The 105,191-nt window shown below is 34.6% G+C and carries 66 protein-coding genes, 1 tRNA gene and 1 pseudogene (1 of these 68 cut by a window edge); 52 read left to right on the plus strand and 16 right to left on the minus strand.

The features are described 5' to 3' along the window. From BM289_RS10850 to BM289_RS10970, 24 genes are all read left to right on the plus strand, one after another. A protein-coding gene (locus BM289_RS10850; RefSeq protein WP_091493136.1) for a M28 family metallopeptidase crosses the window boundary here: on the plus strand, nt 1-688 show its end. Its footprint begins 782 nt before the window's first position; only the last 688 of its 1,470 coding nucleotides appear in the window; the start codon falls outside the window, past its left edge; its stop codon occupies nt 686-688. Between the two features lie 261 nt (nt 689-949). Further along, a complete protein-coding gene (locus BM289_RS10855; RefSeq protein WP_091493138.1) occupies nt 950-1,930 on the plus strand; it encodes a YheT family hydrolase in 981 nt (326 codons plus the stop codon). A gap of 142 nt (nt 1,931-2,072) precedes the next feature. Next, on the plus strand, nt 2,073-5,771 hold the full coding sequence (locus tag BM289_RS10860) for an AraC family transcriptional regulator (RefSeq protein ID WP_091493139.1): 3,699 nt from the start codon (nt 2,073-2,075) through the stop codon (nt 5,769-5,771). A 177-nt stretch (nt 5,772-5,948) separates the two neighbouring features. After that, nucleotides 5,949-8,918 carry a SusC/RagA family TonB-linked outer membrane protein gene (locus tag BM289_RS10865; protein WP_091493141.1) on the plus strand — a complete coding sequence of 990 codons (2,970 nt, stop codon included), beginning with the start codon at nt 5,949-5,951 and terminating at the stop codon, nt 8,916-8,918. A gap of 16 nt (nt 8,919-8,934) precedes the next feature. Further along, on the plus strand, nt 8,935-10,677 hold the full coding sequence (locus BM289_RS10870) for a RagB/SusD family nutrient uptake outer membrane protein (RefSeq protein WP_091493142.1): 1,743 nt from the start codon (nt 8,935-8,937) through the stop codon (nt 10,675-10,677). Nucleotides 10,678-10,940: 263 nt separating this feature from the next. After that, on the plus strand, nt 10,941-12,734 hold the full coding sequence (locus tag BM289_RS10875) for an alkaline phosphatase (protein WP_091493144.1): 1,794 nt from the start codon (nt 10,941-10,943) through the stop codon (nt 12,732-12,734). Nucleotides 12,735-13,383: 649 nt separating this feature from the next. Then, the gene (locus BM289_RS10880; RefSeq protein WP_091493146.1) at nt 13,384-15,558 is read left to right on the plus strand and encodes an alpha-N-acetylglucosaminidase; all 2,175 of its coding nucleotides are present in this window, start codon (nt 13,384-13,386) and stop codon (nt 15,556-15,558) included. Nucleotides 15,559-15,836: 278 nt separating this feature from the next. Further along, nucleotides 15,837-18,848 (plus strand): SusC/RagA family TonB-linked outer membrane protein, encoded by a 3,012-nt coding sequence (locus BM289_RS10885; RefSeq protein ID WP_091493148.1) that lies wholly within the window; start codon nt 15,837-15,839, stop codon nt 18,846-18,848. Nucleotides 18,849-18,867: 19 nt separating this feature from the next. Beyond that, the gene (locus BM289_RS10890; protein ID WP_091493149.1) at nt 18,868-20,481 is read left to right on the plus strand and encodes a RagB/SusD family nutrient uptake outer membrane protein; all 1,614 of its coding nucleotides are present in this window, start codon (nt 18,868-18,870) and stop codon (nt 20,479-20,481) included. 285 nt (nt 20,482-20,766) lie between these two features. After that, nucleotides 20,767-23,079 (plus strand): GH92 family glycosyl hydrolase, encoded by a 2,313-nt coding sequence (locus BM289_RS10900; RefSeq protein WP_091493152.1) that lies wholly within the window; start codon nt 20,767-20,769, stop codon nt 23,077-23,079. 89 nt (nt 23,080-23,168) lie between these two features. Beyond that, nucleotides 23,169-25,472: a GH92 family glycosyl hydrolase gene (locus BM289_RS10905; protein ID WP_244165360.1), complete on the plus strand. Its 2,304-nt coding sequence runs from the start codon at nt 23,169-23,171 to the stop codon at nt 25,470-25,472. 13 nt (nt 25,473-25,485) lie between these two features. Next, a complete protein-coding gene (locus BM289_RS10910; protein ID WP_091493385.1) occupies nt 25,486-26,049 on the plus strand; it encodes a hypothetical protein in 564 nt (187 codons plus the stop codon). 199 nt (nt 26,050-26,248) lie between these two features. Next, complete coding sequence (locus tag BM289_RS10915; RefSeq protein WP_143102068.1) at nt 26,249-28,045, plus strand: hypothetical protein; 1,797 nt, start codon at nt 26,249-26,251, stop codon at nt 28,043-28,045. 86 nt (nt 28,046-28,131) lie between these two features. Further along, nucleotides 28,132-28,983, plus strand: a complete 852-nt coding sequence (locus BM289_RS10920; protein WP_091493155.1) for a DUF4861 family protein — start codon at nt 28,132-28,134, stop codon at nt 28,981-28,983. A 216-nt stretch (nt 28,984-29,199) separates the two neighbouring features. Further along, nucleotides 29,200-31,029: a metallophosphoesterase family protein gene (locus BM289_RS10925; RefSeq protein WP_091493156.1), complete on the plus strand. Its 1,830-nt coding sequence runs from the start codon at nt 29,200-29,202 to the stop codon at nt 31,027-31,029. A gap of 52 nt (nt 31,030-31,081) precedes the next feature. Further along, on the plus strand, nt 31,082-35,116 hold the full coding sequence (locus BM289_RS10930) for a hybrid sensor histidine kinase/response regulator transcription factor (protein WP_091493157.1): 4,035 nt from the start codon (nt 31,082-31,084) through the stop codon (nt 35,114-35,116). 301 nt (nt 35,117-35,417) lie between these two features. After that, nucleotides 35,418-36,305 (plus strand): inositol oxygenase family protein, encoded by an 888-nt coding sequence (locus BM289_RS10935; protein WP_091493158.1) that lies wholly within the window; start codon nt 35,418-35,420, stop codon nt 36,303-36,305. Nucleotides 36,306-36,485: 180 nt separating this feature from the next. Beyond that, nucleotides 36,486-39,620, plus strand: a complete 3,135-nt coding sequence (locus tag BM289_RS10940) for a beta-galactosidase, LacZ type (protein ID WP_091493388.1) — start codon at nt 36,486-36,488, stop codon at nt 39,618-39,620. A 162-nt stretch (nt 39,621-39,782) separates the two neighbouring features. After that, nucleotides 39,783-40,925 carry an acyltransferase family protein gene (locus BM289_RS10945; protein WP_091493159.1) on the plus strand — a complete coding sequence of 381 codons (1,143 nt, stop codon included), beginning with the start codon at nt 39,783-39,785 and terminating at the stop codon, nt 40,923-40,925. A gap of 89 nt (nt 40,926-41,014) precedes the next feature. Beyond that, the gene (locus BM289_RS10950; protein WP_091493160.1) at nt 41,015-42,652 is read left to right on the plus strand and encodes a sodium/sugar symporter; all 1,638 of its coding nucleotides are present in this window, start codon (nt 41,015-41,017) and stop codon (nt 42,650-42,652) included. A gap of 166 nt (nt 42,653-42,818) precedes the next feature. Beyond that, entirely contained in the window at nt 42,819-44,348 is a 1,530-nt protein-coding gene (locus BM289_RS10955; RefSeq protein WP_091493161.1) for a glycoside hydrolase family 28 protein, read from the plus strand. Between the two features lie 204 nt (nt 44,349-44,552). Further along, nucleotides 44,553-45,992 carry a glycoside hydrolase family 28 protein gene (locus BM289_RS10960; RefSeq protein ID WP_091493162.1) on the plus strand — a complete coding sequence of 480 codons (1,440 nt, stop codon included), beginning with the start codon at nt 44,553-44,555 and terminating at the stop codon, nt 45,990-45,992. A 127-nt stretch (nt 45,993-46,119) separates the two neighbouring features. Then, a complete protein-coding gene (locus BM289_RS10965) occupies nt 46,120-48,099 on the plus strand; it encodes an alpha-L-arabinofuranosidase C-terminal domain-containing protein (RefSeq protein ID WP_091493163.1) in 1,980 nt (659 codons plus the stop codon). Between the two features lie 124 nt (nt 48,100-48,223). Next, entirely contained in the window at nt 48,224-50,695 is a 2,472-nt protein-coding gene (locus tag BM289_RS10970; RefSeq protein WP_091493165.1) for a glycoside hydrolase family 95 protein, read from the plus strand. On the opposite strand, the gene BM289_RS10975 is transcribed toward BM289_RS10970, so the two are convergent. From BM289_RS10975 to BM289_RS10990, 4 genes are all read right to left on the minus strand, one after another. After that, entirely contained in the window at nt 50,685-51,266 is a 582-nt protein-coding gene (locus BM289_RS10975; protein WP_091493166.1) for a tetratricopeptide repeat protein, read from the minus strand. The genes BM289_RS10970 and BM289_RS10975 overlap by 11 nt on opposite strands. A 487-nt stretch (nt 51,267-51,753) precedes the next feature. Further along, complete coding sequence (locus BM289_RS10980) at nt 51,754-52,227, minus strand: cupin domain-containing protein (RefSeq protein WP_244165361.1); 474 nt, start codon at nt 52,225-52,227, stop codon at nt 51,754-51,756. A gap of 192 nt (nt 52,228-52,419) precedes the next feature. Then, nucleotides 52,420-52,839: a Dabb family protein gene (locus BM289_RS10985; protein ID WP_091493168.1), complete on the minus strand. Its 420-nt coding sequence runs from the start codon at nt 52,837-52,839 to the stop codon at nt 52,420-52,422. A gap of 12 nt (nt 52,840-52,851) precedes the next feature. Next, the gene (locus BM289_RS10990; protein WP_091493169.1) at nt 52,852-54,180 is read right to left on the minus strand and encodes a hypothetical protein; all 1,329 of its coding nucleotides are present in this window, start codon (nt 54,178-54,180) and stop codon (nt 52,852-52,854) included. A gap of 265 nt (nt 54,181-54,445) precedes the next feature. Here BM289_RS10990 and BM289_RS10995 point away from each other — a divergent pair, with 265 nt between their 5' ends. Together BM289_RS10995 and BM289_RS11000 are read left to right on the plus strand one after the other, a co-directional pair. Further along, nucleotides 54,446-55,135 (plus strand): response regulator transcription factor, encoded by a 690-nt coding sequence (locus BM289_RS10995; protein WP_091493171.1) that lies wholly within the window; start codon nt 54,446-54,448, stop codon nt 55,133-55,135. Further along, nucleotides 55,132-56,496, plus strand: a complete 1,365-nt coding sequence (locus BM289_RS11000; RefSeq protein ID WP_091493172.1) for a HAMP domain-containing sensor histidine kinase — start codon at nt 55,132-55,134, stop codon at nt 56,494-56,496. The genes BM289_RS10995 and BM289_RS11000 overlap by 4 nt, the downstream gene beginning before the upstream one ends. On the opposite strand, the gene BM289_RS11005 is transcribed toward BM289_RS11000, so the two are convergent. Then, nucleotides 56,497-57,243: an NUDIX hydrolase gene (locus BM289_RS11005; RefSeq protein WP_091493174.1), complete on the minus strand. Its 747-nt coding sequence runs from the start codon at nt 57,241-57,243 to the stop codon at nt 56,497-56,499. 393 nt (nt 57,244-57,636) lie between these two features. Between BM289_RS11005 and BM289_RS11010 the strand changes: the two genes are divergently transcribed. From BM289_RS11010 to BM289_RS11025, 4 genes are all read left to right on the plus strand, one after another. Further along, nucleotides 57,637-59,895, plus strand: coding sequence for a TonB-dependent receptor (locus tag BM289_RS11010; protein WP_091493175.1), 2,259 nt, complete (start codon nt 57,637-57,639; stop codon nt 59,893-59,895). Nucleotides 59,896-59,905: 10 nt separating this feature from the next. Continuing rightward, nucleotides 59,906-62,218, plus strand: coding sequence for a glycoside hydrolase family 3 protein (locus tag BM289_RS11015; RefSeq protein ID WP_091493177.1), 2,313 nt, complete (start codon nt 59,906-59,908; stop codon nt 62,216-62,218). 296 nt (nt 62,219-62,514) lie between these two features. Continuing rightward, on the plus strand, nt 62,515-63,405 hold the full coding sequence (locus BM289_RS11020) for an alpha/beta hydrolase (protein ID WP_091493178.1): 891 nt from the start codon (nt 62,515-62,517) through the stop codon (nt 63,403-63,405). 371 nt (nt 63,406-63,776) lie between these two features. Continuing rightward, the gene (locus BM289_RS11025; RefSeq protein ID WP_091493180.1) at nt 63,777-66,227 is read left to right on the plus strand and encodes a beta-glucosidase; all 2,451 of its coding nucleotides are present in this window, start codon (nt 63,777-63,779) and stop codon (nt 66,225-66,227) included. A gap of 59 nt (nt 66,228-66,286) precedes the next feature. Here the strand turns inward: BM289_RS11025 and BM289_RS11030 are convergent, their stop codons facing one another. From BM289_RS11030 to BM289_RS11040, 3 genes are all read right to left on the minus strand, one after another. Continuing rightward, nucleotides 66,287-67,027 (minus strand): alpha/beta hydrolase, encoded by a 741-nt coding sequence (locus tag BM289_RS11030; protein ID WP_091493182.1) that lies wholly within the window; start codon nt 67,025-67,027, stop codon nt 66,287-66,289. After that, a complete protein-coding gene (ygiD, locus tag BM289_RS11035; protein ID WP_244165362.1) occupies nt 67,024-67,887 on the minus strand; it encodes a 4,5-DOPA-extradiol-dioxygenase in 864 nt (287 codons plus the stop codon). The genes BM289_RS11030 and ygiD overlap by 4 nt, the downstream gene beginning before the upstream one ends. A 130-nt stretch (nt 67,888-68,017) precedes the next feature. Further along, nucleotides 68,018-68,848, minus strand: a complete 831-nt coding sequence (locus tag BM289_RS11040) for a helix-turn-helix transcriptional regulator (RefSeq protein ID WP_091493183.1) — start codon at nt 68,846-68,848, stop codon at nt 68,018-68,020. 211 nt (nt 68,849-69,059) lie between these two features. Here BM289_RS11040 and BM289_RS11045 point away from each other — a divergent pair, with 211 nt between their 5' ends. The 5 genes from BM289_RS11045 to ppk1 all read left to right on the plus strand — a co-directional run bounded on the left by BM289_RS11045 (nt 69,060) and on the right by ppk1 (nt 75,961). Beyond that, the gene (locus BM289_RS11045; RefSeq protein ID WP_091493185.1) at nt 69,060-69,677 is read left to right on the plus strand and encodes a hypothetical protein; all 618 of its coding nucleotides are present in this window, start codon (nt 69,060-69,062) and stop codon (nt 69,675-69,677) included. Between the two features lie 280 nt (nt 69,678-69,957). Next, complete coding sequence (locus tag BM289_RS11050; protein ID WP_091493187.1) at nt 69,958-71,478, plus strand: carbohydrate-binding domain-containing protein; 1,521 nt, start codon at nt 69,958-69,960, stop codon at nt 71,476-71,478. 273 nt (nt 71,479-71,751) lie between these two features. Then, entirely contained in the window at nt 71,752-72,819 is a 1,068-nt protein-coding gene (locus BM289_RS11055; RefSeq protein ID WP_091493188.1) for a hypothetical protein, read from the plus strand. Between the two features lie 84 nt (nt 72,820-72,903). Beyond that, the gene (locus BM289_RS11060; RefSeq protein WP_091493190.1) at nt 72,904-73,626 is read left to right on the plus strand and encodes a hypothetical protein; all 723 of its coding nucleotides are present in this window, start codon (nt 72,904-72,906) and stop codon (nt 73,624-73,626) included. Nucleotides 73,627-73,939: 313 nt separating this feature from the next. Next, nucleotides 73,940-75,961, plus strand: a complete 2,022-nt coding sequence (gene ppk1 / locus BM289_RS11065; RefSeq protein ID WP_091493191.1) for a polyphosphate kinase 1 — start codon at nt 73,940-73,942, stop codon at nt 75,959-75,961. Nucleotides 75,962-76,229: 268 nt separating this feature from the next. Here the strand turns inward: ppk1 and BM289_RS11070 are convergent, their stop codons facing one another. The 6 genes and pseudogenes from BM289_RS11070 to BM289_RS11095 all read right to left on the minus strand — a co-directional run bounded on the left by BM289_RS11070 (nt 76,230) and on the right by BM289_RS11095 (nt 80,637). Next, the gene (locus BM289_RS11070) at nt 76,230-77,486 is read right to left on the minus strand and encodes an MFS transporter (protein WP_208610248.1); all 1,257 of its coding nucleotides are present in this window, start codon (nt 77,484-77,486) and stop codon (nt 76,230-76,232) included. Between the two features lie 128 nt (nt 77,487-77,614). Beyond that, nucleotides 77,615-77,695: transfer RNA gene (locus BM289_RS11075), tRNA-Tyr, on the minus strand. Nucleotides 77,696-78,167: 472 nt separating this feature from the next. Further along, nucleotides 78,168-78,554 (minus strand): annotated as a pseudogene (locus BM289_RS11080) (TlpA family protein disulfide reductase); the annotation flags it as partial. 18 nt (nt 78,555-78,572) lie between these two features. Further along, entirely contained in the window at nt 78,573-79,334 is a 762-nt protein-coding gene (locus BM289_RS11085; RefSeq protein WP_091493193.1) for a DUF4369 domain-containing protein, read from the minus strand. A 263-nt stretch (nt 79,335-79,597) separates the two neighbouring features. Continuing rightward, nucleotides 79,598-80,038, minus strand: a complete 441-nt coding sequence (locus tag BM289_RS11090; RefSeq protein ID WP_091493194.1) for a KTSC domain-containing protein — start codon at nt 80,036-80,038, stop codon at nt 79,598-79,600. A gap of 353 nt (nt 80,039-80,391) precedes the next feature. Then, a complete protein-coding gene (locus tag BM289_RS11095; protein ID WP_091493196.1) occupies nt 80,392-80,637 on the minus strand; it encodes a hypothetical protein in 246 nt (81 codons plus the stop codon). Nucleotides 80,638-80,723: 86 nt separating this feature from the next. Between BM289_RS11095 and BM289_RS11100 the strand changes: the two genes are divergently transcribed. The 9 genes from BM289_RS11100 to BM289_RS11140 all read left to right on the plus strand — a co-directional run bounded on the left by BM289_RS11100 (nt 80,724) and on the right by BM289_RS11140 (nt 89,218). Further along, nucleotides 80,724-81,266 carry a hypothetical protein gene (locus tag BM289_RS11100; protein ID WP_091493198.1) on the plus strand — a complete coding sequence of 181 codons (543 nt, stop codon included), beginning with the start codon at nt 80,724-80,726 and terminating at the stop codon, nt 81,264-81,266. After that, nucleotides 81,266-81,406: a hypothetical protein gene (locus BM289_RS25425; protein WP_091493199.1), complete on the plus strand. Its 141-nt coding sequence runs from the start codon at nt 81,266-81,268 to the stop codon at nt 81,404-81,406. Before BM289_RS11100 ends, BM289_RS25425 begins: the two co-directional genes overlap by 1 nt. 118 nt (nt 81,407-81,524) lie before the next feature. Next, nucleotides 81,525-81,758 carry a hypothetical protein gene (locus BM289_RS11110; protein WP_057116258.1) on the plus strand — a complete coding sequence of 78 codons (234 nt, stop codon included), beginning with the start codon at nt 81,525-81,527 and terminating at the stop codon, nt 81,756-81,758. Next, on the plus strand, nt 81,730-82,128 hold the full coding sequence (locus tag BM289_RS11115; RefSeq protein WP_244165363.1) for a YchJ family protein: 399 nt from the start codon (nt 81,730-81,732) through the stop codon (nt 82,126-82,128). Before BM289_RS11110 ends, BM289_RS11115 begins: the two co-directional genes overlap by 29 nt. Nucleotides 82,129-82,234: 106 nt before the next feature. Continuing rightward, nucleotides 82,235-83,353: a vWA domain-containing protein gene (locus tag BM289_RS11120; protein WP_091493203.1), complete on the plus strand. Its 1,119-nt coding sequence runs from the start codon at nt 82,235-82,237 to the stop codon at nt 83,351-83,353. A 209-nt stretch (nt 83,354-83,562) separates the two neighbouring features. After that, nucleotides 83,563-85,026, plus strand: a complete 1,464-nt coding sequence (locus BM289_RS11125) for a magnesium chelatase (RefSeq protein ID WP_091493205.1) — start codon at nt 83,563-83,565, stop codon at nt 85,024-85,026. Nucleotides 85,027-85,281: 255 nt separating this feature from the next. Beyond that, nucleotides 85,282-86,136, plus strand: coding sequence for a DMT family transporter (locus BM289_RS11130; RefSeq protein WP_091493206.1), 855 nt, complete (start codon nt 85,282-85,284; stop codon nt 86,134-86,136). 446 nt (nt 86,137-86,582) lie between these two features. Beyond that, the gene (locus tag BM289_RS11135; protein WP_208610249.1) at nt 86,583-87,869 is read left to right on the plus strand and encodes a Glu/Leu/Phe/Val family dehydrogenase; all 1,287 of its coding nucleotides are present in this window, start codon (nt 86,583-86,585) and stop codon (nt 87,867-87,869) included. 125 nt (nt 87,870-87,994) lie between these two features. Continuing rightward, nucleotides 87,995-89,218, plus strand: coding sequence for a sterol desaturase family protein (locus BM289_RS11140; RefSeq protein WP_091493210.1), 1,224 nt, complete (start codon nt 87,995-87,997; stop codon nt 89,216-89,218). Nucleotides 89,219-89,386: 168 nt separating this feature from the next. Here BM289_RS11140 and BM289_RS11145 read toward each other — a convergent pair whose 3' ends face one another. After that, nucleotides 89,387-90,985: a DUF6377 domain-containing protein gene (locus tag BM289_RS11145; protein WP_091493212.1), complete on the minus strand. Its 1,599-nt coding sequence runs from the start codon at nt 90,983-90,985 to the stop codon at nt 89,387-89,389. Nucleotides 90,986-91,467: 482 nt separating this feature from the next. Between BM289_RS11145 and BM289_RS11150 the strand changes: the two genes are divergently transcribed. From BM289_RS11150 to BM289_RS11175, 6 genes are all read left to right on the plus strand, one after another. Then, nucleotides 91,468-91,989 carry a DUF5004 domain-containing protein gene (locus BM289_RS11150; RefSeq protein ID WP_091493213.1) on the plus strand — a complete coding sequence of 174 codons (522 nt, stop codon included), beginning with the start codon at nt 91,468-91,470 and terminating at the stop codon, nt 91,987-91,989. Between the two features lie 8 nt (nt 91,990-91,997). Then, nucleotides 91,998-93,080, plus strand: a complete 1,083-nt coding sequence (locus BM289_RS11155; RefSeq protein ID WP_091493215.1) for a hypothetical protein — start codon at nt 91,998-92,000, stop codon at nt 93,078-93,080. Between the two features lie 121 nt (nt 93,081-93,201). After that, nucleotides 93,202-96,219 carry a SusC/RagA family TonB-linked outer membrane protein gene (locus BM289_RS11160; RefSeq protein ID WP_244165364.1) on the plus strand — a complete coding sequence of 1,006 codons (3,018 nt, stop codon included), beginning with the start codon at nt 93,202-93,204 and terminating at the stop codon, nt 96,217-96,219. Between the two features lie 28 nt (nt 96,220-96,247). Continuing rightward, complete coding sequence (locus tag BM289_RS11165) at nt 96,248-97,756, plus strand: RagB/SusD family nutrient uptake outer membrane protein (protein ID WP_091493216.1); 1,509 nt, start codon at nt 96,248-96,250, stop codon at nt 97,754-97,756. A gap of 290 nt (nt 97,757-98,046) precedes the next feature. Continuing rightward, the gene (locus BM289_RS11170; protein ID WP_091493218.1) at nt 98,047-99,291 is read left to right on the plus strand and encodes a glycoside hydrolase family 99 protein; all 1,245 of its coding nucleotides are present in this window, start codon (nt 98,047-98,049) and stop codon (nt 99,289-99,291) included. 25 nt (nt 99,292-99,316) lie between these two features. Beyond that, nucleotides 99,317-101,335, plus strand: a complete 2,019-nt coding sequence (locus BM289_RS11175) for a glycoside hydrolase family 97 protein (RefSeq protein WP_091493220.1) — start codon at nt 99,317-99,319, stop codon at nt 101,333-101,335. Between the two features lie 637 nt (nt 101,336-101,972). Here BM289_RS11175 and BM289_RS11180 read toward each other — a convergent pair. Then, nucleotides 101,973-102,887 carry a hypothetical protein gene (locus tag BM289_RS11180; RefSeq protein WP_091493222.1) on the minus strand — a complete coding sequence of 305 codons (915 nt, stop codon included), beginning with the start codon at nt 102,885-102,887 and terminating at the stop codon, nt 101,973-101,975. A 176-nt stretch (nt 102,888-103,063) separates the two neighbouring features. Between BM289_RS11180 and BM289_RS11185 the strand changes: the two genes are divergently transcribed. Together BM289_RS11185 and BM289_RS11190 are read left to right on the plus strand one after the other, a co-directional pair. After that, entirely contained in the window at nt 103,064-103,540 is a 477-nt protein-coding gene (locus BM289_RS11185) for a MarR family winged helix-turn-helix transcriptional regulator (protein WP_091493224.1), read from the plus strand. Nucleotides 103,541-103,602: 62 nt separating this feature from the next. Then, nucleotides 103,603-105,021, plus strand: coding sequence for an MATE family efflux transporter (locus tag BM289_RS11190; protein ID WP_091493225.1), 1,419 nt, complete (start codon nt 103,603-103,605; stop codon nt 105,019-105,021). Nucleotides 105,022-105,191: the final 170 nt, after the last annotated feature.

Genomic DNA, 105,191 nt, shown 5'->3' on the forward strand with positions numbered 1-105,191 from the left:
TGTTGGAAAAATTGAAGGAACTGATTCCAAATTAAAAAATGAATATGTGCTTTTTAGTGGACACCAAGATCATGATGGCGTAAGACAGAAATACGGTCAAGATTCTATTTACAATGGAGCAGATGATAATGCCAGTACTTGTGTCGCAATGCTGGCTATTGCTAGAGCTTACAAAAAACAGCCAGCAAAAAGATCCGTTCTTTTTGTATTTCATGGTTCAGAAGAACGCGGATTATTAGGATCGAGCTGGTATGCTTCACACCCAACGGTGCCTGAAAAAGATATAATTGCTGTTTTAAATGGTGATATGATAGGTCGGAATGATATCAATCAAGCAGCACTTTTAGGTTCAAGTGACCCGCATCAAAATTCGCCTGATTTGGTAGCTGTGGCTAAAAAAGCCAATGATGAAGGCCCAAAATTCGAACTCGATAAACTTTGGGACAGACCAGAACATCCAGAGTTTTTCTATTTCCGATCAGATCACTTACCTTATGCGAGAAAAAATATTCCAGCAGTTTTCTTTACAAGCGTATTGCATAGTCAATATCATACGCCAATGGATGAATCTGAAAATATTGATTTTGGCAAATTGCATAAAATGACAGATTGGATCTACAGAACGGGCTGGATTTTATCCAATCAAACTGAACGTCCAAAAGTAGTTCCGCAAAAAAGAGAACAATAAATACAAAAGCAGAGGTGTTTGATTAATCAGGCACCTCTGTTCTTTTATTCTCTAATGGATGTTTTATCCTGAAGTGTCATTTTAGCAATTTCATCTTTTCGTTTAAAAGTAACACCATTATGTTTTTTGATTTTGTACCCATATTTTTTCATAAAATAATACAGATTATGCTTTTCGTTTGTAAAACTATTCGTTAATTTATAAATTACGTATCAATGTATTTCTTAGCTTTGTAGTACGCACCGTAAAAACCGTTTTATTATGCCAATAATTAAACAATCAGAATATAGTTTTCCTTCTATTATTCACCGAAACAGGCATATTTCGACTATTTATGCCGCCTTGATTAAAAAGTTTGATGCTCCTGATTATACCAGAGAAAAACTGGAATTAAATGATGGAGATTTTATCAATGTTGATTTTGTTCTAAAAAATTCTAAAAAAGCGGTTATTCTTTGTCACGGGTTAGAAGGAGATTCCCGAAGAACTTATAATAATAGCTGTGCCTCTTATTTTTTGGAGCAGGGTTTTTCTGTTTTTGCTTGGAATAACAGAACCTGTGGAGGAGAGATGAATCGACTTCCGAGGTTGTATCATCATGGCGCGGTTGATGATCTTAACGAAGTGGTTCAATTTGCCCTGCAGAAAGGCTTTGAGGAGCTTTATTTAATTGGATATTCAATGGGTGGTGTACAGCTTTTGAATTATCTGGGCTGGACAAAAATTGATGAACGAATAAAAGCGGCCGTTTCCATTTCGGTTCCAACACATATTGCTACAAGTGCTGAAGTCCTAAAACAAGGTTTCAACAGGGTTTATTTAAAGAATTTTACCATTGATATAAAGAAAAAGCTTAAATACAAAGCCGTTCAGTTTCCAGATTTTATAAATAGCGATCAGATTGATAAAATTACTTCTTTTGATGAAGTCGATCAGTATTTTACGGCACCGCTTCATGGTTTTGCGAGCAGAGAAGACTATTATCATCAAGTTTCTCCTGAATTTTCACTTAAAAATATTACTACTCCTGTTTTAATTATTAATTCACTGGATGATCCTTTTTTAGGAGAAAGATGTTATCCAAGAGCAATTGCGCAGGATAGCGAATATGTATATCTGGAAACTCCAAAATATGGCGGACATTGCGCTTTTCCGCTGCGTAATTCAACTTATTCTTATGCGGAGAAAAGAGCATTTGAGTTTTTTACGTCTTATCAATCCACAGAAACTTTTAAGGCTTAAAGGGCATTGATTAAAGTCTGCTGTAAAATACTTACAGTTCCCTTTAATTAACGGGCTTTAATTCGTTTTCGTTTTTAACTTAACATATAGTTTATGATTAAATAAACTTCCGATTGTATCCTTGTCAGTTAAATTACAAAACATGACTAGGATATTACTATTTCTTTACTTTTTCACAATATATTCATTTGGGCAACAGATAAAGTTTGAGAATTTTACCACCAATCAAGGATTGTCCAACAATTCTGTAGTCGATATAGAAAGCGACAAAGAAGGCGGATTGTGGATTGCGACTTGGGATGGCTTGAACTATTTTGATGGTTATACTTTTAAAATTTTCAAAAATAATAACAATGATCCTAAAACAATTTCGAGCAACTACATTACTAAATTAGAAAAAGATTCAGAGGGAGTTATTTGGCTGATTACCAAAGAAGGTCATGTAAATCGATATCTGGGGAATAATGAGTTTCAGGACTTTAAATTCAAAAGTCTTCCAACAAATATTTATTTATCTCAAAAGGGAAATATTGTCGTAGAAACGGGGAAAAAATATTACGAACTCAAGAATAAATCTTTTGTTGAAATCCAGCAGAATAGCATCAAAACAACGGATTTTAGAAATCTGAAAAATATACTGCTTAGAAAATATCCAAATCTCAGAATCAATGATATTCTAAAAGATAAAGCGGGAAATATCTGGTTTGCGACTCGGGAAAACGGATTGTATATTATCACAAATGAATCGGACGAAAACAATATACAGCATTTTACATCCGATTTATATTCGCCTTATTCCTTCAAAAACAATGAAATAGAAACCATTCATGAAGACAATTTCGGAAATATTTGGTTAGGACAGAAAGATGGCGGATTAAGCATGGCATACAGCGGTTCTGAAAAAATAAATTCGGTTATGCCACATCCGGTGAAAGAGCCTAATCTTCCAAATGAAACTATCAGAGCTGTAACCAAAGACAGTAAAGGAAAAATCTGGCTGGGTTATTATACCAGAGGTCTTTTTTGTTACAATGAAAGAAGTCATTTTTTTGAAAAGTTTAAAATAGATAAAGCTGTTTCGAGTCCAGATTGGGAAAGAATACGAACTTTATTTACTTCCAGCGATGGAACGGTCTGGGCAGGGACTTATGAAGGAATTCTGCGCATTTCGGATCAGAGTGTTACAAGTTTTGAAAAGAACAGTATTCCGGGAATGTCCATCAGCAGATGTTATTCTATTTTCGAAGATCAAAACAAACAGCTTTGGATGGGATGCTGGGGCGGTCTGGCTAAATTTAATATGGTTACTGGAAAGTTTGAAAACTTTAGAGGACAGGAATTGTTTAGTAAATATCATATAAGATGTGTAAAAAAAAGCAATCAGAATCTGATACTGGCAACAGAAAACAGTGGTGTTGTTGTATATAATTTAGTTACCGGTACATTAAAAAAAATAACAACCAGAGAAGGAATTTTAGGAAACAGTATTTATTCTGTTTTTGTGGATAATGAATCAGATAATTATTGGATTGCTTCTTTGGGTGGCGTAACTATTTTTAATAAGAGAAAAGGTGTCGTAAAAAACATTACAGAAGCTGAAGGACTGCCAAGTCACATGGTTTATGGACTTATCGATAATGGCGATAAAGTTTGGTTAAGTACTACAAAAGGAATCGCTTCTATCGACAAGAAAAGCTATTCTGTTACTTCTTATAATCCGCATTATGGCTGGCAGGCGCCTGAGTTTTCGGAAGGTGCTTATTATCAGGATTCAAAAGGGAATTTATTTTTCGGCGGTGTAGGCGGACTCAATTACTTTAATCCCAATACTATTCAAGGTAATAATGCAAAAGCAAAAATAAAATTGAAGGTCGATGGAAGTGAAAGTTATTTGTCGGCCATTGAAAAAGGGTTTAGTGATAATGAATTAAAAATCGAAGTCATCCCGATTATATTTCCCAACAGCAGAAGAAATAATATTTATTACAAACTAGAAGGAAGAGACGAAAATTGGTTTTTACTTCCTGCAGACAATAAAATTGAATATGCAGGTTTGTCTTCTGGTGATTATAGTTTTCTTATAAAAGAAGGAATAGACGGCATTGCTGAACCTGCTTTTTTTACGCTTCACATTACCGAAGCTTTCTACGAGTCTATTTTGTTTTACATTTTATTATCTGTTCTTATATTGTTGAGCTGTCTGGTAGTGATTTATATCAAAAATAAAACAGCTCTGGCACAGCAGCAATATATGGAAGAGCTGGTAAAAGCACGAACGGCTGTTATCGAAAATCAGAAAAAAAATCTGGAAGAAATTAATGCAGAACTCGATCAGAAAAGTAAAAAAATTGAGGAACAAAAAGAAAAACTGCTCATTCTCCATAGTAATTTAAAAAAAGAAAATTTCGAGATTGAAAAATTCAAAACCTTTATGTTGGCTGAATTTCAGGAACCCATATCGCGAATAATTAAAACTTCCAGCTCTTTAAAAAAAGATACCGAAATGCAGCGGGCTTTATTAGCTGAATCAGGTAAACTGCTCAATCTTATTTCGGAATGGAATTATCTGGAACAGGTAAAAGATTTGGGGTCTGTAAAGAAAACGGCAGTGAATTTGTTTCCTGTTTTAAAAAACAATGTCGAAAAACTAAAAAAAGATTCACAGCTTAATCAGGTGAATTTTAATTGTGAAATAGACAATTCAGATTGTTTTGCAGCTGTAGATGTTTTGCGTTTGAAACTTTCGCTTCAGTATTTTTTTAATGACTTAAGTAAATATTCTGACAAGGATAGTACTTTGAATATTTCGATTACTTATGAGAATGATTGTATCGAAATAAAGACCATTTCGGATAGTGTTATTTTAAAGGATAATTGGTACAATATTTTACACTACAGTCCCTATTTTAAAGCTTTAGAAATTTTGCTTCAAGATTTGAATGGAGAAATTATTTCTTCGTCTGAAGAACAATTTCAAGCCAAATTGCGAATCCCAATCGAAGTTGTCGATTCTAATGAGAATTTAAAAGAAACTATTTCCTGGAAAAACTTTAATCACCAAGATCAGTTTTCTCCAGATAAAAAATGTCTTTTGGTTTTTGGTGATCCGTACAATACTCCTGCAGCGAATCAGATTTTGGAAAGCAAAAAATACAATTTGATTTTTGAGAGTTCTATTTCAAATTTAAACGCCATAATTAAACAGACAGAAATTGCAGCGTTAGTTTTCTATCAGGCAGAATTCTCCAGAGAGCTGATTAATTTTCTAAAACAGAATAGAGAAAACAGCGCGGTAAAAATTCCACTCATCTATATATCTGAGAATATTAACTACGAACAAGACGAACAATTGTTGGAATTGGGTATTGATACTCATATTAAACTGCCGGCTAGTTTATCATTTATCAGCAAAAAGATTAATAGGTTGATCAATCAAAACAGCGAACCAGTAAAAGAGTATAAAATCCAGCAGAAGATATTCGAGATTCTGACAGAAAATAATGAGAATATCACGGCTAATGAAAAGCTTCTCAAAAAGGCTTTGGAAATCATTAAAGAAGAATTGCAGAACCCCGCTTTTAATGTTGAAATGATGGGCGAACAATTAGGGATTTCTAGGGTAAAATGCTATCGTTTGTTTAAAGAAACTTTGAATCAGTCTCCATCAGATATTTTAATGTCTCTTCGCTTGCAAAAAGCCGAATTACTATTAAAAACTAAAAAATTGAACATCTCTGAAATCAGTTTTGAGTGCGGTTATAATGATCCAAAATATTTTGGTCGCTCTTTTAAGAAGTATTTTGGCAAAAGTCCGAAGGAATATAAAGAATATTCGCTTTAGATTTTCTGTTAGCCCTGTATTTGCATAAAGTTAGGCTAATGTTAATGTACAAAATTCACCCTTTTTCAGCGTTAATTCTATCCTAAATTGAATTAAAAGTCCTCTTTTGAAAAACAAAAATCCTCCTTTTGGAGGGATCGTTAAAATACTTTTGGCAAAACAAAAAAAGTAATTTAAATGAAAAAAATTTATGCATTGCTAATTCTTGCCTTCGGATGTATGTCATACTCCTATGGGCAGATAAATGTATCAGGAATTGTAGTTTCTGATGTTGAAAAAGTACCAGTTCCTGGTGTTTCTGTTTATATTAAAGGAGAACCAAAAGGAGCAGTTACAACAGATTTTGATGGAAATTTCAAAATTAAGGCACAACAGAATGAAGGTGTTTTGGTTTTTTCTTATGTTGGATTTAAAACAAAAGAGGTTTCTTTCTCAGGTACTCAAAAACTAACTGTTTCTTTAGCAGAAGAGATAAGTACCTTAAATGAAGTAGTAGTGGTTGGTTACGGTTCTCAAAAGAGATCTGATGTAACGGGTGCTATTGGTTCTGTAAAAAACGAAAATTTCAACAAAGGAGTTGTAGCCAATGCAGGGCAATTAATTCAAGGTAAAGTTGCCGGAGTTAATGTAATGGCTGCTAGTGGCGAGCCAGGAGCTAATCAAGATATTATTATTCGTGGAGTTGGAAGTTTACGTTCTGGAACAACACCTCTTTATGTAGTAGACGGATTTGTTCTTGATAATTCTAGTAATGGTGTTGCTACAAACCCTTTAAACTTTATCAACCCGCAAGATATCGAGAGCATTGATGTTCTTAAAGATGCTTCTGCAGCGGCTATTTACGGTTCTAGAGCGGCAAATGGAGTAGTGGTAATTACAACTAAAAAAGGTTCAAAAGGGCAGTCAAAAATTAACCTTTCTATGACTACTGGTTTTTCTTCTTTAGCCAATAAAGTAGATGTTTTTAGTGCAGATGAATTTAGAAAACAAGTTACTGCTGTGAACGGAACTTTACAAGATGGAGGAGCAAATACAGACTGGCAGGATGAATTAACAAGAACAGGAGTTTCTCAAAACGTTAATTTATCGATGAGTGGCGGAACTGAAAAATCTACTTACGCAGCTTCTGTGGGGATGGATAATCAGGAAGGTATTTTTCAAAATAGTGATTTAAAACGTTATTCAGGACGTTTGAATTTGAACCAAAAAGCATTAAACGATAAGTTTAATATTGCCTTTAACTTGACAGCAACTAAACTTGAAAATTCAAGACCAGATGCAAGAAATGTTGTTGGAAATATGTTGACATTGAATCCAACGGATGCAGTATACGTTAACGGACAGCCAAATGTTAACTTAAGCAACGATGCTGTAAATCCTTTAATCAGCCAAAGAATTTATTCTGATGAAACAAACAACAATCGTATTCTTGCGAACATTAGCCCATCATACGAATTTATAAAAGGATTAACGTATAAATTTAATCTTGGAGTTGATTATTCTATGTCTGAAAGAGACATTCAAGTTTTGCCATATACTTCGGCTACTAATACAACTGAAAGTACTTTGAACGACATTGTTACGAATAATAATAACGTTTTGTACGAAAACACTTTGACGTATAACTTCAATGTTAAGAAACATAACTTTACGGTTTTAGCCGGTCAATCTTACCAGAAAATACAAGTGAATCAGAAGAATTATGATTTTAAAGGATTTCCGGATAATGGTGTAGAGCCAAAAAATCAAATTGGAGCAGCAGCTGAGCTTAGAAGAAAATCTTCATCGGCAATAGAAAATGAGCTTCAGTCTTTCTTTGGTAGATTAAACTACGGATATGATAATAAATATTTATTAACTGCAACTATGCGTGCAGATGGTTCTTCTAAATTTGGTAAAAACAACAGATACGGATATTTTCCATCTGTAGCATTAGGTTGGAATATTACAAAAGAAGATTTCTTAAAAGAATCTGAAACGCTGAACAACTTGAAACTAAGAGCAAGCTGGGGGCAGACTGGTGTTCAAGAGATTCCTTCAAAAATTACCAAAACAAGTTATACAGAAAGCAACAGTGGCTATGATACGTATCCGCTAGATCCAAGCGATACAGATTTAGCTAGTTATCCTTATGGTTCAATCTATACTCGTTTAGCAAATCCAAATCTGCAATGGGAAGTTTCAACACAAACAAACGTTGGTTTAGATTTTAGTTTATTCAATAGTAGATTATCAGGTACAGTAGATTATTTTAACAAAGTTTCAGATAATATTTTGTTAGAGGTTGCGCCTGTAGATCCTATTCAGCCTGCATCAAAGTATTGGACAAACATTCCTAATATGGAAATCCAAAACAACGGTATTGAAGTTGCTTTAGATTACAGCAGTGATAAAAGTAAAGACTTCTCTTATAGTATTGGAGGAAATATATCTTTTACAAACAATAAAGTAGTAAACTCTCCTTATAAAATATTGACAACTGGAGCGGCGCAAGGAGGCGGACAGACTGGCGCAACTATCAACGGAGTTTTAAACGGGCATCCAATTGGTTCTTTCTACATGCTTGATTTTACAGGAATAGGTCCTGATGGTCAAAATCAGTTTGCAGATACAAATGGAGATGGTTCTATCCTTGACAACGATCGTATTGTTGCAGGAAGCGCATTACCAGATTATATCTATGCTTTTTACTTGAATTTGAAATACAAGAATTTTGATTTTGTTGCTAATTTTAATGGTGCAGCCGGAAATAAAATTTACAACCACGTTGCGATGACTTCATTCAATAGAGGAAATTTAGCAAACTCTTTTAATACGACAGACAGAGCTTCACAATATTTAAACGAAGCCTCTACAAACTCTAATACAGTTTCTACAAGATACTTAGAAGATGGAAGTTTCTTAAGATTAAATAATGCGAGTTTAGGATATAATTTAAGCCCAAAATTAGTTGGACTTGGAGATGTAATGGACAATATTCGTCTTTCTGTAACAGGTCAGAACTTATTTGTAATTACAAAATACAGCGGTTTTGATCCTGAAATTAATACTGGAACTTCTGTGGGTGAAATTCAGTCTTTTGGTATTGATTATTTCAGTTACCCAAGAGCGAGAACCATTGTATTTGGCTTAAACGTAGCATTTTAATCAAAAATAAAAAAACATGAAAAATAAAATAATAATAGCTGCTCTTGCATTAGGTATATTGTTTACCTGGAGCTGTACTGACTTAGAAGAAAAGATCCTTGACGAATCCTTAAATGGTGCAGGACAAGCAGAAGTAATCAGTGGTGCTATTGCTCCAGCTTATGGACAATTAAAAGCAACATGGTACCATACCAATAATTTTGGTTTACAGTTAATTGCCAGTGATGAAGGTATTTTACCTTACAGAGGAGGAACAGATTGGTACGATGGAGGTAAATATTTAGCAGTACATGCACATACTACAACGCCTACTAATGACTTGGTTACCAGTACTTGGAATGCTCTTACTAAAAATATTTCCAGAACATTATCTGCTATTGAAGTATTGACTCCTCTTGCAGAAGGAGGAAATACAGAAGCAAAAGGAGCTCTTTATGAAATGAAAGCCTTAAGAGCTTATTTAAATATGCAGACATTAGACAGCTGGGGATTGGTGTTTAAAAAAGAGTCATCGGCTAGTACTTCTGAAATTCTTCGCGGACAAGATGCTGTGACTTACATTGAAAATGAATTACTTTCTGTTGCTGATGTAATCAATACAGATAAAGGTCCAGGAAGAATGACTCAATCTGCGGTTTGGGGACTTCTTGCGAGATTAAATTTAAATGCGGCAGTATATCGTGATCCTTACGGAGTACCTTCATTTACTCCAGCAGATATGGATAAGGTTATTAAATATACAGATAATATTATTAACTCTGGTAAATACAGTTTTTCTCCTGAGTATTTTGACTTATTTGATGACAGCAATGACAAAAACAAAGAAGTAATCTTTTCAATAGATCAGCGTGGAGTTTTAGCTGATGAGCACAACCGTTGGGCATATTGGTCAATTCCGGGTTCTATGTTCCCAAGACCTGAGTCTATCAATGCAGATGGTACCGATGGTCCCGCTATTACTTCAGATTTTTATCAAACATGGGTAAGTGCTTATGGTACTGTAGATCCAGCCGATGCTGATTCAAGATTTTATAAAGACAATGCAAAAGTACCAGCACATTTGAAAGATCTTACAGGGTTCTCTCCATTAAATGATGAAAATCACTACTATTGCGTTAAAGCTGAAGATTTTGAAATAGACAGAGGAATTATGAGAGGTATTCCTTGGGCTGCCAGAAAAGACAATAATGGAGCATTCTACAAATGCGATGGCGGATACAGAATTTATCCAGTAAAACAAATTAAAGGAAATGGCCCTGATAAAAACGTTGGTTATGTAAACCTTACAGAAAAAGTTGATTTCACTAAAGAAGGAAGTATGCACTATTCTGGATATAGAGTATCGAAATATCAATTTAGCCACACTTCTCCTGATGGGAATACATACAGCAGTGTAGACATGGTAATGCTGAGATATGCTGAAATCTTCATGATGCGTGCTGAAGCTAAATTGAGAAAAGGAGATAACGCTGGTGCATTAGCCGATATGAATGCAGTTAGAACCTCAAGAACGGCTCGTGCTCCAATTCCTGCTGCGCTTCCAGCAATTAATTTAGATATTTTGTACAGAGAATATGGTTTCGAATTTTACTGGGAAGGTTTAAGAAGAAATACTCAAATCCGTTTCAGTCATTTTGAAGACAAATGGACTGAAAAATCAGATGCAGATGTAAACAAGAGATTGTTCCCAATTCCACAGGTAGCAATTGATGGAGCATCTAATACTCCTGGTTATTTAGTACAGAATAAAGGATACTAGTTTGAGTTTGTTTTTTATACGTTGAATTTAAGACTGCCGATTTTCTATCGTACGCTATTGTAAAATAGGCAGTCTTTTTGTGTTAGTTGTTTTAAAACAGGGTAGTTTTTGAACCTTTAAGAAAACACCCTGTTTTTTTTTAATCCCAATTTTATTTTTGAGTATTTGTTTCGGCTGATTATTTCAGTTGACAGACTCTTTTTGTCCACTACCAATCTACTACCTGCTATTTTGTTCATTCAAAATCCATCAATTTATTCCAAATGAAAACATCATTTTTATTCATCTGGCTATCCTTGTTTTTCTGGGGAGCAGGTGATCAGTTATATTCTCAGAATTTAGTTACTGTACATTCTCATAACGATTATGAACAAGCCGTTCCTTTTTGGAATGCTTACGCGAATGGAGCATCATCGATAGAAGCCGATATTTTTTTGAAAGATAATATGTTATATGTCTCTCATGATCAAAAAGGAATTGCTGCGACAAGAACTTTAGAAGATTTGTATTTAAAACCGTTAGAAACGGCTCTAAAAATGAATTATAAAAAAGAGCAAAAATTAGTTTTACTGATTGACATTAAAACAGAAGCAGTAGCTACTTTAGATAAACTTATTGCTGTTCTAAAAAAATATGAGACCATCACAAAAAATAAGGATACTAAAATCGTTATATCTGGAAACAGACCAGACGCAGAAACATATAAAAAATACCCTGATTTTATCTGGTTTGATTTTCAGGGAATAGACCAAACGATTTCAAAAGAAAACTGGGAAAAAGTGACCATGATCAGTTTCGATTATAAAAAATATTCGGTTTGGAATGGTTTAGGCAGATTAACGCATGATGAGCGTAATCGGGTAAGTTCAATTATTGCTAAAGCAAAAAGCTTAAACAAACCATTTCGTTTTTGGGGTTGTCCAGACACTAAAACAGCATGGAAAGCATTTTTAGAATTGGGAGTTGATATCATTAATACTGATTCACCTTATAATTGCGTTCAGTATCTACAGTCTTTACCAAAGAGATTGGTTACAGCAACCAACTCTTCAAAAGTGTATGTTCCGACTTATAAAACGGATCAAAAAGAGACTCCTGTAAAAAATGTGATTCTTTTAATTGGAGACGGAAATGGTTTATCACAAATTTCCTCAGCTGTTTTGACTAATAATGGCGCTTTGTCTGTAACGCAGATGAAAAGCATCGGTTTCATAAAAACACAATCAGCAGATGATTTCACAACCGATTCTGCTGCTGCGGGCACGGCATTGGCAACAGGTCAGAAAACAAATAATAGAGCAATTGGAACAGATAGTCTGCGCAAACCAATTCCGAATATTTTAGAAGTATTGCAAAAGCGAAATTTTTCTACAGGAATTATTACAACAGATGAAGTTACAGGAGCAACACCAGCGGCTTTCTATGCTCATACCGAAGAAAGATCGAATACAGAAATAATAGCGCAGGATTTATTTAAAAGCAAATTGAATCTGTTTGTAGGAGGCGGTGCTTCTACTTTTAAAAATATAGCATTATCTTCAAAATTCAAATTATTGAATACGGTACAGGAGATGCAGACCGAGAATAATGATGCGGTAGGTATTTTCATTTCGCAGCATAAAGTTCCATCTGTTTTAGAAGGAAGAGGAGAAGTATTGGCCGATGCCGTAAAATACAGTTTGGAATTTTTAAACAAAAAGAACAAACCTTTCTTTTTAATGGTAGAAGGTGCACAGATTGACAGTTTTGGTCATGTGAACAATGCTGCAGGAATCGTAGCTGAAACCATAGATTTTGATACAGCCATTACTCAGGCTTTACTATTTGCAGATCAAAACGAAGGAACATTGGTTATCGTTACGGCGGATCATGAAACTTCTGGTTTTGCCATTCCGCAGGGAAATGTAAAACAGCATAAAGTGGAAGGTGATTTTATTACTACAGATCACACCGCTACTATGGTTCCTATTTTTTCTTATGGACCGCATTCAAAAGATTTCCAGGGTGTTTATGAAAACAACGAAGTATTCCATAAAATACTTTCAGTCTTGAAGTAAAAAAGAATCCGAAAATAATAATAGCATACCGAACAGCCCCCAAATGTTCAATTTTGCCTGTCAGTGTTTTTACAAACAAGGACAGGCTTTTAGTATTATATAAAATTTCAATTGAAATACTGTCTAGGTATTTATAACAATCCTTTGAGTGATTTTTTTTAATTCTATTAGATCAGCTTAGATATAAATTTGTCTAAATCTGCGTGAAATATTTTATTATAAATTTTTCACGCAGATTTTAAAGGATTTCAGCAGATCAAATTAGATTTTAATTTTTGAATGAAGCTATTTTTATTCTATTTCCTCCAACAGATTTATAATATTATTTAAACATTGTTGTACAAGTTTTCTTTTAACCACAAAAAAAAGAATAATTTCAGCTCTTAGCGATAACAAATGCAATAACTACACAAAGAATCTGTCTATATTTTTGACGGATTAATCCATCTTAATAAAAAGCAATAAGTGTAATTTTATTTTCGGGTTCAGAACCTTATTCTTCGTTCTGAATCTTGAATTAAGTTTGTTAATTATAGTAATAAATTTTTGTTAGGGTTTTATTTGAGTTGGGAGATTAATAAATAATTTAATCTCCCTTGTTTTTGTTAGGCTAAAATAAATTAAGACAATTTAATAATAGGTTATTTATATGAAAAGTGAGAATTTTAAAATTGAAAGGAACGATTCCTTAAAAATAGCGGTAATGGCTTTTATGCTGTTGTTTTTGGGATCTTTTAAAGCACATTGTCAAGGTGATGAAAAAACAAAAAGTGCTTTTGCCGTAATTGAAAGATTGGTAGGAAATCGTGCCAATGAGTTTGAGTTAAGCATTACCGAAAATCAAACCAAAAGCAAATCAGATTGGTTTGAAATTGAAACCGCTAATAATAAGGTAAAAATAAAAGCATCAAACAATACCGCAATTTGTTATGCAGCCTATAATTTTTTAAGAGACATAGGTGCTGTTTTAGTAAGCTGGGAAGGAAACAGAGTTAATCTTCCTAAAACCTGGCCGAAATATTCCAAAAAAGGAGATACTCCATTTGAATATAGAGAATATTTAAACGCCTGTACTTTTGGTTATACCACTCCATGGTGGGACTGGAAACGCTGGGAACAAGAAATTGACTGGATGGCATTGCATGGAATCAATCTTCCAACAGCAATGGAAGGTCAGGAAGCGGTATGGCAGGAATTATGGAAAGAATATGGTTTGACAAATGCTCAGTTAGAATCTCATTTTGCAGGACCGGCTTATCTGCCATGGCAACGTATGGGAAACATCAATAGTCTGGAAGGTCCGTTGCCACAAGAATGGTTTGTTAAAAAAGAAGCACTTCAAAAGAAAATTTTAGAAAGAATGAGAGCTTTAGACATGCATCCTGTTGTACCGTCTTTTAGTGGTTATGTGCCAAAGGCTTTCGCCGAAAAACATCCGGAAGCTAAAATAACAGAACTAAAATCTTGGTCAGGTGGAGGTTTTGCAAGTACTTTTCTGTTAGATTCTAAAGATCCTTTATTCAAACAAATAGGAAAACGTTTTATTGAAATCTATACTAAAATGTACGGAAAGTCTAATTTCTATTTAGCCGATTCTTTCAACGAAATTGAACCTCCAGTTACAGAACATAATAAATATGAAGAACTTTCTAATTATGGAAGCGCTGTTTATGAAACTATAAATGAAGCGGCTCCTGGTGCAACTTGGGTGATGCAGGGATGGCTTTTTGGCGACAATAAAGAATTCTGGACCAAAGAAGCAACAAGCGCATTTTTAAGCAAAGTGCCAAATGATAAAGTAATGGTACAGGATTATGCCAATGATAGATATAAGGTATGGGACAATCAGGAAGCTTTTTATGGCAAACAATGGACGTATGGATATGTACATAATTATGGAGGATCAAATCCGGTTTATGGAGATCTGAATTTTTATAAAGATGAATTGACCAGTTTATTGAAAAATCCGCATAAAGGAAATGTTGTAGGTTATGGCGCCATGCCAGAAGGATTAAATAATAATTCTATTGTTTACGAATACATTTATGATCTTCCGTGGACAAAAGGAGAACAGTCTGTAAACGATTGGCTGACTAAATATTTACATGCAAGATATGGACAAGCACCATCAAAACCTGTTTTTCAGGCTTGGGAATTATTACTGGAATCTGTTTACAATGTCAAATATTGGCAAACACGCTGGTGGAACGACTGGGCGGGAGCTTATTTGTTGTTTAAACGTCCAACAGTAACTATTACTGAGTTTAAAGGTAATCCAGGAGATAAAACCAAATTAAAAGAAGCTTTGGATATTTTAAGCAAGGAAGCTAAAAAGTATAATAAAACCAACCTTATTCAATACGATTTAATTGATGTTTCAAGACATTACAATTCACTTTCTATTGATGAGGAATTGATGGAATGCGTAAAAGCATATCAGCAGAAAGACATTGTTAAAGGAGATCAATTGTTTAAACAGATTGAAAAACAAGTTTTGGATACCGATAAAATGATGTCAGGACAGCCTTTAAATAATGTAGCACAATGGGTAAAATCGGCTTCAGATTATGGAAGCACCCCTTCGGTTTCTAAATTGTATGCAAAAAATGCTAAAACTTTAATTACGCTTTGGGGAGGAGAGGGACATTTGAATGATTACGCTTCAAGATCGTGGCAGGGAATGTACAAAGGATTCTATTGGCCAAGATGGAAAATGTTTTTAGAAGCTTTAAAAAAATCAGCCGTAAATAATACTCAGTTTAACGAATCAAAAGAAAGAGAATCGATTAAAAATTGGGAAATAAAATGGACGGAGAATAATTAAATCAATACTTAATTACGATTAATCCGTATATAAAGAAAAAATTAACTAATTCTTGATAAACAAAACCTAAATAACAACTAAAATATGAAATGAAATCTCCACGAAAACGATTTATTAGTAAGGATTTAATTATAGAAAAAAATAAAAATAACTTCGCTAAGCCTTGCTATCACTGACTTTATTGAAATTATCCATGTTTATGAATAACTTGTCCATTTGTTAACATTTCATTAGCACTAATTTCGTCATTACTATGTAACCAATTAACCAATATCACAATGGAAAAACTTAAACTTTTATTATTAGCCTTTTGCTTTGGCTTCTCAATGAATACATGGGCACAAAAAACAGAAGTGTCTGGTGTAGTTTTAGATGACAAAGGCGTTCCACTGCCAGCAGCCAATGTACTAGAAAAAGGTACAATGAATACAACATCTACAGATTTTGATGGGAAATTTAAAATTTCGGCTTCAAACAAAAACGCAACACTTATATTTTCTTTTATGGGATTTGATGATCAACCTGTAAAATTAGATGGAACAAAAACAACTTATTCGATTCGATTACAGCCAACCACAACAAGTTTAGAGCAGGTAGTTGTAGTAGGTTATGGAAAAGGATCTCGAAAAAACTTAACGACTTCTGTAACTTCGGTTAAAGCTGAAGATTTAAACAGAGGTGCCATCAGCGATGTTGGACAGCTTTTACAAGGTAAAGTTTCCGGTTTAAATATTTCATCAAGTGGCGACCCTACAAAAACGGCTTCTGTAGTATTACGAGGAGCATCGACGTTAAATAGTTCTCAAGGGCCATTTTATGTAATTGATGGTATTCCGGGAGTAGATATCTCTGTTATTGCTCCAGATGACATTGCTACAATTGACGTTCTAAAAGATGCGGCTGCAACTGCTATCTACGGTAACCGTGCAGCAAATGGGGTGATCATGGTAACCACAAAAAAAGGAAGTAAAGGAAGAACGCAGATTGCATACAACGGTTATATGGGTTGGGAAGAAGTTTCTAATAATCTGGATATGATGAATGCAGATCAGTTAAGAGCTTTTACAACTAAAAACAATTTGAATTTTACGCCAGAAAATGACAAAGGCGCTAACACAAACTGGCAGAAAGAAATTTTAAGACCAGGACGTGCAGCATCAAGCAGCCATAACTTGTCTATGAGCGGAGGAGGAGATCACGGAAACTATACAGCCAGTATTACTTCATTCAATAAAGAAGGGGTAATGCAGAAAAGTGATTTCTCTCGTATTATTGCTCGTTTATCTGTTGAGCAGTTTGCTTTTGATGATAAGGTTAAATTTGGTTTAAATGTAACGAACTCTACAACAAAATATCAAAATGTACCGCAGCGTAATACAGTTCTTTTGCAAGCGGCAAGTTATCTTCCTATTTCTCCAGTAAAAAATGCTGACGGAAGTTACTTTGAAAATTTTGTAAGTACAGGATATTTTAACCCGGTAGCTTTAATTCAACATGGAACTGACGAAACAAAAACAGACAACCTTGTTGGGAACTTAACAGCAGAAGTAAAATTACCATTTGGAATCACTTATAATTTGAACTTAGCACACCAAAGACTTACAGCATCTCACGGAGAGTTTTACGACAGCTATTATTCACAATACAATAGTGCGAACTTCTACAACAATCCAGATCCGCCTTTGACAAAAACTTTAGTGAATTTTGGTGTAAATGGTTCTGCTTTGAGAAATTCTTATGAGACTAGAAACAATATTATTGAAAGCTTCTTTACTTGGGATAGAACATTTGGAGAGCATAAAATAAAAGCCGTTGCAGGTTACTCTTGGCAGGAAAATACATTAGGAGACGGATTTCAGGCAACAACTACAAACTTTCCTGTAGATAATGTTGGATATAATAACCTTGCTTTAAGTAACTATACTTCTGTTAATGGTTATGTAGTAAACTTTGGAGATAGCAAAGCCTATCAAAAAACACGTTTAATTGCTTATTTCGCTCGTTTAAACTACAATTATAAAGATAAATATCTTTTACAAGGATCAATCAGACGAGACGGTGGTTCTATGTTTGGAGAAAATAACCAATGGGGATATTTCCCTTCTGTAGGTGGAGCTTGGAGATTAGACAAGGAAAACTTTATGAAGAACCAAAACTTCTTTAGTGATTTGAAACTTCGTGGAAGCTGGGGGGTAACAGGTAACTCTTCTGGATTTAATGCTTACACGGCACAATTTATTTCAGGAAGTTTAGGAACTTTTTATTACAACGGACAACAGATTGGAGCTTACGGACCTAACCAGGCCGCAAACCCAGATTTGAAATGGGAAAAAACAGCTACAGCAAATATTGGTCTTGATTTCTCAATCTTAAAAGGAAAAGTAACAGGTTCTGTTGATGTTTACGACAAGAAAACAACAGATATGATTTTTAACTACAATGTGAATCCGGTGTTAGTACCAGTAGGAACAATTGTAGCAAATGGAGGAACAATGTCTAACAAAGGTATTGAGGTGAGTTTAAGCACAACTCCGGTTAAAACAGCAGATTTCAGCTGGACAACGAATTTGAATTTGGCACATAACAAAAATGAGATCGTGAAATTAACTAGTCCATTCTTTGTTGGGGGAGATTCTATCCGTCGTGTACAGCCAGACGGAGGAGGACAAACAGGAAGCACATTGCAGATTTTTAAAGAAGGAAAACCATTAGGACAATTCTTTACACTTAAATATGCAGGAAAAGATGCAAATGGAGTTTCTCAGTATTATGACAAAAATGGTGATTTGACTACTACACCTCAAATTGGAGTAGACTATCACTACGCAGGAAGCGCACAGCCAAAATTATTAATGGGATGGGCAAATAACTTTCAATACAAAAAATTTGATTTAAGTATTTTCTTTAGAGGAGTTTTTGGAAACAAAATTTTCAATGCAACACGTGCCGATTTATTCAGACCAAGTACCGCAATGACAACTAATATCTTGGTAGATGCTGGGAATGAATCTCCAAACGACCTTAATGCTTACAGATATTCAGATCGTTTTATTGAAGACGGTAGTTATGTAAGATTGGACAATATGACTTTAGGTTATAATTTCGGGAAAGTGGGCAGGTACATCAGCAGTGTACGTGTTTATCAAACCATAAACAATGTATTTGTCATTACCAAATACAAAGGAATTGATCCAGAAGTTGAACAAGGAGGAACCGCTCCAGGTGTAGATTCAAATAACTTCTATCCAAAAACCAGAACATATATGTTTGGTTTAAATGTGATCTTCTAAAAATTAAATGCTAAAAATTATGAAAAAGATATTAAAATATTTAGGTCTTCCAGTATTGATGGCTGGTTTAGTATGGTCTTGCAGTGATCTTGATGTGCCTATTACAACGCAGTTGACGCCTGAAGTATTTCCACAAAATTCAACACAATATATTCAGACAACAGGACCGGTTTATGCAGCTTTCCGAGGTGAGTTTTCATTTGCTTGGTGGTGGTCTCAGTCTTTATCTACAGATGAATCTATTCTTCCTTCAAGAGGGGGAAACTGGTTTGATAACCGAAACTATATTGCAATGCATTTTCATGACTGGAATGCAGATAATGGTATTATCGGAAGTCTTTGGGATTGGTCATCTAAAGTGATCGGAACAAGCAATCAGGCAATTTCTATCTTAAGACAGACAATGCCGGAAGGTGCAGAGAAAAAAACTTTGATTTCAGAGTTAAAAACAATGCGTGCCATTTCCTATTTTATGTTAATGGACAGTTATGGAGATGTGCCATTGGATACGTTATATGGGGATTTTACATCTCATGCTAAAACACCAAGAGCAGAAGTTTTCAATTTTATTGAGAAAGAATTAAAAAGCGCTGTCCCAAATTTAAACCCTGCATCTGGTGTTGCTACTTACGGAAGACCAAATAAACAAACGGCTAATGCAATGTTAGCAAAGTTATATTTGAATGCCAATATTTATACTGGAACTGCACGTTATAACGAGTGTATTGCAGCTTGCGATGAGGTAATTAACTCAGGTTTATACGCAGTGGAACCAAGAGCATCATATTTGCAAATGTTTTATCCAACCAACGGACCAGCAATGAAAGAATTCATTTTTGCAGTTCCTTACGATCCTGCAGCAGTTACGGTGGGTTACAATGGTCAAATGTACCACGCACGTTATGATGTACCACGCTCTGAAAGAGCTAAATTCGGTCTTTCTTTCACGCCAAGTGCACCTAGAAGTACCCTGCCTGAGTTCTATGCTTACTTTAATGATCCAAATGATATTCGTAACAGACAATGGCTTACAGGACTTCAGTTTATGAATGATGGTGTAACGCCGGTAATGGTTACTACTACTAAAAAAGGATACGATCAGTTTTACACAGGATCTGATGGAGGTGCCACTTATACTTATCAAGTAAATTTGACACCAGATATTATCCCTCGTCAGAGTGTGACTTTATTTGACCTTGGAAACGACGAAATCGCTTGGAACATGGGATATAGAAATATCAAATTTTATCCAGATGCAACTTCAACAAACCGTAACCAAAAGAATGATGTTCCTTTCTTACGTTATTCAGACGTTCTTTTAATGAAAGCAGAATCTATTTTACGTGGTGGAGGTGCTACTTTAGGACAGAATGCAGATATATTAGTAAATATGGTTCGTTCTAATCGTACGACTTCTGCAGCCTTAAGCGGTGTTTCGTTAGAGGATCTTTACAAAGAAAGAAGCCGTGAATTTGCTTGGGAAGCTTGGCATAGAAACGACATGATTCGTTTTGGAAAATATGAAGGATCTTGGGGGTATAAAACTAATACAGACACTTACCGTCGTGTATTCCCAATTCCAACAAATGCAATGGTCTTAAATCCAGCATTAACACAAAATGATGGATATTAAGAATAAGAATTTAGTTAAGTACGCATTGTAATTCAATTTTAATTGTGAAAGGAGAAGAGCGTAAAAATTCTTCTCCTTTTTTACTAAAAAGAAAACTGGTTTTTTGGTTGCTCATGATAACCAGTTTAGTTTCATTTTCATTTTCATTTTTTGAATGAATACAAAGCTTAATCGAATGTAATTCCTGAGACCCTGACGAAAGATTAAGCTTTGTAAACATTCTTTTCAATTCAGCACAAAAAATCCTGTATAAACCAATAGTCCTCATCAATACAAACAGAATAAATGGAACTAAATCAAATCAATAAAATAGGACGCATCGCAATAAGTTTAACCCTTATTTTTTTAGTGTCGTGCAACGCTCAGAAAACTGTTTCTTTAAAGAAAAAACAGTTATCAGACATGGTTTATCCGTTGTTGGACACTGAAAATTCAAGATGGTTTTTCTTTTCATCAGCCAGTCGTCCGTTTGGTATGGTTAACTTAAATCCTGATACAGAAATTAAAGGAGATTGGGGAGGTGGTTATAAATATACTACAGATACAGTTAAAGGTTTTAGTCACGTTCACGAATGGCAGCTGTCGGGCGTATCCGTAATGCCGGTGACCATTTCAGAAGAAAATAAAAAAACGATTTTCAAAGATTTTTATTCCAAATTCAGTCATCAGACCGAAATTATAACACCAGGATATCATTCGTTAAAATTAGATCGATATCAAATCAAAACAGAATTAACCAGCACACCAAGAGTTGGTTTTCATCAATATACATTTCCGAAAGAGGCACAAAAAGCAGTTCTTTTTAATTTGAATACTGTTTTAGGCCCTTGCGACAACACAAACGGAACATTAGAAAAAAACAATGATTTTGAACTTTCAGGTTCTTTGGTTTTAAGTACCAATTTCAGACGTCCAAAACCATTGACCGTGTTTTTTAAAGTGAAAACCAATGAGCCAATTTCTTCTGTAGAAAAAGATACTGCGACAGGAAATTATTTGATTCATTTTGGTAAAACCAAAGAACAAGTATTAATGAAAGTTGGTATTTCTTATACTTCAATTGAAAATGCCAATAACAATATCGAAACCGAATTACCGCACTGGAACTTTAACCAAATAACGGCTGATTCCAGAAAAGTATGGAGCGATTTATTAGGAAGAATAAAAGTAGAAGGCGGAACCGAAACCGACCAAAGAAGATTTTACACTGATTTATGGCATGCCCTGCAAGGAAGAAAAATGGTTAGTGACGCAAATGGAGCCTATCCTGATAATACAGGTGACAAGTTCAGGGTGGGACATTTGCCGTTAAATGCCGATGGAAAACCAAAATTCAATCACTACAATTCTGATGCTTTTTGGGGCGCACAATGGACTATCAATAATCTTTGGGGATTGGTATATCCTGAAATTATGGAAGAATTTGTGTATTCGCTCATGCAGTATTACAAAGACGGCGGCATAATCCCGCGTGGACCTTCTGGAGGAAATGACACCTATGTAATGACTGGAGCTTCAACAACGCCATTTATTGTCAGCGCCATTCAAAAAGGAATTGTAAAAGAAAATTTAGAGGAAATTTATATTGCACTCAAAAAAAATCATATGCCAGGCGGTATTATGGAAAAAGCTGGATATGAACATAAAACCAATATTGGTGGAGGTTTAAAGTATTATTTAGAAAAAGGATATGTGCCGTATCCGCTTCCTGATGGAAATTTCGGAAGCCACGAAGACGGTGCAAGCCAGACTCTAGAATATGCTTATCAGGACTGGACTTTAGCACAATTGGCTAAAAAACTCAATCATGAAGAAGATTACAACTATTTCATGAAAAGAGCCCAAAACTATAAAAATGTTTTTGACACTAAAATAGGCTGGATGCGTCCGAAAAATGTAGAAGGAAAATGGCGCGAAAATTACGATCCGTATCAATATGAAAATGGATTTATAGAATCCAACGGAGCACAATCTACCTGGTTTGTACCACATGATATTGAAGGTTTGGCGAATTTAATGGGAGGAAAACAAAAAGCAGTAGAGAAATTAAATGCGCAATTTGAAACGGCTAAAAAACAAAATTATACTTCGGGCACATCTCACGATGCAGAATTGCACCCAGAGTTTAGCCGAATTCCGTTAAATTTCGGAAATCAGCCGTCTATGCAGACTTCTAATATTTTTACCGTTTTAGGAAGACCGGATTTAACGCAGTATTGGACAAGAAACGTTGTAAAAGCAACCTTCAGCGGTTTATCGCCTGCAACCGGATATAACGGAGACGAAGATCAGGGATTAATGGGAAGTCTTAACGTTTTATTGAAATTAGGTTTATTTCAAATGAATGGAGGAACAGATAAAGATGCCGATTACGAAATTGGAAGTCCGATATTTAATAAAATCACGATTACATTAAACCCAAAATATTATTCAGGGAAAACATTTGTGATTTATGCGCAGAACAACAATCCTGAAAATGTCTATATTAAAGACATCAAATTCAACAATAACGAGGTGAAAGATTTTAGACTTTCGCATCAGGAGATTACCAATGGAGGCGAATTGATTTTACAAATGTCAGCTCAGTCAAAACCTTGAAAATAGTAATATAACGTTGGGTTAACGCCCTATTAACGTAAAGGAAAATAGAATTATAGTTATTTGAAAAATATTAAAAATAATTATACATGCCAACAAAAAACAAAGAAGTAACCACAATGAAAAGAGCATCCAAGTTTATCTTTTTTTTAGGAATATCATTTCTTACAATTACAGGTAATGCCCAGCAAAAAGTGCATCAATACGTCGATCCTATGATTGGTTCAGAAGGAGTGGGCAGGGTTTTTATTGGCCCTTCCTGTCCGTACGGAATGGTAAAACCAAGTCCAGACTGTACTTCGAGTCCAAACAGTGGATGGCTTCCAATGCCAAAAGAAGTAACAGGATTCAGTCAGGTACACGTGAGCGGAACCGGCGGAGGTCCAAAATACGGAAATATTCAGATTATGCCGTTTTCGGGTGCTTTGGATAAGATGGATCAAACTTCTTTCAGAGCAGAAGAAAATGTAAAACTGGGTTATTATGAAACGGTTTTCAAAGAAAATAATATTAAAACTGAAATAACGACAGGAGAGAAAGTTTCATTTTACAGAATAACTTATCCAAAAAATAAATCAAAAGAATTAAAAATTGATCCTGGATTTTTCCTTGGCGAAGAAAAGATTCCCGATGCCAGAGAAGCCCAGCAGTTTGTAGGTTCTCAAATCGAAATCGTTTCAGATACCGAAGTAAGAGGCTATAGCCGAATCAGAGGAGGATGGAATAACGGAAGAGCTTATACAGTTTATTTCTGGGCCGTTTTCGATCAGCCGATTGCCAAATTTGTCACTTTTAAAGACGGAAAATTTTACAACAATCAAAAAGCACAATTTGATTCTGGAAAGAAAACAGGAGCTTTGCTTTCTTTCGTAAATTCTGGAAAAGAAGAATTGAATGTCAAAATCGGAATTTCATTCTTAAGCGAATTAAAAGCGAAGAATAATATAGAAGTCGAAATCCCGCATTGGAATTTCAATACCGTTTTAGCCACTTTAGAAAATAAATGGGAAGATTTATTAAGCCGAATTAAATTATCAGATGATACTTCGGTAGAATACAGAAAAATGTTCTACACGGGTTTGTACCACACGATGATTATGCCGGTTGACAGAACAGGAGAAAATCCGTTATGGACAAATGACGAACCGTATTATGATGATTTTTATACGATTTGGGACACCTTTAGAACGTCAAGTCCGTTAATTACATTGATTGACAGTAAACGAAAAGTAGATATCATCAATGCAATGCTGAATATTTACAAACGCGAAGGATACATGCCTGAAGGCAGAAGCGGAAACGATAACGGAAGAACGCAGGGCGGATCTAACGCTGAGGTTGTAATTGCCGATGCTTTTGTGAAAAATTTAAAAGGAATCGATTATGAATTGGCTTTACAAGCCATGATTAAAGATGCTACAGTACCTCCGGGAGGAAATGAAGAAAGAGAAGGAAGAGGCGGACTTTTAGATTATCTGAAATTAGGTTACGTTCCTTACGGCACAGACCGCGCTGGAAACCGAACTATTGATTATTCATATAACGATTATAATATTGCGACTGTAGCAAAAGGTTTAGGTAAAACAGATTTGTACAATCAATACATGAAACAGGCCGAAAACTGGCAAAACTTATGGCGTGCAGATTATGAAAATAACGGTGCAAAAGGATTTATCATGCCAAAAGACAAAGACGGAAATTGGCTGGATGATGTTGTTTTTGGCGAATCTAAAATCCAAAAACCGACTTTTAAATATACACCGGTTATTATCGAATCGCCTTGGTATGTCTGCCACTGGTGCGTGTTTTTCTACGAAGGAACTTCCTGGGAATATTCCTTTAGTTTGCCACACGATATTCCAGAACTGGTAAAAAAATCAGGTGGAGAAAAAGCATTCGAAAACAGACTAGACATTTTCTTTGATAATAATTTATTTAATGTTGCCAATGAACCTTCATTCTTAACGCCTTGTTTGTATCACTGGATTGGAAAACCGTATTTGAGCAGTGACAGAATCAGAACGATTATCAAAAATAATTTCAATACATCAAGAGAAGGACTTCCAGGTAATGACGATTCAGGAGCGATGTCTTCGTGGCTGGCTTTCCACATGATGGGATTGTATCCAAATGCAGGACAGCCTTATTATTTGATTAATACGCCTTTGATAAAAGAAACGGTTATGAAATTAGAAAACGGTAAAAGTTTTAAAATCACTACTAAAAAAATGAGTGATAAAAACAAATACATTAAAACCGCTTGGTTAAACGGAAAACCATATAACAAAGCATGGATTTTGCACGATGATATTAATAACGGAGGAGAACTGATTTTAGAAATGGATTCGAAACCTTCAGCCTGGGGAACAACAATTTTACCACCTGCAAAATAAAATGATGAACAAGATGAAAAATATATTTTTAATGATTCTTTTCTGCATTGTTTATCAGAAAGGATTTTCTCAGAATTACATTCCAACATTAAAAAACAATACCCAATTGCATTATGTCTGCAAACTGCACGGACAAACAAGAACTTTACAGCTTACGGCGGAAACTTCCAACAATGCATTGGCTTTTAAACTGGAGACCAGAGGTGTAAAAAGTAAAATAGTAATGCTTCCTGAAGCCGTAAAAAATGGAACTGAATTAAGTTTTAATCAAGGAGAATATGCACCGATTTTAAACTTAAAACCAACTGAAACGTTTTTTATGATTTCACAGTCAGCTTATCAGGATTTATTGAAAAACAATTCCTTTATTTACAATAACACGACTTATGTTCTGGATAAAAGTGAAGATAAAAACGGCGTTTCAATTGATGGAAAAACAATCGAAACAATACATGTAAAAGCACAAATAGATGAAACCGAAATGTGGATTATCAAAAATCCTGAGTTTCCTTTAATCTGTAAAATCATCAAAAACCCGCTAGGAATTAATCCGACCTTGGTAAAAGTAGTGGATTAATAAAACTGGTGAGAATTTTTAAACACATAGAAACATAGATTACAATGCTTGTTAAAGGCGTTTCACTCACATAAAAACACATAGTCTATGTGTTAGAAACCTAGTTTCTTTTTGTCTTCTTTTTAGACAATCAAAAACTATGTTTCTATGTGTTTAAAATAATTGAATAAAGTATTTTTCATTAATTAAAAAAAGTATCATGAAACATCATATGAGCCGTGGCGAATTTATCAGATTGAGCAGTTTATCATTAGGAGGTGTTTTGATGAGTAATACTCTTTTTGCCAATGATTTTTTTTCAGAAGGTACAGCCTCAAAAGAAGATCTTCAGTTAATGAAAAAACTAATTCAGTACAACGATGCCAAAGTCAAAAGTTTATTGAACCAGCCATCACAAGATCCGTCCATTAGAATCAATAATTTTCGGGGCATTGCCAATACTATAACTGTAATGTCAGCTTCATTATGCAATTCGGGTTCGGAATATTACAAGTCGCCTCTTTTAGTTGAAAAGATGAATGAAGCGATAGCTATTTTGTTAAAAGACCAATATAGCGACGGAACTTTAGATGCAGGCGGAAACAGACAATCTCCGCCAGACACCGCTTTTATTTTAGAATATATATGTCCAGCAGCAGTATTGTTGAATAAAAGTAAACAGCGAGATCTGACATTGCTTCGTGAAAAAATAAAGCAATTTATTTTAAATGCAGGCGAAGCGATGATAACAGGAGGTGTTCATACGCCAAATCATAGATGGGTTATTTGCGCCGCTTTAGCCAATATTAATGCGCTGTATCCAGATCCCAGATATGTGAACCGAATTGACGAATGGCTGGCAGAAGGAATTTATCTTAACGAGGATGGACACTATTCAGAACGAAGCGGTATTTATTCGGCAGTAATTGATAAAGCTTTAATTACGATGGCAAGATTGCTGAAAAGACCGCAATTATTGGAAATTGTAAATAAAAATTTAATTACGTATTTCTATTATACAGAAACTAACGGTGATTTGGTTACTGTTGATTCCAAAAGACAGGATCAATTTATGGCTTTGAAAGTGACGAAATTTTATTGGCAATATCGTTATATGGCTATTCGTACTCAAAATCCGATGTTTGTTTCTATGGTAAGTACAATCGAAAAACTTCCGGAATTCACAAGTGATATTTTATCAGATTCGTTAGCTTTTTTTATGGAAAATGAAGACCTTCAAAAGCAAGTTCCCGCTGTAAGCAATGTTCCAAATGATTTCGAGAAGTTTTTTGTTCTTTCGAATTTAGCCAGAATCAGAAGAGAGAAAACATCGATTACGCTATTTGGAGGAAACGATCAGCCGGTTCAGATTGTATCAGGAAGATCATCAAATCCTAATTTTTTAATGTACAGAAAAGGAGAATCTATTTTAAAATACATGCGTCTTTCCACTTCGTTTTTTAGAATGGGATATTTCAGCAGCAACGGAATTGTAAAAGAAGGAAATAAATATATTTTGACCGAAACCAAAGAAGCAGATTATTATCAGCCTCTTGCCCCTGAATATCGAAAATCGGATGGAGATTATAAATTATCAGAATCATTGGATGGAAGATTTTGGAACAAAATGGATTTTGATTCGAGAATAAAAAGTAATGTCAAAAAACAAGTTACAGTAATTGAAATTACGGAGAATAACGGAGCATTAAATTTGGATTTTAAGGTAGATGGTCCGCCAAATGTTGAGGTCACGATTGAAATGTGCTTCAACGAAAAAAGTATTGTAAATGGAGCAATAGAAGATGAAAAGAAAAATTATTTTCTTAAAACGGGTTACGGGGAAGTTTCTATGGCAGGAGATGCCATAAAATTTGGACCAGGAAAATGCGAGCATTTGAATGTCGAAAATCTGGAAAGTGAAGAATACACCTACCATCAAGGAAGTTTGCGTACCAGTGGAGAGCATGTTTACATAACTGGATTCACGCCTTTTCATCATCAAATGACAATATTTTAGGATTAGATTGAAAAATTCTTAGTAGATTTTTAAAAGTTGTTTTTAAATTTACAGGAATTACAACTTAAACTATAATATTTTAAATTATGAAACTATCTATCGTAACCTCTTTTCTTTTTTGCTGTGTTTGTTTTGGACAGAATAATACGGACAACAGTTTGTATATGAAGTCGGACAAAATTACTTATTTATCAGACATCGGCTCAGATTCAGGGGATTTATATAAAACAATCGGACATCACGGTCCAGCGGTTGAAAACGAATGGATGGCATTGCGAATTTACTTTAGCGATAAAGTAGCAATCGACGTTTATTCTAAAGCAAAACCAGGCTTAGAATTAAGAAAAGCCAATTGGTATCCAACACCAGAACAGCAAAAAGAAGGTTGGGGAGCTGATTATTATAAAGTGGCTTCAACTGTTGGTTTAGGAGGTGTAAAACTTTGGGATGGAGAGAAATTAGTGCCTTTGAATCCGGTTACCAATCGTTTGGCAAGAGTTGGAAAAACAGATACCACTTCTTGGATGGAAATGATTTCAAGAGGGGTGCCTTACAAAGGAAAAAAAGTTGACATTCTAGTTCGTGTGACCGTATTTTCAGGTAAAAGAGAAGCAAAAGTGGAAGCCGTTTCCTTAACTGGAGAAAAAGTACAATTTGCAACTGGAGTAAATTACTTTAAAGATTCTGCAACGAAAAAAGGAGCAAATTATATCGCAGTTTGGGGAAAACATCCAGAAGACGTTGCTGCCGAAATTGTTGAAGTTGGAGGAGCAATTAAGTACAATCCAAAAGATTTTGAAAAAAATACAGATGACGGAACACAGTATTTGTTGATTTCAAAACCAGCAAAAAATATCGAGACAACCATTTTATCTTCATGTGCAAGAGAAACAGAACTAAACACTTTAGATAAATTAGAAGCATATATTAAAAAATAATTGAATTATCCCTTAAACAAGGACGCGGATTAAACGGATTTACTTTGTAAAGACGCGGATAAAACGGATAATTTATTTAAAAGTTTAATAAAAAAATCCGTTTTTATCCGCGTCTTCGCGTTAGCGAATCTGTTTAATCCGCGTCCGATTTTACAGTTTTTCTACTTTTAGAATAAGAAAAATAAAGGATAATCATAAAATTAAAAAACAAAATACATGTTTAGAATATCGGCTATATTGGTAATACTACTTTCTTTATATTCCTGCAAATCACAGCAGACTACGAAAAAAGAAGTTCAGATTGCTTTTATAGCCGATGCTCATTTACAAGACATTTTTGCGAAATTCAAAGACAGCGATTACAAGGGAATTCCAAATCCGGTAACGGGCGAATATGCCAATATCCGAACTATGAATTCGCAGTTGCATTCTACAAGAATTTTCAATGAAAATTATTTCGCTTTTTTAGAAGCTTTAAATGATATTGTCAAAAGAGGTATCAAACAAGTAGTGCTTCCAGGCGATTTCAGCGATGACGGACAACCCGTCCACGTACGTGGATTGCGAAAAATACTCAACGAATATTCCCAAAAACACGGACTTTCGTTTTATGTCACTACAGGAAATCATGACGTGGTAAGACCATTTTCACAAGATGCCGTTAAAACCGATTTTTTAGGAAAAGATGGAAAAGAGCAGATTATCAGCAGTTCTTCAAACAATTTCAACAAAAACAAAAGCGAATTAGAACCCATCATTACAGCCGATATAAAAAACTGGGGGTACAAAGAAACGATAAACGAAATGCGTGATTTTGGTTTTTTTCCAAAGAAAACCGATTTGTATTGGGAAACACCTTTTTCTGATTACCATTATGAGAATTACAATTTTGAAGAAGCTCAAAAAGAATCCGTTTTAGAAAAAAGAACGTATCTAATAAAAAATACCAATTTGTATCTGCCCGATGTGAGTTATTTAGTAGAACCAATTAAAGGAGTTTGGCTTTTGGCAATAGATGCAAATGCCTACGTTCCAAATGAAAAATTATCAGGAGAATCCAATAACCCGCATGATTTTTCGGGCGCAAATACAGGTTACAACAACGTTTTGATTTATAAAAGGCATCTTTTAAATTGGGTGAAAAAGGTTTCCGCGGAAGCGAAACAAAAAGGAAAAGTACTGATTGCTTTCAGTCATTATCCGATGGTTGATTTTAATGATGATGCTTCGCCTGAATTAAAACAGCTTTTTGGAGCAAACAAAATGCAGTTACAGCGCGTTCCGGATGAAGAAGTGGCACAGCAATTTGCAGATGCCGGAATTCAGATTCATTTTGGTGGACACATGCACATCAACGATACAGGCGTTAGAACGTCGGCAAAGGGAAATACGTTGTTTAATATCCAGACGCCATCGCTTGCCGCGTACATGCCGGCTTATAAAATATTGACGATTCATTCTGATACTGATTTTGAAGTGGAAACGGTTGTGATTGGAAAAGTCAATAAATTCAATAGTTTATTTCCTTTTTATGAAGAAGAATATGCTCATTTAAAAGAAATTAAAAGCAAAGATATTTGGCAAAAAGAAATTCTGAATGCCAAAGATTATGAAGAATTTACCAATTGGCACTTAAAGGAATTAATGCGTTTACGTTTTTTACCGGAAGATTTTCCAGCCGATTTTTTAAAATCAATTGAGAATCTTTCAGGAAAGGATTTATTGTTGCTGAATACGAATAAAACTGAAATTGATTCTCTTTTGAAATCCAATTCTTTCACTATTTCTGATTTTGAATCATGGAATGGTTTTGATATGATTTTCGATTTTTACCGCTTAAAAAGTGCCGATGAACTGGCCTTTTCAAAAATTGGAAACAAAAGATTAAAAGAATATGAATTGATCTGCAGGCAGTTAAAAAAATCAGATAATCCAAAAGTGGTTTTATGGGCAGAAATATTCTACAAAACCATGAATGGCGAGCCTTCGGACCATTTTAAAATTGATTTGAAAAATAATAAAATTGATAATTTATCTGTTAAATAATTTTGATATTTATTAAATCAAAAAGATTAAATTGCAGTTATAATTTATTTACATGAAACCAAAATACCCTATATTATTTTTATTTGTTGCCTTTTTTTATAATTCTTATTCACAGAATATAAAATTTACGCATTACAATGATAATAATGGTTTGTCTCATAATTCAGTACGTCATATTGTACAGGATAAAAAAGGTTTTATGTGGTTTGGAACGTTCTCTGGATTGAATCGTTTTGACGGTTATCAGTTCAAAAACTACATGAGTTCTACACCTGGAAAAAATAAATTATACAATGATGATATCACAGCTTTAGAACTGGACGAAAAAGCCAATCAGTTATGGATTGGAACCCGAAAAGGATTGACGCTTTTTCAGATGGATACTCATGTTTTTACTACTTTTTTTCATAAGAAAGCCGATCCAAACAGTCTTCCGGATGATGAAGTGAGATCAGTTCACGTAGATAAGTTTAATAGAGTCTGGGTAGGTACCAAGAACAAAGGAGCCTATTTATTTTCTTTGAAGGAAAACCGATTTGACAAAATTAAGCTTAAAGGTTTTGATTACGTTAAAGAAATTTTCGAAGATAAAAAAGGCAATGTCTGGGTGGGAAGCTACGAAAAATCAGGTGTGGCCAAAATTACAATGGACACAAAAGGAGCGATTGTAAGGATTAACACCTATACACTTTCTGTTCCAAATTCAAGCGTCAAAAATCCATACATCAACTTTATTTACGAAGATTCCAAGTCGGATATTTTTATTGGTACTCGCGAAGGATTGTATAAACTAGACAAAACCAGAAATCAATTTGTTAATTTATATATTGATAACAAACAGGTTAGAGGTGCTTTAGGCCCTTATTTTCTATCGGTTGCACAAGCTCCCGACGGAAAATATTGGGTTGGAACTTTAGGCGGATTATTAGTTTGCGATCAGCTGGAAGACATTCAAAGCGGCAATTACAAATGGTATTATTCAATTTTGTCTGATGATACTTCGCTTGTCGATAATTTAATTGCATCCCTGTATTTTGATAAATCCGGAGTATTATGGATTGGAACTGAAGACGGTTTGGACAAATACGATCCATATGAAAATCAGTTTACTTTAAACAAAGATATTTCACGTTCGATTGGCAATCAGGCACCTAGAATTCGTGGTTTTGCTAAGACTTATGATGAAAAAGTAATTGTTGCAACCTATCATAACGGACTTTATCTTTCGAATATAAAAGGCTCAACTCCTTTACACAATACCGGAAAAGATATTGCCAGCATTTATTCTGATGATGGAAGGATTTTTTATTGTGGACTGTGGGACGGAAACATTCTGGTGTACAATTACATGAATAATTCTTCGAGGGAAATAAAGGCAGGATTTGAAAAATCGCCTGTTTTTGCTTTTCGAAAAATTGCAGAGGATAAAATAATTGTGGGGTCTTTTGGAGAAGGAGCTGTAATACTAAATACTAAAACACTGCAAGTAGAAACGTCAAGTAAACTATTACCTGATTTTCAGATTAATGCTATCGAGAGAGATGCTAAAAATAACGTATGGTTTGCGACTGAAACCGGAGTGGTGAAATACAATATTACTTCAGGAAAAATAGAAACGTATTCATCACTTTTTGTCAAAGAAAAAGGTGTCCCACATGATGAAAATGTAAGTGATGTTTTAGTAGATGTAAAAGGAAAAATCTGGGCTTCAACGCGTTTCGGATTGTGTTTGTTTAATCCGAAAAAGAATGAGTTTGAGCCTGTAAAAAATCTGAAAGAACTTTCGGGAAAATGGATTACCGATATTTTATCTGATGCCAATGGAAATCTTTGGCTGAATATCAACAACAATAATATTGCTTTCGTAAAATCTAATCTAAAAGATATTAGTATTTACCATGTAAACAGTGGAAACAGACTGGACGTTTTCAGTTCGAGCGGTTTCTTTTATTTTAATAATTCGAATATTTTCCTTGGAGGTAAAAACGGAATTATTTCTTTTTCGCCACCGGCAATGAAAAGAAACAATTGGTCACCATTACCTGTGATTTCGGAGTTTAAAATTCAGAACGAAGAAGTATTTCCGGAAATGGAAATCAATGGAGAAATTCCGCTTTCTAAGGATTTGAATTATGGAAATGAAATAGAATTAAGCCATAAAAACCGAAATTTTTCTCTTCAGTTTTCGGCTCCATCTTTTGCAAATGAAAAGCTGAATAAGTTTCAATACATGCTGGAAGGTTTTGACAAACATTGGATTACGGCTAACAGTACTTCGAGAATAGTTCAATATACCAACCTTTATCCGGGAAATTATACTTTTAAAATCAGATCCAGCAACAGTGATGGATATTGGAGTAAAACGGTTTCGTATAAAATAAAAATTCTGCCTCCGTTCTGGCTGACACCGACATCGTTTTTGATGTTTTTTGCGATTTTGTTTGGAATTTTCTATTTCATTAGAAAAGAAATTAAAAACCGAATTCGTTTAAAGCAAGAATTGCTTACCGAAAAAGTAAACAGAGAACACGACATCAAACTGAACAACGAAAAACTCCGTTTCTTCACGAATATTTCGCATGAATTAAGAACGCCTTTAACTTTGATTTTAGGACCTGCCAAACAGCTTTTAGACGAAAACAGCAATGCAACCGATTATGAAAAAAGCCGTTACAATTTAATCTATCAAAATGCCAGTAGATTGCTGAATCTAGTGAATCAGGTATTGGATTTTAGAAAAGCACAATCAGGCGAATTGAAACTGAAAGTGACCAAAACGGATATTCTGCCTTATTCTAAAAACATTTTCGATTCGTTTAAAGAAATGGCATATAATAAAAAGATTAAGCTCAATTTTATTACCGAAGATGAGGAAATAAACGGCTGGCTGGACAATGATAAATACGATAAGATTCTTTACAATCTTTTATCGAATGCCTTAAAGTTTACCAACAAAAATGGAAACGTTGATTTGTATGTAAGGCTGAAAGATACGGTTGAAGACATTCTGGTAATCGAGGTGGCCGATGACGGAATCGGAATTCCGTTAAAGAGTCAGGAGAAAATATTTAAACGATTCTATCAGGCTACAAACAGTAAAGCGAATAATACAGGATCGGGGATTGGTTTGTCTTTGGTGAAATCTTTGGTTGCGATTCATAAGGGAACTATTGCTGTCGAAAGTACATCGGGAAAAGGAAGTAGGTTTAGAGTGGAAATTCCTATTGACCGTGATTCTTACGAGAATAAAGAGGTATTCGAATATGCGCTTAAAAATGATAATCTGAGTATGCTGATTCCTGAAAAAGCGGCGAAGAAAATTATTCAAAATACCGATTTAAAAGAAAAAATATTAGTAATTGAAGACAATAACGAACTTAGAAAATATCTGGTAGATTATTTGTCTGATTATTACAAAGTTTATGAGGCAGAAAATGGAATGGAAGGTCTAAAAATCTGCCGACAAATTAAACCAATCTTATGCGTTACCGATGTCATGATGCCAATTATGGACGGATTAGAATTCTGTCGTGAACTTAAAAATGATGAATTCATCAGTCATATTCCGGTTGTAATGCTGACGGCTCTTTCTGAAAACATGGACAAAGTAAAAGGTTACGATACAGGCGCCGACGGTTATTTGGTAAAACCTTTTGAGCCTTTATTGCTTAAAACGGTAATAGAAAATATGATCAAATCGAGATTAGAACTGAAACAGAAATTCTCCGGAGAAGTAGAAAGCAAAGTCAGTATGCTGACGCATTCGCCAATTGATGAGGAATTTATGGAAAAAGTAACTAATTTAATCAACGATAATTTAAGTGAAGTAGATCTTTCAACTGATTTTCTGTGTGATAAATTGGGCGTGAGTTCTTCAAAATTATACAGAAAAATCAAAGAATTAACGGATTTGGCTCCAAACGAATTCATCAGAACGATTCGATTGAAGAAATCAGCAGAACTGCTTAAAACGAAGAAATACAATGTTTCAGAAGTGACGAATTTAGTCGGGTTTAATGATCCTCTGTATTTTAGTCGTTGTTTTAAAAAGCAGTTTGGTTTTCCTCCTAGTAAAATTATTAATTAGAAACTTATTTATAATGCTGTCAATCTTTGTCAAAGTTTAAAACTTTGACAAAGATTTTTTGCTTGTAGTTTGTCATTTCGACCGAAGGGAGAAATCACACAAGAAATTCCGTAAAGTTAATATCCAATCTTTGTAGATTCCCGCGTGTGATTTCTCCCTTCGGTCGAAATGACAAAAAAAGCAATTAAATATATAAAAATCCTACAATAATCAAATTTATCCATGTTTTTGATGTATTAATCCATTTTGAAAGGAGTATGTAATTCTATTTTTGTGTTGTAACTTTTAACTATTAACCATTATGAAAAAGCATATAGATACAGACAATCCGTTGAAAAATTTAGATGAGTGGGAAGATGATTTGTTAATGCGATATCCTGATCCTTCTGAAGAAAATGAAGAAGTAAAAGAAAAGCAGAAAGAAGAATTCAGGAATTATGTCGATTCGGAAAGAGTAGAAACGGTTAAGGAATTTTACAGAATCAACCATACCTATCAAACGTATGACTTTGTATGCAGTAAAGAACAGGAATTTCTCCAATTCAATAGAAAAGAAATGTCAATCTGGGAAGCTGTTGAGTTTTTGAACACACTTGTAGACGACAGCGACCCAGATATTGACTTAGATCAGACACAACACCTTTTACAGACTTCAGAAGCCATTCGTGCCGATGGTCATCCGGATTGGTTTGTACTGACAGGTTTTATTCACGATTTGGGTAAAGTTTTATGTTTGTTTGGAGAACCGCAGTGGGCTGTGGTTGGAGATACATTTCCGGTTGGCTGTGCGTATTCGGATAAAATTGTGTATTCGGAATTTTTCAAAGAAAATCCGGATTATACAGACGAGAGATTCAATACTAAATTGGGAATCTACACACAAAACTGCGGACTGGATAAGGTAAAAATGAGCTGGGGACACGACGAATATCTGTATCAGATTATGAAAGATTATCTGCCGGATCCGGCTTTGTATATGATTCGATACCATTCTTTTTATTCTCAGCATAAAGAAAATGCTTATGCCCATTTAATGAATGAAAAAGACATTGAAATGTTTGACTGGGTAAGAAAGTTCAATCCGTATGATTTGTACACCAAAGCACCGGTTAAACCAGATGTAAAAGCATTGCTTCCTTATTATAAAGAATTAGTTGCTAAATATTTGCCAGAGAAATTGAAGTTTTAAAAGTTTATATAAACACATAGAAACATAGATTTTTTTGAGTGTAAGAGTATTGATTAAAAGAAACTAGTTTCCCACACATAGCTATGTTTTTTGTAATAAATGAAATGCCTTTTTATACAAAGAAAAACTATGTTTCTATGTGTTGAAAAAAATAATTACAAGCTATCTAAAACCAAAATAATGCAGAAAACCAAAATATTTTTTATAAGCCTTTTACTGTTTTTCTCGGTGGGTATTTCGGCTCAGGAAAAAGACCGTAACGATTGGGAAAATCCTCAGGTATTTCAAATTAACAGAGAACCAGCTCGCGCCGCTTTTCTTCCTTATGCAGATGAAACTTCTGCCATAATGGATAAATATGAAAATTCACCTTGGTATTTTTCTTTAAACGGAACGTGGAAATTTTCCTGGTCGCCAACGCCAGATGAGCGCCCAAAAGATTTTTACAAGACAGATTTCAGTACACTGCATTGGAAAGACCTTCAGGTTCCTTCCAATTGGGAATTAAACGGATATGGTGTGCCCATTTATACCAATATTACGTATCCATTTGAGAAAAATCCGCCTTTCATCAATCATTGGGATAATCCTGTCGGGTCTTATAAAAAAGATTTTGTTCTGCCTGAAAACTGGAAAAACCGACATGTTTTTCTTCATTTTGAAGCAGGAACATCGGCTATGTACATTTGGGTAAACGGCGAAAAAGTGGGTTATACTGAAAACACCAAAAGCCCTGCAGAATTTGATATTTCTAAATATTTAAAACCGGGAAAAAATAATCTGGCTGTCGAAGTGTACAGATGGAGTGACGGTTCGTATCTGGAAGATCAGGACATGTGGAGACTTTCCGGAATTGACAGAAATGTTTATTTGTATAGTACCGAGGATGTTCGTATTTCAGATTTCTTTGCAAAACCGGATTTAGATGCGAAGTATAAAAACGGAAGTTTAAATGTTGATGTGAGTTTGAAAAATCTGACTTCAAAAGCGATAAACAATCAAAAACTGGTGGCAAAATTAGTTGATGCTTCTGGTAAAAACGTTTTCAGTAAAGAGTTTAATGTCAATTTTGAAGCTTCAAAAATTCAGAATGTTACTTTTTCTCAGGCTGTTTCAAGTCCGAAATTATGGAGCAGTGAAACACCGAATTTGTACACTTTACTTTTAACCTTAAAAAATGCTAAAGGAGAAATTGTAGAAACCGTTTCAACACAAATCGGATTCAGAAAAGTAGAATTAAAAGGCGGACAATTACTGGTAAATGGTGTCCGATTGATGGTTCATGGCGTAAATATTCACGAACATAATCCTGTAACCGGACATTATCAGGACGAAGCTACGATGATGAAAGACATCAAAATGATGAAACAGCTGAATATTAATTCGGTTCGTTGCAGTCATTATCCTAACAATATTTTATGGGTAAAGCTATGTAATAAATACGGTTTGTTTTTGGTCGATGAAGCCAATATAGAAAGCCACGGAATGGGAGTAGAGGGACAGCCCTTAATGTGGATGAATCCAAAAACGAATCCTGGCCATCTTCCAGAATGGAGAGAAGCACATTTGGACCGAATTTATAGTCTTGTTGAAAGAGATAAAAATATGCCATCGGTAATTATTTGGTCATTAGGTAACGAAAGTGCCAACGGACCTGTATTCCACGAAGCCTATAAATGGATTAAAAAGAGAGACAATTCTCGTTTGGTTCAGTTTGAGCAAGCAAAAGAAAACGAAAATACAGATATCGTATGCCCAATGTATCCAACAATCGAATACATGAAAGAATATGCGGCAAGAAAAGAAGTGACTCGCCCCTATATCATGTGTGAGTATTCGCATGCTATGGGAAACAGTAGCGGTAATTTTCAGGAATATTGGGATATCATTCGCGGAAGCAAAAACATGCAGGGAGGATTTATCTGGGATTGGGTAGATCAGGGATTTTATGGAGTTGATGAAGCGGGTCGTAAATACTGGACTTATGGTGGCGATATGGTAAGCCAGAATTATTTAAACGATGAAAATTTCTGCCATAACGGATTAGTTTACCCAGATAGAACACCTCATGTCGGAGCTTTTGAAGTAAAAAAAGTATATCAGAATATTTTATTCAAAGCAGTTGATATTAAAAACGGTGTAATCGAAATTAATAATGATTTCGGATTTACTAATTTGAATAAATACAACTTTAGATATGAAGTTCTGGAAAATGGTAAAGTGATCAAAGAAGGAACAATCAATGTTTCTTTGGATCCAAAAACAAAAAAACAGTTTAAGCTTGATTTACCAAAAATAGAAGCAAAAGAAGGGACAGAATATTTATTGAATGTTTTTGCCAACACAAAAGAAGGGTCGGAATTATTGCCTAAAAACTTTGAAATTGCGAAAGAACAATTTGTAATTGAAGACAGTAAATATTTCGAAAAATCAGAAAAAATAAATTCTGCAAAAGTTCAGGAGGAGAAAGACCAGTTTGTACTGACTTCAGATAATGTTACGGTTAAAATCAGCAAGTCAACTGGTTTGATTTCGTATTACAGTTTGAAAGGAGAAGAATATTTCAAACAATATCCAGAACCTAATTTCTGGAGAGCACCAACCGATAATGACATCGGAAATAAAATGGAGATTAGAACCAATGTCTGGAGAACGGCTGGGAAAAATACTTCTTTAGAAAGCATTAAACAGACAGAAGAAAACGGCAAAAAATATATCGTTGCGAAATTAAAATTGAATGATGTTGCTTCTGATTACACAATCAAATATGAACTAGGAAACAATGGAGATTTAGAGATAAACGTTGCTTATAAAAAAGGGACGAATCCGGTTCCGGAATTACCGCGTTTCGGAATGATTTTTACTTTAAAAAACACTTTGGAAAATCTGGATTATTACGGAAGAGGCCCTTTAGAAAATTATCCAGACAGAAAAACAGCATCCTTCAAAGGAATTTATACTAGTAAAGTTGCAGACCAATATGTGCCTTATACACGCCCACAAGAAAATGGATACAAGACCGATATACGCTGGTTTAAATTGTCAAGCAATTCAGGAAATGGCTTGGAAATAAAAGGTCTGCAACCTTTAGGTATAAGTACTCTGAATAATTATCCGAGTGATTTTGACGGTGGAATTTCTAAAAAGAATATCCATTCCAGCGATATTACTCCAAGAAATGAAGTAGTTGTTTGTGTCGACTTAACCCAACGCGGATTAGGGGGAGACAACAGCTGGGGATTACCACCTCATGAACAATATCAATTAACAAAAAGTGAGTATAACTACGGATTTGTTATTAAACCAATAAAATAAAGTTTACAGTCGCAGTTTGCAGTGACAGTTGAAACTGAAAACTGCGACTGAGAACTAAAAAACTCACAGTAAAAACTGAAAACTGTGACTGCAACTGAAAACTAAAAATTACGACTGAGAACTAAAAAAAACTATCAACCGACCACTGAATACTAAAAAAAAATGAGTAACTCTACAAATGGAAGACTAATCTCTTTAGATGTGCTTCGCGGATTTGTTATGTTTTGGATTATGAGCGGCGAACATATTATTCATGCTCTGGCCAAAGCAGCGCCAATTCCTATTTTTATCTGGATGTCTTCGCAACTGCATCATGCGGAATGGAATGGAATTACATTTTACGATATGATTTTTCCTGTCTTTCTATTTGTTGCTGGAGTTTCGATGCCTTTCTCTTTTGAAAAGAAAATGAGTTTGGCGGGAGTAAAAACACCACAGGAATTACCTTCAAGCGAGAAGCGTAAAATCTATTTGTCAATGCTAAGAAGAACCTGTATTTTACTGGTTTTAGGATGTATAGTAAATGGTTTGCTTCGATTTGATGGTTTTGATCATACTCGTTTTGCAAGTGTTTTGGGCCGAATCGGATTGGCTTGGTTTTTTGCCGGAATCATTTATTTAAATTTTGATTTCAAGAAACAATTAATCTGGTTCTTCGGAATTTTGATTGGCTATTACATTGCCATGAAATGGATTCCTGTACCTGATTTTGGAGCAGGAGTTTTAACCAAAGAAGGTTCGCTGGAAGGCTACATTGATCGTTTGCTTTTACCAGGAAGATTACATAGTACCGTTTATGATCCAGAAGGGATATTTTCAACTCTTCCAGCGATTTCAACAGCTTTATTAGGTGTTTTTATTGGAACGTTTTTAAAGGCAAAATGTCCTTTTTCGATAAAAGTAAAACTACTTTTAATGACTTTAACTGCGGTAGTTCTGATTATTGCAGGATTAATCTGGAATATTAATTTTCCAATCAATAAACATTTATGGACGAGTTCCTTTGTTTGTTTTGTTGGCGGATTCAGTATTTTATTTTTTGTTTTTTTCTATGTAATAATTGACTTATTCGGCTTTCAAAAATGGGCATTCCCATTGGTTTTAATCGGTTCCAATTCTATTTTAATTTATATAGCAGCCGAAGGTTCCGTAGATTTTAAACATACGGCAGATTATGTTTTTGGTGGACTTATACAATATACGTCGATTGTTTGGCAACCTTTTTTCGCGGCTTTGTCAGTAACCGTCGTACAGCTTTTGTTGCTCTATTTTTTATATAAAAAGAAATGGTTTCTAAAAATATAATAACATTCCCCGAAGGGGATAAAGCATCACCATAGTGCAAAGCACTATGTAAAGCTACATACTATCTAACCACACAATAACCACACATTATGAATGTATTACAAACCGCAGATTACATTGTATTCTTTATTTACTTTGTCATAGTCACTGCCTATGGAATGTATATTTACAGAAGCAAAAAAACGGCTGCAACCAGTTCCAACGAATATTTTTTGGCCGAAGGCTCATTGACCTGGTGGGCAATTGGAGCTTCTTTAATCGCTTCTAACATCTCAGCAGAACATTTTATCGGCATGAGTGGGTCGGGTTTTGCCATCGGACTTGCGATTGCTTCTTATGAATGGATGTCGGCTGCCACTTTAATTATTGTGGCAATGTTTATTTTACCGGTTTATCTTAAAAATAAGATATTTACCATGCCTCAGTTTCTCGCCAAAAGATACAGTGGCACCGTAAGTACAATTATGGCCATTATCTGGCTGTTGATTTACGTATTTGTGAATCTTACGTCTATCATTTATCTAGGTGCTTTGGCGATTTCTTCTATTGCTCCAATAAGTTTTCAGTTTTGTGTTATTGGTTTGAGTTTGTTCTCTGTTATCGTAACTTTAGGAGGGATGAAAGTAATCGGATATACCGATATGTTTCAGGTTATCGTGTTAATTCTGGGCGGATTAGTGACGACTTATTTGGCTTTGACCTTGCTTTCAGATCAGTTTGGTTTTGGGAAAGACATTTTAAAAGCACTGACCATTATTGCTGATGAAGCACCGGGACATTTACATATGATCTTAGATGAATCCAATCCACATTACAATGAACTGCCAGGAATGTCGGTTTTAGTTGGAGGTATGTTAATCAATAATTTGGCGTATTGGGGATGCAATCAGTATATTGTTCAAAGAGCTTTAGGTGCCGATTTGAAGACTGCCAGAAAAGGAATCTTGTTTGCTGCTTTCTTAAAATTGTTGGTTCCAATTATTGCTGTTTTACCGGGTATTGCCATGTTTGTCATGCATGAAAACGGAATGTTTCAGCAGGAAATGGTGGATGCAGCTGGAGTTTTAAAACCAGATCATGCCTATCCGACTTTAATGAATTTATTGCCTGCAGGATTAAAAGGTGTGGCTTTGGCTGCTTTAACGGCGGCAATTGTGGCTTCTTTGGCAGGAAAAGCGAATAGTATCTCAACTATATTTTCTTTAGATATTTATAAAAAATACTTTAATTCTCAAGCATCAGAAAAGAAATTGGTGCGTACAGGAAGATGGTGCGTAGTAGTTTGCATGATCATCGCCGCTTTTGTAGCGCCAGCATTAAAATCATTAGATCAGGCTTATCAGTTTATTCAAGAATATGTGGGATTCTTTTCGCCTGGAGTTTTAGCGATTTTCTTGCTGGGAATGTTCTGGAAAAAAACAACGCCAACAGCTGGATTAGCAGGGGCGTTATTAACGGTTCCACTTGCCGCGATTTTAAAATTCCTGCCAATGTGGACAGAAGGAGCTTTCCCAGACTATCCTTTCTTAGATCGTATGACCATTGTTTTCTTTATCATTGTATTGATAATGGTGGGAATTAGTTTAGCAAAACCAGTATCTGAAGAAGAGTCTGAAATTCATAAAATAGAAGTAGATAAATCGATGTTCAAAGTATCATCAGAGTTTATTGTTGGTTCTTTTATTATCAGCGGAATATTAGTGGCTTTGTATACTGTTTTCTGGTAAATTTTAAGTTATAAAATTGCCACAAAGACTCTAAGTCGCTAAGTTGAAAGTAAACCATATAAGTAATATAAGGTCAATCAAGACAAAACTTAAATTATCTTATATTACTTATATGGTTAAAAAAAACTTTGTGTCTTTGAGCCTTTGTAGCATAAAAAAAATAGAAATGAAAAGAAATTTTGTAATTGCACTATTGGTATTTTGTATTTCCTTAACCGTTTCGGCGCAAAAGGTATTTGATGTTAAAAAATACGGAGCTGTTGGGGATGGAAAAACGTTGAATACAAAAGCAATCCAAAAAGCAATTGACGCGGCCAATAAAAGTAAAGGAGGAAAAGTCGTTTTTTCTAAAGGAACCTTTCTGTCGGGTAGTATTATTTTAAAAAATGATGTCGAATTATTTTTTGAAGAAGGAGCTGTTTTGCTAGGAAGTACCAATCCAGATGATTATCCAAAATACGAAGGAATCAGAGCTTTTATTATTGCCAATGAATCCAAAAATATAGCAGTAAACGGAAAAGGAATTATAGACGGACAGGGAAGAGAACTGGCATTGGCAATAGATTCTCTACATCATACAGGAGTTCGAATAGATCCAAAATACAATTACAGAAGAATGCGCCCTGAAGACGGAAGGGGAAAACTGATTTCGTTTGTAAAATGTGATTCAATCACCATGACGCAAATTACTTTGAAGAACAGTCCAGGCTGGACAATGTGTTTCAGAGCATGCAAAAACATTGTAATTGATTTTATGAAAGTGGAAAGCCGTGCGTATTGGAACAATGACGGAATTGACCTTGACGGCTGTGAAAATGCCCGAATTACAAATTGCAACGTAAACGCTGCAGATGACGGAATCTGTTTAAAATCGGAAATACCGGGATTACATAATAATAATATTTACATTGGAAATTGTACGATTAGATCAAGCGCCAATGCGGTAAAATTTGGAACGGGTTCTTATGGCAGTTTCAAAAATGTAACAATCGAAAACATTAAAGTTTTTGATACATTCAGATCGGCGGTTGCCATTGAATCTGTTGACGGAGCGGAGATCGAGAATATCAAAGTTTCGGATATTACGGCAGTAAATACTGGAAATGCAATCTTGATTCGTTTAGGTCATAGAAATGGAGATAAACCAGGTTATATCAAAAATGTATCAGTTAAAAATGTAAAAGCACAGATTCCGTTTGGGCGTCCAGATATTGATTACGATATGCGTGGGCCAGAGGTTGATTATTTCCACAATCCGTTCCCGTCTTCTATTGCTGGAATTCCGGGACATTCAATAGAGAATGTGACTTTAGAAAACATTGAAATCGTTTATCCGGGAAGAGCTTCAAAAGGAATGGCGTATCATCCTTTAAGCCGATTGAAAGATGTAAAAGAAAATAGCAGCGGATATCCTGAATTTACCATGTTTGGCGAATTGCCTTCATGGGGATTTTACGTTCGTCACGTAAACGGAATCGAAATGAAAAACATAAAACTGATTTTAGATAAGGAAGATTTTCGCCCCGCTTTCGTCTTTGACGATGTAAAAAATCTGAGCATGAAAGCCATTGATATTCCTTCGGACAAAATCAATCAAATTGTTTTTAAAGATGTTTCATCAAGTAATCTGGACAGTGAATCTCTAAAAAGAAAAATCGAACCAGAGCAAAATAAATTTGAATTACCGGCTCATTAAGAATTGGCCACAAAGGCGCTAAGACGCAAAGTTTTTTATCAGAGATTGTAAAATTTTGTTTCACGCAGATCCGGCAGATTTTAGCAGATTTAATTTGATTGCTTTAAAAAAAATCTGCAGAATCTGCTCAAATCTTTTTAAATCTGCGTGAGACAAAAAAACTTAGTGCCTTTGAGCCTTCGTGACATAAAAAAAATTAAAAACATGAAAAAGAAATCTATAATCGCGCTACTTATTTTTTGTATTTCCCTGACTGCTGCTGCACAAAAGGTTTACGACATTAAAAAATACGGAGCAAAAGGAGACGGTAAAACCAATGACGCTGCAGCCATTCAGAAAGCAATTGATGCTTGCAGTAAGACAGGAGGAAGAGTTTTAATTCCAGCACCGTTTACCTTTTTGGCCGGGCCAATTGATGTAAAATCAAAAGTAGATTTGCATATCGAAGCTGGTGCTAAATTATTAGCAAGTCCTGACGAAAAGCTGTATACCAAAAGTGCTTTCAGAACCAATCCGGGAGAAGGAACAATTTGGATTGGAGGAGAAAATATAGAAGATTTTACCATTAGCGGAAGCGGGAAAATAGATGGAAACGGAATTTCTTTTATGGGAGCAGAAGAGGAAGATGCTTATGTCTTAAAGCCGTTTAATGTATTAGATCCAAGACCTCACGTATTGACAATCATTGGCGGAAAAAATATTAGAATCAAAGATGTTCATATCGGAAATTCGGCGTATTGGACAGTACATTTGGTTGGTTGTAATGATGTTGTCATCAGTGGTATTACATTATTGAACAGCTTGAAAGTCCGCAACAGTGATGGAATTGATTTGGATCATTCTAAAAATGTGAGAATCAGTGACTGTTATATCGAAAGTGGAGACGATTGCATCTGTCTGAAAAACAGAAGGGAGTTTGAAGAATTTGGAGCCTGCGAAAATATTACCGTAACCAATTGTACCATGACCAGCAGCAGTTGTGCCATTAAAATTGGTTCAGAAAATATGGATGCTATCAGACAGGTCGTTTTTAATAATTGTATTATTAAAAACAGCAATCGCGCATTAGGAATTCAAAATCGTGATGAAGGAACGGTAAGCGATGTTATTTTCTCTAATATCATTATCGAAAGTAAATTAAACACCGATACTTGGTGGGGAAAAGCAGAACCGATTTATGTAACGGCTTTCAGCAGAGCCAAAGCGAATCATAAAGATGCAAACTGGCGTTTTCCAAAAGGCGCAACAGAAGGAAAAGTGGGAGAGATTAAGAATATTTATTTTACTAATATTCAATGCACAGGAGAAAACGGTGTTTTTGTAAGCGGCGAATCAAAAGATAAAATCAAGAATATTGTTTTTGAAAACGTGAGTGTTTTTATGGACAAAACAACTTCTTTTCCTGGTGGATTATACGACAGACGACCAGCAAATGTTGAAGGTTTTGTAAAAGGAAGCACTTCTGGATTTTATTTTGATACTGCCGAAAGCATAAAAGTTCAGAATTGCACAGTACAATGGGGAAAAAACAAACCAGAATACTTTAAATATGCAGTGGAAAGTAAAAATGTAGATGTTTTAAAAGTAGTCAATTTAGATGGAGAAGCGGCTTTTCCAAATAAGTATGAGGCCGTTAAGAAGTAATTTATTCTTGTATAAGTTTTACAAGTGTAAAAGTCACAATAAATCTTTATAGCGTGATACTTTATAATAGGCTTAAAAAAGATTAATTAATATATTGCAAGTATATTCTCACTATAAAAATAATACAATGAAAAGAAATTTAATTTCAACATTATTCGTAGGAGGTTTGTTGTTAAGCAGTATTTATGGAAATGCTCAAAAAGCAACTTTAGAAGTTGATGCTTCCAAAACAATAACTAAAATTCAGCCAACCATGTTCGGTTTGTTTTTTGAAGACATCAATTTTGCAGCAGATGGTGGGCTTTACGCGGAAATGATTAAAAACAGATCTTTTGAATTTGAAAAGCCTTTAATGGGATGGGAACAGCCTAATACCAAAAGATCGTCTTTAAACAAAGAATCTGGTAGCGCACTGCCCATTAACATAGCGGCAAATAATACTAATTTTTGCAGGGTTGAAATTAATAATGATAAAGGTTATGCTTTAATAAATGAAGGTTTCAGAGGAATGGGAGTGAAGAAAGATGCGAAATACAATCTTTCATTAAAAGCTGCCAATCATAACGGAGCGATTAAAAAGATTATCTTCCAGCTGATTAATAAAGATCAAAAAGTACTGGGAGAAACCAGTATAGTTCCAAAATCAGACGATTGGACGAATTATACAGCACAATTTACGACAACTGAAACTGAGGCAAAAGCGAAGCTGAAAATCACTTTTGAAGGAACAGGAACGATTGATTTGGATATGATTTCGTTGTTTCCAGAAGATACTTGGAAAAACAGAAAGAATGGACTTCGTAAAGATCTTGTACAGCTTTTATACGATGTGAAACCAGGATTTTTGCGTTTTCCGGGAGGTTGTATTGTAGAAGGAAGAACGCTGTCTGATCGTTACCAATGGAAAAAATCGATTGGAAATGTGGAGGATAGAAAAACCATGATGAACAGATGGAATGTTGAATTCAACCATAAATTAACACCAGATTATTTTCAAAGTTTCGGTTTAGGATTTTTTGAATATTTCCAGCTTTCGGAAGATATTGGAGCAGAACCGCTTCCAATTTTGAGCTGTGGAATGGCATGTCAATACAATACAGGAGAATTAGCTTTAATGAGCGAATTAGATCCGTATGTACAAGATGCTTTAGATTTAATTGAATTTGCCAATGGAGCCGTTACGACAACTTGGGGTAAAATCCGTTCGGATATGGGACACCCAAAGTCGTTTAATTTAAAATATATTGGAGTAGGAAACGAACAATGGGGAACAGATTATATCGAGAGATATAAAGTTTTTGAAAAAGCGATCAAGGCAAAATATCCAGATATCATTATAGTTTCTGGAAGTGGTCCTTCGCCAGATGGTGAGCATTTCGACTATGCAATGAAAGAGCTTAAGAAGCTTAATGCAGAATTGGTTGATGAACATTATTATCAAAGCCCGCAGTGGTTTAGAGAGAATGCTGGACGTTACGATAATTATGACCGAAAAGGACCAAAGATATTTGCAGGAGAATATGCAGCGCAGAGTGTTTCAGGAGCAAACCCAAATAATAGAAACAATTGGGAATGTGCTTTCTCTGAAGCCGCTTTTATGACAGGATTGGAAAGAAATGCAGCAGTAGTTCATTTAACTTCTTATGCGCCTTTGATGGCTCACGAAGATGCTTGGCAATGGACACCAGATATGATTTGGTTCAATAATCTGCAATCTTATGGTTCTGCAAACTACTATGTGCAGCAGTTATTCTCAACCAATAAAGGAACAGATTTGTTGAATATTACGCAGGATGGTAAAGCTTTAATTGGTCAGAATAATTTATATGCATCGGCAGTAAAAGATGCCAACAGTAAAGAAATTATTGTGAAACTGGTGAATACAGCAGCAACAACATCAGAAGTGAGTATTGATTTGAAAGGAGCAAAATTGGGATCAAAAGGAAGTTTGATCAGATTGGCAAGCGCCAATTTACAAGATGAAAACACGTTTGCAGATCCTAAAAAAATTACCCCAAAACAAAGTGAATATAAAGTAACAAAAGGAAAACAGCAATTGAGTCTTCCTGCTTATTCTATAACTGTTTTGAAATTGAAAACGATATAAAATTAATATTCATACGAAAGGAGGATTGAAATAAATTTTTTTATTCTTATTTAGTAAACCTGACAGGTTTATAAAAATATAAATTGGCTCCTTTAATTCATATGATCATTTAAAAATAAAATATATGCCATATCATTTTTCTCAAAAAAGCCTTTTATTATTGTTCGTGCTGACAGGATTTTCTGTTTTTGCGCAAAAAGATTTAAAACTGCAATACCAACAGCCTGCTGTCGAATGGACAGAAGCTTTGCCAGTAGGGAATGGTACACTTGGCGCAATGGTTTTTGGAAGAGTGGATTCCGAATTAATTCAGCTGAATGAAGCTACTTTGTGGAGTGGCGGACCAGTACAGAAAAATGTAAATCCAGATGCTTTTAAGAATCTAGCCTTAATTAGAGAAGCGTTGACGAATGAGGATTTTGAAAAAGCCTATGTTTTAACTAAAAACATGCAAGGACCTTACAGCGAAAGTTTTATGCCGTTGGGAGATCTTATTTTAAAACAAGATTTTGGTGGACTTCAACCCGATTCTTATCATAGAAGCCTTGATTTGCAGACAGGTTTAGCATCAACAAATTTTAAAATTGGTGGCGTAAATTATAAAAGGGAAATCTTTGCTTCGGCTCCAGCACAATGTATTGTCATTAAACTTTCGACAGATCAATTAAAGAAACTTTCTGTGACACTGGATGCTTCAAGTCTTTTGAAAAATGAAAGAACCATACAGAATCAATCTTTGGTTTTAAAAGGAAAAGCGCCATCACATGCAGATCCAAATTATATTGATTATAACAAAGAACCAATCATTTATGAAGATCCATCAGGATGCAGAGGAATGCGTTTCGAATTGATTGTTAAACCAGTAATAAAAGACGGAGAAATAAGTTCAGAGGGAAATAAATTAGTGATTAAAAATGCCTCGGAGATTTTACTTTTTGTTTCGGCTGCGACAAGTTTCAACGGATTTGATAAATGCCCTGACAGCGAAGGCAAAGACGAACATCAATTTGCCGAAGCTCCGATTAAAAAGGCAATTGCGAAAAAATACGATAGTTTGTTAAAAGAGCATATTGCCGATTTTCAAAAACTCTTCAATAGAGTTTCCTTAAAATTGAATGAAAAAGAAACCAATAAATCGAATCTGTCAACAGATATAAGACTGGAAGAATACGCTAAAGGAGAAAAAGATGCCGGATTGGAAGCTTTGTTTTTTCAGTTCGGACGTTACCTGCTGATTTCTTCTTCTCGTACACACAATGCGCCAGCAAACTTACAAGGAATTTGGAATAATAAACTTCGTGCACCTTGGAGCAGTAATTATACGACAAATATTAATTTACAGATGAATTACTGGCCAGTAGAATCGGGAAGTTTATCGGAGTTGTTTTTTCCGCTTGACGAATACATTAAAAATGCTTCTGTAACAGGAACAGAAACAGCCAAAAGTTATTATCATGCCAACGGCTGGGTTTTGCATCATAACTCTGATATCTGGGCTATGACGAATCCTGTAGGTGATTTTGGAAAAGGAGATCCTATGTGGGCAAACTGGTATATGGGAGCCAACTGGATGAGCAGGCATTTATGGGAACATTACGAATATACAGGTGATGTTGCCTATCTGAAAAAAGTATATCCAATTATAAAGGGTGCTGCAGAATTTAGTTTAGACTGGCTTCAGAAAGACAAAAACGGTCATTTGGTTACTATGCCTTCAACTTCGCCAGAAAATATGTTTTATTACGATGGCAAAAAGAAAGGTGTTGTAACAACGGCTTCTACAATGGATATTGGAATCATAAAAGATTTATTTGAAAATACAGCCGAAGCTTCTAAAATTTTAAATACTGATTCAGATTTCAGAGAAAAAGTAAATAAAGCAGCAGGCGAATTGTTGCCTTTTCAAATTGGAGCAAAAGGACAATTGTTAGAATGGTATAAAGATTTTGAAGAAGAAGATCCGCATCATAGACATACTTCGCATCTGTATGCTTTGCATCCTGCTAATTTAATTTCGCCATTAAAAACACCTGAATTAGCTGCAGCCGCAAAGAAAACCTTAGAACTGCGCGGCGACGATGGAACAGGCTGGAGTTTAGCTTGGAAAGTAAATATGTGGGCAAGACTTTTGGATGGAAATCATGCCTATCAGTTATTCAAAAATCAATTGAGATTGACAAAAGATAACGATCCTAAATACAAACGACACGGAGGTTGTTACCCAAATTTGTTTGATGCGCATCCGCCATTTCAGATTGATGGAAATTTTGCAGGAACTGCCGGTGTAATCGAAATGCTGATGCAGAGTCAGAATAAAGAAATTCATCTGCTTCCAGCGCTTCCAGATGCTTGGACAGACGGAGAAATTAAAGGCATTACTGCAAAAGGAAATTTCAAAGTAGATATAAAATGGAATGCTGGTCAATTGACTCAGGCAAAAATTGTTTCTCAAAATGGAGGAGTTTGTTCTATAAGATCTGCTGAACCATTTATAATTGAAAAATTGAACATTAAAAGCGAGAAATCATCTATTGGTTACACAGCAAAATTTGACACTAAAAAAGGAATGTCTTATAGTGTTGTGCCTACGAAATAGATTTGAGTCTTTGTGTTTTAAATCTTCTGGTTCGAAGCCTGATTCTTTTGATTTGAAGCAGGCATTCGGTAATCAGATTTTTTATTTCTAAGTAAGAATTGTTAGGAACGGAGGTAATCGTATTTTTTACGCTTTCGATATAATTTCCAGCGGTAATTAAATCGGTTTCAAGATTTTGTAAAATGCGGCTTTCTATATTTTTATTTTTCTTGTAGTAATAAATGCAGTTTTGAAGGTCTTCAATTTGACCCGTGATATCAGCAATGGCATTTTTTGAAACGGCCCGGCTGTAGTAATAAGAAAACTCTAACGGATTATCTTCAATCACTTTATCAAAGTCATCAATGGCTTTGTAATGATAATTCAACTGCTGGAAACACTTTGCTCTCAATTCATAAACCGTACTATTAAAACCTGAGTTTAAAGCATTATCGAGATAAGACAAAGCTTCAGAAAATTGGCTGGAAAGATAGAGTTCTTTCCCTTTTTCTAAGTCGGCTGTGTCTTGTTCAAGATTTTGCACTGCAACCTTGTTTTTAAACGGAAATCCTAAATTGACGAACCACTTCATAATTATAAAATTTAGATGGTCAGGCTGTTCAGATTGTAAATCTGAGTTAAGATGAGGGAATGTTAAAGATAAATAAATTTTTGATATACAGTTAATTAAAAGTTGTTTTTATGTCAAAAAAAATAAAAGTGATGTGCTTAGTATATTTCGCTTCGAACTTCTTGAAAAAAGTTTTTTAGCCACAAATTGCACAAATTTTCACAAATTAATTCGTGGAAATTTTGGGCTTAAAAATAAGCTTTGCTTGTGGACTTTTAGGCTGTCAAGCTAATAAAGGTTATCCAAAAAGGATTGTATGATTTTTTTTGTTTTATTTCTGTTTAGATGCCCCAGCGAGGCAGAATATTTATAGGATTTTAGTTGTGTTGATTTCAAAAGCTCCGGTGGAGCGAAATATTTTTGTCAATAAAAAAGGTGCTTGACGAATCAAACACCTCATTTCACTAGCAATAAATCCATCTTTTATTGCAATCGCTTACTATTTCATTTAATTAGATTCAGCTTTAAAAAGATCATCTGAATTTTCGGTAATCGGAATATAAAGTCTTTCCCAAACATCGCTGTCTACCATATCCCAACTGTGGCCTTTTCCTTTAAGATCTTCGGCTAGTAAAACTACTCCAGGTTCTATGATGAAAGTACTTCCGTCTGAGACTTTAAATCTAATTTTACCTTTTACCGTAATAACATATTGTTTTCTTGGCGCTGGATGCGCATTTTTTTCCCATTCTTCTGTTTTATTGCTGTACCAGAAAGAAGCGGTATTCATGTGTTTTAAGGATGGAATAGAACCTTTTTCGAAAGTACAGCTTCCATCAGGTTTATTGATAAGTCGGTACGCTGGAATTTCAGCGGCTTCTTCCATAGCTTTCACTTGAACTTTTTTGTGCTCTTGTGCATAATTGCTGTTTGCTGCCATAAGAAATGCAGTTAGGATAAATCCTTTTAATAGATTTTTCATTTTGGTATTAAATTTAAAAGTAATAATTTTTTTTGTAATTAATTTTAAACACATAGAATCATAGGTTTAGGCACCGTTGAAAGGCATTTCATTTGCGTCAATACACATAGTAAGTAGGTGTTAGAAACTAGTTTCTTTCTCTATTCTTTTTTAGATAAAGAAATAACTATGTTTCTATGTGTTTAAAATTTTTTATTGAATGTATACAGAATCGTGAACCATCATTTTATTGAAGAATGGTTTGTATTGGGCCACTAAAGCAAGATGCCCGTCAAGTTTACCGTAGGTTTCTAAATCTTCTAATGAATCAAATTCCATAGAAGCATTGTAAGTAAAAGAATTATCCATAACAGGTCTTGGCGTTGAATTGGCAGGTTTTCCGTAACGGACATTTTTTACGTACGGCAGCTTTTTAAGACCTTCAAAAAAGTTGGCGAAATCTTCGACTTGCGCTGGTGTAAGTTCAGGTTTAAGCCAGAAAAGCAGGTAATGAAAATAAACCGTTTTATGCTGTGGCTCTGTTTCAGCTGAAGTATTTGCCAGTACTTTTGCTCCAGTCAATGCAAGTGCTCCCGCGCTCGCTGATTTTATAATAAAATTTCGTCTTTCCATAATCGTAACGTTTTAATTAAAGTCGATTCTATATTTTAGAACATACTGCCATTTTCGGTCTGAAACTGTTGCTAGATTGGCATCGTTTAAAGTATAAATCGGACGGTTTTGGGCATCAAAAGTTAATCTTGAAGACATGCCGTTCATCAGTAAAGAAATCCCCGCATCATAAGTCAGCGCTTTATCATGAAGTCCGTCAAGATCAGAAAGCATCACACTTCCCGCTGGCTGCAGCTGAAGACTATTTTTGGCTTTGTTGAAATAAGGAAGCGTTCCGCCGACTTGTAAATAATACGTATTTCCAGTCCCTATAACAGGAGAATTGTTCCCAGCACCATTTAGACTGCTTACCGTTGTATTTACACCGCTTGCAGGATTACTTACGCCAGAATAACGCACATAATTTGGCCCGTAATTATTATTCATCGCCATGGCATAAGCACTGAAAGAAGTACCGCGGTCTTTGTTGATTGGTGTATCATAGAAAAGGTCAACGGCAAAACTTTTTTCATCATCATTAATAGTTGTTTTTGCTTCGTCTAAGTGCCATAATGCATTGTGCATATATTCAAAACCTGCACCTAGCGCTAGGACTTTCTTTTTACCGTTGTAAGTTCCAGAGTGGAAAGGAGTACTGTTGCTTTCGGTATCAAAAAACTCATATTTAAAATAACCTGAGTAATCTTTGTTAGGATGTGTTTTGCTGAATGTAGCAAGATTGTATTGTGGATCAGCGCTTACATTCGTATAAGGATCAGCGATAACCAAACGATAATCTAATTTCCCGATTTGTCCTTTAGCATAAACACTCATTTCTCTAACTGTTTCGTCTGATATTCCTGCATTGGCAGTGGCGTAAGAGGGTAAATCATATAATAAAGTATTCAAAGGCCCGGTTGTAAATCTTGATAAACCTCTCCAAGTTGATCGTCCAGCACCGGCAGCAATCGCATCATTAAATTTATATTCTGCATAGGCATCTAAAAGTTCAAATGCAGGAGTAGTTTTAGAAGCGACGTTTACATTGGTCAAACCGCCTTGCAGTACAAACGTGAATTTTTCTGTAGGCTGATAAGACATTTTTACCCTAACTCTTCGCAATGATAAATCTGAAATACTGTTAACCTGTTCGCCATTTACCAAACTTCCCGGATTAAGTTCTGCATATCGAGCCCAAATTTCTGTGTAACCGCTGAATGAGATCGAACGTGTTTTTTCATCGTTTAAATATTTGGTTAAAGTTGGGTTTCCAAAATCATTCTTTTTTTGAGCATTAATTGTATTGATAAATCCTGCAAGCAGAAAAAAACACAATCCAATTTTTAAATAATTTGTTTTCATGTATAGTTAAAATTTACATTTTGTTCTGGTAGTGATCACTACTTGTTTTTGACTCGACAAAGGTAGATTCACGATGTGCTTTGGGTTATTAGAAAAGTATTAGAAAGCTTATAGAATGTTATTAGAAATGCGTTTATTCTTATTTTAAAGTGTTGTAATACAGTGTGTTTTGTGTTTGTGTAGAATCGGCTCAATTCTAAGACTCTATTAGAAAAAGAAAATATTGTCGTAAATTTGACCTCGATTTTAAAAGGAACAGACATAGATGAAGATCTTAATTGTGGAAGATAACAGCAGAGTTTCGGCTTTACTGAAAAGAGGATTAGAAAGTCAGGGTTATCAGGTATATATTGCAGAAGAAGCAGAAGAAGGACTTATACTTTTAGGGAAAATTGATTTTGAATTAATCATTACTGATATTATGTTGGCTGGAATGGATGGCATTACTTTTTGCAAAAAGATCCGTCAATCCGGAAAAAAAATACCAATCATCATGTTGACCGCTTTAGGAACCATTGATGAAAAGATTGAAGGTTTTGATGCCGGCGCAGATGATTATCTCGTAAAACCTTTTGAAATAAGAGAGTTATACGCCAGAGTTAAAGCTTTATTACAGCGTAAAAATGATGCTGTTCATACTGTTGAAGAAACTTCTCAAATCACTTATAATGATCTTGTTCTGGATAAACGAACCAAAGTAGTTTACAGACAAGGAATAACAATTAATCTCACTCCGAAAGAATTCAATTTACTTCATTTTCTGATGCAGCATCCGGAAAGACTGCTTACTCGCGATGAAATTGCCGATAATGTCTGGGGAAATAATTTTGATACCGGAACCAATTATATAGATGTTTACATTGCCTATCTAAGAAAGAAAATTGACAAAGATTTTGATCAGAAACTAATTCATACGAAAGTGGGAATGGGATTTATTTTAAGTAATAAAATATGAAATTAGTAACCCGCACTGCCCTCACTTATGCTATTTTAACGGCTTTTATTTTATTCGTATTTGCCTACAGCGTTTATTTTGTTTCAGAAAAAAATAGAAAAGATGAATTCTTTGACCGTCTGGATTATAAAATAATCTGGCGCGCCGAGTTTATATTTGATGCCCAAATCAACAAAGACCTCATTAAATTTCTGCATACTAAAAATAAAAAGGTACTAAATGAAGCCGATATAAGTGTTTATGACAGCAACTTCAATCTGTATTTTTCGGACAATATGCCACCGCTTGGAAATCAAAAAATATTAGAATCTATAAAAAGAAATAAATTTTTAAACTGGGCAGACGAAAAATACCAATATCGAGGAATTTTATACAAAGACAATCACCAAGAATATTATATCGTAGGAAGAGCAATAGACGTAACAGGTCTTAATCATATTAACGCTTTTAAAGAAAATGTACTTTATGTATATTTTATTTCGATTGTTTTGGTTTTCATTATTGGATTTGGATTTTCCTATTATACCCTAAAACCTTTAAAAGATATTATCTTTCAAATTCGAGATATATCCGAGCATAATTTGAACAAACGAATTGTGGTTCCAAAAGCCAAAGACGAGCTTTATGAACTTACTCAGACCTTTAATACAACCTTCAATAGATTAGAAAAATCCTTTAATAATCATCGAAATTTTGTGACCACCATTTCACATGAATTTCGAACACCTCTTTCTATTTTGATTGCAGAAATTGAACTAGGAAAAGAGCTAAATCAGACCGTTGACGATTATAAAAAATCATTGGATAATGCTTTGGAAGAAGCCAATCATGTTTCGCAGCTTTCGACAGCCCTTTTAGATTTTGCAAGGGCGAATTATGACATTTCACAGATCAAAATGTCGCCAACGAGAATAGATGAAGTTTTGGTCGATGCCAAATTAAATCTGATCAATAAAAAAGAGGTGAAATACAAGATTGGAATAAGTTACATGAACTTGGACAATACAGATTCCAGTGTTTACAATTATACTGGAAATCCATATCTGCTACAGATTGCTTTTTCAAATATCATGGAAAATGCCTGTAAATATTCTGAAAATCATTCTTGTAATGTAGAGATTAACGCTTCATCAGAAAAAATTACATTAACCTTTTCAGATGACGGAATAGGAATCCCGGAAGCCGATCTTGAAAAAATCTACAACTTATTTTACCGAGGCAAAAACAAAGATCACGAAAATGGTTACGGCATCGGATTATCTATTGTAAAACAAATTATCAGCCTGCACAATGGTTCGATTGAAGTGATTTCTAAGGTTGGAAAAGGAACAATTTTTACAGTAATTCTGCCATTGCAATAATTACCAGTTTCCTTGTAAGCCTTCTTTTAAAGCACTGTTGTACTTTTCCCAATCAAAACTGTACAAATCGGGTGCTTTGTGTGCGCCGCCTTTACGGGATTCATCCAGTTTTGTCAAAATATCGTAACGCAGAATTTTTCTGTAAAAATTACCGCGGTTCAGTTTTTTTCCTAAAATACCTTCATATAATTTCTGTAATTCCGGCATCGTAAATTTCTCAGGAAGAAGATTATAGCCAATTGGGTGATTGTTTAGTTGCTCCCTCAAAGTAATTAAAGCTTTATCAAAAATAGCCCTGTGATCCATCATAAATTCAGGAAGATTTTCTATCGAATGCCATTTAACAATGCTCGAAAATTCATCAATATCCATTTTTACCTGACCATGTTCTGCTAAAGCATAATATCCAATAGAAATAAAACGCTGTTTGTGCCACATATTGTCATCATAATCTTGAAAAGCAAACTCAGAACGGTTTAAGTTTCCGAAAGTGTAAAATTGCTGCAGATAAATATTTTCTGTACCAGTTCTATCTTTTAGAATCCGAATTGCCGCATCGTCGACATTTTCAAGTTTTTCTACATAACCGCCAGGCAGTCCCCATTCTTCTCGGTCTCTTAATTTTAAAAGTAAAACCTGAAGTTCATTTTCGTGAAAACTGAATATGACGCAGTCAATAGAAAGAGTCGGAATAAATCTTTTCCAAGACTCTTCGGAACGTTTTTCGAGTAATTTTTTGAAATCCATGACGGTATAATTAGCTTCAAATTTAAACTTTTTAATCTGTACGAGTCAAATTGTTTAAGTTTTTTCTGTCTTTTTAAAACACATCACAAATTTAGCCTTTGATGTGTTTTTTTTATTTCTCCTTCCAAAACGTTTTTGCGTTTTTCTCATTTTCGAATCTATTTTTTTCAACAATTACAATACTTTACGCAAACGAGGTAGTTTTTTTGAAGTGTCAATTTAACATTTTCAAGATAATAGCTTTTCGTTGTTTTTATGGAATTTATACGGGTTGTTTTATGTGAAAATGAAAATAATAACAGCAATTATTTGTTGAAATGAGAAATAGTAATTAATATTGCTTCATTATGAAGCAATGAAAATTTCATAAAGAAAACCTAACTTAAACTACTCATGAAAAAATTAATTATTTCCACAATCTGTCTGGCTTTTTTTCCAGCTTTTGAGGCTTTTTCACAAGAAGACAACAAACAGCAAAAAGCTACAGATTCAATTAAAAAAACTACCAAAATTGTAGAATCAGACACTAAAGAAGAAAAAAATAGAAATGTTATGCTTAATGCGGCCAACAACACTGGCCCGCGTGATGTAAATATAGGGTTGCCGTCAACTGTGGGTGGTATCACGATTCAGGAAAATGATTTACCAGTGGTTTATTATTTCTGGCCAGAACTGCCAAACCGTACTTGGAGACAAAGCACGAGTTTAGGACGCACAGGATTATTAAAAATTGGAGAAGCAGCGATTACAACTGGAGATTTAGGTTTTGCCGTTAATTCTTATACCAAACTAGGAACGGACAAACTGGAAGTCGTGGGGAATTTTTCAGGTTCTAGTTTTGGATGGATGAAAGGCGACCTAAATGTTTCTGGGCCATTAGCAAAAGGCTGGTCCTATACAATGGGTGCTTATGCCAATTTTGATCCAAACTCTTTCGATTTAAAATTTGCCAAATATTCAGATCGTACACAAATTTACAGAGCAGGTTTAACCAAGAAATTCAATAACGGAAAAGGACAAATCAGCTTTTTGTATAAATATGCCAATTCAGCTTCGTTAACAAATTATGCTGTTTTCAGATACAAAGAAGGTGGAAAAGTCGAAGAATACAACGACTTTAGAATTGGACGTGATTCCTATATCGTCAATGACGGAATCATGAAGTTTAAAGACATCATGACGGGTGAAACGAAATTTGCGGATATGGGCGGAAGCGATGCTGCATCAACTTCTCACACTTTTGATATCTTAGGAAATTATGATTTAGCAAATGATTGGAAATTCAATTTCTCAACTCGTTTTCGTTATGCTGAAGCTTCTCAGTTAATTGCCATTCCACTTGGAATTTTTCAAGCGACTGCTGCAGATAATTTCACATACAAATCTACTGGTAATGCCTATGTTGGAAATGTAAATTCGATGCTGGGATTATACACAGACGGCACGCCAACCAAAACTGCAATGTCGAGATTTGAAATCACTAAAAATGTAGAAAAACACCAATGGAGATTTGGTTTGATGGAATACTATTACCAAGTTGATGATTTTACGTCAAGTCGTTCTTTCTTTAATCAAACTGTAAGCGCAAACCCTGATAAATTGGTTCGTAACACACCAGGCGGAACTTCTAACACAGATGCTGACGGATTTTACAATTACAATGTCGGAGGTGAATACCACAATGGTTTCGAAAACAAATTATCTGGATATTTCTCAGATAACTGGACCATTACAGACCGTTTGAGTTTAGCTTACGGAGTGAATTTAAGATACCACAAATTAAAAGGAGATTATTACTTAACACCAAGAACGCCGGATTTAATATTTGATCCAAGTCAGAAAACCTATTTTGATAACAACTGGTTTCATTTAGGAGGTTCTATTAATGCGGTTTACAAAGTAACCAAAAGAGCCGGAGTTCTTGCTGACTTTACCTACACAGAAAAAAATGGTCAGTTGGAAAGTTATTCTGGAGCGGTAGCACCTAATAATGCGAAATCAAAAAGCCCTTTAGCAGCGTTTGGATTGTATTTCAATCATGATAAATTCAGTATCGTTTCTCAGGCTACTTATTTAACTCGAAATAATTATTTAGCAAGATTAAATTTAGTGAATCCAGCTGATGCCACTCAGTCAGAAGTAGCAACGGTTTTCTATGATATCCAGACTTTAGGATGGACAACAGATATTGTGGCAACTCCATTTAAAGGATTTAATCTACATTATTTAATTACGTTCCAAGATCCTGTTTACAAAAATTATGATTTCTCGGCTTTTGGAAATAACTATTCTTATAACGATAAAAACGTATTGGAAATTTCTAAAGTATTAATGGAAATTGACCCAAGTTATAAATATAAAGATTTCAAATTCTGGGCTAGTTTCAGATACTTCAGCAAGCAGTATGCGAACCAGACGAATGCTTTATATTTTGCGCCAAGATGGGAAACCTTTGGAGGTGTAAACTACAAAATCAACAATCATTTTGATATCGGCTTGACCGCAGTAAACTTCTTAAATCAGACAGGGGCAAAAGGAACAATCAACGGAGCAGAATTAATTACAGATGCTTCAGGTTATTACGATCAGCTTTTGGTTGGATCATACATTCGTCCATTCACTTTAGAAGCTTCACTTAATTTCAGATTCTAAATTTCATTCTATGAAAAAAATAATCATAACTGCCGCTTTGGCTTTTTTTCTAAGCGTAACGATGCAGGCACAGCAAGGAAATTTTACTATTGTTAAAAATAATAAAGGTGCAGATTTGGGATATTCTCCTGAATCTGGCATCAAAATATTGACGATTAACGGAAAAAAGTTTAAGGATTTAAATAAAAACGGAAAGCTGGATAAATATGAAGATTGGCGCCTTTCGGCAGATGAAAGAGCCAAAGATTTAGCTTCCAAAATGTCTGTTGAACAAATCGCGGGATTGATGCTTTACAGCCGTCATCAGGCTTTACCAGCTGGAGTTTCGGGTTATAATGCAGGGACTTACAACGGAAAAATATTTCCAGAAAGCAATGCCAAAGCTTCCGATTTAACCGATCAGCAGAAAGCTTTTTTAAAAGAAGATAACCTACGTCATGTCTTAATTACAAGTGTTCGGACTCCGGAAACGGCAGCTTTGTGGAATAATAATATGCAGGCTTTTGTAGAAGGAATTGGTCTAGGAATTCCAAGTAATACCAGTACAGATCCGCGTCATACTGCGAATGTAACTTCTGAGTTTAATGCCGGAGCAGGGGGAACAATCTCTATGTGGCCAGATGGATTGGGAATGGCTTCGACTTTTGATCCGAAAATTGTGGAACAGTTTGGACAAATTGCGGCTAAAGAATATCGTGCATTAGGAATTGCAACAGCACTTTCGCCACAGATAGATTTAGGTTCTGAGCCAAGATGGTACAGAATTTCAATGACTTTCGGCGAAAGCCCAGCTCTGACAAGAGATATGGGAAGAGCTTACATTGACGGATTCCAGACTTCTTACGGAAAAGATGAAATCAAAGACGGCTGGGGTTACAAAAGTGTCAATGCGATGGTAAAACACTGGCCGAGTGGCGGTGCTGAAGAAGGCGGACGTGACGGACACTGGGCTTACGGAAAATTTGCGGTTTATCCAGGAAATAATTTACAGCAGCATATTGATCCCTTTATTAATGGTGCTTTTAAACTGAAAGGAAAAACAAGCAAAGCTTCGGCAGTGATGCCTTATTATACCATCACTTTTGATCAGGATAAAAAATACAACGAAAATGTAGCCAATGGTTACAGCAAATATATTATTACTGATTTACTGCGAGATAAATACGGCTATGATGGCGTAGTCTGCACCGATTGGTTAGTAACGGGTGACGAAGGAAAAACACCGAATCTTTTTGCAGGAAAACCTTGGGGAGTAGAAAATCTTTCTATAAATGACAGACATTACAAAGCAATTATTGCAGGAGTAGATCAGTTTGGAGGGAATAATGATAAAATGCCAGTTTTAGTAGCTTATGAAATGGGCGTAAAAGAATTTGGAGAATCTTTTATGAGAGCTCGTTTCGAAAGATCGGCTGTTCGTTTGTTGAAGAATATTTTCAGAGTTGGACTTTTCGAGAATCCTTATTTGAATGTAGAAGAAACGAAAGCAGTTGTGGGAAATCCTGAATTTATGAAAGCAGGATATGAAGCACAATTGAAGTCGGTTGTTTTATTGAAAAATAAAGCAGCAGTTCTGCCTGTAAAAGAAAAGAAAACCGTTTTTATTCCGAAGATTTATACGGCTTCAACTAAAGACTGGTGGGGCGTTGCGAGTCAGCCAAAACTAGAATATCCTGTAAATCTGGAATTGGTTAAGAAATATTACAATGTTACCGAAGATCCGTCAAAAGCCGATTTCGCCATTGTTTTTGTAACGAGTCCGCAGAGTTTAGAAGGCGGTTATGATTTGAAAGACAGACAAAACGGCAGCAATGGTTATGTACCAATTTCTCTTCAATACGGAACTTACACCGCAACGGAAGCCAGAGCAAAAAGTATCGCGGCCGGAGATCAGGTTATCGATCCAACGATTAAAGACAGAACCTATAAAAACAAAACCGTTACCGCTGCCAACACTATGGATTTGAGAACGATTCTCGATACCAAAGATATGATGAACGGTAAACCGGTTATTGTTTCGGTTACTGCTTCAAAACCAATGATTTTTAATGAATTCGAAAAACAGGTTGACGGAATTGTATTGAATTTCGGAGTTTCTTCTCAGGCTGTTTTAGATATTATTTCAGGAAAAACAGAACCTTCAGGATTACTTCCAGTACAAATGCCAGCGAATATGGAAACGGTTGAAAAACAATTTGAAGATGTTCCTTATGATATGATTCCACACAAAGACTCTGAAGGGAATGTTTATGATTTTGCTTACGGATTGAACTGGAAAGGAGTTATTAAAGATGCCCGAACGGAAACGTATAAGAAGCAGTAATTTATTTAATGCCACGAAGGCGCTAAGGCGCAAAGTTTTTTTATTCTTGTTGAATTTTAATCTCGCAAAGTCGCAGAGTTTTTATTTAAAGTCTCTACTTAAATCTTAAAAAAATAAAGATTAAAAAAACAGTATTTTTTTTTCACGCAGATTCTGCAGATTGAGCAGATTTTAATTGATAATCTGCGCGCATCTGTTTAAATCTTTTTAAAATCTGCGTGAAGGAAAAAAACTTTGCGACTCTGCGACTTTGCGAGATTAATTAGTAAAAAAATAACGATAAAACCACAATTCATATGAAAAATAAAATCACATTCTTATTTGCTTTTCTACTGCTTGCCGCTACAACTGTAAAAGCACAGGAAACGATAAAATTATATCAGGGAAAAGCACCGGGATCTGAAAACTGGACACAAAAAGAAGCTGAGATGTATTCGGATTTATTTAAAACCGAAGTAGTCTACAATGTAACCGATCCGACTTTAATCGTTTATCAAGTTCCAAAAGGAGTTAAAAATACAGGAACAGCCATTGTAATTGCGCCTGGAGGAGGATTTCAGAGTTTATCGATCAACAGAGAAGGAAAAGAATTGGCTGAAATTTTAAGCAAAAAAGGAATTACCACTTTTGTTTTAAAATACCGTTTGAACAAAACCGAAACCAATGATCCAGCAAGAGAAATGATGGATAAATTAAAAGATAGAGCCGCTTTTGAAAAAAACTCTCTAGCGACAATTCAGCTGGCAGCACAAGATGGAAAAAATGCTTTGAATTATGTTCGTGCCAATGCTTCAAAATATGGAATTGATACTAAAAAAGTCGGAATCATTGGTTTTTCTGCTGGAAGTACTGTGGCAATGGAAACGGTTTTAGACAACAAACCAGAACAGCTTCCAGATTTTGTAGCGAATATTTACGGTGGCCCAAGACCAGAACTTTTAAGTGTTCCTGCGCCAGATAAAAAGATTCCGATGTTCGTTTGTGCAGCAAGTGACGATCAGTTGAAATTGGCTCCAAGAAGCATTCAAATGTATAACAAATGGTTGGATGCTGGTCAGACAGTCGAATTGCACATGTACTCAAAAGGTGGACACGGTTTTGGAACTGGAAAACAAAATTTACCAGTTGATTCCTGGGAAACCCGTTTTGAAGAATGGCTTTCGCTGGAAGGATTTTTAGCTAAGTAAAGAGGAAGGTTTCACGAAGATTTAGACAGATTTGATCAGATTTTATTAGAATAAATCTGCATTTATCTACTTGAATTCTTTTGAATCTGCATGAAAAAAAATCAAAAATTTTGTACTGCAACAAGAGAAAAGGTTTCACGCAGATTTAGACAGATTTAAGCAGATTTTATTAGAATAAATCTGCGTTAATCTGCTTGAATCCTTTTGAATCTGCGTGAAAAAAAATCAAAATTTTTGTGCTACAACAAGAGAAAAGGTTTCACACAGATTTAATAAAAACAGATCTACGTTAATCTGCTTGAATCCTTTTAATCCCGATAGCTATCGGGAGTGTGAAAATTAATTTAAAGGACTTAATAAAACTATATATTATGAAACATACAATTATAAAAACAGCCAGAGTAACGCTTTTGACGGCGTTAGTGCTTTCTAATTTATCATGGAATACCATTCCAAATGATGAAACGAATCCGCCTCTTGTTACGATTAAAGGGTTTACGTTTGCCGATTTTAACAGAAACGGAAAATTAGATCCGTGGGAAGATACACGTCTTTCTGTTAATCAGAGAATTGATGCCATCATCAAGGAAATGACGAATGCAGAAAAAGTAGAATTACTAATCGGAACAGGAATGCCTGGAATCGAAGTCTTAATAGGCCCAGTGGGCGATTCAAAACAGGGATTGGTTCCTGGAGCAGCAGGGGGAACTGCAGCCTTTGAACGATTCGGTATTCCTGCAACGGTTGTAGCCGATGGGCCAGCAGGTCTAAGAATTGCGCCAACCAGAGAAAATGATTCAAAAACCTATTATGCAACAGCATTTCCGGTTGGAACAGCTTTGGCTTCGACTTGGAATAAAGCGCTTTTGGAAGAAGTAGGAAAGGCAATGGGAAATGAAGTGAAAGAATATGGAGTTGATGTATTATTGGCACCAGCTTTAAACATTCACAGAAACCCTTTGAATGGAAGAAACTTCGAATATTATTCTGAAGATCCTTTAATTTCAGGTAAAACGGCTGCTGCAATTGTAAACGGAATTCAATCGCAGGGTGTTGGAACTTCAATCAAACACTTCGCAGTAAACAATGAAGAAACCAATCGTTTAACGGTTAATGCACATGTTTCAGAAAGAGCGATTAGAGAAATTTATTTGAAAGGTTTCGAAATCACGGTAAAAGAATCTGATCCGTGGACAGTGATGTCTTCTTATAATAAATTAAATGGAGAATATACTTCTGCCAGAAAAGATTTATTGACAGACGTTTTAAGAAACGAATGGGGGTACAAAGGAATTGTAATGACAGACTGGTTCGGTGGTTTCCCAGGATTCGAATCGATTCAAAAAGGTTCTAATTCAGATGTTGTAAAACAAATGATTGCTGGAAATGATTTGTTGATGCCGGGAATTCCTGTTCAGAAAAAAGCGTTATTGGAAGCTTTAAATTCTGGTAAATTATCTCAGGAAGTAGCCAATACCAATGCGAAAAGAATTTTAGAATATATTTTCCGCACGCCGACTTTTGCTAAATACAAATACAGCGATAAGCCAAACTTAACCAAAAATGCAGCAGTAACCAGAAATGCGGCTGCGGAAGGAATGGTTTTGCTTAAAAATGAAAAAAATGCACTGCCATTTGCAGACAAACAAAAAGAGGTTTCTTTATTTGGTGTGACTTCTTACGCTTGGATTACGGGTGGAACAGGAAGCGGAAGTGTAAACAACAAACACACGGTCTCTCTTTTAGAGGGTTTAACAGCTGCAGGATATAAATTAGACAAAGAATTGGTTGATTTGTACCAGCCTCACGCTGAAAAAGAAGTAGCAATTGAAAAAGAAAATAGAAAAGCAAGAGGAATTTTGGCTTTGCCGGAAAGACTTCCAGAACTAAAAATGGACGATGCTTTTATCGCTAAAAAAGCAGCAAGTTCTGAAATTGCCTTTGTAACGCTTGGAAGAAATTCCGGAGAAGGCGGAGATAGAGTGGTAGACAACGATTTTAATATGGCAGACGAAGAAATTCTAATGCTGGATAAAATCTCAAAAGCTTTTCATGCTCAAGGGAAAAAAGTCGTTGTGATTTTAAATATCGGTGGTGTAATCGAAACGGCTTCATGGAAAGATAAAGTAGATGCTATTTTATTAGCTTGGCAGCCAGGTCAGGAAGGCGGACATTCTGTTGCTGATGTGGTTTCAGGAAAAATCAATCCGTCTGGGAAATTAACGATGACTTTCCCAGTGAAATATTCAGATACTCCTTCGGCGAAAAACTTCCCTGGAATTCCAGTAGATAATCCGCAGGAAGTAACTTATGAAGAAGGTGTTTATGTGGGATACCGTTATTTTAATACGTTCAATATTAAACCTTCATACGAATTTGGTTTTGGAAAATCCTATACTTCTTTTGAATATACCGATTTGAAATTGAGTTCATCATCATTCAAAGATAAATTGACGGTTTCTGTTACAGTAAAAAATACAGGAAAAGTTTCTGGAAAAGAAGTAGTGCAGGTATATCTTGCAGCTCCTTCAAAATCTATTGATAAACCGAAAGAAGAATTAAAAGCTTTTGCTAAAACAAAAGAATTAAAAGCAGGTGAGAGTGAAACTTTGACGTTAACATTGTCTCCCAAAGATTTGGCTTCTTTCTTAGAGAATAAAAGCGCTTGGATTGCCGAAGCTGGTGAATATAATGTACTGGTAGGAGCCTCTTCATCAGACATTAAGAAAACAGCAAAATTTTCGGTTGCAAAAGAAATAACAGTTGAGAAAGTGAAGAAAGCTTTCGAATTAGATTCGAAGTTTACGGAACTTAAACCTTAATTGATTATCGTTTGGTTAGTTAGTGAAAAACCGTCCCGATTTTATTCGGGACGGTTTTTTTATTGGATAAGATTGGCTTTAAACCAATGATTAACGTCGTCAAACATTTGCTGGTTTACGGTATGTCCTTCTTCGTAAGAATGAAATTCAGGATTTAGATTTTTAGTTTTAAGAAATTCCAAAGCATCGGTTGCATATTGATAATTTAAAACGGCATCTTGTTTTCCGTGCGAAATAAAAATTTTGAGTTTTTCCAAACGTTTTTCATCAGCCATAAAAGGTTTTATTTCTGGAAGTAATCTGCCACTCATTACAGCAATTCCGCTTACTTTTTCTGGAGCAGTCAGGGCAACGCTGTAACTCATGATACCGCCTTGACTGAATCCCATTAAATAAACTTGTTTAGAGTCGAAAGAGATTTCGGTTTTTAAATCATCGATAAAATCGATGAGCATTTTTCTAGCGTTTTCTGCCTGTTGTTCGTTGATTTGAGGTTTTCCTGTAGAAAAATCTACTTGAAACCAAGCAAAACTATTCGCTCCAAAAGTCAATGGACCTCGAGCCGAAACCACCACAAAATTTTCGGGAAGATTAGGAGCAAATGAAAATAAGTTCTGTTCGTTACCGCCTACACCGTGAAGTAGAATCAGCAAAGGCGGATTTTCTGTTTTAATTTTGGGCTGTCTAATTAAATAGTGCAGTTTTGTATTTTTTATATCTGAATTCATAATCGTAAAACTAAAGATGGAAATGGAAATAAGGATTCCAAACGAAATCCAAAACGGTTTGTTTAAACTCATGCTTTATCTATTTTAACCGACATCATATTGAGTGATCCCGCTAAAATGGCATCGTTAAAAATAGTCGCTTTTTCATCTTTTTCTCTAAGTGACAAAGTGTATAATAACGGCATATAATGTTCTGGAGTTGGCACCGCTAATTGAAACTCTTTTCCTTGTTTATCAAAGTTTACCAGAGATTGATGATCGTTTTCCAGAATCATTGTCTTCATTTTTTCATTCGCAATATGAGCCCATTCAAAAGCATAACCTGGCACCATCATTTTGTCCCAGGCCGCTAGTCTTAAATTATGAACGGAGTTACCGCTTCCGACAATTAAAACTCCTTTTCTTCTTAAAACAGCTAATTCTTTTCCTAGTTCATAATGATAAGAAGCCGGTTTCGTATAATCAATACTCATTTGAATAATCGGAATATCAGCATTTGGATACAGGAATTTTACCACTGTCCAGCATCCGTGATCCAAACCCCAGTCATTGCTTAGCCCCACAGAAGTTGAGGTAATTATTTTTTGAGTTTCTAAAGCCAGTTCTGGACTTCCTGGAGCAGGATATTGTACATCAAAAAGTGCTTGCGGAAAACCTCCAAAATCATGAATGGTTTCTGGTTTTTCCATTGCAGTTACAAAAGTTCCTTTGGTTTCCCAATGTGCAGAGATACACAGAATTGCTTTTGGTTTTGGAAGTGTTTTAGCTATATTTTGGAAACCTTGTGTAAAACTATTATCCGCCAAAGCATTCATCGGATTTCCGTGTCCAAGAAATAAAACAGGCATTCTTTCTGTTGCGGCGAAAGAATCTGAAACGGTTTTAAGAGAGCTCAACTTCATTGCAGCTGCTCCAATTGGTAGTATTGCCATAGTTTTTAGAAAATCTTTACGGTTCATTTTATATTGTAATTCGTTTTTAAGAAAAATCTTTTTTGTGATTACAAAGTTCAGATTAATAACAACGAATGTGGTAACGATTTTCGGAAGAATGGTTGTGTTTTTAAGAAAGCAGTTTCTGCATTTCATCCCTAAATTCAGTAGGAGTCATGCCTGACTTACGTTTAAAGGCATGTGTAAAATAAGTTTTTTCGTTAAATCCGAGTTCGTAACCAATTTCAGCTATATTTTTATCCGTAGTCATTAAAAGGTTTTTGGCTTCGGTAAGTTTTCGGGTTTCTATGATTTCAGAAACACTCTGCTGTAAAATGTTTTGACAGATAAGGTTTAAGTTACGAGAAGTCATAAAAAGCTTTTCGGCATAGAAATTCACATCTTTGGATTCCTTGTAATGTTCTTCTAATAATCGAAGGAAGTTTTTAAAAGTGGAACTGTGAATTTTCTTGGATTCGTCATTATCCAAGTTCAATTTGCGTCTTTCTGATTCTATAATGGTAAACAAGGCGCTTAATAATTGTCGGATAACGGCAAGATCCGGTGCTTCTTGAATATACTCATCATAAATCATTTTACAGAGAATATCTAGTTTTTCAAAACATTGATTGCTTTGTAGACTAATGTTGGCTTTATCATGAAAAGAAGCATAAAGGCTGAAAGTCGTTTCGGCAATAAATTCACTTTTAAATCTTAACACCCACATATCGCATTCGCCGTCTTTTATGAGCGGTTTGGCGCGATGAATTTTTCCCTGCGTGACAAAACTGATAAAAGGAGCATCAATTAATTTGGAATTAAAATCTATAAAATGCTCTAGCTGTCCTTTGTTGCCAATAATAAGTTCTTCAAAATCATGAGAATGCGGTTCGTTTACAGATTGCATTATTTTTTCTGATTCTGATGCTGTGATTTTAAAGACTTTGAAAATTTCGGTCATTCGATAACTTTTAGTGGCAGACTATAAAAATAAGTATTTATATGTAGTTGAAGCTCTAGTTTAGCATTCAAATCATAATTTAAGTAGAAAATGTATTCAAACCAGAACCTATAAATTATTACAAGAACTGGACTATCAACAAGTTGATAATCATAATTAATTTTGAAGTGTAATTCCTAACGTCACAAAGATGTTTAAATAAAAAATAGTCATGCCGAAATTTCATCTCAATATTAAAGAATTAATTCAAGGAGAATTTATAATACATAAAGTAAATGTTGCCTTTGTATTCCAAGTAAATTGTCCAGGTTGTTTTATTTACGGAATTCCTATTGTAAATGAACTCTATAGTTCATTTAACAGTAAAGTTGGTTTTATTGGGGTTGCTACTGCTTTTGAAGATTTTGAATACAATAACAAAGCAAGCTTAAAACTGCTTTTGGAAAGTGGAACATTAGTTGGGGAAACTCAGAAATATTACCATGCAAACTACGGAATTTCTAACTACACAGAAACTTTAAATTTTCCAGTTGCCTTTGACAGTATTATTTCTTCTGAACAGTTTATAAATTCAGATAAAGTTGAATTAATCTGTCATGCTATTCCCAATTTTGAAAATTTTCCCGAAATTGAAAGAAAGTCGATAATACAAAAAGTAAAATCCTATTATGCTACAATTCCTATAATAGCCGAAACATTTACCATCAATCAATTAAAAGGAACTCCATCCTTTATTATTTTCGATGATAACTACAATATCTTGGCGAATTATTTTGGACATCAACATAAAGAAATCTTAAAAACTAAATTAGCTGATTTACTGGGCTAATTTTAGATCAAAGTGGTTTAAAATAAAAAATTGCAGCCGTAATGATTTGCAGAATTTGAACTTTAAGGCTTTATTTTAGGAAACTTGTTGTTTCTTTTACCATTAAAAAATGTGCGTTTACCTCATTTTATTGTTAGAGCTTTTGAATATACATATTATTGCATTGGTAACTTTTATCAAAGTACTGCATCTGAGTTTATAGTATTAAAACAACAGTAATGATATTTGCTTTTAGTTGGATGCTTAATACGTAATTATAAAATTTATAAACCCCAATAATATGAAAACTAAAGTATATTTCTATTTCAGTCTATTTTTAGGAGTTCTTACTATTTCTTGTTCAAAAGATAATGATACAGAGGACGACACGACCGTTACAACCGAAAATCCTATTACAATCAGCGCAACGACAACAAAGGGAACGGCAGAAGGATCCTCAGAAACCGGCGCAAACGCAGATGATTTAATCGCGAATTCCACTTTTAGTTCTATCGTTAAAATTACCTTTAACGGTACTAGTGCTGCGGTTGAGAATGCAGTAACAGGAGTAACTGTCGCTATTTCAGGAGCAGATGTTACGATTACTTCTACAGTTGCTGAAGTGGCTTATGAAGTAACAGGAACCACAACAAATGGTATGCTTAAAATTTATAGTGACAAAAAATATAAACTGACGCTGAATGGCGTATCCATTAAAAACAATGATGGGCCGGCGATTAATATTCAATCAGGGAAACGTGCTTTTATTGTATTAAGCGGCACAAATACTTTAGAAGACGGTGCAACTTATGCTACTTCTACAGAAGACCAAAAAGGAACTTTTTTCAGCGAAGGACAGCTTATTTTTTCAGGCAGTGGTACGCTTAATATTGTTGGTAATAATAAACATGGTATTGTTTCAGATGATTATGTACGTGTGCAAAGTGGTACAATTAATATAACCAAAGCGGCTTCAGACGGTATTCATACCAATGAAGGTATTTATATTGATGGAGGTACTCTCAATATAACTGCTTCAAGTGATGGTATAGAAGCTGAAGAAGGACATATTATCATTAATGCTGGAACAATTACGATTACGGTTGCCGATGACGGAATAGTTGCTTCATACGATACCGACGATACCATTGATCCTTATGTCGTAATTAATGGAGGAACAATTACAATTACAACAACTGGTGAAGGTGGTGAAGGAATAGAAAGTAAAAGTAAATTGACAATCAACGACGGAACGATTTATATTAAGGCTGTCGATGATGCAATAAATGCTGGTGATGCCATTTACATCAATGGAGGAAATATTGTTGCCTACAGTACCACAAATGATGGTATCGATTCTAACGGTACATTAACTGTTACTGGAGGAAGAGTCTTTGCTATTGGTGCTAAAAGTCCAGAAGAAGGTTTTGACTGTGATAACAATACATTCAAGATTACTGGAGGATTGTTGGTTGGTGTAGGAGGAGCAACCAGTTCGCCAACAGCTACTGTATCTAGCCAGGCTTCGGCTATTTTGGCTGGCGGAAATGCAGGAACTATTTATAGCGTTTTAGATAGTGACAACGCTGAGGTTATGACATTTAAATCGCCTGTCAGTTTTACAACATTACTGTTGTCTGGTAGTAAATTCAGTTCGGGTAAAACCTATAAATTGGTTACAACATCTAGTGTAAGCAGCTCTTCAGATTTTAACGGATTGTATTTATCAGGAACATTTAGCAATTCCACAGTGTCATCAAGTTTTACGTTGACCTCTATGGTAACCAAAATAGGAGGAAGCACTGGGCCAGGTGGAAGATAATAGGTATTATATTTTAGTGAGTGTTTTTTATATTGATTAGAACAAGTCCATTCCTGATTGGGATGGGCTTTTTTTCATATAAAAATAGATTACATTTTCATAGTTGAGAAATATTTTTTAGAAAAGCGATGTAGAATAAATTTATATATCAGTTATGGATATAGGTTTTGTTTGTGATATATTTGTGTGAATAGCCTTTCAGTGCCCCATTCATAGGATAATAATAAGCTTTGCTTAAACGAGCTGAAAGTTCTATTTTTAAATCTTTAGAAAATGAAAAAAATGATATTATTTATTGTTGTTGCTTTATTTGTTTTGGCTGGGATTTGGTATTTCAAAAAGAAAGATTCTGGGATTTATGAAAAAAAGCAAGAGCCACTTCCAGTAGTTTATCAAAAGTATCAGTCCATTTCTTCAGCTTATCAACATGCTACTTTCTCTGTAAAAGAAATATGCAGCACTGATATTTCACTTTCGGCATCTCCCAATCCAATCAAAGCATATCAATCTGTTAATGACAATGTAATTATTGGATGCCAGATAGGAAATGATGATGCGCATAAAGGAGACAAACAATATTATAAAATTGATAAAAACGGCTTGATTACAGATTCTCTTAATGTAAAATATGACGGATTTTGGACAGTTCTTATAGATGATTTTACGGTTTCTACCAAAAAAGAAGATGCTTATTACACAAGCTGGCCGTTTGATGGAAGTACAACAAGACAGAAATTTGAACAGCATAACGCAGATTTCGTATTGACAAATGAAGAACTAAATAGCGCTCAGGAAAAAATCAGAAAAGAAAGTCAGTATTATTTTGTACGTTCTTATGTTGACGGGAATAATTATACGACAGCATTTTATTATTATCATGATAAAAAATGGAATGTTTTATGGCAGAAAACAGTAGGTTATCAATCAGAGAGAGATTCAGAAAGTGCCATTCGTTATCAGAAAGAGCTTTATTACAGCAATATTGGAGAATCGACATTAGAGAAAGAGGTGGAGTTGCAGTATTTTCATGAAGAAGATAAAATACAGTATTATCATGTTATTGGAGGCGGAGCGCCTGCAACACAAACTGTAGGCTGGCGCGGTACAGGTTTTTTTAAGACTATGATTGGAGAAAAGCCATTTCTTTTCAGCGTTCCAAAAATGGTAATTGAAAAAGAAAAACATGACGGTTACGAAACACGAATTTATACCGTCAGCGAACCCAAAGCAGCAGTTGCTCCTATATGTTCGAAGTTTTACAGATCACCGTTTGGATTTGCATTGTACGCTCCCGATGCAAAAAAAATGTATTTGATCAATAGTCTGGCTCAAAAACAATAAGATAAAATTCGGATGTAATAGGAAAACTTCGTACGGTGATTTGCCGTAGTGCCAAGTTGAAATTTTAGAAAGAATATTTTAATAATGATTTATAATAAAGAAAATTTCCCTAAAGTAACTTCTCAGCGTAATGTACCAGTTACCCTATTAGTTTATGTGCTGTTCGGACTTTTGTGTTTTGCAATGCTGCTTTTATTTGCAGTACTTCCTTTAAGCATTCAGTTGGAGCATAATAGTCGTTTATCGAATGGCGAAATGATTTTCGACCTGATCTATTTTCCGTTACTGCTTTGGGGAGTTTGGGCTCTTTACAGGAATTACCAACGTCAGAAACTAAAAAAGATAATTTCTATTTCGGTAGATCACAATGGAATCCATCATCATCAATACAATGGTGCTGTTGAAAGTATTTTATATAAGGAACTGGAGCGCAGTACAGAAACCTACGTAAGCGACATCGATCGAAAGATTGGAACAAAATATTCTCCAGGTTATATTTTTGGTTTTAAAGAAGGTAAACAGATTCCCATTCATTTTTCTAAGCCGGCTGATGGGATGACTTACATTCCTAAAAACAAGTATCAGCTTATTGGTCATTTTTTACATGGCGTTTCTTTGTTTTCTCCCAATTTAAAAGTTTCTCAAACTGTTTACACAGATTATTTTATAAATCCTAAAACTTTTGAATTCGATCAAAAAGCCCAAAGGATTACCTATTTTATTATTTTCATAGTACTTATCCTGATCTTGATTGGAATCGACTTATTTATAAAATATACAAAAGGCTTTTCGATATTGTTTAATTAGAAAAAATAGAAAGGAAATGAGGAGATAATTATTTGAGCTTTTAAAGCATTTCTGATTTACAAATTAAAATAATCTATGCGTAATTAATTGGTTGTCATTGGAATTATAGCTTTCTATGATTTTGATTTATTAAACTGTAGTTAATCTTTGCGGTAAATAATGCTGCAAATTTCTTAGGTCATATTGCATTATGTTAGCAATAGATTATTTTTTGGTTAATTGCTTGTTTATGTGATAGAATAAAGGAAAATTAATGACTTAAATTTACGAAGTTAGTGTTGTTGATTCAGATTTAACCATCAAAACTTAAAACGTGCATAACCATCTTATTCCTTCAGAAATCTCTTGGCTTTCTTTCAACAACTGTATTTTGGATGAAGCCGAAGACTTAAATAATGCAGTATATGACCGAATCAAATTTTTGGCTATTCATTCTTCTAACCTAGATGAATTTTTCAGAGTCAAAATCAATAAACTGCAGAAAAAGAAGACCAGAAAAAACAGTGATCTTTTAGAAGATGTTTTAAAAGAAGTAAACCGACAGCAAAATAGATTTGGAAAAATATGGAGTTATTCCATCCTAACTGAATTGGCTTTAAACGATATTATCTATTATGAATATCAGGAATTATTGCCTGTGCATTTAATGGAGATTGAATATTATTTTAAAAGCATTATTCTTTCATATATACAAGTGGTTTATGTTACAATAAATCAGCCCAAAACTTATTTTTTAAACAACAGAAGTTTATATTTTTTGGTAAAATTAAAAGACAGTAAAGGCAATTATAATTTTGCTTATTTAAATATTCCTTCAGATAAACTCGAACGTTTTAAGCAGTTGCAAAGCGTAGAGAACAGACAATATATTATTTCAATTGATACCATAATTAGAAATTGTTTATCATTGATATTTCCAGCTGATAAAATCATTTCCTGTAATGCGATCAAATTAAACCGAGATGAAAATTATCTGATTGAAGACGAAACTTCAGGGGATTTAATAGCAAAAATTGAAGCAAAAGTCGAAGAACGCAAACGAGGTTCTGCTACAAGATTTTTATACGACTCCAATATGGATGCAGATTCCTTTTCAATCTGTAAAAGAGCTTTCAAACTTTACAAAAGTGAAATGATAAAAGGCGGAAGTCATCATAATTTTTTCGATTTGTTCAAATTCCCAAATCCTGTAAAACCAAAGCTTCAGGGGAAATTTTATCCAAATCTTCCGCATCTGCCTTTTGAAAATAAAACATCGATTTTTGATGTCATAAAAAAGCAAAACCAGTTGCTTTATTTTCCGTATCAATCGTATTATTATGTGCTTCAGTTTTTTAATCAAGCGGCAATTAATAAAAATGTTACCGAGATTAAAATTACGCTATATCGAATTTCTTCTCAATCCTTAATAGCAAATGCTTTAATCAGTGCGGCTAAGAATGGAAAAAAAGTAACCGTTTTTGTTGAGGTAAAAGCGCGTTTTGATGAGCATAATAATTTGTTCTGGTCTAAAGAAATGAAAAATGCCGGCATTAAAATTATTCAAAGTCTTCCAAATTTAAAAGTGCACGCCAAAGCAGCCATGATTACGATGAAAGATAAATTCGGGAATAAAAAGAATTATGCCTATTTGTCAACAGGAAATTTTAATGAAAGCACAGCGAATATCTATTCAGATTTTGGTTTTTTTACAGCAGAAACCGCCTATACTAATGATTTGAAAAAGATTTTTACTTTTTTAAAAACCAAGAAAAAAAATGCCGAACCAAAACATATTTTAGCCGCAGGTTTTAATATGAAAGAAAAATTACTGGAATTAATCGATACCGAAATAAAAAATAAAAAAGCAGGAAAGCCGGCATCGGTATTCTTAAAAGTAAACGGATTGGATGAAAAGGATATTATTGATAAACTGATTGAAGCAGATAAGGTAGGCGTTGACGTTACATTAATTGTCCGCGGTATATGTACACTTTTGCCAGGAATTAGAAAAGTGTCAGAGCATATAAAAATCTACCGTATAGTAGATATGTTTTTAGAGCATTCCAGAATCTATAAATTCGCTAATAACGGACAGGAAAAAATCTATTTATCTTCTGCTGATATGTTAAGTCGAAACTTAAACAGAAGAATAGAAGTGGCTTTTCCATTATATGATGAAAAACATATTAAGGAAATCAATAAGCTAATTCAGTTTCAGTTGGAAGATAATACCAAAAGAAGAACAATAAATAGTGAGGGATTAAATGAATTGGAAAGAGAAGATCATATAATTCCAAGACGGGCACAGATTGAAACTTACAATTGGATTGCCGATGCTAATAAAATATCTTAAATTAATCTAGAAAAGTCTGAGCTTTATGTTCAGACTTTTTTTATGAATTTTAGTTAGAGAAGCCGTCTATTTCGGATTGTACTAGCAGATGATAAATTGATAAAAAACTCAAGTATTCTTTAAAAGTTTTCTGTAATAAATATTAGAACTGTAATCTTTTTAAAAAGTCGTTTCCTAATCTGTCATAGTTTTTGTGCCATAAACAGAGGTAACTCCAATTCAACCAGTCATATTTTTTTCGGGATTTTATCTTTTGATAACTGCAAACTCATTCCTCTTCATTCATGTCTATCGTTTTTGGATGCAGACTTACCAGTTGTAAAACGATGGCAGTAACCACTACAAATAAAAGTAGCATAAAAACGTGTCTCATTCCTCCATTATCAACTGCTTTTCCTAAAAACTCGGTGATAACAGCTCCAGCCGAAATACCTACAAAATTCATAATTCCATATCCAGTTGCCCTGTAGCGAGGTGCAACAAACTGGCAGAGAATTGGCATATTGTTCGTGTCATATATTCCAAATCCAAGTCCAAAAAGAATAGCGCCAAAAATAATAGTCTCTATATTAGAGCAATAGCCAAATAAGAACAATGCCGGAATGGTGAGAAATAATCCGATTGCACTGGTGTAAATTCGTCCTTTAAGATGTTTCATCACCCATCTGTCTGAAATGGCACCGCCAATTAAAACGCCAAAAAAGGAAGACATGGAAATGGTTACGGTTGCAATGGGTCCCGCGAGAGACATGTCTAAATGCAAAGTTTCGGTAAATAAGGTAGGCAACCAATTTTTGGCTGCCCAGCCCGGTAAACTTGGCGCAGCGAAATAAAAGAGTAAAACCCAAAAGGAGATATTACCAAATAATATTCCCAATCCTTTGAACATTTGCTTGAATTCATGGTTGACAGATGACTTTTTTGAAGGATCAAAAAAATAGGCTTTCTTTTCCCTTAAAAAAAACATAAGAAGTAAACTATAAACTACACCGAGTAAACCTACGGAATGAAAGCTGAAATGCCATGAAAAATGCTTAGAAATAGTGGCACCAAAACCACCCAGTGCTTGTCCTAAATAAATTCCGGTAGTATGAATCGCTATTGCAAAAGAACGTGTTTTTTCCTGATGGTAATCTGCAATTAAGGATAATGCCGCTGGGATATAAAAAGCTTCACTAAAACCCATAATACCGCGCAAAATATAAATTTGATTGAAAGTTGTGGCATAGCCCATCGCCATAGTAACTCCTGACCAAATAAAAAGGCTTCCTATAATTATTCTTTTTCGGTTAAACCGATCCGCTATAACTCCGGAAATAGGACTCATAAACGCATATATCCAAAGAAAAATAGCCATCAAAAGACCAAAATTTTCAGCTTTAGCCAATTCAGGAATGTCATCCATCATCGCTGATTTCATAGTGGAGAGCATTTGTCGGTCTAAATAATTCAATAAAGCAACAAACCAAAGTAAGGCAACAACAATCCATGGGTAGGATTTTTTTTCATTCAATTTTGCAATCATTCTCTTTTTTCGAAATAAATGCCGAATATACGAATTCAAACACAACAGGAAAGAATTTTGGGTGGCTTAAAAAATATAAAAAAACAGCATAAAAAAAAACCTGCAAATCAAAAGATTTACAGGTTTCGTGGGGAGAGCAGGATTCGAACCTGCGAAGTTTTCACAGCAGATTTACAGTCTGCCCTCGTTGGCCGCTTGAGTATCTCCCCGACTCTCTAGCGTTGTGCTTAGTTGTTCTAAGCGGTGGCAAAGATAGGAACTCTTTCTACATTTCCAAATAAAAAAAGCACTTAATTTTAAGTTATTTTAAAGTTGTTTTTTAATTCATTGGTATTGAATAAAATAAAAATGCTTTAAAATGTAATTTTTTTGATTCGTTTTTGAAAGTGAGATTATTTTTACTTGAAGTTTACGATTTCTGATTTAGGTTTTGTCATTAAAAAAGCTGTCAGCCATTGTTTTTATTGACGGTGTTGAATAAACATTGAAGACAAATGTTTTTTTAAATTGTTTGGCAATTGATTTGTTTTACACTAAATATAGATCAAGTCATCATTGTATTACTCTTTTTTAGCTGACTTTGTTCTTTTTGATAAACTGCCATTTTTTTTAGTCTCTCTAATACTAGAAAACAAAAAAATCTCCACAAGGGAGATTTTTTTATTCTGAATACTTATTCTATTATTTAGCTAAAAGCTCTACGATTTTTGCTTTCAATTCTGCACCTCTTAAATCCTGGGCTACTACTTTTCCTGACGCATCAAGAATAAAAGTGGCTGGGATAGATTCAACGTTGTATTGTTTAGCAATTGGCTCGTCCCAAAATTTTAAGTTTGAAACATGAGTCCAAGTTAATCCATCTTTTGCTATAGCTTCTTTCCATTTTGCAGCATCTTTATCTAAAGATACACCAACGATGTTTAAACCTTTTGAATGTAATTCTTTATAGATAGCCACTACATTTGGATTTTCTTGTCTGCATGGTCCGCACCATGAAGCCCAGAAATCTACGATAGTTACTTTTCCTAAACTTTGTTTTAGAGAAACTACTTTTCCTTCTGGATTAGGAGCCGAAAAATCAGCTCTTCATTTAGCGCTGCCTACTGGTGCAGCTGTAGCTCCAACAGATGGCAATTTTGCTTGTCCAAATCTAGTTTTGATTTCTTTTCCTGGAGCAGTGTTTTTTACAGACTCATCTAAAGAGTTGAAAATGCTCTCTAATTTTTTAGTATCAGCTGTAGGATCATTCAACATCTGTTGAACAATTAAAACAGTGATATAAGATTTTGGGTGATTTTCAGCATAAGCTAAAAATTTCTTTTTGCTGTTTTCTCCAACTTCTTTTTGGATTTCCATGTATTGTTTCATCAAGCTGTTGATAGTTGCTGTATCTTGAGCTTGTTGAGCCTGTTGCATTTTTTGGTTGTTCTTTTTCTGAAAATCAATCAAACTTTTTTGAGTTTTGTTCATATCTTCAGTAAAAGTTACATACTCATCATTGTTGTAAGTTCCAGAAACTTTAGATTTATGAATACTATCTTTATCAATAGCAACATTAATCTCTCCAGTTTCAAGAATTAATGGAATAGGAGCGTTAGCACCTTCTAAAATCAAGGTATGGAAAGCCGGTTCACCTACTTTTCCTTTTATTTCAAATTTTCCGTTTTCAACTTTTACTGTATCAAGAGCAATAGTCATTCTTGTAGCAGGGTCTGCACCTTGTAAAATGATAGTTTTTCCATTTTCAATTCCTTTAGCAGTACCTGTAATAAGGTATTCTCCATCTTTAACTTTGCTGCAAGAAATGATAGCTGCAGAAGCCGTAAGTACAAAAAGTATTTTTTTCATTATAAAAAATTAATTAGTTAATTGATTTGTGCAACAAAAGTATCTAAAAATATAAAACATACAGAATTTTGTAACCTAAAATTTTGTTATAGTTTTTTCGGGTTTAAAATGCCTATAATCAGCGTGTTTGTTGGCTTGATTTGATTTAAAACTCTTAATTCGAAACTTAGTTACGGACTCTGTATTCGATTTTTTAATTTTTTGACATAAAAAAAGCACTCAATTCCCGGAGTGCTTTTTTGTAAAATATGATATTTTTTAGACTATTCTTGGTTTGTTTTCTTTCTCCAAGTAAAAGCATTTAAAATATGTCTTTTTGCAAATCTTGCAGGAGAATCAGCATTTACCATTTTCACGTAAGTTGCTTTAGGAACACTAATGTATTCGTAAACGCTTCCGTTGGAAAAGTCAATAATTAAACGGCCTTCTACAAATTTAAAATCTGTAATAGAACAAGTTGTAATTGTCTCTGTGTATTCAGGTAAATTAAGTTTGATAGTATCAGGATGAATACTTACTAAAAAGTGGTAAGCTTCGATAATCGTTTTACTTTTTTCTTCTGCAGCTTTAAGACCAGCTTCATCTCCAACGAATTTATCAGGATGAGATTCTTTCATCGCATTACGATAAATTGTTTTTAAATCTTTTAATTCTGCAGTTTTCTCTACGTTTAGTAACTTGCGGTATTCAACTATTTTTTTCATAAATAAAAGGTAACTACTTGTCTATTAGTTTGAAATCGATATTAATTAGTTCAAATCGACAAATTTTTTGCAAAGGTACACTTTTTTTTAACTTTTTAGTTTTGATGGAAAAAATATTGAAAAAAGTTAACCGTAAGTTTAATTTAACCTCAAATTACGCTAAGGTTTACGCAAAGAGCGCTAAGTTTTTTATTTAAGTTTATCTCTAAATGCAAAGTTCGCAAAGCTATGTCAGCACAATGCTTTGCGAACTTAAATATTCTCAATGTATAACACTCAGTAAAAATAACCTTTGCGCTCTTTGCGGTAAAAAAATATGCGCTCCAACAAAACTTGAAACCTGAAACAAAAAACTACTCAGGCTTATGGTTAGCCTTGTCGAAGTTTCTAGATTTCTTTGGGTATTTATCGTAGCTAATATCACTTGGGTTTTCAATAATGGATTTAATAGTAATCCAATCTCCCACTTTAAAATTAGATTGAACCGTTTTGTAGTCTAAAAGATATTCGCCACAGAAATAATTGTTGTTTTCATCTTTTTCGATAATACCGGTAAAAACTCCTTTTTGCGGCATTTTTTGTTGTTCATCTTTAGACATGATTCTTTGTTTTTAAATTAAAAAGCAAAGATAAGCAATTAAGTATTGTTTTAGGGAGTTCTGCGTAAACTGAGTATATTTGCAACATGCAGAAAAACTTTAAACCACACCCAAATTCTTTTAAAAATACATTTTGTGCGTTTCATGAAGTGCTCCCAGAAATGATTCAAGGATTAAAAAAACAATTTGAGAGTAAAGCAGGAAGTACTTATTATTATACAAAAGAAGGAATGTACCGTGTTTCGAATCACTGGGGAAGGCTGGCAAACAGCAAATGGCGCTTAGTTGCCCGCGATCCAGAAACAGAATCGAAAACAAAGATTGGTTTTGCCAAATGGAATGAATTTTATCCAGACAATGCAACAGATAAACTGTATTATGTAGAAGCTGATTTTGAAAAGAATTCGGCTAATTACCAGCATAAAAATAATCCAGAATATGATGGAAAAGCGGTTTTAAGAACAAGTTTGGAAACAACAAAAAGGCTGAAACAAATAAGAAACCTGCAGCAGCTGACGAATTGGGCGAAACATTTTGATTATGAGGATATCGATGATTTAAGAAAACAAATTATTACCGAATTGATCTTTACCGATAAAACTTTAGAACAAATAAAAAGAGAAGTATAATGGGACGCAATAACGAAAAGAACATCAAAAAGCACAACGATAAATTGCATAAAGCTCAGGCTAAGAAAAAACAAGCCGAACTTTCTCGAAAAGAAAAGTTGAAAGAAATTGCGAAAAAATTCAACGAAAGTAAAGAGTAAATATAAGTTGCCACGAATTTCACGAATTAGCACGAATTATATTTGAAATTTGTGTTCAATGTAGATTAAAAATTAGTGGAAATTTGTGTAATTCGTGGCGAATAAAAAACAAAACCATATGAATTCAAAATTTGAAACTCTAAAAGCAAGCGTACAAGAAATTATCGATTTAATCGCTGCAAAAAATGATAGAGAAGCCAATAATAAACTATTAGAAGTAAGCGAAACATTAGATGAGATGATTGATTTTGCTGAAGAAGATGAAGAAGTAAGAGAAATTACTCGTTATCAGGTTTTGTTGAACCAGCTTCACGTTAAAATTAATGGAGAAGAACCAGTCGATGGAGAATAAAAAATGTTTCTGCGCTACAGGATTATCTTTTGATGATTGCTGTGGATTGTATTTAAACGGAAGTCAAAAAGCTCCTTCAGCATTAGCTTTAATGCGTTCCAGATATTCCGCTTATGCAACTCATAATGCCGCTTATTTAATGGAAACCACTTATGTTTCAGAAAGAAAATACTATTCAAAAACTGAAATTTTAAGATGGGCAGTTTCTAATAAATGGCAGAAACTAGAAATTTTGAGTTCTTCTGAAAATACTGTCGAATTCAAAGCATACTTTTTAGATTCAAATAATAAACCTCAAGTACATTACGAATTCTCTACTTTTAAATTCGAAAATGGTGCTTGGTATTATTTGGATGGAAAGTTTGAATAATTCTTATATCTAACACTGTTAGTTCAGATTTTTGGTTAAATATTTTAACTAAAAATTAATAAACTATTCGTTTTTCATAATTCTAAAAAGACGTAATTTTAGATTTATGAAAAACGAATTTAAAAAAGGCTTTTATTTTAAGACTTACGAAGCTCCTTTTCAGTCTCCGTTTGATAAACTTTTTACGATTTTTAAAGAGTTGATCACTCATACTTCGGGTGATTTTGATGAGGCCATCAATTGGCTTAGGGAACTGGACAAAGAATACAAACTTACCGACGAGAACTACACTATAGACGATTTTATCGAAGATTTAAAGAAGAAAGGTTATATCAGAGATGAAGTTAAAGGTGATGGAAGTTCTGGTTTAGGAATTACTGCAAAAACTGAAAGAGCAATCAGACAGCAGGCATTAGATCAAATATTTGGAAACCTGAAAAAATCAGGAAGCGGAAATCATAAAACCAAATATGCCGGAAGCGGTGATGAACATACAGGTGAATTCCGCGAATATAATTTCGGCGACAGCCTGGAAAGAATTTCATTAACTGAAAGTCTTCGAAATGCACAGGTCAATAACGGTGTAGATAATTTTATGCTTACTGAAAACGATTTGATCGTAGAAGATGCACAATATAAAGCACAAATGAGCACTGTTTTAATGATCGACATCAGTCACAGTATGATTTTGTACGGCGAAGACCGAATAACACCTGCCAAAAAAGTTGCGATGGCTCTGGCGGAACTTATTACAACAAGATACCCAAAAGACACATTAGATATTTTGGTTTTTGGTAATGATGCCTGGACCATTCCAATTAAAGATTTACCTTACTTGCAAGTTGGGCCATATCATACTAATACGGTTGCAGGTTTGCAATTGGCAATGGATATTCTGCGAAGAAAACGAAACACCAACAAGCAAATTTTCATGATTACAGACGGAAAACCAAGCTGCGTTCGTGAAAGAGATGGTTCTTATTATATGAATAGTAATGGTTTAGATGAATATATTGTAGATAAATGCTACACGCAGGCACAGCAGGCAAGAAAGCTTCATATTCCGATTACTACTTTTATGATTGCCAGAGATCCTTATTTGCAGCGATTTGTAAATCAGTTTACAGAAGCGAATCAGGGAAAAGCATTTTATACCGGAATTAAAGGTTTGGGCGAAATGATTTTTGAAGATTATGAAGCGAATAGGAAGAAGAGAATTAAATAAAGTTGCTAAGATTCTGAGGTACTAAGGTGCTAAGATTTCTTTGCAGATGAAAACATAACGTATACTGTAGAGACGCACCACAGTGCGTCTATTTTGATTTTAAGATTTCTTTGCAAATGAACAAACATAACGTATATCGTAGAGACGCACTGCAGTGCGTCTGGCACGTTTGCCAAATCAATAAATAAAATAATCTATATTTCAATAAAATGGAAATCAATACTATAAAGACATTAGGTCAATTAAAAGCCGCTGGATATAAGAGTACAAGCATTAAAGATGAATTGCGAAATAATCTTCGCGAAAAAATAAAATCTGGGAAACCTGTTTTTGAAGGTGTTCATGGTTTCGAAAATACAGTAATTCCAGAATTAGAAAGAGCTATTTTGTCTCGTCATAATATCAATTTACTTGGACTTCGCGGACAGGCTAAGACACGCTTGGCTCGTAAAATGGTTGAGTTATTGGATGAATATATTCCGTTTGTGGAAGGTTCAGAAATTAATGATGATCCGCTAAATCCTATTTCGCGTTTTGCAAAGGATTTAATTGCAGAAAAAGGAGAGGAGACTCCAATTTCTTGGTTGCACAGAAGTGAACGTTTCTTTGAAAAACTGGCAACTCCAGATGTCACCGTTGCCGATTTGATTGGAGATGTTGATCCAATAAAGGCAGCAAACTTGAAATTATCATATGCAGACGATCGTGTAATTCATTTCGGAATGATTCCTAGGGCCAATCGCTGTATTTTTGTAATTAACGAATTACCCGATTTGCAGGCTAGAATTCAAGTGGCGCTGTTTAATATTTTGCAGGAAGGCGATATTCAAATTAGAGGATTTAAATTAAGAATGCCTTTGGATATGCAGTTTGTTTTTACTGCGAATCCGGAAGATTATACGAACAGGGGAAGTATTGTTACGCCTTTAAAAGATAGAATTGGATCTCAGATTCTGACACATTATCCTGAAAGTATTGCGATTGCGAGAACAATAACGGAACAAGAATCTAAATTAGATAAAAACCAAACCGATATTGTTTATGTGCCAAGTTTAGCGAGAGATATTTTGGAGCAGATTAGTTTTGAAGCCCGCGAAAGTGAACACATAGATAACAAAAGCGGTGTAAGTGCCAGAATGAGTATTACAGCTTTTGAAAATTTAATTAGTACAGCAGAACGTCGTGCTTTAATTTCGGGAGCGGATAAAACAACGTTACGTTTATCAGATTTTATCGGAATTATTCCGGCGATTACAGGAAAAGTAGAATTGGTTTATGAAGGAGAGCAGGAGGGAGCTGATGTTGTGGCAGAAACTCTGATTGGTTCGGCGATTCGAAGTTTGTTTCCAGAATATTTTCCGAAAATTGAAAAATTAGAAAAACCAGATGAAAAAACACCTTATTCTGATGTGGTAGAATGGTTTTTTGCCGAAAGTGGTTTCGAATTATTAGACGATGCTTCAGACAAAGAATATAAAGCAATTCTGGACGAAGTAACACCTCTAGATGTTTTAATTAAAAAATACCAGCCTCAAACAGCCAAAGAAGATATTTACTTTTTGAAAGAATTTGTTTTGTGGGGATTGGTTGAATATAAAAAGTTAAGCAAAGACCGATTCGATAAAGGAAATCAGTTTAGGGATATTTACGGAAGTTACATCAGTAAATTCTAAAAATAGCTGAAAAGATTTTTTTTAACACATAGAAACATTCTCGATAGCCATCCGATTTGTGTGGACATAAGTTAGAATAAAACACGAATTGCACAAATTGATATTAGTGAAATTAATTACACAAAGCTATTTAGCAATATCAATATCAATTTGTGCAATTTGTGGCAAAAATAAACTTGGTCTAGCTGGTTTTTTAAAACCGGTTGGACCATTTTATTTTACAATAGTTTACTTTTACAGTCCAAATATAAATCTATGTTATTTCTTGTTTTAAGCATTTTATGCAGTGTTATTGTTGGTGTTATTTTCAAGGTTTCAAGAAAGTACAATGCCAATCCTTCTCAGATTATTTCTTTCAATTATGTTGCCGCAATAGCACTTTGTTATTTTACTTTTAGTCCGGATTTAAATGCTTTAGACGATAATGCTCCTGTAGGGATTTATACAGCAGTTGGAATTTTATTGCCAATTGTGTTTTTATTTTTGGCACTTTCGATAAAGTTTATGGGAATTGCCAAAACCGATGCCGCACAGCGATTATCTCTTTTTATCCCAATTTTAGCAGCGTGGTTATTATTTAATGAAGCTTTTAATATTTATAAGGTTATTGGAGTTTTAGTTGGTTTTGCTGCTCTTTTATTTATTCTGAGAAAACAGTCAGACAATAACCAAAATAAATGGGTTTATCCTGCAATGGTTTTGTTTGGGTTTGGAGTTGTGGATATTCTTTTCAAGAAAATTGCGTTATATACGGTTGTACCTTATACAACTTCATTGTTTTTTGTATTTCTAATTGCTTTTGCGGTTTCTATTGCTATCGTTGTTTATAAGCTTTTAATTAATAAAGAGAAATTTGAAACCAAAAATATCCCTTTTGGTATTTTGGTCGGAATTTTCAATTTTTCTAATATTCTGTTTTATTTAAAGGCTCATAAAGCATTTGCTGAAAATCCATCAACGGTTTTTGCCGGAATGAATATGGGAGTAATTGTTTTAGGAACCATAGTTGGAGCTTTTTTCTTCAAAGAAAAACTTTCTAAAATTAATGTCTTTGGATTGTTTTTGGCTTTAATTGCGATAGTTTTTATCTTTTTATCACAACTACAGTAATTTTTTTTTAATCTCTAATTCTTTAATTTACAGCTGATTTTGGATTGTGTTTAAAATTAATTAAATTAAATTCTACTAATTCTATAGAATTTATAAATATAATTTGTAGCTTTGCTTCAACAATGAAAAACTTTAGCCGAAATATTAAGATGTCTTTCAACTGCAGCTTTGCGATGTGCTGCATGATGAATCACGTTTTGAAATGGCGTTAATAGAGAAAGTACTTGTTAGTTATTTTTTTTTTAGCCTTTCATTGCACCATGAAAGGCTTTTTTTTGAATCATTAAAAAATGTAAATATGAGAACCAGCAGAAACAGAAAGATTTTAATGCACAGTGGTTTAATAAAAATTCTGTGTTGCAGTAGATCTTAAGATTAGACAAAGAAGATTCTTCAAGAGAAGAACAAATAAATATAAAAGATAACCCAAACCTAAAACTATAATTATGAGTTCAGAAGTTATAAAACACAATCCCTTTCAATCGATGATTGATCGATTTAATATAGCCGCTGCTATTTTGAATTTAGATGATTCTATCAAACAGAAACTGCAGCGACCAGAAAAACAGATTACCGTAAACTTTTCGATTACTTTAGATAATGGAAACGTTCAAAACTTTGAAGGATACCGCGTAATTCACAATACGGCTTTAGGACCTTCAAAAGGGGGCATTCGTTACGATACAGCTGTAAATTTGGACGAAGTAAAAGCACTTGCCGCCTGGATGACCTGGAAATCTGCTGTAACTGGAATTCCGTTTGGCGGTGCAAAAGGCGGCATTATCTGTGATCCGAGAAAGCATTCTAAAACCGAATTAGAAAAAATAACCAGAGCTTATACCAAAGCTTTAGCAGATATTTTTGGACCAGAAAAAGATGTTCCAGCTCCGGACATGGGAACGGGTCCAGACGAAATGGGCTGGCTGATGGATGAATTTTCATTACTGCACGGAAGACCAATTCATGCCGTTGTTACAGGAAAACACCTTCATTCTGGCGGATCTTTAGGAAGAGTGGAAGCTACTGGACGCGGAGTCAGCATTATTAGTCTTTTGGCGCTTCAAAAACTAAAAATAAGACCTGCGAGAGCTACTGCAGTAATTCAAGGATTTGGAAATGTTGGACTGCATTCAGCTTTGTTTTTGTATGAAAAAGGAGTTAAGATTATTGCGGTGAGCGATGTTTCAGAAGCTTTTTACAATCCAAATGGAATTAATATTCCCGAATTGATTTTGTATTACAATCTGAATAACAAAACGATTAAAGGTTATCCAAATTCAGTTGCCATCAAACACGAAGATTTATTGCTTCTGGAAACTGATTTATTGATTCCAGCAGCCAAAGAAGATGTGATTACACAGAAGAATGCGGGCGATATTAAAGCAAGAATTATTGTAGAAGGTGCCAACGGCCCAGTTTCTTCAGATGCAGATCAGATTTTGCATGATAAAAATATATTAGTTGTTCCTGATATTTTGGCAAATGCGGGCGGTGTTACCGTTTCTTATTTCGAGTGGCTTCAGAATTCACTTTTGGAGTCTTGGAGAATCCACCAAATCAATAAACGTTTGGAGGATATTTTAGAAAAAGGTTTTGATACTGTTTTTAGAGTGGCAGTAAAACACAATGTAACGCCTCGTATTGCTGCTTATATTATTGCTTTGAAAAAAGTAGCCGAAACGCAGTCTGTAAAAGAGATTGCGCTGGAATCTCCTCAATATAAACAGAATTAATAATCAGGTTTACTTCGTAAAAGATCATTTCTATTGATTGCGTTTTTCTCTCCCTATTAAAACGTAATTGATGGAAGTGTCTTTTTCGTTTACTATAAATTTAAAAATTGTAAAGTATTGAAAAGATGAAAAACATAAACTTTCTTGCATTCGCCATGCCGGCTTTTTTTCTTTTTTTATTTCTAGAATATAAACTTGCGCAGCGCAGAAAAAGGCCGGAAATTTTTAATTATGAAAGCTCGGTTTCTAACATCAGCATCGGGATTGCTGAGCGTTTGGTTAACTTATTTATTGCGGCTAGTTTTTATCAGCTCTATTATTTCATTTATGATGATTACAGACTCTTTGAAATTCCAAGCAATGCTTTTATTTGGTTTGCATTGATTCTCGCTACAGATTTTGTCTGGTATTGGTATCATCGACTAGGACACGAAGTTAATTTCTTTTGGGCGGCGCATATTGTACATCATCATAGTGAAGAATTTAATTTTACTGCAGCAGCGAGAATCACTACTTTTCAGGCCATAATTAGAACTGGTTTTTGGTGTGTTTTGCCCTTTATTGGTTTTCATCCTTCAATGGTCATTACAATGCTGATTGTTCACGGTGCTTATTCTTTCTTTACACATACGCAACTTATCGGAAAAATAAAATGGCTGGAGTATGTTTTTGTAACGCCTTCTGTTCATGGAGTTCATCACGCTTCTGACGAAAAATATCTGGATAAAAATTACGGAGATATGTTTACCTTTTGGGATCGTCTTTTTGGAACATTTCAAGCCGAAGAAGAAAAACCTAAATATGGTTTAACGCATCCATTAAAAAGTTATAGTTTTTTATGGCAACATTTTCATTATTACTTTGAAATTTATGAATTGTGGAAACGCTCCAGTGGCTTCAAAGCTAGATGGAAAGCCGTTTTTGGAAGTCCGGCAAATATGGATCAGGATATTCGTCCGGTTTTGGAAAAGCGTTTTCTGCAAGATAAAGCCTCTCCAAATCAAAGACTCCGATTTAAAAATTACCTGTATATACAATTAGGAATCTGCACTTTTATTTTAACCGTTTTTACCTATTATTTTGATTATTTAGAATCGTATGATAAAGTATTGGTGCTTTCTTTAGTAATCCTCACTTTAATCAATTGCGGTGCTTTATTAGAACAGCGAAAATGGATGTATTATCTAGAGTATACCAGACTTGCCATGATTTCGACTTATTTTTTGTACGAAGAAGGTTTGCTGGTGTTTTTCTTTGTTCCAATTGCAATTATGATTTTTATGGAACAATTATTTTCGTTGAGTAAAATTTATCAAAATACAATTTTACAGTTGGAACCTGTTGAGTAAAAATATTTTTAAGTTAGTTTGTCATTTCGACGAAGGAGAAATCACACTAGAAATTCCGCAAAGAAATGTCTTCAAACTTTGTCGAATCCCGCGTGTGATTTCTCCTTCGTCGAAATGACAAGATTGTGAAAAAAACTTAGAACCTTAGCATCTTAGTAGCTCAGAATCTTAAATCGTTTTAATCTCCATAATTTTCTGTTCGAAAGTATCTTTAAAATCAGATTTGCTTTTGATTCTGGTTTTATAAGTATAAATTGTAGCCACAGAAAGTTCTAGGAATTCTGCCATTTGATTGCTGTCTTGAATTCCTAATCGGTACAAAGCAAAAATTCGTAATTCGGTATTCAGAAGTTCGCCTTTTTTCACAATACATTTATGATCGTTTGGAAACAATTTATTGAATTCCGTTACAAAAGTGGGGAACAATCTCAAGAAGATTTCATCAAACTGATGAAATAAGTTTTCCCTTTCTTCTTTTACATTATAACGTTTTAAACTGGCAATAACTTCATCTGTTTTTTTGGTGATGATTTTATGTAGCGTACTTTTCTGAATATGATCGATTTTATTGATGAAAGCCGAAGTTGCCTTAATAAAATACGTAATATATTCTTCCTTAATCGCATTAGCCTCGCTTAAACTTACATTCATTTCCTGAAGTTTCAAATAGGATTCAGCCATCGTTTTTCGGGCTTTGTTTTTTTCTTTTAATTGTTTGAAGATAATTCCCAGGAAAACAAAAATAATTACTGTTAAGATAGTGAGGAGAATAATAATCTTTTCCAGTTTATCATTTTTGTCTTTTACGTTATTCAATTGCGCTTTTTCTATAATTGGCAAGATTGACGAGATCTCAATTTTTCGATGTCTCGCATTATAAAAAGTTGCATCATCCATGGCAATATTGATGTATTCATTGGCTTTGTCCAAATACCCCATTTTAAAGAGTTCATTGGCTAAATTACGAAGCGCAACGGTTTCTTTAGTTGCATTTTTTACGTCGGCGATGGCTGCGAGAGCCAGATATTGAATCGCTTTTTTGGTATAACCTCTTTCCGAATAAATATAGCCGAGACTTGAAGTCGCAATACCATAATAATCCGGAGGAAGATTATAATTGTTGATCCAGTAACTGAACGCAAATTCGGCACCACGCCAATCCTGCTGTTTAAGACGTTTCAAACTTTCTGCTGCCCAATATTCATTGGTATTAGTTCCAATTAATTCTAAGGCTTTTTTTAGAAAATGATTTCCCTGTTGTACATAATGAATATTAAAACGCTGATCTCGGTTATAATCGGCTAAATCGTAGTAAGCACGAGCTTTAATGTTGTAATATTCAAATTTGTTTTTGATATCTAGTTTGGTATCATCAATTACATTCAAAGTATCAATCGCTTCTTTGAAAAGTCCTGACGAGAGCAATACAAAACCTTCTTTGATTCGGCTTTTAGATAAAAACTTGGGATCTTTTAAAATCTTCGCTTTAATTTTAGATTGTTCCAGATAATAATAAGCAGAGTCGTATTTAAAAGATTTGTATTCGTCAAAAAGTGACATATAACAATTATAAAGCTCTTCATTGTTTTGGTTGAGTGTAAACTTGGATACATTTTTCTTTAAAGCTTCAATTTTTCGATATTTCTGTTTTAGATAGACATCTTTTTTCAAAAGCACCTGATCTAATTCTTCTAAATAAGGATTTGTCTCTTTCGCAGTTAGAGAAAAACCTCCAATGAAGAAAAGCAGTATCAATATTCTTCGCATGATTTGGTTTTGGTTTAAGGGTAAAAAGGTTGATAGATATAGTTAGTTAATTCGTTTTTAAAATTAAAAATAAGTTTGAGATTAGACGAAACCTAAAATCTCAGAATCTTGTAAATAGTTTAATAACATCGCTTTAGAAGGAGTTTTTTGAATCAAAAATAAGCTGTAAATGTTAAAAACGGACAAATTATTTGCAATTATACAATAAAAACTATTTATATATATGCATAGTGAAAAAATAATAGCAAATATTTCACATATTGTCATTTTAACCATTAAAAAACCACTGATTTTTATCTAAACAGCATCTTGATTTTTTATTTGTAAAAATAATTATAAAATATTGATATTTAAATAGTTAATATTTTATTTCTTCTGATTTTATCTTGATTTTTCTCAGATATTTTTTTTAAGTTTTATTTAACTTCTAGCTTCGCTCTATCCTTTTGAAGGGGTAACAAACTAACAAAAACCAAAATTTTATGAAATGTAAAAGCTTTTATTGGTTAGCTCTTTTAATGTGTTTTTTTGCGATTAGCTGCGATAACACAGAAGATGGAAGCTACGTAGATCCAATTACCATTTATGAGAAAGTAAACGGCAATTGGCAATTAGCAAATTTGAAAATGGTCGATGAAACTGCGAAAGCAAATAAGATCGAACCGAGTGAAGAAAACTTGAGTACTTATTTCAACTACGAAGATTTTAAAATCAACTTTAGCGTAGACGAAAAAAACAGGCCGACAAGTTATGAAGTAACTGGAAACGTTCCGCCTTTATTCGCTCCAAAAGGCTACTGGGAACTAAGTTCAGATTTCCAACAAACAAATGACCGTGCAACAAAAATCTATTTGTACAGTGATGCACAAAAAACGCAGAAAACAGATGAACTTCGAGTAATGTCTGTTCCAGGTAAAAATGAAGAAATGCAGCTTCAGCTAGTGCGTTCTTCAGGTGGTACTCCATTTGTGTCTTACATCTTTAAATTAAATGCTATTAATTAAAAAGTAATATGAAAAAGTTTATATATACAATTTTACTTGCCTTGTTGATGGCTCCTAATTTTATTCAGGCGCAAGAAAATGCCGGAGCTGTAGGGCCAATGTCATCATTTCCTGTAGTGTACAAATATGATGAACAAGTTACTTGGTATTTCGATTTATCAGGAACTACGTTTGCAGAAACAGAAGATTTATACATCTGGATCTGGTCTCCATCTGAACCAGATGCAGGAAACTGGGAACATTCTTCGAGCTTTGCAAAACTGAAATATGAAGGAAATAAAATCTGGAGTTTTACTTTAACTCCAACCGTTTATTTTTCTAAAACTCCGGCTGAAATTGCTGCAAGTGCAGGTTTTTGGTTTCGTTTAAAAAACTTTAACGGATCGAAACAAAGTGATGTGGCCAATATGCCATACACTGATTTTTCTTCTTTCTATACAGCAAATGAATTAATCAGATCGTATCCTTCAAAACCTTTAATCGATAAACCGGTTAGTATTTTATTCAATTCTAATTTGAAAGATGGTTTTGCAGGTGTTCCAAGTGTTCATTTTCATAGTGGTTTAAACAATTGGGCAGTTTTACAGGAATATCAGGCATGGCTTCCAGATGTATCTGAAAAAACAAAATTGAAAGATTTAGGAAATGGTTTTTATAGAATGGATTTAATTCCGCAGCAGTACTACAATCCGCCTGCTGGTTTTGTTATGGAAAACATCACTTTCTTGATGGTTGCAAAAGACTGGACAACAAATTCTGGCGATCAGATTATTTATGCAGGTGAATTTATTCCGCCACCGCCGCCAAGTTTCAGCTTTTTCCCATTGCAAATCAGTCAGAAAGATTTCTTGGGGATGTCTAGAAAAAACAATGAAGTAGGAGTGAACAAATTACTTTATACGATTACGGCAGGAACAAAAACATTCTCGGGTGAGTTTTCTGGAGGAACTACTGAAATTAAAGGGTTTGTGAATTTAGTTTCAGAACTAAACGGCCTTCCGAATTTAAGCGAAATCCACGTTTTGGTAAAAGACAACAAAGACAAAACGATTTCGGATACCACAATTCCGCTTAAAACTTTGGACAAATAAATTCACTATTAAATTAAAACACCAATTCTAATGAAAGGAGCATAAACGAAAAGTTGGTCGTAAAACCAATAGTTGATATGCGAATTACATATGACGGATAAAAAACAATAAATAGTTTCATATGAATAGTAAAAATACAAAAAGCGTCCTGCATCAAATGTGGACTGCTAAAGCAGCGGTATTGATGATATTTATGCTTTTTCTTTCTGCCGGGACATTCGCACAGGGGAAAAAACAAATATCAGGAACCGTTTACGACAATACCGGCAACGTTTTGCCGGGAGCTTCTATCATTGAAGTAGGAACAAAAAACGGAACCACAACAGATTTTGATGGTAAATTCAGTCTTCAGGTAGCCGTAGGAGGTGCAATTGAGGTTTCTTTTATTGGCTCAACAACACAGAAAGTTCAAATTACTGCTAATACTTCCAATTATGATGTGCGTCTGCAGAATGACGGTTATGCGTTGGCAGAAGTACAAGTAGTTTCTGTAGGTTACGGTAAAGTAAAAAAATCAGATTTAACTGGAGCTATTTCAACTGTTGGCGCAGATGATTTAGTAAAAGGAACAATTTCTTCTACAGAACAGGTTTTACAGGGAAAAGTTGCAGGTTTAAATATCATTCGCCCTTCTGGTGATCCAGCTGCAGGTTCTACAATCCGTCTTCGTGGAGGAACTTCTTTAACAGCTAGCAATAGTCCGTTAATTGTGGTTGATGGAATTGCAGGTGTAGATATCAATGTGGTGCAGCCGGCAGATATTAAATCGGTTGACGTTTTGAAAGATGCTTCTGCAACAGCAATTTATGGTTCTAGAGGAGCAAATGGGGTAATCATGATTACAACTAAATCTGGAACTAAAGGAGTTTCTGTAACGTATAATGGTTTATCAAGTATTGGTTATGTAACAGACAATTTAGATCTTTTATCTGCAAACCAATGGAGAGGTTATGTTCGTCAGACAGGAAATGCAGATGCTGTAGACTACGGTGGCAATACCAACTGGCAGAAAGCAATCGAGCAGACAGCAATTTCTCAATCTCATACTTTAAGCATTAATTCTGGTAAAGCAGACAGCGGTTTTAGAACTTCTATTGGATATTTGAATAATGAAGGGGTTATTAAAAAATCAGGTTTAGAAAGAATCAGCGGAAACGTTAGTGCTTATCAGTTTCTTGGAGACAACAAAGATGTAAAATTCGATATGGGATTATTTGCGAACATCGACAAATGGCACCCAATTGATTACAGAATTTTTGAAAGAGCTTATAACTTAAATCCAACAATTCCGGTTTACAATGAAGATGGATCATTTTCTTCTGTAACAGGAAATATTTATCAAAACCCTGTTGAGATTTTAACGAACAGAACATTTGATAATGAAAGACACAGACTTTTAGGATATTTCAAAACAGATGTGAAATTCTTAAATGATTTTACCGCTACAGCTAATATTTCATTGGAACACAATGCAGTAAAAGGAGGAACGTACAAACCATCTTATGCCGTTATGGAAGGTCAGACCGAAGGCGGTTTTGCGCAGAGAACCTATGCTGAATATACCAATGCACAAGGGGAACTTTATGTAAACTACAACAAAACAATTGATAAGCATAATATTAGTGCTTTAGCAGGATATTCTTATCTGGAAAATATTTATCAAGGTTTTGGAGCTCAGAGAGGTGGTTTCGTAACAGATGCTTTTAGCTATAACAATTTAGGAGCTGGTTACAATTATCGTTTAGGAGATGTGTATTCATACAAAGGAAAATCAAATTTAGTTTCTTTTTATGCTCGTGCTAACTACGGCTATGATGGTAAATATTTATTGACCGCAACAGTAAGACGTGACGGATCTAGCCGTTTTGGAGAAAACAACAAATGGGGAACTTTCCCTTCTGCTTCTGCAGCGTGGAGAATTTCTAACGAAGAATTTATGGAATCTTCAAAAGGTTGGTTAGATAACTTAAAATTGAGAGTAGGTTACGGAGTTACAGGTAACCAGGACGGAATTGGAGAGTACAAATCGCTTTCTATTTTAGGAGTTGGAAACGACAGTTACTACGATCCAGTTACTAAAACTTGGAGTTTGGCTTATTCACCAAAACAAAACCCAAATCCTGATTTGAAATGGGAATCTACTGAGCAAATTAACGTTGGTTTCGATTTCGGTCTTTTCAACAGAATTACTGGATCTTTTGAGTATTATTCTAAAACAACAAAAGACCTATTATACACTTATGAAGTGCCTCAACCTCCTTATTTAGTAGGAACTATGCTGGCTAACGTAGGTGAAATGTCTAACAAAGGTGTGGAATTGACTTTGAATGCAGACATCATTAAAGGAGATAAATTCAACTGGAATGCCAATTTAACGTTAGGACATAACGTTCAGAAAATTGAAAAACTTTCGAATCCAACTTATAAAACAGATGTAATCTACAGCGGTTCTTTACACGGTTTAGCAGGTATGTCTGGACAATATTCTCAGATTATTGCAGAAGGATATCCTGTTGGAACTTTCTGGGGATTCAGAAATGCAGGTTTAGATGCAGATGGTAAAATACAATATTACAATGCTGCAGGACAGGTTGTGCAAGAAAGCGCTTTGGTTGATGCTGATAAAACAGACTTAGGAAATATTCAGCCGGATTTAACTTTAGGTCTAGCCATGAATTTTACGTATGGAAATTTTGATCTTGGAATTTCAGGATACGGAATGTTTGGACAAAAAGCCTTAAATGCAACCAATATGATGTTGAACGATCCAAACAGGTTACCATCATTTAACGTTCCTGACGATTTCTTAAACAGTGGTATTACTTCTGCTCCAAAGTATTCAGACTATTGGATTGAAGATGCTTCTTTCTTCAGACTTCAAACCTTATCTCTTGGTTATACTTTACCATTGAAATACAAAAAATCTAAAGTAAGATTCTATGTAATGGGAGAAAACCTATTTGTATTTACAAGCTACAAAGGTGTAGATCCAGAGATTGGATTAAATGCTCAGGACGGAATTAATCAAACAGGAGTTATGGATCAAACTGGATTGGCAGCTCCTGGAATTGACAGATACAATAATTATCCTCGACCAACAACCATTTCTGTTGGACTAAATTTTACGCTGAATAACTAAGCGAATTGATAACCATAAAATATTAAAAATGAAAATCAAAATAACAGCAGCAATACTTTTAAGCATGCTTTTTACGGTATCATGTACTGATTTGAACGAACAGTTGTATGATCAGGTAGAAGATGGTGAGTTCGGGAATACAACTAAGGAAATCGATGCGCTGGTTGGGGGAGCTTATTCTTCGCTAAGAGGATTCTCTGATGCAATCTCCAATAACTTTCCAACCTGTGAATATGTTTTCTTTTTGAATGAAGTTGTTTCAGATGAAGCAACAATTCCAACAAGAGGGACCAACTGGTACGATGGAGGTCAGTATCAAGATGCACAAAAACATACTTGGAAAGCAGATAACAGAATGATACTTTCGGCTTGGCGTTACAATTATACTGGAATAGCAAAGATCAATGCCATTATTTATCAAATCAATAAATCGTCTTTATCAGATAAAGCTAAAGAACCCATTTTCGCGGAACTAAAAGCGCTTAGAGCTTATTACTACTACAATCTTTTAGATTTATTTGGAAATGTGCCAATTGTAACCAATTTTGAGGATACAGATCTGCCTTCGAATTCAACTAGAAAACAGGTTTATTATTTTGTTGAAAAAGAATTGACAGATGCTATTCCGCATTTAAATCCAAATGTGGTGTATTCTAAATTGACTAGAAATGTTGCCTATTCAATTTTAGCGAGACTATATCTTAATTCTGAAGCATTCATTGGCGTAGCGCGCTGGCAGGATTGTTTAGATGCATGCCAGAAAGTTACGGGCTATAGTTTAACACCAGATTTCTTTGCCAATTTCGTAACCGAAAATCAGACTTCGTCTGAAATTATTTTTGCGATTCCTTATGATTCAAAAGCAGGAACAGTTGGAAATTACATGAATTCGATGTCGGCACATTACAATCAAAAATTAGCGATTTCGGCAATTGGAAATTATCCTTGGAGTGCAAACGGAATGTGCGCGCAGCCTGGAGTTTATTCCGCTTTCGCTGATACAGACAAAAGAAAAAAATGCATGCTGGAAGGCGATCAGATCAATTTGGCAACAGGTTCTGTAATTATGATGGATAATGGAGAACCACTTACTTACACGGAGAACTTGACCAGTTTGGAAAACGCTAAAGAAAATGAAGGAGTTCGTTTAGCGAAATACGAAATGAAAGCAGGAGAACAATGGGAGCGTGATCACGATTTTGTCCTAATTCGTTATTCAGAAATCTTAATGATGCAGGCAGAATGTTATGTTCGTCTAGGTTCTCCAGATTTAGCAAGACCATTTTTACAGCAGGTTACTGCACGTGCAGGAGAAGAAATGCCAGCAACAATTGATTTAGCTTTTATTGATCAAGAATTGTTGAAAGAGTTCACTTTCGAAGGAAGAAGAAGAACAGACAATATTCGTTTTGGAACGTTCTTTTTGCCTTGGTGGTCAAAAGGTGCAACAGAAAAATACAGAGCGATTTTCCCAATTCCAAGCACTGTTTTAACAACAAATAAAAACCTAAAACAAAATCCTGGGTATCCAAATTAGGTTACTAGAATGTCAGTCTTCCATGTTGGTTAGTCGTGGAAGGCTGACATGTTTTTAATTTTTTGCAATAGATACTAAAAGGTTGATTTTTAAATTAAAGGATTAAAAAAAAGATTTTATTTCACGCAGATTCTGCAGATTGAAGCAGATTTAAATTGGAATATCATAAAAATGAATCTGTGTGAATCTGCTTAAATCTTTTTTAAATCTGCGTGAAATAAATTACTCAATAATAAAATCCTTGTAAATTTTATAATCTGTGGCAAAAACAAAATATAAAGCACAACAATATGAAAAGATATATCACATCATTGTTTTTTGGTTTAATGAATATTGTGATGGTTGCTGGATGCAGCAGCGATGACAAAGGTTCAGATAAGCCAACAGAACCAGAAAAAACAGCACCTGTTGCGATTGAGAAAACCAACAGCACCAAAATTTATATGCACTACATGCCTTGGTTTGAAACCAACGAAAGCAGTGCCGATAAAAAATGGGGATATCATTGGACAATGGCCAACAAAAATCCGAACAATGTAGGAGCAAATGGCCGTAGAGAAATTGCATCTTATTATTATCCGCTGATTGGGCCGTATCATTCAGGCGATAAAAATGTGATTGAAAATCATTTGTTACTGATGAAATATTCAGGAATTGATGGTATTCTGATCGATTGGTACGGCACTTATGATGTAAACGATTACCGAATGGTGAAAGAAAATACAGAACAGCTAATTGAGATGCTGGATAAAGTAGGTTTAGAATATGCGATTGTTTATGAAGATCGTTTTTTAACCAATGTTGTCAACGCTGGAAAAGCAATTTCGGTAACCAGCGCGGCAAAAACAGATTTAGCTTATGTACAAAATAATTATTTTACTGATGCTAATTATATCAAAATTAATGGAAAGCCTCTTTTGATGAATTTTGGCCCAATTGTCCTGCAGACTGCTGCCGAATGGACCAATGTGTTTGGAACTTTAACTACAAAACCAACATTTTTAACCCTTTGGGATCATTCAGCAAAAGCAGGAGATAATGCTGCTGGAGAGTATGCTTGGGTTTATAAAGACAATAGTTATCTGACGAATTTTTATACCAATACCAAACCAAAATTGGGAGTAGCGATGGGAAGCGCTTATCCTGGTTTTAAAGATTTTTATGCTGAAGGCGGAGGCGGAGCGGCAATTGGATGGACAATCGAACATAACAATGGAGCAACTTTAGACGCAACGCTTGCTTTAGCAAAAAATGCGAATATCAATTATCTGCAACTGATTACATGGAATGATTTCGGAGAGGGAACTATGTTTGAACCAACCGTTGAATTTGGATATTCTTATATCGAAAAAATAAAAGCTTTTGCCGGAGTAAAAAACACAGAAAATGTTTTTCCTGATATCAGCAAATTGTATGATTTACGCGTACAGAAAAAAGGAAATGTCGATGCCCAGAAAAAACTCGATCAAGCGTTTAATTATTTTGTTTCGATGCAGTCTGCTAAAGCAAAACAGATAATGAGCGAAATTAAATAAAGCTGTAATTAATACAATTTACATAATGAAAAATAATAAATATAGATACTGTATAGTCGCGCTGGCATCCATGCTGATTTTTGCCTGCAGTACTAAAAAAACGTATAAAATCAGTTCTCCTGAAAAAATATCTGAACTTACTTTTGAACTAACACCTTCGGGACAGCCTCAGTATAGTTTTTCGTCTAACGGAAAATCGGTTATTGAGCCTTCTCTTCTTGGATTTGAATTTCAAGGATTGCCAAAAATGACTGATGGTTTTGAAGTAGTTTCAACAGAAGAAAAAGCAGCAGATGAAACTTGGGAACAGCCTTGGGGCGAATTCAAAAAAGTGAGAGATCATCACAACGAATTAATTGTTCATTTAAAAGAAGCAAAAGGCGAAGAGCGTTTGGTGGATATTATTTTCAGAGTTTTTGACGATGGTTTAGGTTTTCGATACGAATTTCCTAAACAACCGAATTTAGGAAAAGTCAAAATCTCAAATGAAGTAACACAGTTTACTTTTAAAGATAATAATGAAGTCTGGTGGATTCCGGTTCACCGCGAAAACAGCTACTACGAAAGTGAATATCGCAAAACGTTAATGAGTAAAACGGATACAATCAACACGCCGGCAACTTTTGAAACCAAGGATAAATTGTATGTAGCGATTCATGAAGCCAATTTAACTGATTTTGCTTCCATGACACTTTTAAAAACATCCGATAAACAATATAAAAGTGATTTAGTGCCTTGGGCAGATGGTGTAAAAGTATATGCGGAAACACCTTTTAAAACACCTTGGAGAACAATTGTAGTAGGTAAAAACCCTGGAGAGGTTGCCACTTCAACAATTATGTTGAATTTGAACGAACCGTCAAAAATTGAAGATTTATCTTGGATAACACCTTCAAAATATATCGGAATCTGGTGGGGAATGCATTTGGATAAATACACTTGGGGACAAGGCCCAAAACACGGTGCCACAACCAAGAATACTAAAGAATATATTGACTTTGCTGCGAAAAATGGTTTTGACGGTGTCTTAGTAGAAGGATGGAATGAAGGTTGGGACGGCGACTGGACTGCCGATGGTTCTGCGTTTAGTTTTACAAAAGCCTATCCAGACTTTAATTTGGAAGAAATCACAAAATATGCTGCTGTAAAAAATGTTCGTTTAATCGGACATCATGAAACTGCTGGAGCAACTAAAAATTATGAAAACCAATTGGAAGATGCTTTCAAATTGTATCAGAAAATGGGAGTGAATTCCGTTAAAACGGGTTATGTAAATAAATATTTGGACAAAAAAGAATGGCATGATAGCCAATACGGAGCGCGTCACTACAGAAAAGTAATCGAAACCGCTGCCAAATATCATATTATGATTGATAATCACGAACCAATGAAAGGAACGGGATTACAACGTACGTATCCAAATTTCATGTCACAAGAAGGAGGTAGAGGGCAAGAATACAATGCATGGTCTGTAGATGGAGGAAATACACCAGAGCATTTAACGACTTTACCTTTTACGAGAATGCTTTCAGGGCCTTTTGATTATACTCCAGGGAATTTCAATTTTGATTACAAAACACCATCAGGAGCAAAAGTACAAACGACTTTGGCAAATCAATTGGCGTTGTATGTTATTATTTTCAGTCCGTTGCAGATGGCTTCCGATTTGCCTGAAAATTATGAGAATAAACCAGAATTTAAGTTTGTAAAAGAAGTTCCTTGTACTTGGTCAGATACCAAAGTTTTGGATTCAAAAATTGGAGAGTATACTACGATTGCCCGTAAAGACTGGGACGAGAAAAACTGGTATCTAGGATCCATTACAAACAGAAATGCACGAGATCTGAAAGTAGCTTTATCATTCTTAGATCAAAACAAAGAATACGAAGCAGAAATCTATTCGGATGGACCAGGAGCCAATTACAAAACCAATCCGTATCCAGTTACAATCTCTAAACAAAAAGTAAACAGCAAAACGGTATTAAATATCAAGTTAGCAGCTGGCGGAGGAACAGCAATAAAATTTTCTCCAATCAAGAAATAAATTAGTTTAGTTTTATTTTGAGTTAATTAAGTAAGTTTAAGTTTGGTGATAAACCCGATAGCAGTGCAGTTATCGGGTTTGTTTTTGTTGGAACGCTTATTTTTACTGCAAAGTTCGCAAAGATTTTTTTACAGCGTTTTGTACATTGAGAATAGTAAGTTCGCAAAGCTTTGTGCAAAAAAAAAATCTCGCAAAGTCGCAGAATCGCAAAGAAAATAAAACTTTGCGTCTTCGCGACTTTGCGAGATTATTACATTTTGCTATAAAAAACTTTGCGTCCTTTGCGTAAATCTTTGCGTGCTTTGCGGTAAAAAAAAAATGATAGCAAAGCAGTTATCGGGTTTTGTTTTTTGTTGGAACGCTTATTTTTACTGCAAAGTTCGCAAAGATTTTTTTACAGCGTTTTGTACATTGAGAATAGTAAGTTCGCAAAGCTTTGTGTAAAAAAATCTCGCAAAGTCGCAGAATCGCAAAGAAAATAGAACTTTGCGATTCTGCGACTTTGCGAGATTATTACATTTAGCTATAAAAAAACTTAGCGAACTTTGCGCTAAACTTAGCGTCTTTGCGGTAAAACTACCCTCAAAGTATAGAAAACTTAGAACCTTAGCATCTCAGAATCTCAGCATCTTAAAAGCTAATGTTTATAAAGTTTCACATGATTTCCAAAACTATAAGTTGCGGTTAAAGTCGGTCCATTATAACCCCATTTAAAGAAACCATTGAGTCTTTCTTTTTCCATGTCGACTCTAATATTTAGTCCAGTATAACCCGCCATTAAACTGAAGTTTTGATAAACATTATATAAAACAGATAAATTATAACTCAATAATCTTCCGTCAAAATCATTGATTTTAATGGCAAAATAATTAAAGTTTGCATAAAGGCCAACCTTTCTGCCTAAAACAAATTCTCCCCAAATTCCAATATCAGGAAGCGGAGCAGTAAATCCAAAATTATCTTTAACTTCTAAATTTGCTGTTTCGCCTGCCAGTCCAATTCCAACATCACCAAATAAAACGTGTGCACCGATAAGAGCTCCGATTTCATATTTTGGTTTTGATACAAATGCATAACCATAAGTAATTCTACCAATATGATTGTCCATGAATGCATAAACCGTAGCATCTACAGGATAGACATGGTCTCTAAATTCAATTTCTTTCTGAAGTGTTTTTGTAGAATTTCTGCTTAAATAATAATATTCTGCACCAAGTCTGGATCTTCTGGAGATTCTCCACTCAAAAGCTCCAAAAAATGAAGTTGTATTTTTGTTAAAGCCAAGGTCTTTTTCAAAATCAATTAAATTTCCAAATTGACCATTATTACTGCCGACTTTTACTTCTGTATTATTAACAGGAAAAAAAACACCAGCTGTAACTTTGAATCTTCTCGCATGCCAGGGCAGATCGTCAGCATAATTGTCCTGAAAATTTTCACTTTCAGTTTTGACAGTCATTAAATTTTCATTTGAAGTATTCTCTGCAAACGTCTGAGCATTTAGCGGAATCCAGAAAAATGTCATTACCAAAAAAATAAATAAATGTTTCATCAGAGTAGTTTTTTTAATTTTTTATTAGGCAATTTTTAACATTTAAAGTTAGTGAAAATATTCTTTCATTTTGGTTTTTGAACCGGATTATTTGTGTAGAACTGTTTGGTTATCAGTAAAATATAAACTTTATTTAAAATTAGTTGACATGTCACTCTTTTTCCTAAATTTGCATCATGGAAAAAACACAGACCGATAAAGAGAATTTTTCAAATTTTTGGAAAGAGGAAATATCAGATAGTTTCTTTTTTCAGATTCATCGAATGAAGCGAGCAATTTTCAGACGCACCAATGCGTTAATGACTGAAGCTGGAATTACTTTGCAATTAGAACAATTACCGCTTTTAATGATTTTGAATCAAAAAAGTCTTTCACAAAGAGAATTGTCAGACAAAACGATGCGTGATAAATCTTCGATTCTTAGAAGTATTAGCGCTCTTGAAAAGAAGAATCTGGTTGAGGTTGTAAAAGATAAAACCGACAAGCGAAAGAATATCGTAAGTCTTACGAATGAAGGAAGTACTTTGGCAAAAAACATTCGATCTCTTATGAAAAGGGCAGAAGAAGAAGTAATGTCTGTATTTACTCCAAAAGAAAGGATAGAAGCTCTAAATGCAGTGAGGTTTTATGCAGATAAATTAGAAACGCTTTAATTTTTTTTAGGATTTAAAAGTTGATATGTCAACTTATTTTAAACGATTATTTTAAATAAAAAATGAAAAAAAACGAATTATTAGAAGGACCAATTCTTTCTTCATTATTAAAATTGGCCGTTCCTATTATGATTGCCAATCTTTTACAGGCGGCTTATCAATTGGTAGATGCTTTTTGGGTTGGACGCTTGGGCGGAGATGCCGTTGCCGCGGTTTCTGTTAGTACGCCAGTAATCTTTTTGACGATTGCTTTAGGAACTGGATTAGCCATTGCAGGATCCATTTTAATTGCGCAATATTTTGGTGCAGGAAATCAGAAAATGGTCAATCACGTGGCGGCGCAGACTTTATCTATGGTTATCATAGTTTCTGTTGTTTTATCGATTATTGGATATATTCTAAGTCCATACTTTTTATATCTTTTAAAAGTTGAGCCTCAAGTCTATATTGATGCTTTAGGATTTATGAGAGTCGCTTTTATTGGCCTGGTTTTTAGTTTTGGGTTTATGATTTTCCAATCCATTATGCGTGGAGTTGGACGTGTAACTTTGCCGGTTTATATTGTTTTGGGAACGGTAATACTGAATTTTGCATTGGATCCATTATTCATTTACGGATGGAACTTTATTCCGGCAATGGGTGTAAAAGGCGCTGCATTGGCCACTTTATCGACACAGCTTTTGGCAATTATTATTGGTTTTGCGATTTTGTTTAGAGGAAAACACGGAATTCATCTTCGTATTCAGGATTTTAAGCCAGATTGGGATCATATCAAAAGAGCTTTCCAGATTGGATTTCCTTCGTCAATTGAACAATCTATGCGTGCTTTAGGAATGATGGCAATCACATTTCTGATTGTGCGTTTTGGTACAACAACGGTAGCCTCGTACGGTGCAGGATCCAATTTAATTCAGCTGATTTTAATTCCAGCTTTAGGACTTTCAATGGCAATTGCCACTTTGGTTGGGCAGAATATTGGTGCTGGAAATGTAGACCGCGCCGCCGAAATTTCAAAATTAGGGGCTTATCTAGGTTTCGGATTATTGACAGGATTAGGAATTATAGCTTTCATTTTTGCGCCTCATTTAATTGCTTTTTTCGTCCCAAAAGATCAAGCAGTTATCGAAGGAGGAACAGAATTGCTGCGAATTACTTGTCTTTCTTGGGGATTTTTAGGCTTACAGCTTTGTTTAACAGGTGTTTTCCGTGCCGTTGGAAATACTAAACTTCCTATGATTTTGACTTTGGTTTCACAATGGGTAATTCAGTTTCCACTTGCTTTTATTTTGTCTCATAACACACCTTTAGGAAAACACGGAATTTGGTGGGCTTTCCCAATTGCTTCAGTAGTAACCGCTTTAATTACAATTGTACTGTATGTAAAAGGCGATTGGAAAAAAGAAAAACTAACCGGAAAAACCAACAAATTAATTGATAAAGTAGAAAGAGAAATAGTAAAGGAAGGATTTGAGGTTAAATAAGATGCAAAGATACAAAGATGCAAAGATACAAAGTGACAAAGGTTTTGTAGAGACGCACAGCAGTGCGTCTTTTTTTTAGGGTTTAAAAAAACTTTGTCACTTTGTATCTTGGTTACTTTGTCTCTTTTCAAAAAAAAACTTTGCCACTTTGTTTCTCTGTCCCTTTGTCT

Source organism: Flavobacterium phragmitis, assembly GCF_900112575.1.
GTDB lineage: Bacteria > Bacteroidota > Bacteroidia > Flavobacteriales > Flavobacteriaceae > Flavobacterium > Flavobacterium phragmitis.

Excerpts from the sequence above, each read along its gene's own strand:
- BM289_RS10855 (WP_091493138.1), top strand. The coding sequence starts at position 950 with ATGCCAATAATTAAACAATCAGAATATAGTTTTCCTTCTATTATTCAC.
- BM289_RS10860 (WP_091493139.1), top strand. The coding sequence starts at position 2,073 with ATGACTAGGATATTACTATTTCTTTACTTTTTCACAATATATTCATTT.
- BM289_RS10865 (WP_091493141.1), top strand. The coding sequence starts at position 5,949 with ATGAAAAAAATTTATGCATTGCTAATTCTTGCCTTCGGATGTATGTCA.
- BM289_RS10870 (WP_091493142.1), top strand. The coding sequence starts at position 8,935 with ATGAAAAATAAAATAATAATAGCTGCTCTTGCATTAGGTATATTGTTT.
- BM289_RS10875 (WP_091493144.1), top strand. The coding sequence starts at position 10,941 with ATGAAAACATCATTTTTATTCATCTGGCTATCCTTGTTTTTCTGGGGA.
- BM289_RS10880 (WP_091493146.1), top strand. The coding sequence starts at position 13,384 with ATGAAAAGTGAGAATTTTAAAATTGAAAGGAACGATTCCTTAAAAATA.
- BM289_RS10885 (WP_091493148.1), top strand. The coding sequence starts at position 15,837 with ATGGAAAAACTTAAACTTTTATTATTAGCCTTTTGCTTTGGCTTCTCA.
- BM289_RS10890 (WP_091493149.1), top strand. The coding sequence starts at position 18,868 with ATGAAAAAGATATTAAAATATTTAGGTCTTCCAGTATTGATGGCTGGT.
- BM289_RS10900 (WP_091493152.1), top strand. The coding sequence starts at position 20,767 with ATGGAACTAAATCAAATCAATAAAATAGGACGCATCGCAATAAGTTTA.
- BM289_RS10905 (WP_244165360.1), top strand. The coding sequence starts at position 23,169 with ATGCCAACAAAAAACAAAGAAGTAACCACAATGAAAAGAGCATCCAAG.
- BM289_RS10910 (WP_091493385.1), top strand. The coding sequence starts at position 25,486 with ATGAAAAATATATTTTTAATGATTCTTTTCTGCATTGTTTATCAGAAA.
- BM289_RS10915 (WP_143102068.1), top strand. The coding sequence starts at position 26,249 with ATGAAACATCATATGAGCCGTGGCGAATTTATCAGATTGAGCAGTTTA.
- BM289_RS10920 (WP_091493155.1), top strand. The coding sequence starts at position 28,132 with ATGAAACTATCTATCGTAACCTCTTTTCTTTTTTGCTGTGTTTGTTTT.
- BM289_RS10925 (WP_091493156.1), top strand. The coding sequence starts at position 29,200 with ATGTTTAGAATATCGGCTATATTGGTAATACTACTTTCTTTATATTCC.
- BM289_RS10930 (WP_091493157.1), top strand. The coding sequence starts at position 31,082 with ATGAAACCAAAATACCCTATATTATTTTTATTTGTTGCCTTTTTTTAT.
- BM289_RS10935 (WP_091493158.1), top strand. The coding sequence starts at position 35,418 with ATGAAAAAGCATATAGATACAGACAATCCGTTGAAAAATTTAGATGAG.
- BM289_RS10940 (WP_091493388.1), top strand. The coding sequence starts at position 36,486 with ATGCAGAAAACCAAAATATTTTTTATAAGCCTTTTACTGTTTTTCTCG.
- BM289_RS10945 (WP_091493159.1), top strand. The coding sequence starts at position 39,783 with ATGAGTAACTCTACAAATGGAAGACTAATCTCTTTAGATGTGCTTCGC.
- BM289_RS10950 (WP_091493160.1), top strand. The coding sequence starts at position 41,015 with ATGAATGTATTACAAACCGCAGATTACATTGTATTCTTTATTTACTTT.
- BM289_RS10955 (WP_091493161.1), top strand. The coding sequence starts at position 42,819 with ATGAAAAGAAATTTTGTAATTGCACTATTGGTATTTTGTATTTCCTTA.
- BM289_RS10960 (WP_091493162.1), top strand. The coding sequence starts at position 44,553 with ATGAAAAAGAAATCTATAATCGCGCTACTTATTTTTTGTATTTCCCTG.
- BM289_RS10965 (WP_091493163.1), top strand. The coding sequence starts at position 46,120 with ATGAAAAGAAATTTAATTTCAACATTATTCGTAGGAGGTTTGTTGTTA.
- BM289_RS10970 (WP_091493165.1), top strand. The coding sequence starts at position 48,224 with ATGCCATATCATTTTTCTCAAAAAAGCCTTTTATTATTGTTCGTGCTG.
- BM289_RS10975 (WP_091493166.1), bottom strand. The coding sequence starts at position 51,266 with ATGAAGTGGTTCGTCAATTTAGGATTTCCGTTTAAAAACAAGGTTGCA.
- BM289_RS10980 (WP_244165361.1), bottom strand. The coding sequence starts at position 52,227 with ATGAAAAATCTATTAAAAGGATTTATCCTAACTGCATTTCTTATGGCA.
- BM289_RS10985 (WP_091493168.1), bottom strand. The coding sequence starts at position 52,839 with ATGGAAAGACGAAATTTTATTATAAAATCAGCGAGCGCGGGAGCACTT.
- BM289_RS10990 (WP_091493169.1), bottom strand. The coding sequence starts at position 54,180 with ATGAAAACAAATTATTTAAAAATTGGATTGTGTTTTTTTCTGCTTGCA.
- BM289_RS10995 (WP_091493171.1), top strand. The coding sequence starts at position 54,446 with ATGAAGATCTTAATTGTGGAAGATAACAGCAGAGTTTCGGCTTTACTG.
- BM289_RS11000 (WP_091493172.1), top strand. The coding sequence starts at position 55,132 with ATGAAATTAGTAACCCGCACTGCCCTCACTTATGCTATTTTAACGGCT.
- BM289_RS11005 (WP_091493174.1), bottom strand. The coding sequence starts at position 57,243 with ATGGATTTCAAAAAATTACTCGAAAAACGTTCCGAAGAGTCTTGGAAA.
- BM289_RS11010 (WP_091493175.1), top strand. The coding sequence starts at position 57,637 with ATGAAAAAATTAATTATTTCCACAATCTGTCTGGCTTTTTTTCCAGCT.
- BM289_RS11015 (WP_091493177.1), top strand. The coding sequence starts at position 59,906 with ATGAAAAAAATAATCATAACTGCCGCTTTGGCTTTTTTTCTAAGCGTA.
- BM289_RS11020 (WP_091493178.1), top strand. The coding sequence starts at position 62,515 with ATGAAAAATAAAATCACATTCTTATTTGCTTTTCTACTGCTTGCCGCT.
- BM289_RS11025 (WP_091493180.1), top strand. The coding sequence starts at position 63,777 with ATGAAACATACAATTATAAAAACAGCCAGAGTAACGCTTTTGACGGCG.
- BM289_RS11030 (WP_091493182.1), bottom strand. The coding sequence starts at position 67,027 with ATGAGTTTAAACAAACCGTTTTGGATTTCGTTTGGAATCCTTATTTCC.
- ygiD (WP_244165362.1), bottom strand. The coding sequence starts at position 67,887 with ATGGCAATACTACCAATTGGAGCAGCTGCAATGAAGTTGAGCTCTCTT.
- BM289_RS11040 (WP_091493183.1), bottom strand. The coding sequence starts at position 68,848 with ATGACCGAAATTTTCAAAGTCTTTAAAATCACAGCATCAGAATCAGAA.
- BM289_RS11045 (WP_091493185.1), top strand. The coding sequence starts at position 69,060 with ATGCCGAAATTTCATCTCAATATTAAAGAATTAATTCAAGGAGAATTT.
- BM289_RS11050 (WP_091493187.1), top strand. The coding sequence starts at position 69,958 with ATGAAAACTAAAGTATATTTCTATTTCAGTCTATTTTTAGGAGTTCTT.
- BM289_RS11055 (WP_091493188.1), top strand. The coding sequence starts at position 71,752 with ATGAAAAAAATGATATTATTTATTGTTGTTGCTTTATTTGTTTTGGCT.
- BM289_RS11060 (WP_091493190.1), top strand. The coding sequence starts at position 72,904 with ATGATTTATAATAAAGAAAATTTCCCTAAAGTAACTTCTCAGCGTAAT.
- BM289_RS11070 (WP_208610248.1), bottom strand. The coding sequence starts at position 77,486 with ATGATTGCAAAATTGAATGAAAAAAAATCCTACCCATGGATTGTTGTT.
- BM289_RS11085 (WP_091493193.1), bottom strand. The coding sequence starts at position 79,334 with ATGAAAAAAATACTTTTTGTACTTACGGCTTCTGCAGCTATCATTTCT.
- BM289_RS11090 (WP_091493194.1), bottom strand. The coding sequence starts at position 80,038 with ATGAAAAAAATAGTTGAATACCGCAAGTTACTAAACGTAGAGAAAACT.
- BM289_RS11095 (WP_091493196.1), bottom strand. The coding sequence starts at position 80,637 with ATGTCTAAAGATGAACAACAAAAAATGCCGCAAAAAGGAGTTTTTACC.
- BM289_RS11100 (WP_091493198.1), top strand. The coding sequence starts at position 80,724 with ATGCAGAAAAACTTTAAACCACACCCAAATTCTTTTAAAAATACATTT.
- BM289_RS25425 (WP_091493199.1), top strand. The coding sequence starts at position 81,266 with ATGGGACGCAATAACGAAAAGAACATCAAAAAGCACAACGATAAATTG.
- BM289_RS11110 (WP_057116258.1), top strand. The coding sequence starts at position 81,525 with ATGAATTCAAAATTTGAAACTCTAAAAGCAAGCGTACAAGAAATTATC.
- BM289_RS11115 (WP_244165363.1), top strand. The coding sequence starts at position 81,730 with ATGGAGAAGAACCAGTCGATGGAGAATAAAAAATGTTTCTGCGCTACA.
- BM289_RS11120 (WP_091493203.1), top strand. The coding sequence starts at position 82,235 with ATGAAAAACGAATTTAAAAAAGGCTTTTATTTTAAGACTTACGAAGCT.
- BM289_RS11125 (WP_091493205.1), top strand. The coding sequence starts at position 83,563 with ATGGAAATCAATACTATAAAGACATTAGGTCAATTAAAAGCCGCTGGA.
- BM289_RS11130 (WP_091493206.1), top strand. The coding sequence starts at position 85,282 with ATGTTATTTCTTGTTTTAAGCATTTTATGCAGTGTTATTGTTGGTGTT.
- BM289_RS11135 (WP_208610249.1), top strand. The coding sequence starts at position 86,583 with ATGAGTTCAGAAGTTATAAAACACAATCCCTTTCAATCGATGATTGAT.
- BM289_RS11140 (WP_091493210.1), top strand. The coding sequence starts at position 87,995 with ATGAAAAACATAAACTTTCTTGCATTCGCCATGCCGGCTTTTTTTCTT.
- BM289_RS11145 (WP_091493212.1), bottom strand. The coding sequence starts at position 90,985 with ATGCGAAGAATATTGATACTGCTTTTCTTCATTGGAGGTTTTTCTCTA.
- BM289_RS11150 (WP_091493213.1), top strand. The coding sequence starts at position 91,468 with ATGAAATGTAAAAGCTTTTATTGGTTAGCTCTTTTAATGTGTTTTTTT.
- BM289_RS11155 (WP_091493215.1), top strand. The coding sequence starts at position 91,998 with ATGAAAAAGTTTATATATACAATTTTACTTGCCTTGTTGATGGCTCCT.
- BM289_RS11160 (WP_244165364.1), top strand. The coding sequence starts at position 93,202 with ATGAATAGTAAAAATACAAAAAGCGTCCTGCATCAAATGTGGACTGCT.
- BM289_RS11165 (WP_091493216.1), top strand. The coding sequence starts at position 96,248 with ATGAAAATCAAAATAACAGCAGCAATACTTTTAAGCATGCTTTTTACG.
- BM289_RS11170 (WP_091493218.1), top strand. The coding sequence starts at position 98,047 with ATGAAAAGATATATCACATCATTGTTTTTTGGTTTAATGAATATTGTG.
- BM289_RS11175 (WP_091493220.1), top strand. The coding sequence starts at position 99,317 with ATGAAAAATAATAAATATAGATACTGTATAGTCGCGCTGGCATCCATG.
- BM289_RS11180 (WP_091493222.1), bottom strand. The coding sequence starts at position 102,887 with ATGAAACATTTATTTATTTTTTTGGTAATGACATTTTTCTGGATTCCG.
- BM289_RS11185 (WP_091493224.1), top strand. The coding sequence starts at position 103,064 with ATGGAAAAAACACAGACCGATAAAGAGAATTTTTCAAATTTTTGGAAA.
- BM289_RS11190 (WP_091493225.1), top strand. The coding sequence starts at position 103,603 with ATGAAAAAAAACGAATTATTAGAAGGACCAATTCTTTCTTCATTATTA.